General features: G+C 38.4%; 96 protein-coding genes and 1 pseudogene (2 of these 97 running past the window's edge). 43 read left to right on the top strand and 54 right to left on the bottom strand.

Translation table 11 applies throughout. The annotated features are described in order from the left end of the window. The 6 genes from sbnB to F984_RS07130 all read left to right on the top strand — a co-directional run. Nucleotides 1-886, top strand: partial view of a 2,3-diaminopropionate biosynthesis protein SbnB gene (gene sbnB / locus F984_RS07155; RefSeq protein WP_004708200.1) — the 3' portion only. 128 nt of this gene lie to the left of the window's left edge; 886 of the gene's 1,014 nt are visible here — the last part of the coding sequence; its start codon lies off the left edge, out of view; it ends in the stop codon at nucleotides 884-886. 71 nt (nucleotides 887-957) lie between these two features. Beyond that, a complete protein-coding gene (locus F984_RS07150; RefSeq protein ID WP_080631609.1) occupies nucleotides 958-2,598 on the top strand; it encodes an IucA/IucC family protein in 1,641 nt (546 codons plus the stop codon). Between the two features lie 3 nt (nucleotides 2,599-2,601). Continuing rightward, nucleotides 2,602-3,807, top strand: a complete 1,206-nt coding sequence (locus tag F984_RS07145) for an MFS transporter (protein WP_004708197.1) — start codon at nucleotides 2,602-2,604, stop codon at nucleotides 3,805-3,807. After that, nucleotides 3,804-7,331: an IucA/IucC family protein gene (locus tag F984_RS07140; protein WP_004708194.1), complete on the top strand. Its 3,528-nt coding sequence runs from the start codon at nucleotides 3,804-3,806 to the stop codon at nucleotides 7,329-7,331. Before F984_RS07145 ends, F984_RS07140 begins: the two co-directional genes overlap by 4 nt. Beyond that, nucleotides 7,324-8,097, top strand: coding sequence for an HpcH/HpaI aldolase family protein (locus F984_RS07135; protein WP_004708192.1), 774 nt, complete (start codon nucleotides 7,324-7,326; stop codon nucleotides 8,095-8,097). The genes F984_RS07140 and F984_RS07135 overlap by 8 nt, the downstream gene beginning before the upstream one ends. 153 nt (nucleotides 8,098-8,250) lie before the next feature. Then, nucleotides 8,251-10,485 (top strand): TonB-dependent receptor, encoded by a 2,235-nt coding sequence (locus F984_RS07130; RefSeq protein ID WP_004708190.1) that lies wholly within the window; start codon nucleotides 8,251-8,253, stop codon nucleotides 10,483-10,485. Between the two features lie 65 nt (nucleotides 10,486-10,550). On the opposite strand, the gene F984_RS07125 is transcribed toward F984_RS07130, so the two are convergent. Further along, nucleotides 10,551-11,105: a TetR/AcrR family transcriptional regulator gene (locus F984_RS07125; protein ID WP_004708189.1), complete on the bottom strand. Its 555-nt coding sequence runs from the start codon at nucleotides 11,103-11,105 to the stop codon at nucleotides 10,551-10,553. A gap of 651 nt (nucleotides 11,106-11,756) precedes the next feature. On the opposite strand from F984_RS07125, the gene F984_RS07120 reads away from it, so the two are divergent. Beyond that, entirely contained in the window at nucleotides 11,757-12,284 is a 528-nt protein-coding gene (locus tag F984_RS07120) for a hypothetical protein (protein WP_004708186.1), read from the top strand. Nucleotides 12,285-12,318: 34 nt separating this feature from the next. Beyond that, the gene (locus F984_RS07115) at nucleotides 12,319-12,780 is read left to right on the top strand and encodes a hypothetical protein (protein WP_004708185.1); all 462 of its coding nucleotides are present in this window, start codon (nucleotides 12,319-12,321) and stop codon (nucleotides 12,778-12,780) included. 293 nt (nucleotides 12,781-13,073) lie between these two features. Here the strand turns inward: F984_RS07115 and F984_RS07110 are convergent, their stop codons facing one another. Then, nucleotides 13,074-13,412 (bottom strand): hypothetical protein, encoded by a 339-nt coding sequence (locus tag F984_RS07110; RefSeq protein ID WP_004708183.1) that lies wholly within the window; start codon nucleotides 13,410-13,412, stop codon nucleotides 13,074-13,076. Nucleotides 13,413-14,070: 658 nt separating this feature from the next. Between F984_RS07110 and F984_RS07105 the strand changes: the two genes are divergently transcribed. Next, complete coding sequence (locus F984_RS07105) at nucleotides 14,071-14,556, top strand: Lrp/AsnC family transcriptional regulator (protein WP_031944247.1); 486 nt, start codon at nucleotides 14,071-14,073, stop codon at nucleotides 14,554-14,556. Between the two features lie 28 nt (nucleotides 14,557-14,584). Here the strand turns inward: F984_RS07105 and F984_RS07100 are convergent, their stop codons facing one another. The 9 genes and pseudogenes from F984_RS07100 to pepN all read right to left on the bottom strand — a co-directional run bounded on the left by F984_RS07100 (nucleotide 14,585) and on the right by pepN (nucleotide 25,541). After that, a complete protein-coding gene (locus tag F984_RS07100) occupies nucleotides 14,585-15,142 on the bottom strand; it encodes a chorismate mutase (protein WP_004708182.1) in 558 nt (185 codons plus the stop codon). Between the two features lie 78 nt (nucleotides 15,143-15,220). Further along, the gene (locus F984_RS07095) at nucleotides 15,221-15,904 is read right to left on the bottom strand and encodes an SDR family NAD(P)-dependent oxidoreductase (RefSeq protein WP_004708179.1); all 684 of its coding nucleotides are present in this window, start codon (nucleotides 15,902-15,904) and stop codon (nucleotides 15,221-15,223) included. A gap of 9 nt (nucleotides 15,905-15,913) precedes the next feature. After that, nucleotides 15,914-16,674 (bottom strand): annotated as a pseudogene (locus F984_RS0103750) (SDR family NAD(P)-dependent oxidoreductase). Nucleotides 16,675-16,681: 7 nt separating this feature from the next. Then, nucleotides 16,682-17,368, bottom strand: coding sequence for a glutathione S-transferase (locus F984_RS07090; protein ID WP_002049028.1), 687 nt, complete (start codon nucleotides 17,366-17,368; stop codon nucleotides 16,682-16,684). A gap of 232 nt (nucleotides 17,369-17,600) precedes the next feature. Beyond that, complete coding sequence (locus F984_RS07085) at nucleotides 17,601-18,623, bottom strand: Csu type fimbrial protein (protein WP_004708173.1); 1,023 nt, start codon at nucleotides 18,621-18,623, stop codon at nucleotides 17,601-17,603. Then, on the bottom strand, nucleotides 18,614-21,073 hold the full coding sequence (locus tag F984_RS07080; protein ID WP_004708171.1) for a fimbria/pilus outer membrane usher protein: 2,460 nt from the start codon (nucleotides 21,071-21,073) through the stop codon (nucleotides 18,614-18,616). Before F984_RS07080 ends, F984_RS07085 begins: the two co-directional genes overlap by 10 nt. A 9-nt stretch (nucleotides 21,074-21,082) precedes the next feature. Beyond that, nucleotides 21,083-21,787 (bottom strand): fimbrial biogenesis chaperone, encoded by a 705-nt coding sequence (locus tag F984_RS07075; RefSeq protein WP_004708169.1) that lies wholly within the window; start codon nucleotides 21,785-21,787, stop codon nucleotides 21,083-21,085. 74 nt (nucleotides 21,788-21,861) lie between these two features. Continuing rightward, nucleotides 21,862-22,392: a Csu type fimbrial protein gene (locus F984_RS07070; protein ID WP_004708167.1), complete on the bottom strand. Its 531-nt coding sequence runs from the start codon at nucleotides 22,390-22,392 to the stop codon at nucleotides 21,862-21,864. A 542-nt stretch (nucleotides 22,393-22,934) separates the two neighbouring features. Then, entirely contained in the window at nucleotides 22,935-25,541 is a 2,607-nt protein-coding gene (pepN, locus tag F984_RS07065; protein ID WP_004708165.1) for an aminopeptidase N, read from the bottom strand. A 319-nt stretch (nucleotides 25,542-25,860) separates the two neighbouring features. Between pepN and F984_RS07060 the strand changes: the two genes are divergently transcribed. From F984_RS07060 to thiM, 3 genes are all read left to right on the top strand, one after another. After that, nucleotides 25,861-26,118 (top strand): hypothetical protein, encoded by a 258-nt coding sequence (locus F984_RS07060; RefSeq protein WP_000420541.1) that lies wholly within the window; start codon nucleotides 25,861-25,863, stop codon nucleotides 26,116-26,118. Nucleotides 26,119-26,269: 151 nt separating this feature from the next. After that, nucleotides 26,270-27,427: a hypothetical protein gene (locus F984_RS07055; RefSeq protein ID WP_004708163.1), complete on the top strand. Its 1,158-nt coding sequence runs from the start codon at nucleotides 26,270-26,272 to the stop codon at nucleotides 27,425-27,427. A gap of 33 nt (nucleotides 27,428-27,460) precedes the next feature. Further along, nucleotides 27,461-28,288 (top strand): hydroxyethylthiazole kinase, encoded by an 828-nt coding sequence (thiM, locus tag F984_RS07050; protein ID WP_004708161.1) that lies wholly within the window; start codon nucleotides 27,461-27,463, stop codon nucleotides 28,286-28,288. Between the two features lie 28 nt (nucleotides 28,289-28,316). Here thiM and F984_RS07045 read toward each other — a convergent pair whose 3' ends face one another. The 3 genes from F984_RS07045 to F984_RS07035 form a co-directional block, all read right to left on the bottom strand. Continuing rightward, nucleotides 28,317-29,168: an AraC family transcriptional regulator gene (locus F984_RS07045; protein WP_006581221.1), complete on the bottom strand. Its 852-nt coding sequence runs from the start codon at nucleotides 29,166-29,168 to the stop codon at nucleotides 28,317-28,319. An 81-nt stretch (nucleotides 29,169-29,249) separates the two neighbouring features. Continuing rightward, the gene (locus F984_RS07040) at nucleotides 29,250-29,609 is read right to left on the bottom strand and encodes a 5-carboxymethyl-2-hydroxymuconate Delta-isomerase (RefSeq protein WP_001120983.1); all 360 of its coding nucleotides are present in this window, start codon (nucleotides 29,607-29,609) and stop codon (nucleotides 29,250-29,252) included. Nucleotides 29,610-29,652: 43 nt separating this feature from the next. After that, nucleotides 29,653-31,365: an AAA family ATPase gene (locus tag F984_RS07035; protein ID WP_004708158.1), complete on the bottom strand. Its 1,713-nt coding sequence runs from the start codon at nucleotides 31,363-31,365 to the stop codon at nucleotides 29,653-29,655. 230 nt (nucleotides 31,366-31,595) lie between these two features. Here F984_RS07035 and mdh point away from each other — a divergent pair, with 230 nt between their 5' ends. Both mdh and F984_RS07025 read left to right on the top strand, forming a co-directional pair. After that, nucleotides 31,596-32,768 carry an iron-dependent methanol dehydrogenase gene (mdh, locus tag F984_RS07030; protein WP_002049024.1) on the top strand — a complete coding sequence of 391 codons (1,173 nt, stop codon included), beginning with the start codon at nucleotides 31,596-31,598 and terminating at the stop codon, nucleotides 32,766-32,768. A gap of 193 nt (nucleotides 32,769-32,961) precedes the next feature. Then, nucleotides 32,962-33,930 carry an alpha/beta hydrolase gene (locus F984_RS07025; RefSeq protein WP_004708156.1) on the top strand — a complete coding sequence of 323 codons (969 nt, stop codon included), beginning with the start codon at nucleotides 32,962-32,964 and terminating at the stop codon, nucleotides 33,928-33,930. Here the strand turns inward: F984_RS07025 and F984_RS07020 are convergent. Further along, the gene (locus F984_RS07020; RefSeq protein ID WP_004708154.1) at nucleotides 33,927-35,117 is read right to left on the bottom strand and encodes a helix-turn-helix domain-containing protein; all 1,191 of its coding nucleotides are present in this window, start codon (nucleotides 35,115-35,117) and stop codon (nucleotides 33,927-33,929) included. The genes F984_RS07025 and F984_RS07020 overlap by 4 nt on opposite strands. 142 nt (nucleotides 35,118-35,259) lie before the next feature. Here F984_RS07020 and exaC point away from each other — a divergent pair, with 142 nt between their 5' ends. The 5 genes from exaC (at nucleotide 35,260) to F984_RS06995 (ending at nucleotide 41,542) form a co-directional block, all read left to right on the top strand. Then, nucleotides 35,260-36,771 (top strand): acetaldehyde dehydrogenase ExaC, encoded by a 1,512-nt coding sequence (exaC, locus tag F984_RS07015; RefSeq protein WP_002049023.1) that lies wholly within the window; start codon nucleotides 35,260-35,262, stop codon nucleotides 36,769-36,771. A gap of 221 nt (nucleotides 36,772-36,992) precedes the next feature. Continuing rightward, entirely contained in the window at nucleotides 36,993-38,429 is a 1,437-nt protein-coding gene (gene eat / locus F984_RS07010; RefSeq protein WP_004708152.1) for an ethanolamine permease, read from the top strand. A 14-nt stretch (nucleotides 38,430-38,443) separates the two neighbouring features. Next, complete coding sequence (locus F984_RS07005) at nucleotides 38,444-39,829, top strand: ethanolamine ammonia-lyase subunit EutB (RefSeq protein ID WP_004708150.1); 1,386 nt, start codon at nucleotides 38,444-38,446, stop codon at nucleotides 39,827-39,829. A 10-nt stretch (nucleotides 39,830-39,839) separates the two neighbouring features. Continuing rightward, complete coding sequence (eutC, locus tag F984_RS07000; RefSeq protein WP_004708149.1) at nucleotides 39,840-40,655, top strand: ethanolamine ammonia-lyase subunit EutC; 816 nt, start codon at nucleotides 39,840-39,842, stop codon at nucleotides 40,653-40,655. A 164-nt stretch (nucleotides 40,656-40,819) separates the two neighbouring features. Further along, on the top strand, nucleotides 40,820-41,542 hold the full coding sequence (locus F984_RS06995) for a glutamine amidotransferase (protein ID WP_002048996.1): 723 nt from the start codon (nucleotides 40,820-40,822) through the stop codon (nucleotides 41,540-41,542). Between the two features lie 488 nt (nucleotides 41,543-42,030). On the opposite strand, the gene F984_RS06990 is transcribed toward F984_RS06995, so the two are convergent. Beyond that, entirely contained in the window at nucleotides 42,031-43,758 is a 1,728-nt protein-coding gene (locus tag F984_RS06990; protein WP_002049025.1) for a glutamine--tRNA ligase/YqeY domain fusion protein, read from the bottom strand. 167 nt (nucleotides 43,759-43,925) lie between these two features. Here F984_RS06990 and F984_RS06985 point away from each other — a divergent pair, with 167 nt between their 5' ends. Together F984_RS06985 and F984_RS06980 are read left to right on the top strand one after the other, a co-directional pair. Then, nucleotides 43,926-44,435, top strand: coding sequence for a peptidylprolyl isomerase (locus F984_RS06985; protein ID WP_002049022.1), 510 nt, complete (start codon nucleotides 43,926-43,928; stop codon nucleotides 44,433-44,435). 15 nt (nucleotides 44,436-44,450) lie between these two features. Then, nucleotides 44,451-45,170, top strand: a complete 720-nt coding sequence (locus tag F984_RS06980) for a UDP-2,3-diacylglucosamine diphosphatase (protein WP_004708145.1) — start codon at nucleotides 44,451-44,453, stop codon at nucleotides 45,168-45,170. A gap of 7 nt (nucleotides 45,171-45,177) precedes the next feature. On the opposite strand, the gene F984_RS0103745 is transcribed toward F984_RS06980, so the two are convergent. Further along, on the bottom strand, nucleotides 45,178-45,396 hold the full coding sequence (locus F984_RS0103745; RefSeq protein ID WP_022575521.1) for a hypothetical protein: 219 nt from the start codon (nucleotides 45,394-45,396) through the stop codon (nucleotides 45,178-45,180). Nucleotides 45,397-45,534: 138 nt separating this feature from the next. Here F984_RS0103745 and nfsB point away from each other — a divergent pair, with 138 nt between their 5' ends. Next, nucleotides 45,535-46,188, top strand: a complete 654-nt coding sequence (gene nfsB, locus F984_RS06975) for an oxygen-insensitive NAD(P)H nitroreductase (RefSeq protein WP_004708144.1) — start codon at nucleotides 45,535-45,537, stop codon at nucleotides 46,186-46,188. 36 nt (nucleotides 46,189-46,224) lie between these two features. On the opposite strand, the gene F984_RS06970 is transcribed toward nfsB, so the two are convergent. The 5 genes from F984_RS06970 to tsaE form a co-directional block, all read right to left on the bottom strand. Beyond that, a complete protein-coding gene (locus tag F984_RS06970) occupies nucleotides 46,225-47,082 on the bottom strand; it encodes a DMT family transporter (RefSeq protein ID WP_004708142.1) in 858 nt (285 codons plus the stop codon). A gap of 129 nt (nucleotides 47,083-47,211) precedes the next feature. After that, nucleotides 47,212-47,718 (bottom strand): RNA chaperone Hfq, encoded by a 507-nt coding sequence (hfq, locus tag F984_RS06965; RefSeq protein ID WP_004708140.1) that lies wholly within the window; start codon nucleotides 47,716-47,718, stop codon nucleotides 47,212-47,214. 94 nt (nucleotides 47,719-47,812) lie between these two features. After that, the gene (gene miaA, locus F984_RS06960) at nucleotides 47,813-48,757 is read right to left on the bottom strand and encodes a tRNA (adenosine(37)-N6)-dimethylallyltransferase MiaA (protein ID WP_004708138.1); all 945 of its coding nucleotides are present in this window, start codon (nucleotides 48,755-48,757) and stop codon (nucleotides 47,813-47,815) included. Nucleotides 48,758-48,763: 6 nt separating this feature from the next. Then, nucleotides 48,764-50,719, bottom strand: a complete 1,956-nt coding sequence (gene mutL, locus F984_RS06955; RefSeq protein ID WP_004708136.1) for a DNA mismatch repair endonuclease MutL — start codon at nucleotides 50,717-50,719, stop codon at nucleotides 48,764-48,766. Next, nucleotides 50,712-51,185 (bottom strand): tRNA (adenosine(37)-N6)-threonylcarbamoyltransferase complex ATPase subunit type 1 TsaE, encoded by a 474-nt coding sequence (tsaE, locus tag F984_RS06950; RefSeq protein WP_031944753.1) that lies wholly within the window; start codon nucleotides 51,183-51,185, stop codon nucleotides 50,712-50,714. Before tsaE ends, mutL begins: the two co-directional genes overlap by 8 nt. 119 nt (nucleotides 51,186-51,304) lie before the next feature. Between tsaE and F984_RS06945 the strand changes: the two genes are divergently transcribed. From F984_RS06945 to F984_RS06935, 3 genes are all read left to right on the top strand, one after another. Then, on the top strand, nucleotides 51,305-52,213 hold the full coding sequence (locus tag F984_RS06945; RefSeq protein WP_004708133.1) for a pseudouridine synthase: 909 nt from the start codon (nucleotides 51,305-51,307) through the stop codon (nucleotides 52,211-52,213). Nucleotides 52,214-52,324: 111 nt separating this feature from the next. Further along, nucleotides 52,325-52,633 carry a type II toxin-antitoxin system RelB/DinJ family antitoxin gene (locus F984_RS06940; RefSeq protein WP_002049033.1) on the top strand — a complete coding sequence of 103 codons (309 nt, stop codon included), beginning with the start codon at nucleotides 52,325-52,327 and terminating at the stop codon, nucleotides 52,631-52,633. A gap of 97 nt (nucleotides 52,634-52,730) precedes the next feature. Beyond that, nucleotides 52,731-53,174 carry a GNAT family N-acetyltransferase gene (locus F984_RS06935; RefSeq protein WP_004708131.1) on the top strand — a complete coding sequence of 148 codons (444 nt, stop codon included), beginning with the start codon at nucleotides 52,731-52,733 and terminating at the stop codon, nucleotides 53,172-53,174. Here F984_RS06935 and F984_RS06930 read toward each other — a convergent pair. After that, entirely contained in the window at nucleotides 53,167-53,871 is a 705-nt protein-coding gene (locus tag F984_RS06930) for a pseudouridine synthase (protein ID WP_004708129.1), read from the bottom strand. The two genes, F984_RS06935 and F984_RS06930, sit on opposite strands and share 8 nt — an antisense overlap. 102 nt (nucleotides 53,872-53,973) lie before the next feature. Further along, complete coding sequence (locus F984_RS06925; RefSeq protein WP_002049030.1) at nucleotides 53,974-54,192, bottom strand: hypothetical protein; 219 nt, start codon at nucleotides 54,190-54,192, stop codon at nucleotides 53,974-53,976. A gap of 256 nt (nucleotides 54,193-54,448) precedes the next feature. Between F984_RS06925 and F984_RS06920 the strand changes: the two genes are divergently transcribed. Continuing rightward, a complete protein-coding gene (locus F984_RS06920; protein WP_002049035.1) occupies nucleotides 54,449-54,901 on the top strand; it encodes a DUF441 domain-containing protein in 453 nt (150 codons plus the stop codon). 62 nt (nucleotides 54,902-54,963) lie between these two features. On the opposite strand, the gene F984_RS06915 is transcribed toward F984_RS06920, so the two are convergent. Further along, on the bottom strand, nucleotides 54,964-55,884 hold the full coding sequence (locus tag F984_RS06915) for a LysR family transcriptional regulator (protein WP_002048985.1): 921 nt from the start codon (nucleotides 55,882-55,884) through the stop codon (nucleotides 54,964-54,966). 271 nt (nucleotides 55,885-56,155) lie between these two features. Continuing rightward, complete coding sequence (locus F984_RS06910; RefSeq protein WP_004708124.1) at nucleotides 56,156-56,584, bottom strand: hypothetical protein; 429 nt, start codon at nucleotides 56,582-56,584, stop codon at nucleotides 56,156-56,158. A 230-nt stretch (nucleotides 56,585-56,814) separates the two neighbouring features. Between F984_RS06910 and F984_RS06905 the strand changes: the two genes are divergently transcribed. Next, nucleotides 56,815-58,014, top strand: coding sequence for an MFS transporter (locus tag F984_RS06905; protein ID WP_004708122.1), 1,200 nt, complete (start codon nucleotides 56,815-56,817; stop codon nucleotides 58,012-58,014). A 28-nt stretch (nucleotides 58,015-58,042) separates the two neighbouring features. On the opposite strand, the gene F984_RS06900 is transcribed toward F984_RS06905, so the two are convergent. From F984_RS06900 to F984_RS06870, 7 genes are all read right to left on the bottom strand, one after another. Further along, complete coding sequence (locus F984_RS06900) at nucleotides 58,043-59,026, bottom strand: ion transporter (RefSeq protein ID WP_004708120.1); 984 nt, start codon at nucleotides 59,024-59,026, stop codon at nucleotides 58,043-58,045. A gap of 138 nt (nucleotides 59,027-59,164) precedes the next feature. Beyond that, a complete protein-coding gene (locus F984_RS06895) occupies nucleotides 59,165-59,599 on the bottom strand; it encodes a hypothetical protein (RefSeq protein WP_002049000.1) in 435 nt (144 codons plus the stop codon). Nucleotides 59,600-59,828: 229 nt separating this feature from the next. Next, nucleotides 59,829-62,468, bottom strand: a complete 2,640-nt coding sequence (locus F984_RS06890) for a bifunctional aconitate hydratase 2/2-methylisocitrate dehydratase (RefSeq protein WP_002049011.1) — start codon at nucleotides 62,466-62,468, stop codon at nucleotides 59,829-59,831. A gap of 257 nt (nucleotides 62,469-62,725) precedes the next feature. Next, complete coding sequence (locus F984_RS06885; RefSeq protein WP_002048992.1) at nucleotides 62,726-63,088, bottom strand: hypothetical protein; 363 nt, start codon at nucleotides 63,086-63,088, stop codon at nucleotides 62,726-62,728. A 133-nt stretch (nucleotides 63,089-63,221) separates the two neighbouring features. Next, entirely contained in the window at nucleotides 63,222-64,457 is a 1,236-nt protein-coding gene (locus tag F984_RS06880; RefSeq protein ID WP_004708115.1) for a lactonase family protein, read from the bottom strand. A gap of 256 nt (nucleotides 64,458-64,713) precedes the next feature. Then, nucleotides 64,714-69,219 carry a translocation/assembly module TamB domain-containing protein gene (locus tag F984_RS06875; RefSeq protein WP_004708113.1) on the bottom strand — a complete coding sequence of 1,502 codons (4,506 nt, stop codon included), beginning with the start codon at nucleotides 69,217-69,219 and terminating at the stop codon, nucleotides 64,714-64,716. Nucleotides 69,220-69,245: 26 nt separating this feature from the next. Beyond that, the gene (locus F984_RS06870; RefSeq protein WP_004708111.1) at nucleotides 69,246-71,972 is read right to left on the bottom strand and encodes an autotransporter assembly complex protein TamA; all 2,727 of its coding nucleotides are present in this window, start codon (nucleotides 71,970-71,972) and stop codon (nucleotides 69,246-69,248) included. A gap of 165 nt (nucleotides 71,973-72,137) precedes the next feature. On the opposite strand from F984_RS06870, the gene F984_RS06865 reads away from it, so the two are divergent. Beyond that, nucleotides 72,138-73,460 carry an MFS transporter gene (locus F984_RS06865; protein ID WP_004708110.1) on the top strand — a complete coding sequence of 441 codons (1,323 nt, stop codon included), beginning with the start codon at nucleotides 72,138-72,140 and terminating at the stop codon, nucleotides 73,458-73,460. A gap of 3 nt (nucleotides 73,461-73,463) precedes the next feature. Further along, nucleotides 73,464-74,099 (top strand): 2-polyprenyl-3-methyl-6-methoxy-1,4-benzoquinone monooxygenase, encoded by a 636-nt coding sequence (coq7, locus tag F984_RS06860; RefSeq protein ID WP_004708107.1) that lies wholly within the window; start codon nucleotides 73,464-73,466, stop codon nucleotides 74,097-74,099. Nucleotides 74,100-74,145: 46 nt separating this feature from the next. On the opposite strand, the gene F984_RS06855 is transcribed toward coq7, so the two are convergent. Continuing rightward, complete coding sequence (locus F984_RS06855; RefSeq protein WP_004708105.1) at nucleotides 74,146-74,694, bottom strand: DUF2799 domain-containing protein; 549 nt, start codon at nucleotides 74,692-74,694, stop codon at nucleotides 74,146-74,148. A 398-nt stretch (nucleotides 74,695-75,092) separates the two neighbouring features. Between F984_RS06855 and F984_RS06850 the strand changes: the two genes are divergently transcribed. Then, the gene (locus F984_RS06850; protein WP_004708103.1) at nucleotides 75,093-76,517 is read left to right on the top strand and encodes a glutamine synthetase family protein; all 1,425 of its coding nucleotides are present in this window, start codon (nucleotides 75,093-75,095) and stop codon (nucleotides 76,515-76,517) included. Nucleotides 76,518-76,594: 77 nt separating this feature from the next. Here F984_RS06850 and F984_RS06845 read toward each other — a convergent pair whose 3' ends face one another. The 9 genes from F984_RS06845 to F984_RS06805 all read right to left on the bottom strand — a co-directional run bounded on the left by F984_RS06845 (nucleotide 76,595) and on the right by F984_RS06805 (nucleotide 87,574). Next, complete coding sequence (locus tag F984_RS06845) at nucleotides 76,595-77,311, bottom strand: response regulator (protein ID WP_004708101.1); 717 nt, start codon at nucleotides 77,309-77,311, stop codon at nucleotides 76,595-76,597. A gap of 11 nt (nucleotides 77,312-77,322) precedes the next feature. Then, complete coding sequence (locus tag F984_RS06840; protein ID WP_004708099.1) at nucleotides 77,323-79,977, bottom strand: sensor histidine kinase; 2,655 nt, start codon at nucleotides 79,975-79,977, stop codon at nucleotides 77,323-77,325. A gap of 38 nt (nucleotides 79,978-80,015) precedes the next feature. After that, a complete protein-coding gene (kdpC, locus tag F984_RS06835; RefSeq protein WP_004708097.1) occupies nucleotides 80,016-80,621 on the bottom strand; it encodes a potassium-transporting ATPase subunit KdpC in 606 nt (201 codons plus the stop codon). 13 nt (nucleotides 80,622-80,634) lie between these two features. After that, entirely contained in the window at nucleotides 80,635-82,674 is a 2,040-nt protein-coding gene (gene kdpB / locus F984_RS06830) for a potassium-transporting ATPase subunit KdpB (RefSeq protein ID WP_080631534.1), read from the bottom strand. Nucleotides 82,675-82,682: 8 nt separating this feature from the next. Next, the gene (kdpA, locus tag F984_RS06825) at nucleotides 82,683-84,392 is read right to left on the bottom strand and encodes a potassium-transporting ATPase subunit KdpA (RefSeq protein ID WP_004708092.1); all 1,710 of its coding nucleotides are present in this window, start codon (nucleotides 84,390-84,392) and stop codon (nucleotides 82,683-82,685) included. Between the two features lie 258 nt (nucleotides 84,393-84,650). Then, the gene (locus F984_RS06820; protein WP_004708090.1) at nucleotides 84,651-85,088 is read right to left on the bottom strand and encodes a 2-amino-4-hydroxy-6-hydroxymethyldihydropteridine diphosphokinase; all 438 of its coding nucleotides are present in this window, start codon (nucleotides 85,086-85,088) and stop codon (nucleotides 84,651-84,653) included. Then, nucleotides 85,045-85,425: a dihydroneopterin aldolase gene (gene folB, locus F984_RS06815; protein ID WP_004708088.1), complete on the bottom strand. Its 381-nt coding sequence runs from the start codon at nucleotides 85,423-85,425 to the stop codon at nucleotides 85,045-85,047. Before folB ends, F984_RS06820 begins: the two co-directional genes overlap by 44 nt. Before the next feature lie 15 nt (nucleotides 85,426-85,440). Next, nucleotides 85,441-86,739, bottom strand: coding sequence for an ABC1 kinase family protein (locus F984_RS06810; RefSeq protein ID WP_004708087.1), 1,299 nt, complete (start codon nucleotides 86,737-86,739; stop codon nucleotides 85,441-85,443). 58 nt (nucleotides 86,740-86,797) lie between these two features. Then, complete coding sequence (locus tag F984_RS06805) at nucleotides 86,798-87,574, bottom strand: HesA/MoeB/ThiF family protein (protein ID WP_004708084.1); 777 nt, start codon at nucleotides 87,572-87,574, stop codon at nucleotides 86,798-86,800. Between the two features lie 169 nt (nucleotides 87,575-87,743). Here F984_RS06805 and F984_RS06800 point away from each other — a divergent pair, with 169 nt between their 5' ends. Continuing rightward, nucleotides 87,744-88,322, top strand: coding sequence for a flavin reductase family protein (locus F984_RS06800; protein ID WP_004708082.1), 579 nt, complete (start codon nucleotides 87,744-87,746; stop codon nucleotides 88,320-88,322). Between the two features lie 44 nt (nucleotides 88,323-88,366). On the opposite strand, the gene F984_RS06795 is transcribed toward F984_RS06800, so the two are convergent. The 3 genes from F984_RS06795 to F984_RS06785 all read right to left on the bottom strand — a co-directional run bounded on the left by F984_RS06795 (nucleotide 88,367) and on the right by F984_RS06785 (nucleotide 92,156). Beyond that, nucleotides 88,367-90,010: an AMP-binding protein gene (locus F984_RS06795; protein WP_004708079.1), complete on the bottom strand. Its 1,644-nt coding sequence runs from the start codon at nucleotides 90,008-90,010 to the stop codon at nucleotides 88,367-88,369. 220 nt (nucleotides 90,011-90,230) lie between these two features. Continuing rightward, on the bottom strand, nucleotides 90,231-91,367 hold the full coding sequence (locus F984_RS06790) for an acyl-CoA dehydrogenase family protein (protein ID WP_004708077.1): 1,137 nt from the start codon (nucleotides 91,365-91,367) through the stop codon (nucleotides 90,231-90,233). 18 nt (nucleotides 91,368-91,385) lie between these two features. Continuing rightward, on the bottom strand, nucleotides 91,386-92,156 hold the full coding sequence (locus F984_RS06785) for a 3-hydroxyacyl-CoA dehydrogenase (protein WP_004708075.1): 771 nt from the start codon (nucleotides 92,154-92,156) through the stop codon (nucleotides 91,386-91,388). A gap of 166 nt (nucleotides 92,157-92,322) precedes the next feature. Here F984_RS06785 and F984_RS06780 point away from each other — a divergent pair, with 166 nt between their 5' ends. The 3 genes from F984_RS06780 (at nucleotide 92,323) to F984_RS06770 (ending at nucleotide 95,408) form a co-directional block, all read left to right on the top strand. Beyond that, a complete protein-coding gene (locus F984_RS06780; RefSeq protein WP_002049325.1) occupies nucleotides 92,323-93,348 on the top strand; it encodes an AraC family transcriptional regulator in 1,026 nt (341 codons plus the stop codon). A 242-nt stretch (nucleotides 93,349-93,590) separates the two neighbouring features. Then, nucleotides 93,591-94,565: an aliphatic sulfonate ABC transporter substrate-binding protein gene (locus F984_RS06775; protein ID WP_004708073.1), complete on the top strand. Its 975-nt coding sequence runs from the start codon at nucleotides 93,591-93,593 to the stop codon at nucleotides 94,563-94,565. 3 nt (nucleotides 94,566-94,568) lie between these two features. Then, nucleotides 94,569-95,408 (top strand): ABC transporter permease, encoded by an 840-nt coding sequence (locus tag F984_RS06770; protein ID WP_004708071.1) that lies wholly within the window; start codon nucleotides 94,569-94,571, stop codon nucleotides 95,406-95,408. Nucleotides 95,409-95,410: 2 nt separating this feature from the next. Here the strand turns inward: F984_RS06770 and prmC are convergent, their stop codons facing one another. The 3 genes from prmC to F984_RS06755 form a co-directional block, all read right to left on the bottom strand. Continuing rightward, nucleotides 95,411-96,226 (bottom strand): peptide chain release factor N(5)-glutamine methyltransferase, encoded by an 816-nt coding sequence (gene prmC, locus F984_RS06765; protein WP_004708069.1) that lies wholly within the window; start codon nucleotides 96,224-96,226, stop codon nucleotides 95,411-95,413. Then, nucleotides 96,226-97,314 (bottom strand): peptide chain release factor 1, encoded by a 1,089-nt coding sequence (gene prfA / locus F984_RS06760; protein ID WP_002049300.1) that lies wholly within the window; start codon nucleotides 97,312-97,314, stop codon nucleotides 96,226-96,228. The genes prmC and prfA overlap by 1 nt, the downstream gene beginning before the upstream one ends. Nucleotides 97,315-97,599: 285 nt before the next feature. Then, the gene (locus F984_RS06755) at nucleotides 97,600-98,439 is read right to left on the bottom strand and encodes a type 1 glutamine amidotransferase domain-containing protein (RefSeq protein ID WP_004708067.1); all 840 of its coding nucleotides are present in this window, start codon (nucleotides 98,437-98,439) and stop codon (nucleotides 97,600-97,602) included. A 119-nt stretch (nucleotides 98,440-98,558) separates the two neighbouring features. On the opposite strand from F984_RS06755, the gene F984_RS06750 reads away from it, so the two are divergent. From F984_RS06750 to F984_RS06730, 5 genes are all read left to right on the top strand, one after another. Beyond that, on the top strand, nucleotides 98,559-99,470 hold the full coding sequence (locus F984_RS06750; RefSeq protein WP_004708065.1) for a LysR family transcriptional regulator: 912 nt from the start codon (nucleotides 98,559-98,561) through the stop codon (nucleotides 99,468-99,470). 187 nt (nucleotides 99,471-99,657) lie between these two features. Continuing rightward, nucleotides 99,658-100,077 (top strand): hypothetical protein, encoded by a 420-nt coding sequence (locus F984_RS06745; RefSeq protein ID WP_004708063.1) that lies wholly within the window; start codon nucleotides 99,658-99,660, stop codon nucleotides 100,075-100,077. A 235-nt stretch (nucleotides 100,078-100,312) separates the two neighbouring features. Then, a complete protein-coding gene (locus F984_RS06740) occupies nucleotides 100,313-100,810 on the top strand; it encodes a hypothetical protein (protein ID WP_004708061.1) in 498 nt (165 codons plus the stop codon). Between the two features lie 134 nt (nucleotides 100,811-100,944). Then, nucleotides 100,945-101,949 (top strand): LLM class flavin-dependent oxidoreductase, encoded by a 1,005-nt coding sequence (locus tag F984_RS06735; protein WP_004708059.1) that lies wholly within the window; start codon nucleotides 100,945-100,947, stop codon nucleotides 101,947-101,949. A 149-nt stretch (nucleotides 101,950-102,098) separates the two neighbouring features. Further along, entirely contained in the window at nucleotides 102,099-102,662 is a 564-nt protein-coding gene (locus tag F984_RS06730; protein ID WP_004708057.1) for an NAD(P)/FAD-dependent oxidoreductase, read from the top strand. Between the two features lie 41 nt (nucleotides 102,663-102,703). On the opposite strand, the gene pgaD is transcribed toward F984_RS06730, so the two are convergent. From pgaD to ppsR, 5 genes are all read right to left on the bottom strand, one after another. Next, a complete protein-coding gene (gene pgaD, locus F984_RS06725) occupies nucleotides 102,704-103,168 on the bottom strand; it encodes a poly-beta-1,6-N-acetyl-D-glucosamine biosynthesis protein PgaD (RefSeq protein ID WP_004708055.1) in 465 nt (154 codons plus the stop codon). Beyond that, nucleotides 103,165-104,412, bottom strand: coding sequence for a poly-beta-1,6-N-acetyl-D-glucosamine synthase (pgaC, locus tag F984_RS06720; RefSeq protein WP_004708053.1), 1,248 nt, complete (start codon nucleotides 104,410-104,412; stop codon nucleotides 103,165-103,167). Before pgaC ends, pgaD begins: the two co-directional genes overlap by 4 nt. After that, nucleotides 104,412-106,241 carry a poly-beta-1,6-N-acetyl-D-glucosamine N-deacetylase PgaB gene (pgaB, locus tag F984_RS06715; RefSeq protein WP_004708050.1) on the bottom strand — a complete coding sequence of 610 codons (1,830 nt, stop codon included), beginning with the start codon at nucleotides 106,239-106,241 and terminating at the stop codon, nucleotides 104,412-104,414. Before pgaB ends, pgaC begins: the two co-directional genes overlap by 1 nt. Continuing rightward, nucleotides 106,241-108,679, bottom strand: a complete 2,439-nt coding sequence (pgaA, locus tag F984_RS06710; RefSeq protein WP_004708048.1) for a poly-beta-1,6 N-acetyl-D-glucosamine export porin PgaA — start codon at nucleotides 108,677-108,679, stop codon at nucleotides 106,241-106,243. The genes pgaB and pgaA overlap by 1 nt, the downstream gene beginning before the upstream one ends. Before the next feature lie 387 nt (nucleotides 108,680-109,066). Next, nucleotides 109,067-109,903, bottom strand: coding sequence for a posphoenolpyruvate synthetase regulatory kinase/phosphorylase PpsR (ppsR, locus tag F984_RS06705; protein ID WP_000004354.1), 837 nt, complete (start codon nucleotides 109,901-109,903; stop codon nucleotides 109,067-109,069). Nucleotides 109,904-110,050: 147 nt separating this feature from the next. Between ppsR and ppsA the strand changes: the two genes are divergently transcribed. The 4 genes from ppsA to cyoB form a co-directional block, all read left to right on the top strand. Next, the gene (ppsA, locus tag F984_RS06700; protein ID WP_170318176.1) at nucleotides 110,051-112,438 is read left to right on the top strand and encodes a phosphoenolpyruvate synthase; all 2,388 of its coding nucleotides are present in this window, start codon (nucleotides 110,051-110,053) and stop codon (nucleotides 112,436-112,438) included. Nucleotides 112,439-112,502: 64 nt separating this feature from the next. After that, the gene (locus tag F984_RS06695; protein ID WP_002049111.1) at nucleotides 112,503-113,258 is read left to right on the top strand and encodes an RDD family protein; all 756 of its coding nucleotides are present in this window, start codon (nucleotides 112,503-112,505) and stop codon (nucleotides 113,256-113,258) included. Between the two features lie 315 nt (nucleotides 113,259-113,573). After that, on the top strand, nucleotides 113,574-114,626 hold the full coding sequence (gene cyoA / locus F984_RS06690) for a ubiquinol oxidase subunit II (protein ID WP_002049341.1): 1,053 nt from the start codon (nucleotides 113,574-113,576) through the stop codon (nucleotides 114,624-114,626). 3 nt (nucleotides 114,627-114,629) lie between these two features. Then, on the top strand, nucleotides 114,630-115,343 hold the start of the coding sequence (gene cyoB, locus F984_RS06685) for a cytochrome o ubiquinol oxidase subunit I (RefSeq protein WP_002049358.1). The gene runs 1,278 nt beyond the window's last position; 714 of the gene's 1,992 nt are visible here — the first part of the coding sequence; its start codon is at nucleotides 114,630-114,632; the stop codon falls past the right edge of the window.

The raw sequence follows: 115,343 nt of genomic DNA, 5'->3' as shown, positions 1-115,343 counted from the left end.
ACAACCTTTAAAACCTTATCTTCGCTGGCAAGGTGCAGACCATATTGCGGACCGTATTATTGCAATGCCTTGCTATTTAGGTGGCAACGACCCGATTGCCGGAATCAAATGGATTGGTTCAAGACAACATAACCCTAAAAAATTCAATATTCCGCGTGCCAGCGCACTGATTGTTTTAAATGATTCAGAAACAAATTATCCGGTTGCAGTGATGGAAGGCAGCCTCATCAGTGCCATGCGAACTGCGGCAATTACGGGTGTTTCTATTAAGTATTTAGCGAAAAAGGACTTTTCAGACATTACCGTAATTGGCTGCGGTCCAATTGCTCAAATGCAGATTAAGACGGTACTTGAGCAATACGCTCAAGTGAAAAAAATACATTTATTTGATGTAAACCCTGAAGCAGCTGAAAAACTCAAAGCATTGTTCTTATCAGAATATCCAAATCTAGAAATTGAAATTCATGACAGTGCTAAGTCTGCAATTGTGCAAGCCGATGTCCTCATTACCTGCACAGTTTCAGATAAGCCTTACATTCCGTTTGATTGGCTTAAAAAAGGCTGCTTTGTTTCAAACATTTCAATTATGGATATTGAGCCTGAAGTCTTCTTAAAAGTAGACAAAGTGATTGTAGATGACTGGGACCAATCAAACCGAGAAAAGAAAGTCATCAACGTGTTGGTTGAAGATGGCTTGTTCAGTCGTGAAAAACTGCATGCTGAACTTGGCGACATCATTATTGGTCATAAAAACGGCCGTGAACACGAAGATGAAATCATTTTGCTCAACCCAATGGGTATGGCGATTGACGATATTGTCTGCGCTAAATGGTTCTTCAATGCTGCACAAGTACAAAACGTTGGCACGGTTCTACCGCTTTTATAAGAATAGGAATAACTAAAATGTTAGATCGGATTTACACAGCACAACTACAAAAAACGATAGATGCACTCTACATGGAGAATTATGGAGATTTTAAAGATCATATTTCCTATAAAAAGCCTTATCTGGCAATTACTCTCAATGATGAGTTGGAGCTCTATTTCAACTGTTTAAAAGTAGATGGTGTAAATCCTTTCTATGTTACCCAACCCGAAGTTTTGCTTCATAACCTGTTGAGCAATACAACTTCTAAAATTTCTATTTCTGAAGTTTTTAACTATTTAACTCAAGCAACTTGGTGGCCGTCACCACACCATCAAAAAGCAATTAATTATTGGCTAGACAACTTAGTAACGGCTGAAAAAATTCCTCAAATTTTACAGTCAGCACTTTCATTTTCTTCACCTTTAATCAAAAGTGAGCTGCTATCGCTGGTCGCTGATCGTCCATTTCATCCGTTCGCTCACTCAAAAGGTGAACTTGCCCCACTCACAACTCAAAAAGAAATTGAGGTGTATTGGTGGGCTTTTAAGAAAGATGACGTGATCAACAATATGAAGTCGATTCCTCACAAAGAGCTTCTGTTATCAGAAGTTGAGGAAAGTCTTATTACTAACAAAATGGGTCAGCTTTCAGAGGACTACTTAGCCCTGCCTTTGCTAGAGACTCAACATCGCTATTTAAAGTTTGATGAAAATAAGTATGAAGGTATTGACCTAAACCATGTCACCACCATTGGTTTACCGACATCTTCTTTAAGAACCCTTATTCACAATGCAAATCCTACTCTGCATTTAAAACTCTCGACCAATGCCAAAACATTAGGTGCGATCCGCTCTATGCCGGGCCGTTATTTAATGAATGGGCATACGGCTTATGATTTTTTAAATGACGTCATTAATGAAACTGCTTTAATAAAAAATCGCCTCTTTTTGAGTAATGAAACACATTGGTGGGTGCTGGGTAAACAAGAGCCGATTGTAAAAAATTTAGGGGTGATTGGCTGCCAAGTCCGACATTTACCGAATATTTGCCAAGTCAAAAACGTCATCCCAATCACTATGTCAGCTTTAAGCTGTACCTATGTCGACCCATGGGAAACTTTAGGCGTTGAAGGTGACAAATGGTCATTACTAAAAGACTTAAGTGTTCATTTTATTCAAACATTCTTAACGCTTTGGGCAAAAGGAATCATGCCTGAATGCCACGGGCAAAACACTATGGTGTGTTATGAAAATAATAAGTTGAAATGCTTTATTTTGCGTGACCACGATACCTTAAGAATATGTACCACAGCCATTGAAGAAAGCGGTTTTACACCTCCGGTTTATAGCATTGATACCAGCACGCCGAACAATCTTATCTTTACTAAAAATGAAGACTTATTTAATTACTTCATTACCTTAGGGATTCAAATTAACCTCTACCCAATTGCTCTAGCTGCCTTGAAATATACGGATCGAACTGAAAGCGATTTTTGGGAGATGGTACAAGACATTATTCAAGATTTTGTAGAAACCCAACCCATTTCAGAACAAACAAAATCGCAAATTCAAACTTATCTTTTCGACAATAAGACTTGGCCATTCAAACAGCTCCTTGCGCCTTTACTTGCGCAAGAAAGCGACTCAACAGGCATGCCAAGTAAAATCGGAAGTACGCCGAACCCTTATCACAGCTTATCTGTTTCTAGCTATGAGACCATGGATATCTAAATCATGCGCTCATCTCGCCTAGATCATTTCATTATTTTGCTCTGTCAATTTTTTTCCACTTTTGGGCTCATGGTACTTATTCCGATCATGCCGCTCTATATGGAAAAACTGACGGCACATATGAGTGCTCCTACTATCTGGGCAGGTTTAGCACTCGCGGCTCCGGCTATTGGCAGCTTATTTACAGCACCGATTGTGGGACACCTATCCGACACATTCGGCCATAAAAAAGCCTTGCTACTTTCTCTGGCAGGTTTCTGTATTTCAATACTGCTCATGGCGAGTGCTCAGCATTTATACCTGTTTATTTTCGCGCGAATTTTACTCGGCTTTTGCGGTCTTTCCGTAATTTTAAATGCCTATGTTTCATATCTTTCCAACGAGCAACAACGTGGTGCCGCTTTTGGGCAACTACAAAGTAGTGTTGCGCTAGCTTGCCTATGTGGTCCCGTGCTCGGCGGGATATTTATGGATCAATGGCGGGTTGAAGTATTACTCAACGCGACAGCATTTGTTGTGATGACCTTAATTTTGATTGCGTCATTTGTATTAACCAATCCCGTTAAAGCAGAGGTCACAAAAACCAAAGAGAAATCTAAGCTTCCAGCTTTCTTTGATAGAACGATTTTTTCATGGTTAAGCGCTGGCATTTTAGTTCAAGCGGGCGGCTTTGGTTTGGTGTCTTGCTTCGTTTTGTACATTAGCGAAATAAGTCAAAGCAGTCACTCTTCGTTATCTGCCGCGAGTTTAACGGGAACCATTCATGCGCTTTCATGGGGAGCAGCCTTTATTGCTGCGACCTATTGGGGAAAAAGAAATGATGATAAAGGAGACTCTTTTAATAACTTTGTTTACGCATCTTTAATTTGCGGCATCACGATTTTTGCATTGATCTGGGTTTCGAATATCTGGCTCGTTCTTGTATTACGACTCATACAAGGCTTTTGCTTTGCAGCCCTTATTCCTTCGATCTTACACACAATTTCTCTAAAAGCTGGCGCTCAAAGCCAAGGAAAAGTGATTGGTATTTCTAACAGTGCCTTTGTCTTAGGGCAACTTATTGGCCCAATCACCATCACGCTCACTTACTCATTTTTCAATATTACCGCGGCATTAATCTGCACCTCACTATTTTTTATCGGTGCGGGATTAGTGGTGATTTTGAACAGATTCTTAATGGATACAATTTTAAAAGAGGCACAAGAATGAACTCAATTATTACAACAGATGCATGGTCTTATAAACTTTTCGAACAGTACCTGAATACTTTCTTTCGTGAACTCAAAGTGAATCTTGAAGAATGCATTATTCCAACTCAAGGCTCTCCTTTATTCACCCTATATGCAGAGCAACCAGACACGCTATGTTTTGCTTATACATTTCATGCATCTAACACGGTTGCTTATGGCGCAGTTCAGCACTTATCCACCACTGGTTATCATAGATATCAACGTGGTTTTGTTCTGCAAAACTTAAACGACAATACATTTGACTCGCTCACCGACCCTAAGCAGTTAGTGAGGCTGATTACAGATGAACTGAATAGCTTATTTAAAGATAAAAACCAAAATAAGAATTTGTACTCCGATATTACCAATAGTATCGAGAACACAAAATTCTTTTTAGAAAATAAGCCTTACCAAACAGTAACTAAAGCGTTAAGTGGTTTTCAGGCTACTGAGCAAGGCATGTTATATGGGCACCCTTTTCATGTGACCTCTAAAGCCAACTTAGGTTTTTCTAAAGAGGACATGAAAAAGTATAGCCCTGAGTTAGGTGCAAGTTTCCAACTCCACTACTTTGCAATTCATTCTTCTTTAATCCAAAAACTGGTCAGTGAAGAACAGCCATCTCACTGTATTGAAGAGGAAGTTTTAGAAGCTGCAAAAGACCATTTACAAGAAAACTTCGCAAACTATGAACTCATGCCCACCCACCCATGGCAAGCCAACTTCTTACTTCAACATCCATCTTTAAAGAAATATTTAGACAGCCAAGACGTGATCTATCTAGGCGCATTAGGTCAAACCGTATGGCCGACCTCATCTGTTCGTACAGTATGGTTACCTCAATCGAACCTATTCTTAAAACTCTCTATTGATGTTCGAATTACCAGTTTCATTCGTAATAACCCAATGGATGAAATGGAACGTGCCATTGATGCGAGCAAAATTATTATTAATCACAAGATTAATGAGCAATATCCCGACCTTTTGATTCTGCCAGAGTTAGAGGCAAAAACAGTCAAAATCCCAGAGCTTGAAAGTTCATTTGGCATTATTTATAGAGCAGGACTCACGCCAGATGTATTAGAAAATACCCGAATGCTAGGCGGCTTGGTTGAAGAAAACGAAAACCATGAAATCCCACTTTTAAGCTTTATCCAACAAGCAGCACCAAATCAAAACTTACAATCGAACGATGCCAAAGACTTCATTACTTTTTGGTGGAAACAGTACATTAAAGTTTCGCTCATTCCATTAATTGAGTTGTTTGCAAACAAAGGTATTAGCGTAGAAGCGCATATGCAAAACAGCTTAATGGAATTTAAAAACGGTTATCCGCATCGCCTTATTCTTCGAGACATGGAAGGCATTAGCATTATTCCAGAAATGATAGAAGACGACTCATCTATTTCTGAAGATAGTACTGTTTGGTTCTCTCAAAAAGATGCTTGGACCTTTTTAAAATATTACCTCGTGATCAATCACATTGCTCATCTCATCAGCGCAATTTCGCGAGTTACGGCCATTGAAGAATTTCAACTTTGGCAAGCCACCCGTCTTACCCTCACACAAGAAAACTTTACTGCCAAAGGCAAGCAGTACCGCGACTTATTAATTCATTCACTCACATTACCAATTAAGGCAAATATGTTAAATACGCTTTACCACAGTGGTGGCAATCCTATCTGGATTGAAGTTGAAAACCCTATTTATAAATATCGCGGCGCAGAAGCGCTTTGCCCTCTTCAACCAACCCAACAAACCAATTATAAAACCCTCGCGGAAAATCGCGTGATGGGCCAATTATTAGAAGCACTCATTTTTGAAAATACTTTTAAATACGAGTTTTCTAAAGGTCAAATCAAGTTCTATATTTCCGATACCGTTTTCTATACCTGCGCGGCCAAACGACATTTTAGTTTTAAACGAATTAAGCTAGATCCTTCGAGCTTAGTCCGTTCTGATATTACTTTAAGCACTGAAACTCGCCCTACCTTAAAAACGCTACTTGTTGACCTAAAAAATATTATTGAAGCTGACCCAGTTAGATGGCAAAACTTTAACGATGAACTCAATTTAACTTACGTTAAACATGCGCAAACTTTAAGCCAAGCGCCTGCTCAGCCTTTAAGAACTTTGCCTTACCTAGAACAAGAAGCTCGAATTACCAACGCGCATTTATATCACCCAAGCTTTAAGTCACGTATCGGCTTCGATTTAAAAGAAAACCAGAAATATGCACCCGAGCTTTCTGAAGGTTTTACGGTTCAATGGGCGGCGACTCATAATAGTTTGTGCAAGCTGGTTTTAAGCGAAACCATTAACCTAGATCAGCTTTATAAACAGCATTTTTCAGAAAAAGATCTAAAAACTATTAATGAGCAATTGAAAGAGCAAAATGTAGATTTTAAAGATTATATCCTCACCCCAATTCATCCGTGGCAGTGGGATAAAATTATTGAATTGTATTATCAAGATGCGATTAGCAACCAACTGATCATTCTGTTAGATATTGAAGGTCCAACTTATTTACCACAGCAGTCGATTCGAACTTTATCAAATATTAGTGATATCTCGGCGCTTTCTCTTAAGTTGGCAATGAATTTGGTCAATACCTCGACCTCTCGCGTATTGGCATCACATACCGTTCAAAATGCGGCAAAAATGAGTGACTGGCTGTATAACATTGTTGAGCAAGACCATATTTTAGAAAAACAGCGCAAGCCTGTTATTTTAAGAGAGATTGGCGGTCTTTCAGTGAATCAGCCGATTGCCCTTCCTGTTCAATACGGCGCACTCGCCTGCATTTGGCGAGAAAGTATTTACAGCTACTTAAAAGAAGGTGAATCGGCAACGCCAGTAACAGGATTGATGCAACTCGATATTGACCAAAAACCTCTCATTGATGATTGGATTCAAGAGTACGGTATCGAGTTCTGGTTAGAAAAATTACTCACCAATGCTTATTTACCAATCATGCATATTTTATGGTGCCACGGCCTCGCTTTAGAGTCACATGCACAAAATATGGTTCTGATTCATAAAAATGGTTTACCAGTCAAAGCTGCATTGAAAGATTTCCACGATGGAATTCGTTTTAGTCGTCATCTTTTACGCGAGCCGAATCTTTTACCTAACTTGCAAGATGCACCTAAAGAACATGCCAAGATTAACCCGAACTCGTTCTTGGAAACCCACTCTCCAAATGAGCTCAGAGACTTTACTCAAGATGCGCTTTGGTTTGTAAATCTGGCCGAGTTAGCAATTTTCTTAAATGAACATTATGACTTCGATGAAATCAAATTTTGGACTATGTTAAGAACTATCATCAATCAACATAAAGAAGCTCACCCAGAGTTTGCCGAGCGATATGAATTTTTTAACTTTACAGATGACACCATCGATATTGAACAGCTCGCAAGCCGCCGTTTCCTTCCGGAAATTCGCTTAAGAGTACAAACCACGCCGAACCCGCTTAGCCTCATAAAGGAAATTGAATATGAATAAGCATTCGATTTCTTTTAAGAAACGAATAGCAAATGGAGAGATGCTTTACGGAATATTTTGTTCCGTAGCTTCTCCGATTAATGTCGAGCAACTGGCACTTGCGGGCTACGACTTTATTATTATCGACTTGGAACATACTTTATTTAGTACGTCTCAAGTCGAGACCATGATTTTAGCTGCTAGAGCCATGCCTCTTGATGTATTTGTGAGGGTGCCGTTAAACGCCATCCACCTCGTACTACCTCTGCTCGATGCAGGGGTAACAGGCATTGTTTTCCCACGTATTGAAAATGCTAAACAGGCGCAAGAGGCTGTGAACAATTGCCACTATATGCCGCTTGGGCAAAGAGGACTCAACTCAACAAGATTAAATCGATATGGCATGGATGATTTAGCGAGTTTTGTTCAACAAGCAACAAATAATACTGTTGTGATTGCCATGATTGAAAGCTTGGAAGGTCTGGAACAACTTGATGAAATATTAAAAGTTGAAGGTATCGATATTATTCTGGAAGGTGCTGCCGACCTTTCTCAATCGATGGGAATGCCGTGGCAAACTAGCCATCCAAAAGTGAAAGAAAAAGTTCAAGAGATGTATTTAAAGACTAAAAATAGTCAAAAGCATTTCTGCGCCATTCCTCGACAACCTGAAGATATCGCGGCGTGGAAACAACGATCTGTTCAGCTTTTTGTACTCGGGGATGACCGCAGCATTATACGCCGTGCCCATCAAAACCATCTAAATTCCTTTAAGGACAACTCATAACTGTTCAAATCTTTTAAGGGGAATAAATGCCTATTCCCCTAATTCATTGAATAAATTTCAAATATATTATTTTTAAGCAATTAATAATATTGTTAATTACAATGATTCTCATTTATAATTCGCTCAATTTAAAATCACTCTCAGGGCGAGACAATGGCAAATAAGAAAAGTAATAAACTTTTTACAAGAAAGTCTGAAGTTAAAAATATCATTCCACTTCTTTCACTTGGAGGAGCCATTATTCTTTCAAATTCAGCATTTGCCGCTTCACCTGCTGAAACCACAGAAACAGAAAAAAAGCCTGAAGCCCTTCCTACTATTACCATTACCGCTTCACGTGCAGATGAACTCTCTACCTCTGCCAAACAAGTCACCAAGTTAGATGAAAAACAAATTGAGCTTTTAAAAAATGGATCGTCTGGAAACATTGCGACTGTTTTAGCCAAAGCCGTACCCGGCCTATCCGACTCAAGCCGAACTATTACTGACTATGGTCAAACTTTACGTGGCCGTAATGCGCTTATTTTGGTCGATGGCGTTCCAATGAACCTTACACGTGATACAGCGAGAGGACTTTCAGCCATTGACCCTGAAAGTATTGCCAACATTGAAGTGATTCGTGGTAGTAACGCAATTTATGGTGGCGGTGCTGCGGGCGGTATTATTTCAATTACCACGAAAGCTGCGGGCGGTGAGCCTACGGCTAAAACGGTTGTTGGACTTCAAACACCCCTCACAAATTTGCGTTCTAATGCTTTAAGCGGTGATATTCACCAGTATTTTACGGGCAGTTTTAACGCCTTTGATTATGCGCTCGACTTTGGTTACCAACGTATTGGTAGTCCGTACGATGCAAGTGGCGACCGTGTTGCACCCGAACCAAGCCAAGGCGACCTTTACGACTCAAATGGTTATAGCATTGGCGGTAAGCTGGGTTATCACATTGATGACAACCAATACCTACAGTTTGCTGCAAACTACTATAATGCTGAGCAAGACTCAAATTATGCATCTGACCCAAGTGTGAAAAAAGCTCCTGCTGGAACTGTGCCAGCTAAAGCAATTAAAGGTTTAAAGCTCAAAGACCAAAATAAAAACGAAAACCAGATCTACAATTTAACCTATAACCATAAAGACTTTTTTGGTAATAAGGTTGATGCTCAAATTTATTACCGCGACTTCTTTACCCGTTTTTCACCGTTTGATGCCCGTGCAAATGCCAACCGTGGTAAACAAGTCGACCAGATTTATCAAGAAAATAATGTACTCGGTAGCCGCTTAACGGTGACCACTCCCCTTGAGTTTTTAGGTGATACCTCATTGGTTTGGGGTGGTGACTTTAGCCGTGAAAAAAGTGAGATGCCTTTAGATATTTTTGATCAAAAAATTTATGATCAATCGGGCGGCTTAGAGTTTGTAAAAATTGGCAAACTGATTTATTTACCTGAACTCACCACGCAAAGTGTGGGTGGTTTTGTACAGCTAAAACACCGCTTTAATGACCAATGGTCAGCAGAAGCTGGTACACGCTATGAAGACAGCTATGCGCAAATTGACAGCTTTGTTCCCTTATCACAATTAGGCAAAACCAACCCTTACACAGTTCCAGGTGGAAAAGTGAAAGCTGATGCATGGTTATACAATGCCAATGTAACTTTCTCACCAAACGACCAGCACTCAATTTATGCATCGTTTAACCAAGGTTTTCAGTTGCCTGATGTTGGCTTGATTATTCGTAATGCTGGTGAAGGTTTTAACCTTGGATCATCATTCTTAGAGCCTGTAAAAGTTGATAACTACGAACTTGGCTGGAAAGGTAACTTTAATAACTTCTCTTCAAGCTTAGCTGTATTCCACTCTACTTCTGACTTGGGTGCTGTTCAATCATTCAATAATGGTTTAGTGCTGGCTCGAACTAAAGAGAAAGTCACAGGTGTTGAAGCAACACTTGATTATCTTGATGATGCAAATGTTTGGGGAACTGGTGGTAGCGTAACGTGGATGAAAGGCCGTGAGAAACCTCAAAATGGTGCTGAACAGGACATGACGGGCTTCCGTATTCCACCATTAAAACTAACAGGTTATATTTCTTATAGCCCAACTGAAACTTGGACAAACCGTCTACAAGCTACTTACTTCGGTTCAGAAGATTACCGTTTGAATGGTGTAAATAGTTTTGGTCGTTACGATGTAAAATCTTATACCACGGCAGATTTAATCAGTAGCTTTGCGCTTAACAAGAAGGACACCATGACCATTGGTTTAGAAAACATGTTTAACCGCAAGTACTACCCACTTTATAGCCAATTATTAAGAACGAACGATAATACCAGCCACTTACTTGCAAATGGTATAACGCTTAAAGTGACTTATAGCCATAAGTGGTAAGAACTTTGGTTAGCCTCTAATACAGTAAAAGCCCCAACCTCGGGGCTTTTATTTTTAGAATATTTCTATGAAAACATCTCTATAAAATATTCGAATTGTTTGTCCCGCTCATCTACATCGTTATGACTGAGCCTTTGAATAATAGTTCCTTCAATTATATGCAGAAGTAGTTTGGCATCATGAAATGAGGCATCAGCTTTTAGCACGCTAAGCTGACTATAAATTTCATTGGTTATCCAAGTTCTATATTTAAGTGCGACCTGATAAGCATTTGAATAGGTATTTTTGGTTTCAAAAATGGCTTTAAATAATAAGTAATACAGCCCTTCCAAGTCTGTATGTACGTCATAAAGTGCTTTAAGTTTATCCACCAAGCTTGTGCTGTGATCATACTCAAGCATAGCAATGACTTGGTCTTGCAGCCGTTCTTTTTGCACAAGTAGGCAAATTTCGATAAACCGTGCTTTGGATTGGAAGTAATGATAAAAAGTCATTTTTGTAATTTCAGAATCTTTGATAATTCTGTCGACACCTACTAAATGGAATCCGTGATGGTGAAATAAATCAATTCCCTTATTCACAACTTTTAAAGCACGTGTAGAAAGTACTAAAGGTGGCATATGTGTACCGTTTAAAATAATTTTTTGTTGTATCTAAAAGAGATAGAAATGCCATCACTCTTAAATTGAGCACTAAAAACAGGTATAGAAAATCGACACAATAAAGGTGTGCTCGCCTATCTCGGGTTTATTGTTGCTATGATTTTTGAGTCGTAACGATTCTTAAGGTGCAGAAAACCTAGAGTCGATTAAACCGTTTTATAGGATGTTGAAATGGTATGAATAAAGAGATTTTGGCAAAGGCCAATAAATGAGAAGAAATAGTACGCATAGCGGACTCCTTGTGTGTAAAGAAGTTCTACCAGATCACTGTCAAATGATTATGGTGGTAGAACGAGAGAAGGTTGACAGACTGACACACAAGAATCAGCACGCACAAGGCGTCCCTCCCTCGCCCTACCGCTACGAAGGGGGACGAACGAGTTCGCCACCAAAAAGAGAACTTTTTGATGTCTTGTGTGTTAAATCGATCTGTCAAAATCGACTGGCAATGTAGGCCAGCAGGCAAAGGATAATCGGAGAGATTTGGGGTGTCAATGTGATATTGGCTAGAAAATGGATAAATAATTTTTTTGTTTTTCATTAGATTAGATTCATTAATCTATTGAATAGAATATATTATATTTGCTTAACGCACATTAACTTATAAATATGAATACTATCTCAGCTACTCTTTTATATGAACACCCAATTGAGGGATGCATTAAAGATGCAAATGGCAATTTAAAACCATTCCCTATTCTTGCAATTGATAATATTCCATTAAATATATGGATGCATCAAAATGCGCGTATTATTGACGAAATGAATGATTTAGTTCCAGCCCAAGGGTGGTTGTATGATCATGATAGTGAGTTAGCATTAAGTAACGCATGGAAACTTCTTAAACCAGAAGCTTATGAAAATGTAGCTATTTCAACAGTGGTTCCAATCTTAATTTGCCCTGATGATTTAGATCTAACATGTAGCGTAATTATGGTTGAACAAATTGTTTCCGCAGATCAAGTCATATGGGCTCGTTTTGGTTACGCATTTAACCATATTCACGATGTTGTGACATCCGTAGTCTGGAAAACCTCGACTTCTGTTCCTCAATTAAGTTTTCCATTGAGCGAATTTGAAAAAGCATATAATGATTTAAAAGAATTAGACAAAAAATGGAGTGAAGGTTTTATCTAGTTTTTTTTAAATATGAAGAAAGAGTTGGAGATAGATGAAAGAGTTAGGTAAAAAAGAATTTTTCTTTTCAATAGAAAAATATGAACCGAAGAATGATCTCTTTTTATTAGTTGTTAATATTAATGGTACTTCTTTTAGCAATTATGAAACCCCTATAAATCTTCCAGTTTTAATTAATGACTTAAACTTACTGCTATATACTAACCAAAGAGAAATAGACTATCTCCAAGTAGATACTGTTAATGAAAACATTGAGTTAATTAAAAAGTTAATAAATTTAGAGTATCTAGAATTAGAAAATAATATCTATGATTTTCAAAATAGTACCGTAAGGAACGGCCATGAAGTATTCTTCTTTTTTAAAGTACCAAATCATCCATTCTATGGATCTCCTTCACTCATAAAAGCTGGTGAAGGTTATGTGGAAACTATTCCTATACAAACTGTTAAGTTTGCATTAAATGAGTTAGTTAAATATCAAAATTCAATTTTATAAATCATGATGACAGAACAGAGGAGGGTTGACAGATCAATCATCTAGAACTGGCACGCACGAAGCGTCCCACCTCCATTCTACCGCAGAGAATAATAAGAGAGATTTTAAGTGTCAATGTGATATTGGCTAGAAATAAATCATTAAAATTTTTAGTAAAACGATTTATTAATTCATACATAATCTTTTATTTTTTGAGATTTAAAATTATCACCAATATTTAAAGATACACCGATAAAATGAATAATAAAATCCATTTTATCGGCTTGCCTACAAAGGCTTTTTAAGATTCCATTTTATTTTCTAATATAGTTTGGAAACTCTTTTAAAACTGTGATACATAATTGGCCTTTCATATCTTCACGTTTGCGTGCTTCAAATTGGTCCATACCTAATCTCATAACTTCTTTACCATACTTTTCACCTAGTTCATGTTTGGTACATTTGTCAGATTCATGAACTAATTCTTGTGAAGTATAGTGATAATTACAATCAAGTTGAGCACGGCTTAAAAAACCATGTAGTTGTACTGTTCTCTCGCAAGTTGTTCGCTGTATATAAGTTTTAGGCTCTTGAGCAGCATAAACTGATGACCCTACCAATAAAGTGAAAGCTGTTACTAAAAAATTACGCATTATTTCCCCGATAAAATTATTAAAAGTATAAGTGGCAATGTTGCGGGTGTATTAAATAATAATTGTTTATAAGTGTCTATTAATAATAAGAAAGTTAGATAAATCCTCTTATCTTTTGAATATTTCATCACCTTATTGAAATTATGGGATTAGTTTTATATGCACTTATAATGATTAAATTAAAATTTTAATGTAGATTTTAATAACATACTTTATATTTTTTTAATGAATGAGATTATAAAAACCATATAAGAATAATTATAAAATAAAAATGAGAATTAACTTCATTAAATCGGTAGATTTAGTTTATGAGAGTATCTAAAAAATGTTTAAATAAATTTTTCAAATATAAAACTAAGCAGCAGATAGAGATAATTTCTTTTAGTGACTTTTTCTTCAACTATAAAAGTAGTTTTCAAATCAAAAATTCTAATATTTAATTTTTTATAAGATCCGCAAAGAGCACTGTTTAGTCACCCTTACTGAAACAGTGCTCTTTGCTTCATCACAACTCCTATCCAGTAGAGTTCGATGCATAGAAATAGTGTATGGCTGTGTCACTCAAAATGTTTACTGTATTTTCATTTTTTTTAAATGATCTCAGCATAAAAATCACGTATATTAAAAATTAACAGAAGAATCTTCTTTGGTTTATATTTTGAACAGCACAGAATACACACTAGATCGCATAGATCGGAAAATATTATCTGCCCTTCGTGGAAATGGACGCTTAACAGTTGCGCAGCTCGCCGAAGAAGTTGGGCTTTCATCTTCACCCTGCTGGACTCGACTCAAACGTTTAGAAAGTCTAAAAATTATTGAAGGCTATACAGTAAACGTAAACCCAAAAGCGATTGGCATTCACGAGTTGTTCTTTATTGAAATTACGCTAGAACGACACGATGACGAAATGCTAGAAAATTTTAGTGAGGCTTTGGCAGACATTCCCGAAGTAGTCGAGGCGCATTTAGTTACTGGTGATTATGATTACTTGGTAAAAGTGGCCGTAAAAGATGCCGAACATTACGAACGGTTTTTACGTAAAAAGCTGTATTCGATCAAAGGTATTCGGCATACGCGTTCAACCTTTGCCTTACGACCACTTAAATCTGCCAATACTGCCGATTTAATGTTAATTGAGTGATTTACTTATATAGACAGCTTTGGGCGTTTCATTGTTTTAATTTGATTTTATTTAATGTTACACATAAAGCTTTCTTGTCAGCTTCTTTAAGTTGAGGGTGCTGAACTGGCCACATATAGCTACAGCCATGAGGTGCCTTGTTATTATTTTTCTTAAGTTCATAGGCAATATTTTTTAGAAGTTCGGTGTTTAAAGAACTAATTTTTAAACGCACTTCACTTAAGTCTTGAGGCTTCCAGTTGGTTTCAGGACTCGACAACCAATCTGCTCTATATCGGTACTGAATTGCTTTAGCCACATCCATTTGCGCCACTATAAATGGCTTTACTGTTTCACTGTTCAGTCCAAAAGATTCGGCTTCAGAAAGTGATTGTTCGAGTACCTTTTTTTCTTGTGTTAAATCTTCAATCGGTAAATGCTGCTCTGCTTTATAGCCTGCGACATCTTTCATATAAGATAAACGTTCGTTAATTAAACGTGCTGTTTGCTCATATTGATAAGCTTGTGCCAGTGAAGAAAAGCACATCAAAGTTGCCACTGCAGTCGCCACTTTAACCGTTTGTTGAGCATACTTAATATTTAACATTTGAGTACCTGTAGAAATTATTGTTGTGCTGTCATTCCAAAGCAGTACTCTATTTTAAGAACACTCGAAAGTAAAATCTCACGATACGCTGAGCTCTTGACTCCACGCAGAATCAGATTGGTGATAGATGTGCTGGCACACTTGTTTAACCGATGAAATAAAGTGCGGATTTTGTCCATCCCATTTTTCCACCATGCAATACGCCACGTGTATGCCTTTGGGTTGAAACTCTCTTGCCAACGACTGTGATAACGCTCGTATACTCGCAAACATACTTTGGCTTAATACATCGTGGTAAGCCGAATGATGAGATGGCGCTCCAAGAAAAATAACTGTACCCCGCTGCTGCTTTAACATAGGTTTCAGTACGAACTGTGACACGCTCACTGCACTTAAACCTGTGGTCTGCCAACTGTGTTCAATTTCTTCTAAAGATAAAGCTCCGATATTTGGCGCTGATGAAAAATTTGGCTGAAACACGCATAACTCAATGGTATGACGATGCTCTGTTATATATTTCAGCAGACTTTTTAAATGCTTAGTTTTGACCAAGTTTAAGCGCACACTCGTCATGCCATCATTTACGTAACTTACTTGTATGTTCTGAACAGTAGAATCATGCACAACTTGATAAACATGTAATGGAGCTTGATAGTTTTTATCTAAAATTACAAAGTCATGATTAAGTAGTTCTATATCATGGCCGGCAACCACAACACAGCCCTGCTTTTTTTGAAACTTCTGAAATATTGTTTTTAGCATATAAGTCTCTCAAAATTTTTCTTGGTATGGGCGTAAATCTAACTCATGTGTCCAAAGTTCAGGGCTTTGCAGGTAGAGCATCCAATAGTTCTCTGCTATTGCATCAAGATTAAGCCCGCCTGTTCCACGTGTAAGACGCGCCAAACGGCCTAGCCCAAATAAAGCTTTATTAATTCTGTCACCATTTACCATTCCATCAATAATGACATGAGCAATATGAATGCCTTGTTTTTTATAAATTTGAGCTAGATTTAATGCATAAGCTCGCAAGGCAGATTTACCCATGGTAAAAGCAGCGAAAAACGGTTTTCCACGTAAAGAAGCACTCGCCCCAGTAAAAATAAGTGTGCCGTGATTTTGTTCTTTAAAAATTTTTAGGCAGCTTTGAGAAACCAAATAAGCTGATAAAAATGTGGATTGCCACATATCATTAAAAAACGACAGCGGGCTGCGTAAAAAATTGAAGGTATATTCCCTCCAACATTATGAATAACAGCGGTAATACGCTCGTTTTGACTAGTAATGGTGTCAAATAAGGCTTGTACTTGATGTATATCTTCGGCATCTAAACGAAATGCGACAGCTTCACCTGCATTTGCATGGATTTCAGCAGCCACTGCTTCAATTTTCTGGAAAGTTCGTCCTGCAACGTAAACTTTTAATCCTTCTTTTGCAAAACGATGACAAACGGCTGCTCCGATCCCCTGTGAAGCCCCAACACCAATAACAACTGCACAATCTCGTGTTTTATTCGGTGGTTCTAATGACATAGCCGTTTCACCCTGTTTGTTTTTTATACCATAAAGCAATAAACGGTCGATTCAAAATTTCTTTACTAAACTTTTTGCTTGTTCGAACCACCTCACCGAGTTGGGCAACTACGGCAATGTCTGCTATCGTCTGTTTATCTCCAACCAACCATTCACTTTGTGATAACACCTGCTCAATACGGTCTAAATGTTTTAAAAACTCTGCTTCTACATTTTCAGCTTTCATTCGGCCCAAACCCTGAAAGAAAAGTTGTGTTTTTAATTCGGCTAAAATAAAAGCTTTTACCATTGGCTTTTCATAAGCTGGGCGACCAATGCTACTAATACGGATTGCTTCTTCTAACGCTTCCGAGTCATTTACCCTTAAATACACCTCATAAAAATAAAGAGACTCATCTGCCCAGTCTTCCCACAGTTCGGCAAGTGCTTTTTGATTTGGATCTTCGGGATAAAGTCGCGGTGTATCTGGATAGGCTTCATCTAAATAACGAGCAATACGGGTACTGTCTTGTATACGTTGCCCTTTATCATCAATAACGGGCACTTTCCCCACTTTACTCAGCAAAGGAACTTTGGCACCAAGAATGCCGTTATAGTTTACTGTATCAAATGGGATACCCTTAAATTTCAAAGCCCTTGAAATTTTTTGACAAAACGGAGAAATTTCCCACTGATGCAAAATAATATCTGACATTTATTCACCTTTATTTTTTAATTGCCTGTTTTACTTACCAGTTCTTTTTTGGAACTAATCAATAAATATACAGAATACCTTTTTAAGTCAAACCAATTTTGATGACCTACAAGTTTTAAAAGCTAAGAATTATTTGATTTTTATTATTTATATTTTAGCAATTTCTAACCAATACAATTTTAATTACAAGAAGCTCTGTCACAAAAGAGCTTCTTATATAGCTTTAAAATAATTAATAAGTCACTGTAACCACAACATTATCGGAGTAAGCACCTGGCCTACTTGCAATCGTAGTACCTTGCGGAATTTTTCCATAAACTGTAGTGGTTTGAGCATTACCTGTTCCAGTACCAGACACTCCACCTGCGCCACCAATACTAGATACTCCACCCGTAGCATCCCACACCGAACTATAAGCAGCATCTTTATATAACTGATAGGGAATAAACTCATTATTACTATTGGCCATACGCCTGAATCCTCCGCTTATACGGTTATTGCCATCCCCCAAATAAATCGTATAAGGCGTTCCATAGTTACATGTCGTATTTACAGCACCTTGTGTTGTGTAATCACGACTAGCCGTGCCAATATCGTTAATATTGCCAAAATCTACATTCGAGGTTGAGTTTAATTGGCAAAGTGTCGGCACTACAAAATTTGCTGTTAAAATTACACTTCCAGAGTCCCAGCTGAGTAAATCACCTAAACATAACACTGATAGAAGATCCATATCCCAAAATAGTTGAACTGTAGCTGTATATGTTCCTTGAGGATAAGCAATTAGTGATCCGGTACGTGCGGGTACCTTCACATTTACCGAATAGCTAAGAACATTGTTTGAAGCGATAGTTACCACTGGACCATACCAAACATTGGAGGTTTGGTTGGTGGTAGAAGAACCTGCTCCACCTACAGTTGCAGTAACCGTATAGGGTAAGGTCACGTTATTATTCGCAGTGGTTGCTCCTGTAAATACGGTCTTCATACACATAAACGGAGAGATCTGAGGTATTATCCCTCCATTCGTACAAGTAATTGTTCCTGAAAAGTTTACCGTTGCATCACTATTAATATTTGCTGCCGTGTAGGTAAACGTATTATTGGTCGTTCCAGCTACCGTACAAGCAGCATGTGACGGACTAAAAAAGGCATAAGCGATATAAAATAAGCAAATACCTATAAAATATTTTAAAGACAATGAAAATTTTTTATAGCTCTCTCTTTGAGCCTTATTAATACTATTTACTGACATATATAAGGTCCCAATTTTTTAGTTGAGTACTGATTACTGTTATAAGTGAAGTTAATCTGGCATGAACCATGATCGAGAAGATCTACTTCAAGTTTGTTTTGTCTTAATAAGTTTGGAACGAATACTTCACCATCGTAGCCCACTACAGCATCTTGCTGTCGATTAATTCGAACGCTATAGCCTGGTAATAATGCCGTGTTGTTTTTATCAACTATTCTCACCAAGCCTGAAACAACCTGATGTGCACCAAAGTCAACTAGCGTCCCTTGGCGATAGCCCACGACTGTTTTTTGATCTGTAGATTTAACATTCCAATTTAAAGGAAGATATGATGGATCTAAATAAATATGGTTCTCTCTATATGGCATAAGACTAGGAATAAGAAATCTTCCAGACTTGTCAGTTGTTCCTAGATTTATCCCACCATTTATAATTTGGCTTTTCGGTCCGGCATTGGTTACAACAGCATAACCTTCCCCTATTTCATTGGCCGCAAATATACGTCCTGCCGCCGCAACCAACGATCCGGTCGCTGAAAGTGCAACCTGGTCATTATCCCCAATTCGGTTATAACGACCTGTCAGATACGCAGCCCTTGCTCGATAAGAACCATAGATCGATGCATTGTTAGTATGCGCATCCTGATCTCGCTCTACATATCCACCCCATCCAAATGAATTAATTTTTGGTTCTGATAAAACAAATACTTCTTGTCGGTAAGTCAGCCTGCCACTATCACTAGATACGCTTGTAATCGCATTAGTTCTGGTAGATGGCGTATAGCGCAGCGCAAAGTAAATGCCGTAGTCCTTATGGTTTTCATAATCTTTATAAGCTGAACTATAAAAACCCCAGTTCTTGTTTAAACTTCCGCTTAAGTTGGCAGACAGTAACTTATACGAGTTATCACTGTACTTGATCTGGTTATAACCGACATAAACACCATAGCCTGCATAAAAGTTATAGTTAATCCCTGCCCTAATAATCTCATCTGCCAGCGCGCTATAGCTGAGATAGTTCTGTGGCTCAGCACTAATCTGGTTTTCTTTTAAATATCGGATTTGAGATACACGGGCTAGATCAAAGTAGTTATCAAATACTTTGCGGTAACTGGTGTTAAATGAAATATTCTTGCTAATACGCCCTTCTAAACCGATCAGAGTTGAATAGCCGTTTTCATCCTTATACTGACTGGCGGCAATGTCGGCATTAATCACCCCCACACCAAACAAATTCTTGGCAAAACCTGTGCCGAGATTCGTCAAACCATCTGTTGAGGCTTCCACACCCCCACTTAAGGTCAGTGAGTTGCTATAACCATAACGAATTGCACCAGAGGCAAAGGTGGCATCATCATAATCGTTTGAGTACAGCCCATAGTTATAGCGTGGAACCCCAACATCTACTGAAAACTCATTTATGCCTTTTGCCAGAATCTTCGATGAAAAGTAGTAAGGTTTTTTAGTAATGATTTGCTGACCTGTGGCATCAGTCGTCACCAGTGTAACTTCATTTCCGGAAATAAACGGCAGTTGCTTAATGTCAAACGGGCCTGAAGGCACAAGTCCTGAATAAATCTTTTGCTGGTTAACGTATAAGTCCAGTGTTGAAGGCAGTGCCGCCGAACCGGAAAATTGCGGCAACGCCGAGGTAACAATATCACCACGCTGGGTATAGGCACTCGACCACTGGAAACCGGCAAGACGTACACTACTGCCCCAGTCAGAACTATTGGAAACAAAGTCACCTAGGGTATATATCCTGACTTTTTCAGGGTCTACATATTGCCATTTACTTTCCAGACGTACCCACTTCTCATGGCTATAGCTCGTTTCATTACTACCGTTATATAAAACGCCTGATGAAAAGTTACCGAGTGCGCTATTAAAAATACCTTCAGCTGAACCTGAGAAAATACTCTCATCATTGGTTATGGTGTGGTACAGGCTATAATTCAGGATTGCAGCATTTAAGGGTTTCATTTTTAGCAAACCAGAACTAGTAGTTTGCTGACCACTTAACTCAACTGAGTAACCAGTTAACATGCTGGCGGGAACTTGTAAGTTTAAAGATTGCTCATTTTCCAGATATTTAAACTGGATTCCTTTAAGTTGATTAATACATACCCATTGGCTATCTGGAATATGCTCATCCATTTTCACTCTTAGCGTTTTTAAGTCGCCAGAACGAATATATAATTTTCCGTCCTTAGATTGTTTTACGGAAAACAAATCTTCTGAAGGATTAGAGTTAATAGAAATATTTAAAAATAACTGAATAAAATTAAGATTTTGCTCCTGTCCATTTGTCTTTTCCTGCGTATATTTATTATTGCCATCTATAGATTCAGGAACACTTGGAATCAAAGTATTCGTATGATCTACTAATTGTTCAGCAAATGAATGCGCTGGAAAGTACGCAACACATAAGACACCTATAATATATTTCATATAAGCCTCTTAAAGTGTGGTTTTCTTACCATTTACTGTCAGAGAAATACTATATTTATGATTTGGCTGATATGTAAAATTACTAATTGAATAACTTTTTGCTTGCTTTGCAAGAATATAGCCATTCACTGTATTTACCTTAATCGGATAACTCTTATTCTCTGTGTTATCAACAAGCGTTAAATCATTTAACAGTGCATGTCGATTCCCAACATTATTAATATTTAGGGAAGGTTCTTTTTGATGAGTATCAATTTTCCAATTTAGTTGAGTAATCGCATCTTTATTGACAACAAATACAGGTAATGACGAACGAAGCAATACATTTACACCTTGAGAAGCTTTTCGGCTATCAACAGGTTTGGGTAATTCATCAATAATAATACGGTAAGTTTTTTCACCAGAAATCGGCTCTGGATTAATTCTAACTACCCGTAAATTATAAGACTCATTAGGCTTTAGCTTTAAAAAAGGTGGACTAATATTGATTTCATCTGTAGGCGTTAATTGATCTTGCCCATTATTTTGAGTCCATTCAAATATACGTACCTGTAAATCAGCACTTTCATTTGACTGATTATATAAACTAATCGAAGAAGCACTTTGATTACTTAAAATTTCCACTGTTACTGGTGAAAGACGGATTGTAGCTGCGTTAATAATGGTAGATAAAGATAAGAATAATCCCGTAATAATAAAAATATTTTTTTTCATGTTTTACTCAAATATATATCTTTTAATATATTAGCCCTTTCAAAAGGGCTAACAGTTTTTCTAATTTATACAAATTAATAAGTTACCGTTATTGTCACCGTATCAACATAGCTACCTGCACTTGGTAACGCTGAGCCAGCAGGAATACGACCATATACGTTTACTGTTTGTACCGCACCACTCCCTGTACCACTATAAGCGGTTGTAGCAATTCCAATTGCAGTGGCACGTCCTGTATCTGAATATAAGTTATAAGGGATATATTCGTTACTTGTTGCACCACCAATCATACGGCGTTGGGTCGTTTGAGCATTTTTGCCGCCATCGAAAGCTAGAGTCCATGGCACAGTATTGTTACAAAGGACTTTAATTGAGGTACCTCCGGTCGTCGTGGTATCAGCATCTTCGTTAGTTGCGAGAGAGCTTAAAGTACCAAAGTCCAAAACAGCATTTGTGGTTGTACCTGTTGCAGATGTATTCAGAACACAACTATTTGTTACTGTCGCCTTAACAGTTAATGTCCCCGTTGCTGTAGCGGCGTTTGCTGCATTAAAAGAAAATAATCCTACAGCAAATGCTGATAAATAAAAAAAAGTCTTTTTCATGTCTAAAACCTTTTAAACTAAATTGTCGAATTAATAGATATAAAAAAATTAACTCTTATCCTTACAATCATTTTTATTTGACTGCTCTTTTAAAGCTTATTTTTTATCCTATTTTAGTCATCATACATAAAAATAATTAAAATGTATGAGTATATTTTTATTTTTATTTCTATTTAACAAAATACCATTACCCCAACTAACAAAACATTAACAAAAGTTAACAATCAAAATTACAAGAATTTGATTTATTTAAAATTAATAAATTACTATTAAAATTTATTTCCTAAATTTTAAATAAATATGTCAAAAATTTAGGTCTTTTAGATAAAAAACCATAAGGATTAAAATTTAACTATACTATTTTTTGTCACATTAAAAGATATATCTAAAATAAATCATTAAAAACTCACCTTAACTAAAACAAATTATAGAGCGTATATAATTTTAATTTTTATGATGGGTAATATTGAACACTCTTTATTATGAAATTTATATAAAAATAAAGGCCTCTTAAGAGACCTTTATTAAGTATATTTAAATAATTAAATACTCAACATACTATTTAAAGTTTCAGAAACATTTTTAGATTTCACTTTAGGCTGCAAGGCTTGTAAAGCCTGTTGCACTTGAGTACGTTGAGGTTCTGCAAGCGTATACCAACGAGATAACACCTGTAATAAGCGTGAACCTAAAATCGGGTTTTTCTCGTCCAGATATTCTGCAAGATGAATAAAGTGAGCTACACCAAAGCCCCAAGTATTTTCAGGGTTATTTGACAAACCACCACTCACGGCGCGAATACGGTTTGGCGTAGTTAAGTCATAATCAGGATGTTGAGTTAAGTACTCAATTGTCTCAACTGTGGCATTTGGGTTTGCTGCCTGAATCATAAACCATTGGTCTAAAGACAATGCTTCATCTTTAAAGCGGTTATAGAAATCAGCAAGGGCTTCTTGTGCTTGAGGCGCATTTTGCCAAACTAATACACGTAGCGCACCTAAACGTTCAGACATATTGCCTGTGCTTTGATATTGCTCGTAAGCCAATTCAAATGCACTTTGGTCGCCCTGACGTGCCATCATCATAAGCATAATGTTCTTTAATGCACGTACACCCATCGCTAAAGAAAATTCTTTTTGCAAGTCTGGGTCCAGGGTAAGGTAAGTCTCTTTCCAGAATGAACCCAAATCTTGTGCTAAACGATTCAACAGGGCTTCACGTTTTACATGAATATCGGCTGGTGCATAGTTTTGATCAATACGACTACCCAAATAACCTTCAGTTGGTACATCAAATAAACGAGATGCTAAAAGTGGATCACGACCAACTAAATCAGGCAATGTACTTTGAATAGCTTGAATATAGGTATCCGCTGAGTGATCTTCTAACAAAATACGTTCAAGCAAGGTTTGTGTTGCTTGCCATTGGTTAAAACCATTTGTTTCATGCTGAATCAAGAATGCTAATTCTTCATCACTGTAATCGAATATCAGATTTACAGGTGCAGAGAAGTTACGTAATAGCGATGCAACTGGTTGCTCAGTCACACCTGTAAACTCGATAGTAGCTTCATCTTGGTCAAACAAATACACGCCATCTTTAACACCATTTACAAATAGACTGTCGCTATGAAGTGTATATTGCTCACCTGTTTTAGCATTAAATAGCGCCAACGCTACAGGAATCGGAACAGCTTTTAAGTTTGGATATTTAGGATGTGCTTTTAGGCTTTGTTTAAAACTTAAACGGTAAGTTTGTGCTGCTGCATCATACTCACCTTTCGCTTCAAGCTTTGGTGTACCTGGTTGGTTATACCAAGTTAAGAATGCAGATAAATCGACACCTGAACCTGCTGACAATGCTGCAACCCAGTCTTCTACAGTTACGGCTTGTCCATCATGACGGCGGAAATATTCATCCGTTCCCTGACGGAATTTTTCTTTACCCAGTAATGTCGACATCATGCGGTTAATTTCCGCACCTTTTTCATAAACAGTCGCTGTATAGAAGTTATTAATTTCTACAAAGTGGTCTGGGCGTGGAGGGTGCGACAATGGACCTGCATCTTCTGGGAATTGATGCGATTTAAGTACAGCGACATCGTCAATACGTTGAACCGCAGCAGATTGCAGATCTTCCGAGAAAGACTGATCACGGAATACGGTTAAACCTTCTTTTAAGCACAACTGGAACCAGTCACGGCAAGTAATACGGTTCCCTGTCCAGTTATGGAAATATTCATGGGCAATCACAGACTGTACACGCATAATCGCTGCGTCAGTTGTATATTCTTCATCGGCAAGTACACATGAGGTGTTAAAGATATTTAAACCTTTATTTTCCATTGCACCCATGTTGAACTGGCTCACCGCCACAATCATATAGTTGTCGAGATCATAAGCACGGCCGTAGTGTTCTTCATCCCAACGCATAGAATGCTTTAATGCTTCCATCGCGATATGGCATTTTGGAATATCTTTCTCAATCGCATAGATTTCTAAAGCGACATCACGCCCTTCTGAAGTGGTATATCGGTCTTTAAGAACAGCTAAATCACCAATCACACAAGCAAACAAATAGCTTGGCTTTTTAGTCGGGTCTTGCCAGATCGCAAAGTGGCGGTTTTCACCAACTTCACCTGTTTCAAGCAAGTTACCGTTAGCAAGTAAAACCGGATATTTTTTGTCTGCTTCTACACGTGTCGTAAAAACTGAAAGTACGTCTGGACGGTCTGGATAGAAGGTAATTTTACGGAAACCTTCAGGCTCATTTTGCGTTACAAATAAGTCACCAGCTTTATATAAACCTTCAAGCTGAGTATTGGTTTCAGGGTGAATAATAACTTGAGTTTGTAAAATGACTTCATCTGGTGCATCAGTGATCACCAGTTGTTCACTATCGAGTGAATATTGTGCAGGAGTAAGATCTTGGCCATTGAGCTGAATAGATTGCAACTCAAGATCACGGCCCAATAGCACCAAGTCTCCAGCAGTTTGACGCTTCATGACCAATGTTGAATCAACAATTGTTTTATCGTCATAGACTTGAATATCAAGATTAATTGATTCAACCAAGAACGCAGGTTTTTGATAATCTTTTAAATAAACTGTTTGATCTGCCTGAACTGGAGGCTGCGCCGCAATATTCATCTTTATTCCTTATATACTTTTCGGAAACCGTAGTACGAATTTTATGAATTTGATCATACACATTCATACATACTATGTTTGTTTACCTTTATAAAATTAATGGGACTTCATTTATACATTTCAAATTAGAATCGTCTTTTATTAGCACAGATTAGACCAAAATTACGATAATCGCTGCTTATATAATCAATCTATACAATAAAAATAAAACTCCTTTCGCTTTTAACATTTTTGAGGAGCTGCTTACATTTTGGGCATGGTTCTTGCCTTATCCAATATACCAGTATAAGTATTTCAATCAGAACAAGAGGAACTCACTATGGAATTAAAAGCTTATTTACATCGTTTAGAAAATATTAAAGCGATTCATGATCTAGATGCAGCAGGACTCGACCATCATGTGATTGCCGTGTTCTTGTCTGCCGAAGGTATTTCAATGACTGCTCAGGAGGTAACTACTATCGTTAATACTTATGACGCCTTAGGTAAAGTGAAATTACCAAGTAAAAAAGTGCAGGCACTGATCAATGCCAAAAAACTTGGACAAAATGATGAGACCTTGCCGTGCCCTGTTTAATCTTAACTTTTAACCGCTTATGAAAACCTAAAGTCAAAGCAAAGACTTTAGGTTTTCTATTTTTGCACCAAACAAAAAGACAATCTCAGCTATCGGCAATGCGGCTGTGTATAATAGGTCAGTCGTGATTGATTTAAACGCTCGGAGCAAAATGGCCTTACAAATTCTACAAAAACAGCTAGATGAAAGTAGCCATTGCCCTCTCTGCCAAGCGTCGATGTATTGGGTAGATGCCGAACAATTTGAGCAAGACGTTCAATTTCATGAATGTAGCCATTGCCAACATCGTGTATTTAAAGACACAAAAATGACGTGCCACTGTGACCAATGCACAAAACAAAGAAAGAAACTTTTACAGCAAACCCGCCTACAAGAACAACGCCAGTTTAAGTCAAAAGATCAGCCACAACGCAGTCTGGAACAACTGAGTTTTTTACATAAACTTTTTTTACTAAGCCTACTTGATGACTACGCACGAGACGATATTGCTCATGACGAATACATTCACTGGGACCAGATAAAATATCAGCCGATTACCCCCAACTGGATGTTCCAAAGCCATCTGATTAAACAGCTTCATAAAGATGGGATTTTAAATGCACAAGATCAAACCGATGAACCACAGTGCTTTTATTTAAATATTCGTCTAGATGGTTATAGCGACCCAAGTTTATTTAGTGTAGCTCAGCAACTACGCCACTGGTTCTATGAAAACCTAAGTCTTGGTATTCCATTTCGTAGTGCCGATGAAGTGAAAGACGTGCTGTTTCAGGTGCTCTACCAAGAAATTATTCAGTTCACTCAGTTCTACTGCCGAACTTGGGGTATCCAAATTGCAGGAAGCTCTAATTTTCAAACTTTTTGCTACCGTTTAATGGACTCATTGGCGATTGGGCAAATTTATTATCTTATTCAGACTGCACTTGAATACCTTTATAAACAAAAGGCGCTACAGCCACGAAATGAAAAGTTTATTAACACCAATTTATTAAAGAAAACTTTAGAGCAATATCGGGAACGGGCTTTGGCTGAAAAGTGGGAAACTTCAATGTTGCCACGCCCTTACAATATTCCTTACAGTAAAATGAGCCACATATTGTTTAACCGCTTTTTAGGTTATGACGAACAGATTTTTGTACAACCTGTATGGAAAGCATGGCGAAAAATCGAACCTCGGTTAAACTTTTATTCGGTTAAACGTTGTATGTACTGTGGTTCAAATGATCTAAGTGTTGACTATGATGCAGCAGATTATGTGTCGTTGATTTGCCAAAACTGTAAACATCAAGATCACTATTTTACCCGTTAAATTTCTTATCTCTGGCTTAATAAGGATTATCAGATGACTTCGACATCCAACCTCATTGAACAGGTGATTGAAGCTTGGCAAAACATGCAGGCAAAAACGCCTCTTGTGCAATGTATTACCAACAGCGTTGCTGCCAACTATACAGCCAATGTGTTACTCGCTTCCGGTGCTTCACCTGCCATGATTGATAATCCTTATGAAGCAGAAAGCTTTACCAAAATTTCATCGGCTTTAAGCATTAATTTGGGTACACCGACTTCAGAGCAAATGCAAGCCATGCAAATCTCTGCTAAGACCGCACAGCTTAATGAAGTACCGTGGGTACTTGATCCAGTGGGCTACGGACCAATTTTAGCTTGGCGCAGTCAAATGACAGACGAGCTTTTGCAGTTTAAGCCAAACGTTATACGTGGTAATGCCTCCGAAATTAGCACGCTTGCAGGCAATCAGGTTCAATCAAAAGGTGTAGACAGCACTTTAAGCAGTGACCAAGCTTATCAACAAGCTTTTTCACTGTTAACGCATGCGAGCTGTATCGCTATTTCAGGTGAATCAGATTACATTTTGTCTAAAGAAATAGATGCTGTGATTCAAGTAAACGGCGGAAGTCCATTACAGCCAAAAATTACTGCAACTGGCTGCGCTTTGGGTGCATTAATTGCAGCCTATAGCGCTGTGACGACACCCACTATTGCAGCTCTTTCAGCTCATATTCATTTTGCAATTGCAGGTAAACTTGCTGCAAATCAAGCACAAACGATGGGTAGTTTTAGTAGCATATTTATGGATTATATCCATATGCTAGATGACAATCTGATTGAGCAATATGCAGATATCAAACTTTTAAATAAACAGGCATAACCTAAGTTATGCCTGAATGACACTAGACTCACTTTAAAAGTAAGTAGATATCTGTCACAAGGTCACATTCATTCACATCATGCACAAAGTTATGATAGTGAAAGAAAACCGGATAATCCCCTGCCTCTTCTGGTTGCTCAGGTAACCAGTTTCTAAAGATGTAATAGACGCTATCTTTAATCTGGTCATGGCTACCCAAATGTCTTACGGTTGCATAACGCCCCGCAGGAATTTCACCTGTCTGTACACCGTAAGTATTTTCAGGTACAGCCTTTTCAATTGAACCGGCAATATCAAATCGAAACTCATCAGATGGAGTCTGTTCAGGGTCAGCAAAAGGAATACCATAAGTTCTAGACTTGGTCACTGGTGACAAACCTGTTTCTTTGCGCCAAGCAATAAAACGTGCAGCCGTTTCAAAGACTTTATCAGGGCTTCCTAAATGCGATAAATACGCAATCTTTTCAGCAGGTCGCTCAACAATATTTACATTCATTTTTAACTCACTTTTCGGAATCGTAAAAACAAACTTCTGATGCCAAGATTCCCAGTCCGGTTTATCTCTAAAAGCTCGAGGAGTTTGATCAAATGAACGCTTAAATGCACGAGTAAATGCCTCTGGACTATCAAACCCTGCTTGTAATGCAATCTCAATAATCTTGAGATCAGGTTCAAAAGCCAATTGAAAAGAGGCCCGCTTTAAACGAGAAAGTTGAATAAACTTCATCACATTTAAACCAATATGAATGGCAAAAATGCGATGAAAATGGAACTTAGATAAAGCTGCGATCTGGCTCAACCGATCAACATCTAGGTCTTCATCTAAATGTCTTTGAATATAATCGCAAACCAGTTGCAGCTTTTGTGTATATACAGCCATACATTCATGTCTGTTCATTCGATAGCACTACTTTTACATAGTGCTCATCGCTATTCTTGATCGAAATTGCGTTTTTTAGAATTATACAACTTGCTTAAAATAATCGTCTCTTGGCATGTCGATAAGCTCAACACACAATTGAATTTCTTTATTAAACTCTTGTGGTAGATATTTTTTATTGCTGAGCGCCGCCAATAATTGCTCCCCCATAAGCTGTTTTTGTTCGGCAGTTCTTCCAGACAAAATATACGCCTTTACATGAATATAAGCTTGATCGACCCCTAAGCCAATCAGAAAAACTTCATCTTTACGTGCACGGCTTTTGATGTCTTCTGGACTAAACAACTCTGTTTCAATCAGCGTGGTATTAATTTCTTCAAGTAATTGTTTTGCATTTAGTCCAGTTAAGTTATCTGAATAATCAACTACAACGTGCGGCATAGCCACCTCAATTTATATAATAAGTCATTAAGCCCATTGAACTTTATTCAATAAATAATAAAGCTAATCGAACTTGATCATATCCCATTCGAGGGCTAGTTGCTTCAACAATTGGTCTTAGTTTGATCGAACCATCATCAGAAAAATGATCTGGATTTTGACGCTTTTTCAACTTCTTATAAATTTTACGCACTTCTTCGACCACTTCTTCACCTGGGTGAGCAACCGAAATATCTAGTTTTTGCTCTTTATGAAGTCGAGCCAAGTGATTAATAATAGTTGCTGGTGTTAGACCACGTTCATGCGCGATATCTTCAATTTCGTAACCTTCTTCAAACAAGACACGTGTCTCGTCTAGCGTTGCCGTAGCATAATTTTGCTTACCACCTTTTGCGAGTTTCTTCTCATTACGAGAAATCTCGGTTTCATTTAAGGTGCCCCCACAGTGACGGATAAAGGCTTTGTGCTGGGCGGTTAAATCGACATCAGCAAAATTATCTTCGGCTTCAGCCGATAATTCCTGAAAACGGCGATCAGCTTTTACAGCAAGACTATCTAGCTCTAAGGCCTGCTCATTAAATCCTAATAATTTTAATCCTGTTAAAGATTTCAAACGTGAGAGCGCAACATAACCTTGCCCTTTTTCAAAGGTGTGCATCAGGTTAATTTCAGCAGCTTCCAAAGTCATACCTTGGCTTTTATGAATGGTAATCGCCCAAGCTAAACGAAGTGGAATTTGCTGAAAACTTGCAATGACTTTTCCGGCTTCATTTTCAATTGACCATGTTTCAGGTGCGACCAGCAAAGTTGTACCGTCAGTTAATTTTACTTTTGGCAGTAACCCGTTTTCGTCATCTTCTTCAAAACCGATCACTTCACCTAAACTTCCGTTGATATAACCCATATCAAAGTTGTTTTTTACAAACATGACTTTGGCATGCTTTTTCAAAGTTAGTTCTTCAGGAGCACGAACTGAAGATTTTAAAGTTTCTAATAGTTTTTCATTACCATCTAGAACTGCATTAAATTGATGTCCTTCATTATCAATTTCATTTAAGTGTTGATAATTGATATTGTCGACATCCATATTGTGCGTATAAAGACGAGTAAATGTCTCACCAATGTCATGTGTACGTGATTGATGTAAAGCTTGCAAATGTTCAGCTTGAATACTTTGCGCACGGATGGCATTTAAAATCTGATTTAAAATTTCATCGTCTTGACGGTGCTGTTCTGTTAAATAGCATACGCGGAATTTAGCTTCGACCCATGCATCTGACATAAAACAGAACTTATCGCGATTAGCTTCACCATTACGGCCTACAGGTGGCAACTGAAAAAAGTCTCCAGCCACAATCACTTGAATGCCGCCAAAAGCTTCATCACTTTCTTTAAAATATTTTAAAACCTGATTGACCAGATTAAGCTGCTTCGCATGGAGCATCGAGATTTCATCAATGACGAGAACTTGCGCATTTTCAAGGTGTTCCTTGAGATATTTACGCTCTTTCATACGTTTTAGATCGTCGTCAGTTAACTGATCTTTAATGCCGATGCCCGCCCACGTATGAATGGTCATACCGTTCATATGCGTTGCAGCAATACCTGTCGATGCTGTAATCGCTACAGGCACTTTACGTGCTTTTAGATATTGGATGTACTGATTGAGTGTATAGGTTTTCCCTGCACCAGCCGAACCGGTTAAAAAAACATTTTCACCTGCTTTGAGCAGTTTAAGTGCAGTTTCCTGTTTCATAATCTCATATGTACATTTTCAACAGCCCATAGCTTAACGATTTTCCCGAAAAATTTAAATGAATGAACCAAACTTTCTATAAAAACAATATAAATCAACTACTAACATCAAGTTTGTATTTGGTAGGTTTTTGGTAGGTAGGAAAATAATCTACACATCACAATACTAAGCCCATGGTGAGGCTCACCTGTAATAACAAACAATGGATTTATGGAAAAAGGAATCACTCCATGGCTTTTAAAAATATTGCAGATCAAACAAACGGTTTTTATATTCCTTGCGTATCACTCTTTGGTCCAGGATGTGCCAAAGAAATTGGTACAAAAGCACAAAATCTCGGCGCAAAAAAAGCATTAATTGTGACCGATGAAGGGCTATTTAAATTTGGCGTTGCAGATCTTATTGCAAGCTATTTAACCGAAGCAGGCGTAGCGAGCCATATTTTCCCGGGCGCGGAACCTAACCCAACCGATATTAATGTTCACAATGGCGTGAAAGCCTATAACGACAATGGGTGTGACTTTATTGTTTCGCTAGGCGGTGGTTCATCTCATGACTGTGCGAAAGGAATTGGTTTGGTCACTGCAGGTGGTGGTCATATTCGTGACTACGAAGGCATCGATAAAAGTAAAGTACCAATGACACCATTAATTGCAGTGAATACAACGGCAGGTACTGCATCTGAAATGACTCGCTTCTGTATTATTACCAATACAGACACTCATGTAAAAATGGCAATTGTTGACTGGCGTTGTACCCCACTTATTGCTATCGATGACCCGAAACTCATGATTGCAAAACCAGCAGGTTTAACAGCAGCAACTGGTATGGATGCGTTAACCCATGCGGTTGAAGCATATGTGTCTACGGCGGCAAACCCAATTACCGATGCGTGTGCTGAAAAAGCAATCACCATGATTAGTCAATGGTTACAACCCGCTGTCGCAAATGGTGAAAACATCGAAGCACGTGATGCAATGAGTTATGCGCAGTACTTGGCTGGTATGGCATTTAACAATGCATCTTTAGGTTATGTCCATGCAATGGCTCACCAGTTAGGCGGGTTCTATAACCTACCTCACGGTGTATGTAACGCAATCTTGCTACCACATGTTTGTGAATTTAACTTAATTGCTTGTCCAGATCGTTATGCAAAAATCGCAGAGTTAATGGGTGTAAATACGCAAGGTCTCACCGTAACAGAAGCTGCGTATGCTGCAATTGATGCCATCCGTAAACTGTCTTCTTCAATTGGTATCCCATCTGGCTTAACAGAGTTGGGCGTAAAAACCGAAGACCTCGCGGTGATGGCCGATAACGCTCAAAAAGATGCATGTATGCTGACCAACCCTCGTAAAGCAAACCATGCACAAGTTGTGGAGATTTTCAAAGCCGCTCTTTAATACTGATGTAACGCTATGTTCCTGTAGTAAGTCAAATCCCTCCGACCGTTGACTTACTTTTTGGGAATACTTAGCTCCAGCGGTATTCCCTTTTTTTAAAACCTATACTCCAACCTTCTCTAAACCTGATTGACAATTTGCCCATTTCATTGAAGGATACTCAACATGACTTAATGACAATAGCTCGATAAAAATGAATACATCTACAGCTAAACACAATTATGCCCCAGATATTTTAGGTGCCGGCTACGAACAGCTAACACTCAACTTTCCAGATGATTATGAAGGTAAAGTTATAGCCACCTTAGTTCGTAAAAAGGCCACTCAGCCAACTCAAAAAGCCGTACTTTATATTCATGGTTTTTTAGATTATTTCTTTCAAACTGAAATGGCCGAGCAATTCAATGCGCATGGCTATGACTTCTATGCACTCGATTTAAGAAAATATGGCCGCTCAAAGTTGCCTCATCAAATTTTCTATAATGTGCTTGATTTAAATGAATATGATGCCGAAATTACTCAAGCATTAGAGATCATTGGCCAAGAAAAACATACACAAGTATTACTTGCAGGTCATTCGACTGGCGGTTTGACAGCAACGCTTTATGCTACTCATCATCCAGATCATCCACTTATTAAAGCACTATGGGCGAATAGTCCGTTTTACGACTTCAATTTAAGTTTAGTTGAAAAGAAATTTGGTATTCCAATGCTCAGTCGAGTAGGAAAATATCTGCCTAAAGTTAAATTTCCAAGCAAACTTAACAAATGGTACACCACCAGTCTTCACAAACAACTTAAGGGTGAATGGGACTTCAACCTGGATTGGAAACCGACCTCTGCCCCTACAGTTCAACTTAGCTTTCTACATGCGATTCATACAGCACAAAAAGAAATTCACCACGGCGTTAAGCTAAACGTCCCCGCACTGATTATGCATTCGCACCAAACTAAAAATCCTCGTAAATGGGGACCAGATGCAACCCAAAGTGATGTTATTTTAGATGTTAAAGACATTGCGAAATTCGGTAAAAAAATAAAGGGCGATGTTTCGGTGGTCTCTATTCACAATGGCTTACACGATTTAGTCCTTTCGGCCCAGCCAGTGCGGAATCAAGTCTATCAACAACTATTCCAGTGGCTGGAACAAAAAATCACCTAACTTAGCTTAGGCGAGTCAATATATTTCACCAGCAGTTGATGCGCAGGATGTTCACTCGGTAATAATTCCATAAGACGTTCTACCGCATCGATTGCTTCGGGAAAATGAGCTAAATGTTTGAGTAATAAATCCGTTTCTTGGGTTTTAAAAATTGCATCGCTCAAGCGTGACTCAAGGCAGTCGCGCCATGCACACAGAAACGGACTCTCGGTTTTTGCCAGAAAAACACCGGTATAAAGCTGTAAAGCAGAAGCCGCATATCCTGCATCGAGTGCTTGTTCAGCTTGTAAGAAATCGGCTTCAACATGCACAAGTAGCCGATATGGGCGTGAACCAAGCAAACCTCCTAAAATATCTCGCAGTTGAGACATTTCAGCTTTAAGCGTACCCATGCTGACTTTGCGCTCACCATAGAGTGCCTGATAAAGATGTTCTAAAGTTAAGCCATGTGGACATAGTGCCAATATGGTTAAAATTTCAATTTGCCGCGGTGTTAATAATAAACTTTTACCATTAAATTTAACTTGTGGCGTCGAAAATGCCCGAATATGTAATTGTTGGCGTTGCTGCTCTAGCAAAGCAGATTGAATAATGGATGCGCAACGTTCGGCAGCCAATATTCCTAAACTATTATGATTCTTCCATGTAGTTGATAAATCAACCACACCTAGTGTTTGTTTTGAATATGGATCGATAATTGGTGCGGCATAACATACCCAATCATGAATCGACTCCATGTAATGTTCATTTGAAAAAACACAGCTTGATTGTTGAGTTTTTAAAGATAAAGCTAAGGCATTTGTACCGACAAATTCTTCACGCCACTGCCCGCCTTGTACAAAATGCACGCGTTCAGCAGCACTTTGCATTTGGGCACTGGGTGCAGTCCAAATAATGGTACTGCCTATATCACCGACAGCAATCACCATTGAAGATTGTTCTGCAATATGACGTAAGTCGTCACCACACTGACTTAAAGCCATATCTAAAGCATTTTGTGAAGCAGATTTTTTTTCGACTAATGGAGCCGCAAAGCGTTCTTTAGGAATCGCAGCAGAAGCTGATCGCTCCCATGAGCTTGCAATACTTTGGCCGAGTTTGGCAGCGTTTTGAGGAGAGAGACTATTTTGCGTGCGCAGTTGATCAATCAACGTCCGTTGCTGCAATAAATCCTTTTTTGTGAACATTTGTAAATTCCTTATATATCCACATTTCTATTCCAACCTTTCTCCAACCTTCTTCTTTATATCCTAATTATACAAAGTACGAAAGTACCTACTGACAGGGTTCTTGTTAGTCTTTAGTCCTAAAAAGCAAAGGAATATTTATATGCGCTATATCGATCCAAATCAACCAGGCTCAAAAGTTCAATTCAAATCACAATATGAAAATTTTATTGGCGGTGAATGGGTTGCACCTGTAAAGGGTGCGTATTTTGACAATGTATCTCCCGTTGACGGAAAAGCCTTTACACGTATTCCACGCTCTAGTGCCGAAGACATTGAACTCGCGCTAGATGCAGCGCACAAAGCCAAAGCAACATGGAATAAAGCATCTCCAACGGTACGCTCAAATATACTTTTAAAAATTGCCGATCGTTTAGAAGCAAATCTTGAAATGCTTGCAGTTGCAGAAACTTGGGATAACGGTAAAGCAGTGCGTGAAACTTTAGCCGCTGACCTTCCACTTGCAATCGATCATTTCCGTTATTTTGCTGGATGTATTCGTGCTCAAGAAGGCGGCATCTCTGAAATCGATGAAGATACTATCGCTTATCATTTCCATGAGCCGCTAGGTGTGGTCGGACAAATCATTCCATGGAACTTCCCGATTTTAATGGCTGCATGGAAGCTGGCTCCTGCTTTAGCGGCTGGTAACTGTGTGGTGATTAAGCCAGCTGAGCAAACGCCAGTGGGTATTTTACTGGTTGCCGAACTCATCCAAGATATCTTACCGCCGGGCGTACTCAATATTGTGAATGGTTTCGGTGCAGAAGTTGGTCGTCCGTTAGCAACCAATCCACGTATTGCCAAAATTGCTTTCACAGGGTCAACACAAACTGGTCAAATGGTGATGCAATATGCGACTGAAAATATTATTCCAGTTACGTTAGAGCTTGGTGGTAAGTCACCGAACCTTTTCTTTGAAGACATCATGGATAAACAAGATGACTTCTTAGAAAAAACACTTGAAGGTTTTGCCATGTTTGCCTTAAACCAAGGTGAAGTATGTACTTGCCCTTCTCGTGCTTTAGTACAAGAAAGTATTGCTGATCAATTCTTAGAGTTGGCCGTTGAACGTGTAAAACGCATTAAAACTGGTCATCCTCTCGATACTGAAACCATGATTGGTGCTCAAGCATCGTTACAACAACAAGAGAAAATCTTACGTTGTATTAATACAGGCCGCGAAGAAGGTGCAGAACTCTTACTAGGTGGTAGTGGCCGTAAAGAAGTAGGTGACGGTTTCTATGTTGATCCGACTATCTTTAAAGGCCACAACAGCATGCAAGTCTTCCAAGAAGAAATTTTTGGACCTGTACTTGCTGTGACAACATTTAAAGACTTTGACGATGCAATCAAAATTGCCAATGACACCATGTATGGTCTAGGTGCTGGCGTTTGGTCACGTTCAGCCCATATTTCTTACCGTGCTGGTCGCGCTATTGAGGCGGGTCGTGTCTGGACAAACTGCTATAACATCTACCCTGCGCATGCTGCATTTGGTGGTTACAAAAAGTCTGGTATTGGCCGTGAAAACCATAAGATGATGCTAGATCACTATCAACAAACTAAAAACTTGTTAGTAAGTTATTCAACTAAACCAATGGGCTTCTTCTAAGTTTCGCACCAAGTTGATACCAAACTATCAACGCTAGAAGGAAGCAAGCTCAGTAATTGTATAAAAAGCCAGTAATTTAGATTGCTGGCTTTTTTATTTAGTACAGCCAGCTCTCAAATTTTTACTATCCGGAATAAAAAAGCGTCATCTAATATTTAAAGCACATCATTTAGGCATTGCTTTTGCATTCATTCATACAAACCAACTCGCAGGAGTATTGTATGAATCAACCAGAAACAGCTTCCGTTATTTCTTCAAGTGCAGAAGTCTCATCAGCAGAATATTTTGCTCAGCGTCAACTTAAACAAGGTACCGTGGGTTGGTTACTCCTGATTGGTTTAGGCGTAGCGTATGTGATATCAGGTGATTTTGCCGGCTGGAACTTTGGTATTGCCCAAGGTGGTTGGGGTGGTATGTTTATTGCCACTGCTCTTGCTGCGCTTATGTACTTATGTCTATGTCTTTCTATGTCAGAAATGTCCACCATGATGCCGACAGCAGGTGGCGGTTATAGTTTTGCACGTGCTGCCTTTGGTCCTTTCGGAGGCTACTTAACAGGTACGGCGATTTTAATTGAATACGCAATTGCGCCTGCTGCTATTGCCGTATTTATTGGTGGTTATTGCGAATCTCTATTTGGGATTAATGGCTGGATGATTTACCTCGCCTGTTATGCCATTTTTATGGGTATACATCTCAAAGGTGCCGGCGAAGCCTTGAAAATCATGTTTGCCATTACGTTAGTCGCTGCTGTTGCTCTTGTTGTTTTTATTACAGCAATGATCCCACATTTTAATGCACAAAACCTTTTAGATATTCCCGTTAGCACAGCAACTGGTGCAAGCCGTTTTCTACCTCATGGCTATTTGGGCATCTGGGCCGCGGTTCCCTTTGCAATCTGGTTTTTTCTTGCAGTAGAAGGTGTGCCGTTAGCAGCAGAAGAAGCAAAAGATCCAGCCAAATCTCTGCCACGCGGTTTAATCGGTGCAATGCTCATCTTAACCGCGTTTGCTATGCTCATTTTGTTCTTGGGTGCAGGCGCAGCAGGTGCAAGTACTTTACAAAACTCAGGTGCCCCTCTGGTAGATGCATTAGTGAAAGTTTATGGCACCAACACTTGGCTTGCGACATTCGTAAACTTTGTGGGTTTAGCTGGTTTAATCGCAAGTTTCTTCTCAATTATCTATGCCTATTCGCGTCAAATCTTTGCATTGTCACGAGCTGGCTACTTACCAACTTCACTCTCGTTAACCAATAAAAATAAAGCTCCTTATCTCGCAATTATTATTCCGGGCATTATCGGTTTTTTGCTTTCACTTACCAAAGAAGGCGATTCACTGATTTTAATCGCGGTTTTTGGTGCAACCATTTCGTATGTGTTGATTCTTTTATCCCACATCAAACTGCGCTTATCTAAACCCGACATGCCTCGCCCTTATAAAACACCAGGTGGCATTGTGACCTCAAGTATTGCACTCATTTTAGCAGTCACTGCTGTGGTCGCAGGTTTTGTTGTTAATCCGAAAGTATGGTTTATTGCTGCAGGTATCTATGTCGTATTTATTGCTTACTTCTTGTTCTACAGCCGCTATCATTTAGTGAAAGGGACACCAGAAGAAGAGTTTGCAAATATTAAAGCTGCCGAACAAGAACTATAAAAAGGGATACAACTATGAGTTATCGCAATATTGTCGCCAATCAACAGTATCATTTTGCGGACCTAAAAACTTTGATGGCCAAAGCTACACCGTTACGTTCAGGCGATGAGCTAGCAGGTATAGCTGCCAGAGATGCAACCGAACATGTTGCGGCACAAATGACTTTGGCCGATGTGCCACTGAAAAACTTTTTAAATGAAGTTGTAGTCGATTATGAATCTGATGAAATTACGCGTCTGATTATTGATGAACATGACTTAACAGCCTTTGCCCCTATTTCACACTTTACAGTAGGTGATTTTCGAAATTGGTTACTTGGAGAAGATGCAACTGCCCAAAGCTTAAAAGCTTTAGCATCAGGTTTAACTCCAGAAATGGTGGCTGCTGTCAGCAAAATTATGCGCAATCAAGATTTGATTTATGTCGCCAGCAAATGTGAAGTCATTACCCAGTTCCGTAACACCATTGGTTTAAAAGGTCATCTTTCTACCCGTTTACAACCTAATCACCCTACCGATGATGTACTCGGTATTTCAGCCAGTATTTTAGATGGTTTGATGTATGGCAATGGTGATGCCGTAATTGGCATTAACCCTGCCACGGATAACCTGCATAATTTGTCAGAGCTACTAAAACTACTTGACCATGTTATTCAGGAATATCAAATTCCAACGCAATCTTGTGTGCTCACACATATCAGCTCAGGCATTCAACTTGCTGAAAAAAATGTGCCAATTGATTTAATGTTTCAATCAATCGCTGGTACCCAACTGGCAAACGAAGGATTTGGAATTTCACTCGATTTACTACAAGAAGGATATGAAGCCACACTCGCGCTCAAGCGCGGAACCATTGGACAAAATGTTATGTATTTTGAAACGGGTCAAGGGAGTGCCCTATCAAGCAATGCACATCACGGCGTTGACCAGCAAACATTAGAAACTCGGGCCTACGCAGTGGCTCGTAAATATAACCCGCTTTTGGTAAATACAGTCGTCGGCTTTATTGGCCCCGAGTACCTATTTAACGGTAAACAAATTATACGTGCAGGTTTAGAAGATCACTTCTGCGGTAAGTTACTTGGCGTGCCAATGGGCTGCGATATTTGTTATACCAACCATGCCGATGCCGACCAAAATGATATGGATGTACTTCTTACTCTATTTGGCGCCGCAGGCATTAACTTCATTATGGGAATTCCAGGTTCGGACGATGTCATGCTCAACTATCAAACCACTTCATTCCATGATGCTCTCTATTTAAGACAACTCCTCGGTTTAAAACCCGCTCCAGAGTTCTCCGCTTGGCTTGAACAGCAAGGTATTTTTAAACAGCAAAACTCTCAAATATGTTGGGCAGACCACATGCCTGACCAATTCTCTCGTCTGCTCATGAACTAGGGGGAACACCATGAAACTGAACCGTGATATTCAATATCCGTCCTCTACCCATCAGGATCAGTGGGAAAAACTTAAAGAGTTTACTGATGCCCGTATTGCTTTAGGTCGTGCTGGTTGCAGTATCCCAACACGGGCCTTACTTGAGTTCCAGTTGTCTCATGCGCAATCAAAAGATGCTGTTTATCAACATATGGATGTTCCCTACTTGTCTGAACAGTTACAGCAAAAGCAACTTCAAACTCTTCATGTTCAAAGTAATGCCGCTAATAAAGAAATTTATCTCAAACGCCCAGATTTGGGACGCCAACTTTCAAATCTATCAAAAGAAACCTTAATTAAAGAGTATGCAAAAAACCCACAGCAGTATGATGTTTGTATTGTGGTAGGTGATGGTCTCTCTGCAAGAGCGATTGAAGCAAATGCTATCGCATTTATTACAGTGCTAAGCGAACATATTCAACAAGAAAACTGGAGCCTTGCACCAATTATATTTGCAACAGGAAGCCGAGTTGCTTTAGGCGATGAAGTTGCAGAAATTTTTAAAGCCTCCATGCTGGTTATGCTTATTGGAGAGCGCCCAGGTTTAAGTTCTCCTGACAGTATGGGAATTTACTACACATGGAATGCATATTCAGGTTGCCTTGACTCCAAACGCAACTGTATTTCCAACGTCCGTTCAGCAGGCTTAAGTATTCCAGTTGCGGTACAACGTTTAATGGCACTCATGAAAAAATCGAAGCAGCTTGGCTTTTCAGGAGTAAATTTAAAAGATGAACATCAACTTTCAAATATCGACCATAATGAAAACGCAAAGCTTTTATTTTAAATAGTAGGTTACGCATAGATATTTCTTACCTACAAAATATTTCTGCGTAACAAGATTATCTTAACGAAAAATAGCAATTTTCAGGTATTGACGATTTATATGGATATTTTCTTCTTTATATTTATCGCTATACTCCACCTATTGATCTTCTATGAATCATTTGTATGAGTACTACAAACGCCTTTCCTAAAACTATTTATGCCATTCAGCATCTTGCTTTCGAAGACTTAGGTTCATTAGAAGATGTCTTTTATCAACTTGGTTTTCGCGTCCGTTATTTTGAAGCTGGTGTAGATGATTTAACTCCTGCTTTCGCCCATGACGGTTTAACTATTATTTTAGGTGGTCCAATTGGAGTTTATGAAACTGAAGATTATCCATTTTTAAAAGATGAAATCGCTTTACTCAAACAACGTTTGGCAGCAGATAAACCAACACTTGGCATATGCTTAGGTGCACAGCTTATAGCTCATGCACTTGGTGCCAAAGTATATGCAGGCCATCAAAAAGAAATTGGCTGGGGAGCTTTAAGCTTAAGTTTACGCCCTAATCAGGTATTATCGCCTTTGCTTAATAATATCCATGTTTTACATTGGCATGGTGATACTTTCGACCTTCCTGAAAATGCAGCCCTTTTGGCGAGTTCAGATATTTATACTAACCAAGCCTTTGAAGTGGGTAATAATATTCTTGCTTTACAGTTCCACATTGAGACGACTCAAGAAAACTTTGAAAAATGGCTTATTGGTCACACATGTGAACTTCGTAATGCTGGAATTTCTATTCCTAAATTGCGTGAGCAAAATATCGAATATGCCCCTGCACTTGAACACGCTGCATTTGAATTAATTCAAAAATTCTTGAAAAGAATTGGTTATAGTGCATAAGTGAAGTAATTTCTCATGTTTAATGAATATTATTTTTTACCACTTGGTATTTTATGACTATTTTTTAAACAAAGAAACTTTATATTTTATTTTTAGAAACATTTCAGAAAAGTTTCAGTGTATTATTAATTTGTAACATAAAATATACGCTGATTTACTATGGATATCTGGAAGTTTCTTAAAAGCTTTAATACGGTCAATACTTACTTAATGCTTTCAACAATGCTTCTCATACTATTAGTTCTTTACTTTTATGTGATTAATCCTACCTAAGCTCTTTTGCCAAGGAAGCGAAATCATAAAGAAAAAGAATATTATGATGAGAAGACCTCCGAAAAAAGCCCAACCTTACAGTTGGGCTTTTTTAATATCTGTTGTTGACTCACAATATGTTGTTCGTCTTGCGAAAAAGTAAGAGATAAGCAATCTCAACTATCTACTCACAACATGTTGTTCGTCTTGCGAAAAAGTAAAAGATAAGCAATCTCTTACTTTTTCTCAGGTTTGAAGCTGTCTTTCAAATCAAGAACGCGGTTGAAGACAGGTTTTTCAGGAGTATGATCATGTTGATCCGCAACAAAATAACCTTCACGTTCAAATTGGAAACGGTCTTCTGGTTTCGCTTGAGCTAAAGCAGGTTCAATCACAGCCTGAACGACTTTCAAAGAATCTGGATTTAAATTCGCTAAGAAATCATCACCAGTTTCAGGGTCAGCCTCTGTAAATAAACGATCATAAATACGTACTTCAGCAGGAATACCCTTGCTTGCAGATACCCAGTGAATCACGCCTTTTACTTTACGCCCTTCAGGATTCTTGCCTAAAGTGTCTGGATCGATTGAACATTTCAGCTCAACAACTTCACCATTTGCATCTTTGATGACTTCATCACACTTAATTACATATGCATGGCGTAAACGAACTTCACCATCCGGAATTAAACGCTTAAAGCCTTTTGGCGGTACTTCTTCAAAATCTTTACGGTCAATATAGATTTCTTTAGTTAATGGAATGACACGCTCACCCATATCGACATTTGGATGACGCGCATGTGTAAGGTCTAAATCTTCTGGTAAGTTTGTAAGTGTCACTTTTAAAGGATCTAACACAGCCATACCACGCGCTGCTGTATTCTCCAAAGATTGACGAATACAGAACTCAAGCATTGCAACATCAACAATACCGTCAGTTTTAGACACACCTACACGTTTACAGAAATCACGTAAGCCTTCTGGTGTAAAACCACGACGGCGCATACCAACAACTGTTGGCATACGAGGGTCATCCCAACCATTTACATAACCACCTTCAACCAACTTACGTAATTTACGTTTAGAAGTAATGGTGTAATCTACGTTCAAACGAGATGATTCGTATTGGTGCGGAACAGCTTTAGACTTAACCTTTTCAACAATCCAGTCATAGAATGGACGGTGATCTTGGAATTCCAATGTACAAAGTGAATGCGTGATTCCTTCAATTGCATCAGACAATGGATGAGCATAGTCATACATTGGGTAGATTTTCCATTTGTCGCCAGTTTGATGATGCTCTGAATGCAAGACACGATACAAAATTGGATCACGCATATGCACGTTCGGGCTTGCCATATCAATTTTAGCGCGTAAAACAGCTTCACCTTCTTTTAGTTCACCACTGCGCATTTGTTCAAAGCGAGCAAGGTTCTCTTCAACAGATGCATCACGATATGGCGAGTTTTTTCCTGGTTCAACAAAACTACCACGGTTTAATTTAATTTCTTCTGGAGACTGCAAATCAACATATGCATCACCTTGTTCAATCAATTGAATTGCCCATGCATAAAGCTGATCAAAATAACCAGAAGCATAGCGAGGTTCACCATTCCAGTTAAAACCAAGCCATTTCACATCATTGGCGATCCCATCAACATACTCTTGTTCTTCCGCATCGGGGTTAGTATCGTCAAAACGTAAATTACAGAGTCCATCAAACTCTTCAGCAACACCAAAGTTTAGACAGATTGCTTTTACGTGACCAATATGTAAATAACCATTTGGTTCTGGCGGAAAACGAGTTACGATTTGTTTGGTACGTCCGGCAGCTAAATCATCAGTAATGACTTGGCGAACAAAATCTAATCCAGCCTGTTGTTCTTGCTGCGCAGAATCGACAGAGGCATGAGTATTCGGTGTCGGGTTGTTTGGCAGGTTCGAGACAACATCATTAGGCTTCATAGTGTATCAATCACTTCTTTGTAGATAAAATTTCGAAAAAATAAACGCTATCTTCATTTTTCACAAAGATTTTAACGTTTTTTACTTGCCTTGTAGTTTACAGTTTGCTTATGCTTCTCTCAACCAAAAACCCATGGTCATAAGCCCATGTTTAGGAGATTAATGTAATGAGTTTTCCTCAAGTCGAATTAAACACCAATAAAGGTCGTATTGTTCTTGAACTAAATACTGAAAAAGCACCAAAAACAGTAGCAAACTTTTTAGAATACGTACGTGACGGTTTTTATGACGGCGTTATTTTCCACCGTGTCATTGATGGTTTCATGATCCAAGGCGGCGGGATGGATGAAAACTTCAAAGAAAAAGCAACTCGTGATGCAATTGAAAACGAAGCTGACAACGGTTTAAGTAACGATGTTGGTACAATTGCTATGGCACGTACTCAAGCGCCACACTCTGCTTCTGCACAATTCTTCATCAATGTAAAAAATAACTCTTTCTTGAACCATACTTCAAAAACTGCACAAGGTTGGGGTTATGCTGTATTCGGTAAAGTTGTTGAAGGTATGGACGTTGTAGACGCGATCAAAAGTGTACGTACAGGTAACCGTGGTTATCACGCTGACGTTCCTTTAGAAAACGTTGTTATCGAATCTGCTAAAATTATTTCTGAATAATTTTAGGATAAAGCTGTGACCTATCTGTTTATTTCAGATTTACATTTGTCACCTGAACACCCTCGACTCGTTCGAGGGTTTTTAGATTTGTTGGTACATTATCAAAATAAACAAACACAGCTTTATATTTTAGGTGACTGGTTTAATGCTTGGATTGGTGACGATTATTCAGCTCCTTGGCTCGACGAAATTGTCGAAGCTTTAAAAGCTTTTAATGAAAAAGGTAATCGTGTTTACTTTCAAGTTGGTAACCGCGACTTTGCTCTAAATCAGGTTTTCCTCAATAAGTTTAATGGTGTATTACTCCCCGATATTTATTATCTTAATATTGCAGGCCACCAATACCGTCTAGAACATGGCGATGCGTTATGTACGGATGATATTTCTTATCAAAGATTTAAAAAAATTATTCGAAATCCCCTTTTAGTTGCCTTTTTACGCCGTACGCCACTGAGCTTCCGTGCAAAGCTGGTCAATGGTTTCCGTAAAAGAAGCCATTCGGACAAACAGCAAAAAAGTTGTGAGATTATGGATGTGAATGAACAAGCCGTGCTCTCCGCCCTAAAAGATATAGACATACTTATTCATGGGCACACTCATCGTCCAGCTATTCATGAAGTACAGCATAAACAACGGATTGTACTCGGTGACTGGAAAGAAGATCACGCACAAATTTTAGAAATTGATCCCTCTTCACATCTGCAGCAAATCAAACTAACTGATTGGTATTATTAATTAATTGTCAGTTATTTTTCACATGCTTAGCTTGTTTATTTAAATCAAAATCCCAGATCATACATAGACAGGTAAGGAATACAAATTTCCAGCTTATATGTCCATATTTTTGATATTCGATGTATAAAATTAAAAGACACAATACAAATGCAAAAAACAGAAAGGCTTTAACAACTCTAATTTCTCGCAGCTTACTCTTTGCATCTTTGGGCATTAAATCAAACATTTTCAATAAATTAATAAAAAATTTATATAAGTATTATATTTCTTTATCACATTAAAATGCAGATGTTTTCTTATAAAATCGCGTATCATGCCAAAGATGAGAACACTTCGATTGTAATAAGATTGACATGGAGTAAGTATGGATTTACTAAATACGGTTAAAAGTCGCTACACCACAAAAGCGTATGATCCTGAGAAAAAAATTCCTCAAGAAAAATTCAATAAATTATTAGAAATTTTACGCTTCACACCTTCTTCAGTGAATATTCAACCTTGGCATTTCTTGGTGGCTGACAATCTTGCTGCTAAAGAACGCATTGCTAAAGCCTTAACAGGGCGATATGCCTATAATGCTCCTAAAGTTCTTGAGTCATCACATACGCTTGTATTTTGTACAAGAACAGATATTTCACCCGAATATTTAAATCAATTACTTGAGCAAGATGATTTAAGCGGTCGATTTAAAGATGAAAAAGCAAAACTTGGTCAAAAAGATACACGTCATGGCTACGTTGAGTTTTATCGCAATGAACAAAAAAATTTATTTGGCTGGATGGAAAACCAAACTTTTATTGCTTTAGGACAACTACTTTTTGCAGCTGGTCTTGAAGGCATAGATGCAACCCCAATGGGGGGCTTCGACGAAGATGTTTTAAATGAAGAATTTGGCTTAAAAGAAAAAGGCTTACGTAGCTCTGTCATTGTCTCACTTGGCTATAGAAGTGAAAATGATTTCAATGCGAAGTTGCCAAAATCTCGTCTGCCAGATGAAGTTATTTTTACACATTTATAAGATTAGTAGAGTTCAAAAGAACAGTCTTTTGAACTCCTATTTCATAGCTAAGGCTAAACAAACCAATCCACTTATTCCCAAAATCGTTCCTAAAATCGTTGGGAGTTTTAATTTTTCTTTATATAAAACTACACCACAAACTATCCCAAGTAATACCACTAGAATATTCATACTTGCAAAGACAATCGCTGGTGAATCTTTAAGTAAAATATGTGCTTTAACATACAAGGCAATATTTGAAAAATTAAGTACACCTAGTATTAATCCAGCCAAAGTATTTTTAAAATTCCATGCTGACTTTTTTTGGAATAATAAATAAACTATTGATAATACAAAGGCTGTAATAAAAATCAGATTCAAAGTTAACGTAAATTGTAGCCCCAAACTACTCGTGTATTTTAACAAGACATCTACAGCAGCATAACCAAACCAGACACTCATTAACGCAAGAATTGCCTTTTTCGATTGATGGCCTGAAGTGCCATTTATCTGTCCAAATACGATTAAAATAACAGCAAAAATTCCTAAACCAATACCTAATAATTTAAGAGAATTAAACCGTTCTTGAAAAAAGAAATAAGCTGCTAATAAAGAGAGTACCACTGACAATCGTTGAGCAATTTCTGTTTTGACGATACCGGCATGCTCTAAGGATTTCGCAAGACATAAAAAAATACTCGGTAAAATGATGCCTAAAGCAACGATTAGCCACCAAGGCATGTGTTGTATAGAAATATGCTGAATATCTGGCTTAAACCACCAATAACATAACAAGCTAGCACTTGCATAATTCCATGCAATCATTTGCATGGGTTGATAGCCCTTTTTCTTTAAATTTTTTAGTAATACAGACACCAGAACACTGCACAGCGCCGCAGCAAATATTAATATCATTTGCGAAGAACCTATTAAACTGAATTTTCAAGAAAGCGAGATGCACTACAAATAACTGAATATACTTTTTATATTTTTAAAGCCATAAAAAAACCAGCCATCACTGACTGGTTTTTCTAAGCTAATCAATTAACGATTATTTTCGTCGTCTTGACCATCTTCAAATTTAGAATCGTTGTCGAAACCGCCTTGATGACCACCGAAGCCGCCTTGACCACCGAAGCCGCCTTGACCACCGAAGCCACCTTGACCACCGAAGCCGCCTTGACCGCCGAAGCCGCCTTGACTACCGAAGCCACCTTGACCACCGAAGCCACCTTGACCACCGAAGCCAGCGCCTTGAGCACCACCAAAGCCAGCGCCTTGACCACCGAAGCCACCTTGACTACCACCCTGAGCTGGGAAACCTGCACCTTGTGCACCTGCTGGACGTGGGTTACGAGCTGGAACAACTGTAGAAATTGCGTGTTTGTAAACCATTTGACTTACAGTATTTTTTAATAAAACAACATATTGGTCAAAAGATTCAATATGACCTTGTAATTTAATACCGTTAACAAGGAAAATAGAAACTGGGATACGTTCTTTACGGAGAGAATTTAAGAACGGATCTTGTAAAGTTTGACCTTTAGACATTTTTAACTCCAAAAAAAAATTTTTAAATCAGCGCAAAAAAACTATCTTTATTTTTCAACTAAAAATTATAAAAAGACAGTGTGCAAATTTTGCTTTATCCATAAGAGTTTCGCAAGTCTTCTTTCGCCTGCTTTATCGTCAAGTAAGTTTTAAAATCGTGTATTTCTTGCAAAGAACGTAACCACGTATATTGACGTTTGGCAAGTTGTCGTGTTGCAAATAAGGCTTTATCCTCCATTTCTTGCTTTTTTTTGAGACTCATATCACTTTTTAATAGAAATTCTAGAGCTTGTCGATAACCAACAGAACGCATAGAGGGTAAATTTTCATCTAAATCGTATTTTTCAATTAGAGATTCAACTTCACTCAAAAAACCGATATCCCACATTTTGCTTAATCTTTGCTCAATGCGTTGATGTAATTCTAACCGATCTGGAAGCAAAGCATAGTTATGAAATATGTATCGATATGGTACGTTTTTTGGTTGTTCTGCCTGCAATTTGGTAATTGGTTGACCTGTAATACGATAAACTTCTAACGCGCGAATAATTCTTTGTTTATCAGAAACCTTGAATTTCACACCAGCTGCCGGATCTACTGCCACCAGTTCATCATAAACAGCTTGCCACCCTTCATTCGCTGCTTTTTCTTCAATTGCTGCACGAACATTTGTATCTGCGCTTGGCAAGTTACTTGATAATCCTTCTAGGAGCGCCTTGAAATACAGCATGGTTCCTCCAACCAAGATAGGAGTTTTGCCGCGTGAATGCATCTCGTCAATTAAAACACAAGCATCTTCAACAAACTGGGCAGCCGAATAGACCTCAAGTGGAGTAATAATATCTATTAAATGATGTGGATATAGCTCCTGCTCTTCACGTGTTGGTTTAGCCGTGCCAATATCCATGTCTTTATATATAAGAGCCGAATCAACCGAAATTAACTCAAAATCTCCACGCTCATAAAGTTCACATGCCAAAGCGGTTTTTCCGCTTGCAGTTGGTCCCATTAAATTGATGACGGGCAATTGATTTGACATGTAAAACTACTCTCCTCGAGCAAATAATTTATCTAGTTGAGATAATGGAAATGCACGCCACGTTGGACGACCATGGTTACATTGACTGGCAAATTCGGTTTGTTCCATTTGGCGAAGTAAAGCGTTCATTTCTGAGAGGCTAAGTTGTCGATGTGCTCGCACTGCCCCATGGCATGCCATACCAGCTAACAGTTCATCACGCTTTTGCAATAATCCTTGAGCTTCATCATTTGGATCTAAATCATTAAGAAGTTCAGGAATAAGGTTTTCAAAATCTGCTTTTTGCAAAATAGCCGGCACGCCACGCACAATGACTTGCTCATCGCCATATAAATCAATTTCTAGCCCCAAACGCTCAAGCTGAGGCTTTAAGTCTTCGACCCGTACCGCTTGCATACGACTAATTGAAATAACTTTAGGTATAAGTAACTGTTGAGATGTCCAAAACTCAGGTTTATCCCAAGCATTTTTCATTTGTTGCAGCAAAATACGTTCATGCGCTGCATGCATATCAACAATAATCAAACCTTCAGTATTTTGCGCCAGAATATAAATTCCATGAAGCTGAGCAATTGCGATACCTAATGGAAATTCATCTACCTTAGCAACTGGTTCAACATTTTCATCAACTGAAAAATTGGTAGCAGGTTGATCACGTAATGGCGCCAAATAAGTCTTTAATGCATTATTTAACTGCGCAGAACCATTATATTTTGGAGTTTGTTCTGCATAGTGAACAGCTTGGGGACGACTATTATTAAAATCAGTTAAAAGCTCAGTCGAAGGTTGAGAACTATTCGGCTTGTCTACTGCCGTATCAGCGGCTTGCGCTGTACGGTGCAATATAAATTGTTCTTGGTATTTAGGCTGAGGTTGTACCGAAAGATTTTGTGTATCTTCCACTTTCATGGCTTGTGCTAAATCAGCACTAGCTGTCTGAAATTGTGCTAGCGTTTCTTTAGCATAATGTCTTACAAACTCATGTACTTCTCGTTGATTTAGAAAACGAATCTCATGTTTCGTCGGATGAACGTTAACATCAATATTTTCAGGGTCGACTTCTAAGAAAAGCAAATAAGATGAATGCTGATGACCATGTAAAATACCGTCGTATGCCATTCTTAAAGCATGTGAAATAGTTTTATCTTTCACAATTCGGCCATTTACATACACATATTGTAAGTCTGCTTGAGCACGTGCATCAGAAGGATGCCCTAGCCAACCTGACAAACGCATGTTAATACTTTCGGCGTCGATCCAGTAAGCATTTTGCACAAACTGTTGACCCAATAATTGCTGTACACGCTGAAATCTTAATTCACCGCTATCTGCTATTGGTAAATTAATTCGAATATTGTCATTGTGCTCAAGTACAAAACGTATATCAAAATGTGTTAAAGCCAAACGACGTACAATTTCTTCAATATGCCCAAATTCAGTGGTTGGCTTTTTTAAAAATTTACGACGAGCAGGTACATTAAAAAATAAGTCCTGAACTCGAATATGGGTGCCCTTTTGTGCAGCAACAGCTTGGACTTGTTGATGATCAAAGGCTGTACCATTCACCTCGACCTGATGACCAATTCCGCTTTCATCTTGGCTACTGGTTAAAGTCAATCGTGAAACCGCAGCAATAGAAGCAAGTGCTTCACCACGGAAACCTAAGCTAACAATCGCGTGTAAATCTTCTGCTGTTTTAATTTTACTGGTTGCATGGCGCATCACTGCTAATGGTAAATCATCAGGATGAATTCCATGTCCATTGTCAATAATTTCGATTAATGTTGAGCCGCCTTGTGCAATCCGCACAATTAACTCAGTTGCACCTGCATCAATTGAGTTTTCTAATAATTCTTTTACGACCGATGAGGGACGTTCAATCACCTCACCAGCAGCAATCTGGTTGGCTAACGCGGCGTCTAATGTATGAATACGACGTTGTGTTAGCTTTTCATCAGTCATGAAGCTGTTCCTGCAAAGTCTGGTACAAATGCTCTATTGGTAAAGTTAAAGTGACGAAACGATTGAGTTCATCATCTGATTTTTGAATATCAATAACGATATCAGCCTCAGGGATTTCGTCTCCACCTTTTGATGGCCACTCAAATAAAAATAGTGCATCCTGAATATCTAAATAATCACGGATTCCCATTAATTCAAGTTCATAAGGATCATTAAGACGATATAAGTCAAAATGAAAAATTTCTTTATTATTGATTTTATATGGTTCAACCAACGTATATGTCGGACTTTTAACCGAACCTTTATGCCCTAGAGCTTGCAAAAAATAACGGGTTAATGTCGTTTTACCGGCGCCCAAATCTCCAATCAGATAAATCACGCCAGCTTGAACATGCTGCGCCAATGCTTGAGCTAAACGCTGGGTATCTTCTTCATGATTTAAGACCATTTTCAATGAATACGACATAACACACATAACATGATTCAAAATAATCGATATGATACCATTGCCCTGCTTTAAAGCCTACTTAAGTGCTTAAAGTTGGCTTTTTTTACATCACATTTATTAAATATTGACACACTTTTATGTCTAGCCCGATTGAATTTTTCCCACCTATGATTGATGGCGTAAGCGCAAGCCAAGTCTATCTTCCTCCACAAACGACAGCACAAACCATCTATCAATTTCTTTGCGAAAATTTTCCTCATATAAAAGCAACAGAGTGGCAGCAGCGTTTTCAAGATGGGCTTATTTATGCGGTAAATGGTGAAAAATTAACATTAGACAGCCCTTATATAGCAAACACGCATATTTTTTATTACCGATTCCTTGCTAACGAAGTACATGTTCCCTTTGAGCATCAGATTTTATTTGAAAATGATGACTTGCTTGTTGTCGATAAACCCCATTTTTTAACGATTAGCCCAACAGGGCAATATGTCCAAGAAACGTTATTGGTGCGTTTAAAAAAACAAACGGGCAATGAGTTTTTAACACCAATCCACAGACTAGACCGTGAAACTGCCGGTGTCGTTTTATTTTGCAAACGACCACAATCACGTGGAATTTACCAACAGTTATTTGCAGATCGCGAAGTTCATAAAATTTACCATGCAATCGCTGCCTATAAAGCTGAATTAAAATTCCCTCAGATATTAAAATTGTATTTAGATAAAGGCACGCCCTTTTATACAATGCAGGTGATTGCACATACAAAAACCAATACCGAAACTAAAATTGAGCTGCTTCAGCATAATCAATCTTGGGCTAAATATTATTTAACGCCAACCACCGGCAAACAACATCAACTCCGTGTTCATTTAAATCATTTAGGTATACCGATTAAAAATGATCCGTTTTATCCAGTAGTTCAACACAAAGCCGATGATGATTTTTCTCAGCCCTTACAGCTTTTAGCTAAGCAAATTTCTTTTATAGACCCGCTAACAAAACAGGAAATGGTTTTCAATTCACACTTTGAATTGACACTGTAATCTCATCGTAATGACAAAAAGATTATTTTTTATGCTGAAAGACATTGAAATTACATTCCGATGGTTTAAAATAAATCCCTAAAAATTAAAAATCATTTGGTTTTGTTATTCATGCGAAAAACAGAAGTTTATCAGGTTCGACTTGACTCCCAAGAGAAAAAACAAGCTTTTGCTGTTTTTAAACAATTGGGAATTACCCCTGCCCAAGCGGTACGACTGTTCTTTAAACAAGTCGTCTTAACTAAATCTATTCCTTTTGCTATCGAAAATCAGAACATTAATATGGAACAATTATTAAAACTGAGAAAAGCAAAAGCAACTTCATTAAATCAGAACCCTTCAAATTTAAATGAAGATGATGACCATGAAGATTTATTTGAAGAGCTAAATGCACTATTAGGTGAAAGTGACAAAACTTAACGGTGTTGCATTTTTAAACAACTTTTAACGTCTATTGGCGTCTTTTTTAGTTATGCTCTCTTTGTAAAAATATAAACATAAATACAAGGAGCGCCTAATGATTGTAAGACGAGCGACCTATGAAGATCTAAGTCAACTTGCTGTTCTATTTGATGAATACCGTCAATTTTATGGTGCATCTTCTAATCTTGATGAATCACATCATTTTTTAAAACAACGTTTTGAGAATAAAGAAAGTGTGTTTTTCATCCATATTAAGGATGAAAAAATCACAGGTTTCATTTTGCTTTATTTAGGTTTTTCTTCAGTTGCTTGCTCTACTTACTATATCTTAGATGATGTCTATGTTACTCCTATGTTCCGACGTCAGGGTTCAGCAAAACAGCTCATTGATACAGCTATTTTATTTGCAAAACAAGAAAATGCTTTACGTATTAGTTTAGAGACTCAAACGAATAATCATGAATCTCACCGCCTCTATGAAAAAATGGGATTTATTCGAGACAGTGAATTTCAGACATTCCATTGCTTTCTTAAATAATATTTTGAGCGAGTTGCTTTTCCTGCTCCGACAAATATACCCAATTCCCTTCCTCAATCTCAGGTAAGACCAATTGACCGATTTGATGTCGATGTAATTTTTCGACTTTATTGCCAACAGCTGCAATCATTCTTTTTACTTGATGATAAACGCCTTGATGAATGGTCATTGTTAATTGATGAGACCCTAGCAGTGCTACATCTGTCGCAGCAAACACACCTTTTTCTTGGTGTAAATTAACACCCTGAGTAAGCATTTCAATTTGCTCAGCTGTGACTGAATCAATAGTCGTAACATGATAAACCTTTGGGACATGTTTACGAGGATGAGTTAAAGCTTGTAAATATTTACCATCATCAGTGAGTAACAGTAAGCCCGTTGTATCTTGATCTAAGCGGCCAATTGCTTGCACACTCCGTTGAATCATGATTTCAGGCAATAAACTAAAAACACTTTGATGATGCTGAGGATTGTGTGAGCATTCAAAACCTTGCGGCTTTTTTAAAGCGAGGTAAACTCTTTCCCGATATTGATAAGTTTCCCCAAACAAAGAAAATTCTAAATTTTCAGGAGAAAACTGTTTTTTGAGATCAGTGACAATCTCTCCCTCAATACTTACAGAACCATTTTTTATTAACTGCTGGCAATATTTACGTGAACCAAACCCTTGTGATTGCAAAATTTTTTCCAGCAGCATAAAGCTTTCTCTTTAGAACTAAACCATTATTTTAACTCAGTTTCAGAGCTTTATTACGTTTTTGCTTTATCAACTTTGTTCTTAACTTCCATCATCTTCAAATTATTCTTCAATGACTCGATAAATTTTTTCGTTTTGCTCACTTTCAAATAATAATTCTGTTGTAGGTAAAATGATCTCATTATCTACAATAATATGTTCGATACGCTGACTTAACTTTAAAGGCTCATTTTCATGTTCAACTAAATTTTTCTTCAATTGTGCTTTGGCATCATAAATTTTGTCGAACTGATCTTTAATCTTGATATCTATAATATCCATATGGCTGACCCTGTAGTTATAAGTATTGATTATTTTTTATATCATAATCTCTCAAATGAATGGTCTTTTAAGTTGTTAATTTATATAACATTGTGACCAAGCGTAACTAAAAATAAAACTCCTTATCATTGAGTCATATACATTAATTTTTTTCTTGAAAACGCTTCCTTTACACTATTCCACGTTTAAAAAGCCCTCACATTTTGGCTCTTAATTATTATACAATTCAAATTATTTGCTTTTCTTGCCGCTTCTCATGCTCGCCCAATTTGATGTTAATTTAGTTGTCTTATTAGTTCTACTTATCTGCGGTTTACTAAGTCAAAATGCAGCTGTAACGATTGCCGCAGGCATCTTAATTGTCATTAAAATCACACCATTAAATCAATTTTTTCCTTATATTCAAGCTCATGGTCTTAACCTAGGAATTCTCATTTTAACCATTGGCGTACTGACTCCAATTGCCAGTGGTAAGCTTAGCGGAGAGAGTATTTTAAAATCCTTTATAAGTTTTAAATCTTTGCTGGCTATTGCTATTGGTCTACTTGTGGCTTGGCTAGGTGGACGTGGTGTGAAACTTATGTCAAGCCAACCTGATGTTGTGGCAGGCTTACTTATTGGTACAGTTGCGGGCGTTGCTTTACTCCGAGGCGTCCCTGTTGGTCCCCTGATTGCTGCAGGCTTGCTGTCCTTATTCATTGGTAAATAAAATTATAGATATTAAAAAGGTGCTTAATCGCACCTTTTTAACACTTAAGCTCAATTAATTTTTTATCCAGAATAATAGGCATTACGTTTTAAAGAGAACTTTTCTAACTGCTTTAAAAATCCTTCAAAATAGCTCTTCTCTTTTTCTTCAGTTCGGTAGCCTGCATATAATGTACGTCTTAAACCCGTTGCAGAAACACAGTCTAAACGGCGGCTAGTTACCCAACCCTTTTGTTCATATTCATTCACTACCCAGTCTGGTAAAGCAGCAATGCCTCGACCGCTCGCTACAAGTTGAATCAACATTTGCGTTAAATCTGTAGTTCGAATCTGTTTTGGTTGAATATTTGCCGGTATAAATAGTTTCGACATAATATCTAAACGGTGCTTATCTACCGGATAAGTAATGAGAACCTCTTCAGCTAAGTCTTGAACTGTAATATGTTCAGCACGAACCAATCGATGAGTATTTGATAAAACCAAACGCGACTCATATTCAAAAATTGGAAAATACTCGATTCCTTTTAATGCGATCGGATCGGCTGTAATAAGTAAATCAAACTCACCATTTTGTAAAAGCTCATGTGGATTTGCTTCAAAGCCCGAAGCAAAGTCTAAGTCTACGTCTGGATACTGCTGTCGATATTGATTTAATAAAGGCATTAACCAGTCAAAACAGCTATGACATTCTGAGGAAAAAATAATTCTGCCTGTTTGCCCATGAACAATTCGCGTAATGTCGCTTTGTGTGATCTGAATTTGTGGTAATACATCATCAGCCAATTTGAGTAAACGCTGTCCAACATTTGAAAAACTAACAGGTCTACTTCGACGATTCACCACTTCTACACCATACCAATGATCTAATTCTTTTAATTGGTGAGAAATAGCAGACGGTGTTAAACACAGATCATTAGCAGCCGCAACAAGTGAACCATGTTCACGTAAGGCAACCAAAGTTTTAAGATGACGAATTTCTAACATGGGCAAAAGCCTGAACAAATAGATTTATCTATACATTTTTCAACTTATCTGTTAATTGACAGCAATTAGATTCAGTTTAGATAAATCACTATTAATGAACAGTATTCATCTTATCACAATATTAATTAATTTGTCTCAACTTGAACTTTACTTAATTCTTTTTATAAGAAATGAATTTTCATAAATATAAAGATAAATATTTTTATTAAATAGAAATTAGTGAACCTTTTATATAGACAAAGAAAAAGGCCTTATGGCCCTTTTCATTTCATCATTGTGCTTTTGCCTTAGGAAATGCCTGCTCAAAATCGATGAGCTTAAAGCTTTTTACCAAGTCATCTTGCCCATACGTTACTTCATAAGAGGTTTCTTTCCCACTAAAATATGCTTCAGTTGGTGTTCCAAATACTTCCCATAACCCAAATGAGGCAACATCTGCTATGCCATGGCCAAATGCACGGCTTACTTTAGCCCATTTTGGATAACCTTGCTGGAAAGTATAAATTTCGACTCTTGTACCATCACGATATTCGGAAAGTACAGGTGCTCCAAACTCGGCAATAACATAATTGCGAGAACTACCCGGATTTAAAACATTTAAATTTTTTTTACTTGGTTGATTACCCGCCATAAAGACTGAGCAACCAGACATAGATAACATAACCAAGCCCATAAGGCAGGCAATACTTAATTTTCTCACGATTTAGATTCTCTATTTCTTAAATATTTATACAACTTATTGTAATGCCTAAAGTATTACGTGCTTATCATATATAATTTAATAAAAACTTTCGATAAATTATTCAATATAAAGATAAAATGTTATTAGTTTAAATATGCAAACTTCCTCTCGAGATTCTAGTTTTTTATTATTTTGATCTCTTTTTTCCCTTATACTTTCTTTTTTGAGTTTCCTTTTATTAATTTATTATGGCGTCACCCCAATCCCCTTCATCTTCTCCTCAAAACTACTCGCTCTTCTTGGCAATTTTTTCACTCGCAGTAGGCGGTTTCTGTATCGGCACTACAGAATTTGTCGCAATGGGTCTTATTCAAGAAATTGCACACAATTTAAAGATTACAGTACCTGAAGCCGGGCATTTTATTAGCGCTTATGCATTAGGTGTTGTGATTGGCGCCCCGATTATTGCTATTTTGGGCGCTAAAGTTCCTAGAAAGACTCTATTGCTTTGTCTCATGCTGTTTTATGGGATTGCTAATGCCTGTACAGCTTTAGCACATACGCCAGAAACAGTTTTAATTTCTCGTTTTATTGCGGGATTACCTCATGGTGCATATTTTGGAGTCGGTGCCCTTGTAGCTGCTGAACTCGCAGGCCCTTCACGAAGAGCTTCAGCAGTTGCACAAATGATGATGGGTTTAACAGTTGCTACTGTTATTGGCGTACCTTTAGCTACATGGTTAGGCCAACATTTTGGTTGGAGAGCAGGTTTTGAATTTTCAGCAACAATTGCATTTTTTACTTTAATTGCCGTAGCTTGCTTTGTACCGAATATTCCAGTTCAAGCTACTGCCAGCATAAAAACAGAATTAGCTGGGCTTAAAAATATAAATATGTGGTTAACCCTTGCAGTCGGCGCAATTGGCTTTGGGGGTATGTTCTCGGTATATAGCTATGTCTCACCAATTCTCACTGAATACACTAAAGTTAATATCCAGATTGTTCCTATTGCATTAGCGCTGTGGGGCATCGGGATGGTGATTGGTGGGTTAGCCGCGGGCTGGCTTGCAGATAAAAACCTCAATAAAACTATTGTGGGCGTACTTATTAGCTCAGCAATTGCATTCGTAATTGCAAGCTTTCTGATGAGTAATATATATAGTGCTATTGCTTCTTTATTCCTAATCGGACTTACCGTGATGGGTTTAGGTGGAGCTTTACAAACACGCCTCATGGACGTTGCAGGCGATGCCCAAACCCTAGCAGCTTCACTTAACCACTCCGCCTTTAATATGGCCAATGCATTAGGAGCATTTTTAGGTGGTTGGGTACTGAGCCATCAGATGGGCTGGATTGCACCGATCTGGGTAGGTTTCGTACTAAGCCTTGGTGGTCTTATTATCTTGCTCATCGCATTTGCTGTAGAAAAAGCAACTCAAAAAGCCTGATTCTCATTAGGCTTTTTTAATAAAAATACTAATCTGTTAACTTTTCACCACAGTGTGGACAATAGCATTTCTTCTCTCTCACAGATTCTTTCTCTTCTAATACTTTTTCGCGCATGATTTGGATAATCAGATTATGCGCTTGTTCTTTCGGTAGTCCCACTTTTTGTCGAATACGTTCTATTTCAGCTTCATCATGCATGATGTCAATACCACGCACTTGAAGTAACTCACGAAACTCTTGTTCAAGGCGCTGATTACGCTGGTTCAGTTCATTGGCTAAACCGGAAGCTAAAATACCAGCCGGTAAAGCAGCAATCCCTACCCCTAAAATTGTAATTAAAGCTCCTAGTAGTTTTCCTAAACTGGTCACGGGTGTGACATCGCCGTATCCAACTGTGGTTAAGGTAACAACCGCCCACCACATTGCTTTAGGAATAGAGCTAAACGCTTCTGGTTGCGCTTTATTCTCAACCACATAAATACCAGAGGCAGTCATAATAATCATAATGATTAAAATAAAAATCACTGCCTGAAAAGAACCTTTTTCTCGCTTAATAACACATAGCAATATTTGCAAAGAAATAAAATAGCGAGTTAATTTTAATAGTCGAAGTAATCGTAAAATTCTAAGCATACGAAGGTCTATTCGTACAAAGAAATTTAGATACGCAGGCAAAATTGCCATGAGGTCAATCAGTGCCTCTCCGCTTTTCATCCATGCTAAACGCTGCTTCCATGCAGCTTGTGTCGGATCACGCTCTACTACACTCCAGAGGCGTAAGAGGTATTCAACACTAAAAATTGCAATTGAAATATTTTCAAAGTAGTCAAACCATATACGATAGCTGTAATACAGATCGTTTACTGTTTCTAGCAATACCGCAATGACATTCCCAATAATTAAGAAAACCAAAAAGTAGTTTATACACCTACTGACTGTTGTTTCGTAATCATGATCATGAAGGTTGTTATAGAAGAATTTACGTAATCTCTTCCAAGCTAAAATTCGCATACAGATCTGAGCCACATGATATTGAACATATATTAAGCTCACATACTTAAATTCACCACTATAAGGACCAATAAAATATTTTATTAATTGTATTAACTAAACAATCATAAATAATATTTCATATTTTCTAATTATATTTTAATGAGCAGCAACATATCTAAACTCATTTTCTTCCCACCATTGCACATCATAAATACCCGCATGTGACTTCAAAATGACGTTAATATAATTTTGAAGCAGCATAATATGGTGAGTAATATCTAATTTTCTAAAAAGAAATCTTCTCAAAATTGGCGTATTCGGTGAAATGAATATCGCAAAGCCATTACTATATTCTTCATAAACACTAATACCGATATACATCGTGATCTCAGGTAATGGTACTTCTATTTCCCACCCCCAGCGTTCAGCATTTAATTCAATACTTAAGTGATATCTATTTTTCAATATACTATAAATATACTGTGCAATATCTTCCGTTTTCTGTACTAACGTATTTCCGTCTTCTGCTGATAAATTTTGATCATATAGCTGATAATCATCAAATTTAAATTCAACAATTGTCTTTAGCATTTTTAAGTTCCATATATAAAATACCCATGTTCTTTTTAATTATTTTTAAGTTCATTCAATTATTTTAAAGCAAAATCTTCTTTAATATCTAGCGTTATATTTATTTTTACATTTTATAGGAATAAAACTTGATTAATTCATTACTTTAATAATTAAAATATGCACTAATTCTCATTAAAATAAAAAAGGAGCTGAATAATCAGCTCCTTTTTTGTACTAAATCGACCTATTAAGTCAATTGAGCAGCAGCAATTTTCTTAGTATCTACTTTATCAGCAGCATTTGTATATTCGCCCATTTGGTCGAAATTCAAATATTTGTAGATGTCAGCAGACATACTGTCAATTTGAGCTGCATATTGTTGGTATTCTTCTGGAGTTGGTAATTTACCAAGTACAGCAGCAACAGATGCAAGCTCAGCAGATGCTAAGTAAACGTTAGAACCTTGACCTAAACGGTTAGGGAAGTTACGTGTAGAAGTCGAAACAACAGTTGTGTTCGGCGCAACACGTGCTTGGTTACCCATACATAATGAACAACCAGGCATTTCTGTACGCGCACCAGCACGGCCATAAGTGTTATAGAAGCCTTCTTCCATTAACTGATGTTCGTCCATACGTGTTGGTGGAGCCAACCATAAACGAGTTGTTAATGAACCGCTTGGTACTTTCTCAAGTAACTGACCAGCAGCACGGAAGTGACCAATGTTAGTCATACAAGAACCAATGAATACTTCATCAATTTTGTCGCCTTGAACGTCAGAAAGAAGTTTTGCATCATCTGGATCGTTCGGGCAGCAAAGGATAGGTTCTTTGATTTCTGACAAGTCAATTTCATACACTTTAGTGTATTCAGCATCTGCATCAGCTTTAAGTAAGCTTGGGTTTGCTAACCATTTTTCCATGTTTTCAACACGGCGAGCCATAGTACGTGCATCACCATAACCTTGTGAAATCATCCACTTAAGCATTGTGATGTTAGAACGTAAGTACTCAGCAACTTTCTCTTCAGAAAGTGTGATTGCACAACCAGCAGCTGAACGTTCAGCAGAAGCATCAGAAAGTTCGAATGCTTGCTCAACTGTTAAGTCAGTTTCCATTTCTGTTAAGTCGATTTCTAAGATACGACCAGAGAAGATGTTCTTCTTACCTTTTTTCTCAACAGTAAGATCGCCTTCTTTGATTGCATAGTAAGGAATCGCATGTACAAGGTCACGTAAAGTGATACCAGGCTGCATTTTACCTTTGAACTTAACAAGAACTGATTCAGGCATATCAAGTGGCATTACACCAGTTGCAGCAGCGAAAGCTACAAGACCAGAACCTGCTGGGAACGAAATACCAATTGGGAAACGAGTATGCGAGTCACCACCAGTACCTACTGTATCTGGAAGAAGCATACGGTTTAACCAAGAGTGGATAATACCGTCACCTGGACGTAAAGATACACCACCGCGGTTCATGATGAAGTCTGGAAGTGTATGTTGCATTTGTACGTCAACTGGCTTTGGATAAGCAGCAGTGTGACAGAAAGACTGCATTACCAAGTCAGCAGAGAAGCCCAAGCAAGCTAAGTCTTTTAACTCGTCACGAGTCATAGGACCAGTTGTATCTTGAGAACCAACTGTAGTCATCTTAGGTTCACAGTAAGTACCTGGACGGATACCTTGACCTTCTGGGAGACCACATGCGCGACCAACCATCTTCTGAGCTAAAGTGAAACCTTTGCCAGTGTCAGCTGGTTGTACTGGAGTACGGAATAATGTAGATGGAGCTAAACCTAAAGCTTCACGTGCTTTAGCAGTTAAGCCACGACCAATGATCAAGTTAATACGACCACCAGCACGTACTTCGTCTAAAAGTACTGGAGTTTTAAGTTCAGACTCAGCGATTTGTTCGCCATTTTTGAACGCAGTAACTTTTGCAGCAGCATGATCGATTTTAAGAGTAACTTCGTCACCCATGTTCATGTTAGAAACATCGATCTCTACTGGTAATGCACCAGCATCTTCCATTGTGTTAAAGAAGATCGGAGCAATTTTACCGCCTAAACACACACCACCGTCTTTTTTGTTTGGAATGTGAGCGATTTCATCACCAAAGAACCAAAGAACAGAGTTTGTTGCAGATTTACGAGATGAACCTGTACCAACAACGTCACCTACATAAGCAACTTGATTACCTTTAGCAATAAGTTCTTTAATTTGGCTTAATGGACCAACTTCACCTGGTTTTTCAGGGTTGATACCATCACGCTCGTTTTTCAACATTGCATTTGCATGCAATGGGATGTCTGGACGGCTCCATGCATCTTGAGCTGGAGACAAGTCATCAGTGTTTGTTTCACCTGTTACTTTGAACACAGTGATTTTGATTTCTTCTGGTACATCTTTACGACTAGTGAACCATTCAGCATCAGCCCAAGACTGTAAAACAGCTTTTGCATTAGCATTGCCAGCTTTAGCTTTATCAGCTACGTCATGGAACGCATCAAATACAAGTAATGTTTTTTTCAATGCTTCAGCAGCTAAGCTTGCTAATTCAGCATCATCTAGAAGCTCAACTAAAGGCGCTACGTTATAGCCACCAAGCATCGTACCTAGTAAATAAACTGCACGTTCTTTAGAAACTAGCGGAGATGTCGCTTCGCCTTTTGCAATCGCTGCCAAGAAAGCTGCTTTTACGTAAGCTGCTTGGTCAACACCTGCAGGAACACGGTTTTCAAGCAAATCAACCAAGAATGCTTCTTCACCTGCCGGTGGGTTTTTTAATAACTCAACAAGTTGAGCAGTTTGAGCATCATCAAGTGGCTTCGGTGGGACTCCGAGTGCGGCACGTTCAGCAACGTGTTGGCGGTAAGCTTCTAGCACGGTGTTCATTCCTCTTTTTTTAAAAAATTACTTGTAAATTCCAGCTTTCACAAAGCTTCACAAGTAATATGGACTACAAAATTTTACTAGAGTTCAAGCCAAAAGTTAATGAGCGCGGGGTGTTTCTCCGTGATGCCCATTATTTTGTAACTAAATACCCCTGTATAAATAATGATCTTAATGACTGGTTTATGATGCGGTATTTTGAATTTAAAGAACACTCCACCTTAGTGGAGTGTTGACGATGTATTAAACACTTAGAACTTTTTATAGTTTGGCATTTTGTCGTGTGGTGTAACCAAGCACTCATCTGCCATTTGTTTTCTAATTTTTTCTTGCAGGGCTTCTGGATTAGTTTTTAATTCATCTTGTGGAATAGCATAAACTTTTTCAATAATATTCAAGATGAATTTTTTGGTGATCTCATCTTCGATTTTATTTGCATGTTCAATCGCTTGAGACTTTTCAATTGCTTGCTGACGGTCAAATACAATACTTCTAGCTGCATTCCCAACACTGGTACAAAAGCCATGCCATTGTTCTTCAGGTGTTAAAGGTTTTTTCTCTGTACAGCCGACTAACAACATTCCCATCAAAACAAATAAAACTTTTTTCATCATTACTCTACACAGACTATGCTGCCAACATCATACTGAATCTGACAGAGTTTGCAAAAACTGCTATAAAAAAACCGAGATATAAACTCTCGGTCCTTTATATGTAGTGTGAGAAATACACATTTCTTAATTTAAATTAATTAAAAAACTTAATATCAGTAGGTGTTGATATTTTTGCAGCATCTCCAACTGATTTTAAGGTACCGTTTTTGGCATCAAAGCGGAACAAACTAATATTATTAGTAAAAACATTTGTTACATACAGATATTTACCAGTTGCATCGAATGAGAAAGCACGTGGTTCAATACCATTAGCTTTATAAACAGTCGGTTGAGCCAGCAATCCATCCTCTTGAATTTTAAATACGAGGAGTTTGTTGTCTGAGCCACGATTAGCAGCGATCACATATTTGCCATCTGGACTAAGAATAATTCCGCTTGCACTCTTAAATTCAGGCGTTTTGTCTTCATGAACTAGCTTTAGCTCAGCAGTTTTCTTCAAATAGCCATCTTGCACATTAAAGGTCACAATTTCACTTCGCATTTCGGCGGTAACATATGCATGCTTACCATCTGATGAAAAGACCATATGACGCGGACCAGAGCCATGGTTAAACGTCACATCCCGACTGTTATCTGCTTCGAGTGGTTGCGTTTTGTTTGGGTTATAACGAAAGACATAGACTTTGTCATTCCCAAGATCACTTGCATATAAATACTTACCATCCGGACTAAAAGTTGTCGAATGAGCATGTCCACTCTCTTGACGCCCCTTAACATGACCAGAACCTTCCGAAAAAACAATATTTTGTACCATTTCACCCAAATGCCCATTCGGCAAAATTGGAAAAACAGCCACACCACCACGGCCTTTATCAAATGCCGAATAATTCGACACAAACAGGAATTTACCATCTAAACTAATTGAGGCATGAGTTGGATGTCCACCATGACTATTCACTGTGTTCAAAACCTCTACCTTTCCGTTTTGAACCGATAGTGCAGTGACTTCTCCTAAATTTTCTTCATTTGTTGTATATGCAAAACGACCATCTTTAGATTTCACAATCCAAGATGGACTTTTCATTTTTAACACTTTAACTGGAGTTAGAGTCCCGTCAGCATTAACTTGCAATTGATATAAACCTTCACTGGCCTTTTCCGGTTTTTGAACAAGTGGTGCATCAGGAATCGATGTCCAAGTTCCTACTAAAGCGATTTGTTGTTCTGCTGCATTCACTGTGGAGCCCCACCCAAGTGACAAAAAGGACAATGATAATGTTGCTGTTAATTTCTGAATGAGTCCACGATATTTAATATTTGTATCGTTAACCTTGCTATCTCTAATTTCAACACAAGTATCTTTTTCCACTGGCATTTTTCCTTGAAAAATTTACCTTATTTGCAATTAACAACAAGGCATTATCAATCTAATTTCATTTAATGATTCTGAAAATTAATTTATAAAACCGCAATTTTCAAGTGAATTTTCTTTAATCAAAATCCTTTTTAAAGTAGGATTCCTGCCAAAAGAATTGATGATCTACATGATTAATATTTAATTTTTTAAAATAGTATAGCGTTAATAAAATAAGAGCCCACTTAAAGTGAGCTCTTAATTTATACATCTAGAAACGCCAATTGTAGAATAAATCGATCGCTCGTTCTAAAGACTGACTTGCTTCTAAATATAAACGGCGATTCATTTGATAACGCAGCGTAAGTTTATTGACTGGCGTAAATACCCCGACACCATAACGAATAAACAAATCAGGCGTAATATATCCAGTTAAGCTTACCTGAGTATCATCACCCGTACCTTGTGCATCTAATGCAAGACCACTTAAGCCGAAAGTACGTCCAATTTGATTCGTGAAAGCGCGTGTACCGCCCAAGCCCATACTAATACCAGCAGCAGCGATTGTATTGTTTACATCAGATTTAAAACCTTCCGCATTACTTAAACCGCTTGAGCCTTCATTAATACGACCTGTCACTAATGCATTTAATGCTTCTTGTTCAGATAAGCCCGCATCGTTATAAACTTGAATGTTTGGTGATGATGCAGTACCTGTAACACGAACGCCAACCATACTACCCTGAACATTTTTATTTGCATCTATATCTAAAGTTGGGTTTGCCAATGGGCCATTGAAACGGGCAATAGCACGGTTTAAATCTAAGCTTTGACCATAAGCTTCAATTTTCACCTTTTGACTTACACCAATAGCACCCATCGCGCGCATTGCCGTTTCATAACCACGCTGAGTTAAGTTCAAACGACCTACTAAAGGAATATTACTGTTAAAGCCTTGGAAGATAACTTGATTACCAATATTTACCGAAATATCGGCACGGATATCCCAAGGTTTTGCTGCACGTAAAATTGCAAGTGGATCTTGGCCTTGACGGACAATACGAACATCTGAAGATGTATTAATGACAGGTGCTGTTGTTTCAGGCATTGAAATACGTGCACGAGGAACATCTACCGACCCTTTCAAACTTAAACGTTTGTCGAAAGGATACATATCGAGTGTCAAATTCGGATTTGCAATAGCTGTAATTAATGGGGCTTGACGTACGAGTAAGTTATCACCTTTTAAGTTCAACTGTAGACGTGGAGAATCTTTCCAATCGAAACTACCTTTAAGTAAACCTACCCCTTGTCCACTGTTAAATGCGCCATCAATTGTTGCCATATCCTGACGAATAGATGAATACACTTGTACATTGGTTAAGTTCACTGGCAGGGAAATCATACTGATTGCCCCATTTTTCAAACGCATCTCACCCGTAAATTGCGGTTGGGTTAATGTACCATTTACTTTACCTGCCAAGGCTAAAGTACCACTCATTGAACGCACATCTTGAATAAATGGTTTTAAAACTTTTAACTGTACATCATTAAAGGCGACCTCACCATGCATTGGCATAGATGGTTGGTATGGATTAATAATGACATTCGCGTATCCGGTACCAATATCTGGTGTTTTTACATCAACACGGAACAATAGACCATCTGAAATGCTTTTCGCAATTACACTCAGCTCATCATAAGTCAACGTGGTTGGCGGATCTTGAGGGTCTTCTGCTGCTAAACCTAGTTCACCTTTTCTGGTTACTAAGCGTGCATCAAGTTTAGGATGTCCACCATTTACCCAAGACGCTTTAGCATAACCATTGAGTTGACCCGTCATAGCCAAACCTTCCGGCATAAATGCGGCAAAATCTCCTAAATCCAGATTTTGGGTAATAAATGAAATATTGCCTTGTGCTTTACTCACACGTACAGGTTGGTCAAGGCATAACTGACTATTTCTACTTTGCCAGCAATGCTGCCCAACATATAGCTCAGAACGTGCTGATGAAAACACAACAGGCGCATTTTGATTTTGCGCTAAACGAATTCGACGCGAATCAAAACTACCTTTTTGAATTTGGCCCAACCAATCATTATTTTGGTTAAAACCGCCTGCTAACTGCACATAAAATTTAGAAATATTATTATTTGCCTGAACTTTTAATAAGTGTGCTTTTCGTGTTCCAGTTAAATTGACTTCAGCAGACTGGATTAGACGGCTACCACTACGTAAATTATCAAGCTTTGCTGTGAGCTGAGTTGGAGTTGTTTCGGAAGTTGGTAGTTCACCCTGTACACGCAGTTTTTTAATGCTCACTAAATTATTGAAAGCAAAGTTATCAACTGCAATATTAGCTGTAGCCTTCAAACGCGGCTGAGATTGAACACTCAAATCTCCATAAGCACGACCACTTAGACCCGGATACAATTCATAAAGCGCAGGCGCATTGAGCTTGATTTTTAAATTCTGCGCATTACCAGTCGCCTGTAATTGGTTTTGTGCATACACTAAAAATAGATTATTCGCTTCAAATTGCTGAGGTAAAAAGCCCTTTTGATTCGAATCCATAAGTACAGATAAGTTACCTTTACCTCTCACTGGCTTATTATTCAAAAATCCTGCAAGGTTCAATTGCTGAATATCAATACGCTTTAACTTATCAGACCAAACACCTTGCGTTTTTACATTTCCTGAAATTTCGCCTTTTACACTAGAAACAAAATATTGAGGTTTAAAACGCACAAGCGAACTATTGATATCCCAAGCAATACGATCTTTTAAGTTTAATGAGCCAGTCGCGTAGATTTTTCCAGCCACACCATCATGTTGTAACTGACTAATTCGAATAAACTCTGGAGTACCCGCAAGAGAGAACTTTAATAACCCATTAGCCTGATTAAGTGCTTTTAAAGATCCATCATAATTCACTGCAAAACCTTTAAAACCACCACCGGCTTTAACATCATTAAATAATAAAGCTGCGGTACTTTTCCCAGCTAACGCAACCGTTTCTTGGTTTGCTTGAGCCAACTGGCCTTTTAAATCAATTTTTTCAAGTTGAATGATTTGTTGATTTGGCTTGGCAAAACCACTTGCTTTGATTGATCCATTAAGTAAGTTTACCGGTGCAGCTGCATGAATACTTTGTGGATTAAAGTCTTTAGCATTTAATAACGCATTCCATGCCAACTGACGTTTTTCGGTAGGTAATAAAACTTTAGCCTGACCTGTGAGGCTCCCTTTTTGAGCCGCAAAATTAAAACTAGGAACATTAAGAATATTATCTTTAACATTCAATGTTGCTAAATATTGTCCAGCTGGCAATAAGGTTTGTTCATGCTGATATACTTTAGTTGCCACTTTAATATCTTGCTGACCATCCCGCAAAGTCAAATCTACTTGACCACTATCACTGCTTAACCAACCTATATATGGCATAGCACGATCTATTTTGGACCAAGCCACATTCATAAACATTGGCTGTGGTTTTTTATTCTTTTCAGGTGCTTGATTTAATTTAAGTTTCCAAGACTCATAGCGGTCAAAGTCGACATTAGCAAATACTTCCATGCCTTTTTCTAAAGAGCCAGTTGAAGCAACTGCAGCATCTAAACTTGGCGGTAAGAAGTCCTGAACGACTTGAGGGATAGCTTTATCTTTAGGATTAACATGATCTAAACGACCTTTTACATCCCAAGTGACATGATCTTTCCAGTTCAGCAAGCCTTTAAGGTTAACTGCACCTTTCATGACCTGACCATTAAAGTCTGTAATATTCAGCTGATGAACCAAATCAGTATTCATTAAGGCGTTGTATTGGCCTTCTGGTAAATTTTCACCTTTTAGATCTGTATCAAGTGCCAAGTTAAGTTGCTTAACATCCCCCTGAAACTTGATCACACCATTTTTAGCAAATAATTTTTGTTCAACCAGTAAAGGCAAGTGATAATTTTTAAGTAACAATGCACCTTTCATTGGTACTTCATGGCGAACAGGATGTAAAACGACCCAACCTGTTAATAAATCTGGTGTTGTCGTTGCTACACCGGCTTGCAAGGTATCTAAACTTCCTCGAGCTGCCACTTTAATATTTTGGATGTTTAAACTTTTTAAAGAAGGAATTCTTAAATCTGCTGTCGCATTCAGTGGATATTTACCACTAAAGTCCATATTTCCTGTTGCGTTATGAACAGAAAGATACCCCATATCCATACTTGAATTTTCAAATTTCAGTTTTGTCTCTGACCACAAAGCATCATTTAGATGAACATCATGGAAATTTACGACAGAACCTGAATTTTTAATTTCTAAATGATCAACATCTCCCACATCTACACGAAGCACAAATGGTAATTTAATGGGTTTAAACTCAAATGGCTTATCCGATGGCGGAGCTTTGTTAATAATAACTAGGTTACGGACATCTGCATTGCTCAAATGCACTTCTTTTTCTAATATTAAAGAACGCCACCCTAACCGTACATCAGCTCTATCTAAAGTAACGTCAACTTCTTTTAACTGAACAATAATATTTTTAAGAATAATTCCCCGAAGTAAATTACCCCCTTCATATTCATATTTAATGACTTGCTGAGCTTGTAAAACACGGTCTAATAAAAAACGGCTTCCACGGTCAGTCGACATCATAATAATGATGGAAGCAACAAGTAATAAAAGTATGATTAATATTGTCAGCAAAAAGCTACGCAAAATGCGTCGCTTCTTAGGAGAGCTAGGTGCCGAAGTGGGCTGCTGTTCTACTTCCGCCATAAAATAAACCTAATAAAATTTTATTTTTAAAGTTGTGGACCAATAAAGAAATGCAAACGAATCGGATGATTATCATCAGAAATACCTGAAGCCACATCTAAACGAATTGGTCCAATTGGGGACTTCCAACGAATACCGACACCAACACTGTAGGCAGTCGGGTTACTAAAATTCTTATCGTAAGCATTACCAAAATCAGAAAAAACAGCTGCTCGCCAACCCTCTTTGAATTGATAGTTATATTCTAAAGAGCCTACTGCTAGAGCCTGTCCACCAATCTTATATCCATTTTCTTCGGGTGAAAGACTTTTATAATCAAAACCGCGAATTGTCTGGTCACCACCAGTAAAGAATCTTAAATTATAGGGAACTTTATCAAATTCATCGGTAAAAATATAACTAAGATCAGATCGTCCCACAAACTGATGGTTATCATTTTCACCTAGAGAATAAATAAATCTCCAACCCGCTGTAGCAATCGCCATATTGGCATCGGAAAGTAAACTGCTACTTCCCAGTTCTAACTTATAGCTTTGTTTAAATGCTTTCGTTGGATTTAACCTTGTATTACTTGAGGTTTTAGAGGTTTCATAACCAAATAATAACGCTTCTTGCTCTGATGCAGCTGTTTTAAATGCATCTGGCAATTCAGAAATATCGACATTTCCTTTTTGAGTCAGTCGGTCCAGACGGTAACGGACCCCAATAGTATGTTGCCAATTGCCTAAAGGTTTTTTAATAACTCGCTCACCACCCAATACGGCAGATTCAGTTAATAAACTCACATCAGGACCGATATTATCTCTAGTCTCGCGCTCATAACCACCTACAATGTTAAAGTAATCATTTAATGGATGCTTATAAGGAATACTATAACGGCCATCTATAGACTGACGAATTTGTGAAAGTTCAAAGTTGGCATCAAAGGAGTGCCCATATTCGTTCACAATCGAACGACGATATTGACTACGTAAACGAGCTCCCGTATCAGTACCATAACCCACACCAGTTTCCAAACTATTCAATTTATCCGCATTTAAAGTCACAATAACCGGAATCCGTTTTTCTTCACGAGCTTGGGCTTGTAAACGGTCTTGTTCCGACTCTTGCTCTCCATGATCTGCTGCTGCGGTTTTCAAAGAAGCTGGAGCTGCAGCTAATTGTACATTTTCAGTTCCGGCAAATTGTTTTTCGTCTACCACATTTTGACTAACCTCTTTACTAGATGAGGCTAATTGTCGTGCTTTAGCAAGCTGTTGTTGCTCTGGAGAAAGCAATTTTGATTCATCAATGGTGACATTTTGCTGATCGACTAATGCTTGTAAATCTGGGGGTAACTCAAGCGGCTTCTCAATTGGATCAGGTTTAATTGAATCGACCAGCGTGTAGTTAAAATAGCGAGAGTTCGTCAGGTTGTTGGCTAAAGCATTTACACGCCAGAATGTGTAGTCATCGCCCTCTTTCCAAGGTGCCATACTCTCAAGAATATTTAATTTGATTGGCAAGGGTTTTGAAGGATCACTCATACGAAACTCAACCTTACCTAGCTTATATCGCTCACCCGTTTCATATTTGAGGTTAATATCTGCTTTGTTTTCAGGTTGGCTTACTTTCACATCGTGTAAACGCCAGTAGGCATCAAAATATCCATTATTTGTTGCGGCATCGACAATTCGACTTTTAGTTGTTTCATACAGACCATGATTAAAGATATCACCCACATCTTGGTCTGGAACTAAACGAATAACTTGAAACTGTGGTTGTTTTGCACCAGCTCCACTGAATTCAATATTTTGTTCATTAATTCGTACCGGCTCATTTGGAGTAACTTTAACTCGAACACGGCTTGCACTTAATTTTTCAAAACGAAACTCAGCATTGTAATACCCCACCGCTTGAGCGGCCTGATTGCTTAGGCTCCTAAGTTGAGGCAATGCTGAATTAAAATCTTCAAATGATTCTTGAGTAAATGTAGATAATTTACCTTTGATATTTTTAGCCAAATCGTCTGGAGCACCCGTAACCTCAGCAGTAATACGAGGTATTTGCTCCATCGGAATCACACGCGGTGGACGAATTTTATTAAATATCCGTTTAAAGAAACCTTTCTCTTCCGGCGGCTCTTCAGTAGCAGCTGTAAGCTCAGGTAAAGTTTTTCCAGTTTCATTAGCTTCGACTACAATCTTACTGTCAGATTGAATCTCATGCATGAGTTGGTCAATATTTACAGGCGCCTGATTAATTTCATGTAATTCTGCTTGTGATGCATCATTCACTAACATTTCTGGATGTTTTTGCGTGCCATTTTGAAAGTTCTGAGCTTCAGTTTTTGCCTCTTCTGCTACCCGATAAATCTCATTTGCCATATTCTGGTCAACAGGCATCACGGGTAAATCTTCGAGGTTATCGAGCGTAATTGGCTTAAATTCTTCAATCTGATTTGGAAATTGTTCTTGTTGTTGCAATATAGCCAAGCTATCTTGTTGCTGCTGTGCTTGAGTTACCAGAGTAGCGACATCAGTAATCGGAACATCATTTTGGTTATTTGTATTTGTTTGTTGCAATGATGGATCAGTTACTGACTGGTTTGCTACCGGCGTTACGGTCTCAGCTGAACTTTGAGCATAACAAGGATTAACACATAAACTTAACAATAGGCTGCTACAAATAAGTTTAGGTATACTCTGCATTTTTAGGATTAAATGCATAGAGTGAGAAAGAGTTGACTGTTTAAACTTAATTTTAGAAGGCATGGAAAACTCTAAACTTATTTTTTAATAAACGCACCAATATGAGGATAAAACTCACTCGAAACCATTGATTTTTCATTTAATCAAGCGTTAAAAATATCATACATGGTTTTCGATGCAAATTAACACTCCGTCACATTTTTTAATAAAACTCAATGAAGCTTGTATATGATGAAACAAGATGAATCCCTGATGACATCACGTCGGTTTGTACCGATGTTTTTTACACAGTTTTTTGGCGCATTAAATGACAATGTTTTTAAGCAAGCTTTATTGTTAGTCATTACATATGGTTGGATTCAACAACAATCTGCCCCTGTAAGTACACTCAATAATTTAGCAGCATTATTGTTTATTTTGCCATATTTCTTTTTTTCAGCAACAGCAGGACAAATTGCTGACAAATACGAGCGCTCACAACTTGTGCGTGGCATAAAAATATTAGAAATCATAATCATGCTTATTGGGTCTGCCGGTTTCTTATTGGGGCATTTATGGCTACTGCTTCTGGCTTTATTCTTAATGGGAACACATTCCACATTTTTCGGACCTATTAAATATGCAATTTTGCCTGAAATTTTAAAACCAAACGAACTTATGTCGGGCAATGCCTTATTTCAATCCGGTACATCGATGGCAATTTTATTCGGCATGATCTTAGGTGGTGCCGTAATTGCATCATCGGAAGGTAATTTACTATGGATTAGTTTGACTGTAGTCGCTATTGCTTGCATAGGCTATTTATTTAGCCGCTTCATTTTACCCCAAAAAGTTGCTGCACCCGATCTAGATATAGACTGGAACTTTATTCGTACAAGCTTCCAAACCATTACATATGCCAAAAGTTTACCGTTAGTGTTCACCATTTTATTAGGTAATTCGTGGTACTGGTTTTATGGAGCAACTTATTTAACGCAAATTCCGCAGTTGACTCAACAAAATCTCCATGCATCAGAAAATGTGGTTAGCCTGTTACTCACATTCTTCTCAGTCGGTATTGGGGTAGGTTCTCTTCTCTGCCGTAAAATTGGTGGTTCGGAAATTAATATTAAAATGGTGCCGATTGGTGCAATTGGCCTTACTGTTTTTGCGCTTTACCTTGCAGCGAGTCTAGCCTTTGTACCGGAGAAAACTGGAGCATTACTAACCTTAAAAGATATTTTTACCCAAGGTTGGGTTTACTATCACGTCATGATTGCAGTGACTTTATTGGGTATTAGTGGCGGTTTTTATATTGTTCCTTTGTATGCCATGATGCAGGCTTACTCACCGCGCTCACATCGTGCCCGAGTGGTCGCAGCAAATAACATTTTAAATGCTGTATTCATGGTTTCGTCAGCAATTTTCTCAATCTTAATATTAAGTGTTTTAAAAATTGATATTAAAATACTATTTATTATTACAGCTGTACTTAGTGCAATCTTTAGTATCTGGCTTCTTGCCCGACTAAAACCAATGCTTGCCACAGCACATCTTTCTTTGGAGGACTAATTTATGCGCCACTATACGGGAATTGATCAACTTATTAACTCCTTTGATCAGGCATTACGTAGTCTTGTTCCAGGTGCAACAGCAGCACAGCGACAAAATCCGGCTGAAACGGCTGAAACAAAACTTGGAGTTGAAGATGCTCGCCATGTTGCAGGCTTAATGCGTGTTAACCATAGTGGTGAAGTATGTGCTCAAGCGCTTTATCATGGGCAAGCATTAACGGCGAAATTACCAAATGTACGCCGTGAAATGCAACAGGCAGCAATTGAAGAACAAGACCATTTAGCTTGGTGTGAAGACCGTTTAAAAGAGCTAAATAGTCATACAAGTTTATTGAACCCGATTTGGTATGGCCTTTCATATGGTATGGGTGCTCTTGCTGGTATTGCAGGTGATAAATATAGCTTAGGTTTTGTTGCTGAAACTGAACGCCAAGTTAGTCTACATTTGCAAGATCACTTAAACCAGTTACCTGCTCAAGATGAACGCTCTCGTAAAATTTTAGAGCAAATGAATGAAGATGAATTACATCATCGTCATACTGCGCTTGAAGCAGGTGGTGTTGAATTACCTTATGCAGTAAAAATCAGTATGACCGCTATTTCAAAGTTAATGACTAAAACGAGTTATTACCTTTAAAAAAAACAAAGGATTGATCTCATTCAGATCAATCCTTTTTCAAATATTATTTTAAACCATGATCATATTTGAAACGTTCGATATCTCGAATTGAGTTCCAATAGTTTCTGTTAATACGGTCACGATCAATTTGTAATTCTCTTAAAAGCTTACGATAACGTTCACGCTCTTCTGGCTTTAATTTTTCGTTGTAAGCATTATCAGAATACTGCTTAAACTTTTCATCATAACGATCGTATTCATTTTTTGCATTGTAGTAATCGGAAGCTGCACGATAATAAGGTCTTAACCGATCACGCTGCTCAACTGGGCATACATTAATATTCCCGTTACCCTCTAAGGCGTTATAAAAAATATTTGATGGCTGGCAATAATATCCTAAGCCCTCTTTATATCCACGTTCATATGACTTTTGATCTGGAACAATATTAGCTTTCCCACACGCTTTATAATATTGATCTAAACGCGGCGAAGAACCTTTTGAACCATCTTTCTCACCTACTAATGACCAATTCGCAGTCTTACATTCTTCTACGCTCATTGCAGCACAACCTGAAAGGCTGATTGCTAAAATGGCTAAACCGATATTTTTCATATTAAGAGAACTCAAAAATAAAATTAAAAAAAACGCAAAAAATAAAATTCCAGTACATACACTATGTAAGCCCTGCTTTATTCAAGACTTATACATAAATTTTTAACTGGATAAGTGTTTAAGTTTAAAGCAGTTTGACCATCTCACCAAATTTAAGGATCATAAATTCTAATTATGTTTAATTTTTTAAAGCGAAATCATGAACTATCAAATGGCTCTTATACGTTAATTTTACTTTAAAAATTTATTATCAAAACAAAACTCAAGCCACTGATTATGAATACAAAAAATAAAAATTATTTATAAAACTCTCTTTAATCATTTTACTCTTTTTTTACGCGATTTACTTCAAGGACTAAGGTAGGATTTTAGCTAAATAACCACCAAGGTTTTTTATAATGAGTACGCTTATTTACCCAAATTTAAACTTAAAAGATTCTCACTTTAAGGCATTTAAAATATCAGATGATTTTATTCCACCAACACAAGATCACACTTTCAACGCAGAACTTTTTTTAAAAGAAGTCGATGAATATTTAAGTTTATATCCTCAGACTCAGCACATTGATATTTGTCTACATGACTTAAACGGACATATTCGTGGTAAACGAATTGACGTTAAAAGCCTCAAAAATCTCTCTCATGGATGTTATTTTCCACTTTCTGTTTACGCCATGAGCCTTGATGGAAAAGTAATTGAAGAGACAGGATTAGGAAAATATATTGGTGAACCAGATAGACTTTGCCTGCCCATTTTAGGCAGCTTGCAACCAAGTGCCTTATCCCCAGAATTAAATGCTCAGCTTTACCTATCAATGCAAGAAGAAGATGGTACAGACTGCCGCTATGAACCACGCAATATATTAAAAAAAATATTAAATCAGTTACATGCCCATAATTACTTTCCTGTCATGGCTGCCGAATTAGAATTTTATCTTTTCTCACCTCAGCATCAGGCTGAAACCTGTATAGAAAACCAATGTTTTGATATAGATGCACCCAATAACTATCAACAAGTCCTAGATGAGGTTGAAAAAGCTGCTCTACTACAATCTATTGAAATTACCGCTATTGTTGCAGAGTCATCCCCTGGACAATATGAACTAAATCTTCAACACAGCCATGACATTTTGAAGCTATGCGATCAAATTAATGCTTTAAAAAGAATTGTAAAACAAGTCGCAAGAAAGCATGACTTAACTGCTTGTTTCATGGCGAAACCGAACTTGGCAAAGGCTGGAAGCGGCATGCATTTTCATATGAGCATGCTGAATCAATACCATGAAAATATATTTAGCTCAGAAGAAGAAAAAGATGAGCTTGCAGCCAAATTACTCAGCGCGATTAGCGGACTCATTGAGTTAATGCCTGCATCTATGGCGATTTTAGCGCCTAATATTAATTCTTATAGACGTTTTAAAATTGGTCATCATGTGCCATTAGAAGCCAATTGGGATACCAATAATCGTAATGTCGCAATTCGCATTCCATGCTCAGATGTACAAAATCAACGCTTAGAATATCGGGTTGCTGGCGCTGACTGTAACCCCTATCTCGTTACAGCCACTATTTTAGCAGGTGTATCTTACGGCTTATCTCATAAATTACCACTACCAAAACCTGCTCATCTTTTAAAATTTCCAGACGAGCATATTTTATTAGCTAACAACCAACCAGAAGCCTTAAAAATATTTAAAGGAAGTCTTATTTTAAAAGGATATTTAGGCGCTGACTTTGTCGAACATTGGTATACGGTTAAGCAGGCTGAATATCAAAACATTTATAGTCAAATGACTGAAGCAGAACAACATTGGGATATATAAATAAAAAAAGCAAAAAAACTATAAACCACTTTGCAAACCCTTAGGGAGAAATACCCTAAGGTTTTTTTTATATCTAATTAATGATTTTTCTGTTTAGCTAAAAAACGCAATCCAACACCAGGTTCAGTTGCAATATAGCGTGGCTGAATTGCGTTATCCCCCAGTTTACTGCGTAACTTGCCCACTAAAATACGTAAATAGTGCGTATCTTCCTGATGGGTTGGACCCCATAGTTCTTTTAAGAGCTGTGGCTGGGTTAAAAGCTGTCCTTGATAGCGCATTAACAATGTCAAAAGTTGAAATTCTTTTCGAGTTAAAGTAATTGGTTGTTGCTCGACCCAAACCAAACGTTGCGTAACATCAACTTTAAGATAACCATCGTCATAGACATGCGCTTCTTGCTGAATGGGTTGATTTCTTAAAATGACACGGATACGTGCCAAAAGCTCTTGCACACTAAAAGGCTTGGTCATGTAATCATTTGCGCCAGCATCTAGCAAATCAACTTTTTCGTATTCATCAGCCCGTACAGATAGCACAATAACTGGTACATTCGACCAGCTACGTAATTCTTGAAGCACTTCTTTTCCGTCTAAATCGGGTAAGCCCAGATCTAGAATAACTAAGTCGGCACCTTGCGTTGCTAAAGCTTCTAGGCCTTTGTAACCCGTTTCGCAGAGCGTGGTTTTATATTTTTGAGTTCTTAAAGCAATGTCTAGAAATTTACGAATTTGAGGCTCATCATCAATAATCACAATGCGTGTTTCTACAGGTGACGTTTCTGAACTTATCATGAATTTACAACTTATTCTTTTACTGGGTGAATGGGTAATCTGATTTGAATTAAAGTACCTTTATTTTGGCGCCCTGAAAATGCTTCTATTGTACCCATATGAGCACCAATAATCGCTTTTACGATTGTAAGCCCTAAACCTGTACCAAATTTTCCACGGTCTCCACGCTCCATCGTATAAAACATATCAAAAATACGATGTCTTTCATCTTCAGGAATTCCCGCACCTCTATCTTCAATTTCAATTTTTACTTCATCTTCTGATGAAAGTTGAGCACGAATCATGACAGATTCATCTGGAGGTGAAAAGTTTGCAGCATTTTCTAAAACATTAAAAATAGCTTGTTCTACCAGCGCTGGGTGAACATACAAACTAATCGGTTGCTCAGGTAACTGAACCACTACTTGCGTATCTGGTTTATAGCGCTTTAAACGGCGGGTTGCCGAACCAATTAACTCATCTACCCCAATCCAGTCTCTTTTTAAAGTTAAGCCTTCGTGGCCTAAGCGTGTCATATCAAGCAAGTTTTGAATATAACGGTCTAGACGCTCACCTTCTAAATGAATTGTTTCAAGTAAATCTTGCTGGTCTTGTTCAGACATATCAGCTTTAAAATTGGCAAGCGTATCTGCGGCTCCAATAATAGAAGCTAGTGGCGAGCGTAAATCATGCGATACCGAAGATAATAAAGCTGAACGTAAGCGCTCTGTTTCACTGGTGACTTTTGCTTGTTCAAGTTCATTGACCAATTGGGTTCGAAGTGCTGCCTGTGCAATATATTCAATTACACTTTCCGTCAGTTTCTTTTGCTCAAAATTTAGAGAAACTACATCATCCTTAAAGTAAATTCCCACTATACCTAGGCTATTTTTCTGTTCTAAAAGTGGTAAAAACCACCAGTTCGACTGACTAAGGGTATCGGTAAAACGCCCGCACGGTTGTTGATGTTTCAAACACCATTCTGCAGCTACTTTTTCCTTATCATTTAGTTCTATGTCAGATGAAATAACTCTATCTTGGATAGAAATCCACACTTTAGTTTGAAGCTGGGTTTCTAAAGTCATACGACCGGTTTGCATGACTTCTTCAAGATTTACTGCACTAGAAAGCTTACGTGCCAAGTCTTGCATTACTGTGGTGTAGGCATTAGCAGCTTTTAAAGATAAAACTTGCTGGCGTAACTGAGAAGCCAACCGCCCAGCAATTAAAGCTGCTGCAAAAAAAGCAACAACGGTAACCACACCTTGGTGTGCTGAAATTTGAAATGTAAAACGTGGTGCTATAAAGAAAAAGTTATAGGCTAAGAAACAAATAAGAGCGGCGACTACTGCAGCAAGCATTCGGGTTTTAGTTGCTACAATTAAAACTGAAATAATAAAAATGACAGAGAAGTCTTCAATACCCAATAGAACTTCGGCAAAGTGAGCTATAAAAATACTTGCGCATGTTACCGCTAAAACAAAAACACTTTCTTTTAATGATAAAAATGATGGCTTCTCAAGTTGAGCTGTCTTTTTAGTGCCCTGTTCTGGGTGTAAAATCGTTAAAGCAATCGAGTTTTCTTGATTTAATAATTGCTGAGCTAAATTTTTCTTAAATAACTTTAACCACCACGGTGAAATACTTTTGCCAATGACCAGATTGGAAATACCTCGATCAAGCGCAGCATCCATTAACACCGAAGCAACTCGTGGCCCATATAAAACTTCGGTTCGACCACCAAGTTGTCGAGCCAATTCAAATGCACGGTCAATTTCAATATATTCTTTTTTATATGAATTTGCTGAACTCTGCCCAGAATCCAAACTTTTAGCAACATTCACTACAGTCCATGTTGCTCCATTGCGTTCAGCTAATCGACAACCTGCCCGTACTAAATATTCAGAAGAGCCTTGCCCATCTATCGCAATCATTAATTCATTTTGTAGCGAGATAGACTTCAAGCCTTTAGAGGTATAACTCTGTTTTAAATCTAAATCGACATGCTCAGCAACGCATTGCATTGCCAGTTCACGTAATGCAGTTAAATTTGAAATGCTAAAAAAGCCTTGTAATGCCAGATTCGCTTGCTCTGGCACATAGACTTTTCCTTGATGGAGCCTTTCAATGAGTTCACTGACAGGTAAATCAATTAAACGAATATCTCGAATACGGTCAAACACCCGATCTGGCACAGTTTCATTTACTCGAATGCCCGTAATCTGATGTACCACATCATTTAAGCTTTCTAAATGCTGAATATTCATGGTGGTAAATACATCAATACCCGCATCTAGTAATTCATTGACATCTTGCCACCGTCGTTCATGGCGACTATTGGGTATATTGCGATGAGCCAACTCATCAACTAAAACAATTTCCGGATGCCTGTGTAAAATAGCATCCAAATCCATTTCTTCTAAAGTATGCCCCTGATATTGCATTTCCTTTCTAGCAATTTGAGGCAAGCCTTCCAAAATTTTTAGAGTTTCTATTCTTCCGTGGGTTTCAACAATGCCAACAACAACATCTGTACCTTGTTGAAATAACTCTTTAGCGCGGGCAAGCATAGCATAGGTTTTTCCTACACCAGGTGCTGCACCGAGAAAGACTGTTAGTCGACCGGCTTGATATCTATTTACATGATTTAATAAGGCCTCAGCCTGATTTTCGCGATTGCTTTGCACTTGATATCATCCGGTAAACTAACAATTTTATTTTCAAGTTAATGTGTAGATTGTAATTGATCTAAAGCGATATTTAGCTCTAATACATTAACACGAGCTTGCCCTAGTACACCAAACTGAACTGGTTCAATATGCTTTTGAAGTAACTCTTCTACAACTTTAGGGTCTAAATGACGCGCTTGAGCTACTCTGGCAACCTGTAACTGAGCAGATTCAGGACTAATATGCGGATCGATACCACTACCCGATTTAGTCACTAAATCACTTGGAATAGGGTTATTACCTGTATGGTCTTGTTTTTTCACCGCAAGAATCTGCGCATCAATTTGTTTTTGCAGCTCTGGATTAGTAAGCGCTAAGTTTGTGGCCCCCATGGCCATCGGGTCATAAGCAACCGCTGAAGGACGTGGATGAAAATAAGTTTCTCCAACAAATGGCTGAGCGACTAATTTTGACCCTAGAACTTTATGGTTTATTTCAATCAAACTACCATTCGCTTGATTGTGAAATAAAACCTGTCCCGCGCCTGTAGCGATCGCACTATAAACAGCGCCACAACTGACAAGAGTAAAAATTAGAAGTCCGAAAGATGCTCTTAAGGTCTGACCCAAATTTGCTTCTGAATTTTGTGCATAAGTTTTCATTTCAAACTCCAGATTACAAACCAAATAATTGAACAATAACAACATCAATCGCTTTAATGGCAATGAATGGTAGAACCACACCGCCCACCCCATAAATCAACATATTTCGACGTAGTAACTGAGTTGCAGTTGAAGGTTTAAATTTCACGCCTCGGAGTGCGATTGGAATTAATAGCGGGATAATAATCGCGTTAAAAATTAATGCAGATAAAATCGCGCTATTTGGACTCGCCAAATGCATCACATTCAATACTTGCATTTGTGGAATCGCAGCAGCGAACAATGCAGGCAAAATGGCAAAGTATTTAGAGACGTCATTTGCTAACGAAAATGTTGTCAAAGCACCGCGGGTAATCAGTTGCTGTTTCCCAATCTCAACCACAGCAAGAAGTTTGGTTGGATCTGAGTCTAAATCAACCATGTTGCCGGCTTCTTTTGCAGCTTGTGTACCCGAGTTCATGGCTAAGCCAATATCGGCTTGTGCTAGTGCTGGGGCATCGTTGGTTCCATCACCAACCATCGCAACTAAACGACCTTGTTGTTGTTCGGTGCGAATACAAGCGAGTTTATCTTCTGGTTTTGCTTCGGCAATATAGTCATCTACACCCGCTTCAGCAGCAATCGCAGCAGCGGTTAATGGGTTATCACCTGTGACCATGACAGTTTTAATACCCATTTCTCTTAAACGAGCAAAACGTTCTTTAATACCGTGTTTAATTACATCAGAGAGTTCAATCACACCCAATACATGATGTTGATTTGCAACAACCAACGGTGTTGCCCCTTTTTTAGCAACTTGTTCAACACGTGCTTTTAACTCTAGATCTTGAGAATAATCTTCATCTACAAATTTCAAGATTGCATCTAAAGCACCTTTACGAATTTGCTCACCATTCGGTAAATTCACACCAGAAATTCGAGTCGATGCACTAAAAGAGATAATTTCGGCTTGCTCAGGTTCTTGCTGTTTTAAACCTTGTTCTTTTGCTAACTTAACAATCGATTTTCCTTCTGGTGTTGGGTCGGCAAGTGAACTTACCCAAGCAGCAGCTCTCAACTCCGACTCACTTACAGAAGTTAAAGGATAAAAAGAAGTCGCTTGACGGTCACCATAAGTAATGGTTCCTGTTTTATCGAGTAAAAGCACATCAATATCACCCGCAACTTCTACTGCTTTACCTGATTTCGCCAAAACATTGGCTTTGAGCGCGCGGTTCATACCCGCAATACCAATCGCAGGTAACAAGCCACCAATGGTTGTTGGAATTAAGCAGACCAACAGCGCAACCAGCACGACTGGATCAAGTTCAATATGCAAATAATGAGCAATAAACGGCAAGCTAATCACAACAATTAAGAAGGTAATTGTCATCACCATTAATAAGAAGCCAAGTGCAATCTCATTTGGTGTTTTTTGACGATTTGAGCCTTCAACCAAAGCAATCATACGGTCTAAGAAACTTTGACCAGATTCCGCAGTCACTTGCACAACAATACGATCTGTAAGAACTTTAGTCCCACCAATAACACCTGAACGGTCAGTTCCAGCTTCACGTAGCACAGGTGCAGACTCACCTGTAACAGCCGATTCATTAATGGTCGCAAAGCCTTCTACAATCTCACCATCGGCTGGAACAAGCTCACCTGCATGAACTTCAATATAATCATTCAAATGAAGTTCAGTGGCTGCAACTTGAGTTGCTTGGCGGTCTGTCAAAGAATTAAGTCTTCGAGCAGTCAAGTTTTCTCTTGCTGCACGTAATGAAGATGCCTGTCCACGACCTCTAGCCTCTGCAACCGCTTCAGCATAGTTAGCAAATAAAATCGTAATGAACAAAATTGCTGTGACAACCAAACCGAATACCAGTGTGGCATATCCCATTAAGGTACTTAGAGCAGTGATTACTGTTCCAAGCCATACAATTGCCATGACTGGATTTTTAATTGCATGCTGGGGTAGCAATTTTATAAAAGCATTTTTCCAAACTTCAAAACTTGGTACTGCCACAGTTGTTTTATGGCTATTTACATGAGTTTGTGTATTCATTTTCACTCGCCTCCTTAGCCTTTAACCAACAACAGTTGATCGGCAATTGGCCCAAGGACAAGAACTGGCATAAATTGTAATAAGGTAAGCAATACAACAATCGTAATCAGCGTTAAGGCAAAGGTTGGAGTTTCAACCTGAAGGCTACCTGTTGTTTCGGGTGCTTTTCTTTTTGCTGCTAAACGTGTCGCAATCATTAATGGCAAAATTAATGTCGGGAAGCGTCCTAAAAGAAGAGCAAGACTACAGGTGACATTCCACCATACGGTGTTGTCTCCAAGACCTTCAAAACCTGAACCATTGTTGGCAAACGCAGAAACATATTCATAGAACACTTGGCTAATACCGTGTGGTCCAGGGTTAGTGATACCTGATAATCCCGGAATACTAAGACTCAAGGCTGTAAAAGCCAGAATAATAAGAGGCTGAATTAAGATAATAATCGCAAGCAACTTGATCTCTGCTGCTTCAATTTTGCGTCCAAACAATTCAGGTGTACGACCTGTCATTAAGCCTGCAATGAATACAGCGAGTAACAGATAAATCATAAACTGTTGCAGGCCACAGCCCACACCGCCCCAAATGGCATTAATCAACATATTAATGAGTTCAACCAGCCCAGTAAGTGGCGCAGAAGAATCGTGCATCATATTGACCGAACCGTTATTCACTTGTGTGGTCAGCGCAGCCCAAACTGCTGATGCTGCTGGTCCAAATCGTTGCTCTTTACCCTCCATTACTGCAATTTGAGATGCTGTCGATGACATACTTTCAGACCAGACAGCTGCTGCACCTGAAATAACCGACATTAAAAGCATGCTACCAAACACAAAATAGGCAAATTTTTTGCGTCGAGTAAAATGTCCCACCATAAAAACGACTGTAATTGGAATGAGTAAAATCGCTATCATTTCTAATAAATTAGATAGTGGCGTTGGATTTTCTAAAGGCACAGAACTATTTGGACCATACCAGCCGCCACCGTTACTACCCAATTGCTTAACAGCAACCATGGGTGCAACTGGACCTAATGGAATTTTTTGGGTTTGTACTGTATTCGCTTTATCAATAAGCTGTACTTCCGGTCCACCCTGAAAAGTTGCTGGCACGCCTTGGCTGTTAAGCAACAATGACCAAACAAAACACAGAGGAAGCAAGAACCGGACTGTAGGGCGTATTACATCTGCCCAATAGTTACCAATTAAAATTTGATCTGGCTGTTCAGCAACATTGGCCGCAATATGGCTAGGACGTTGATAAAATAAAGCTCTTAAGGTCGCAACAACTAAAGCTAATCCCATCATTGGTGTGATGACTTGCAAACCTACAATACCTGTCATTTGCGACAAATAAGATAATTGAGCTTGACCAGAATAATGCTGTTGGTTGGTGTTGGTTAAAAATGAAATAACCGTATGTAATGCTAAATCCCAGCTCATATTTGGTGCATGATTTGGGTTTAATGGCAGCCATGCTTGCGTCATAAAAATAGCAAAAACGGCTACAGCTAAAAAAATACAGCTAACAACAAATGCTAAAGAATATTGTTTCCAGTTCATTTGTTGTTGCGGAGATATACCTAACAAGCGATAGACAGGATTTTCAATCCAACGAAATAATCCATCGCCAACCATCGGCTGATTTGCCATCACTTTGGATAGATATTTACTGAGGCACCATGCTAGAAAAATAGCAATAAATAAAACAAGAATAAGTTCTAACATGGCTATTCTCCTCTATACCCCTTGGCTTGATTTGCCAAATTGGAAATAAGGAGAGATGAAGAGATATCATTTGTTTTTAGTCCGCATAAGGCTATGCCAGACTGATGCAAGATGCGCATTTGAGAATTTATAAGCATCTTTATTGTCCTGAAGTAACACTAATTTAGTGGATTTCAGTATCGGTAAAATGCTCGTAAATTCTCTATTGAGGAACTCAAAGGCCGCGTAAATTTTGCGTAAAATTTAGTTTGAAAGACCTTAAAATTTAAAATTAACAACTGGGTAAAGCGTACTATCAGCCTTTAGTCTTTCACAATGCCAAAGTTCATATAAAGGAATTTTTACATCGAGCGCCAAAGGTAATTTTTTAGAATTAAATTGCATATGGTCCAGATCATTTCCCCATGCAATCAAATCTACATCTAAAGAAATATGATGCGATGGTCGAACACGTCCAGAATCTGACTCAAGTTTCTTTAAAAAAGATTCAACTTGTTCAGACGATAAAGTACTTCTTAACAGACATGCTGAATTCCAGTAATCATCTCCAATACCATCTCGGCATGGAATTTGATAAACAGATGAAAACTGCACTTTCCCCAAAGTTGCTAATTGCGTATACGCAAAAGTAAAGTGCTGATCTGCGTCTAAATTACTCGCTAGGGCGAGCGCAAAAATTGTTTCTGGTGCGTTCAAGACGAATTCCTACAGCGTTTGCTTCTGCAATGATGGCTGGCTTACGGATGGTTATGGTAATTTTTTCAATTGTTGGAAAGGTTTCAAATAAACATTGCAAAACCAGATGAGCTGCGTGCTCGATTAATTCAGGTTTAGCTTGTTGAATGGTTTGAGCCGATAACTCACAAATCTGCGCATAGTTGAGTGTATCCTCAAGCTTGTCAGACGCTGCAGCTCGGCTCAAATCACTATGGATGGTTAAATCCAACATTAAAGGTTGAATGATTTGTCTTTCCCAGTTGAAACAGCCAATCACTGTATCAACCTTCAAGCCTTCAATAATAATGGCATCCATAAATTTAAACTGACCTTAGTGCTTTAACAACGAAGCAGGTTCCATATTTTGAACCATTTTCAAACGTTGGTCTGCATAAATATCAGTATATGGTGCGAGTACGCGCATAAAACGATCGAAATAAAGCATTTGCTTAAATAATAATGCAAAATCTCGAGGGAATTTAATACCGTGGCGCTCACCTACACTCACCATATCCATCATAATGTCGTTTAAATCGGCAGGATTAGTAGACAGAATCTGCTGTGGATCGGCCATTAATACGCCATTAAACAAACGCTCTAAATCTTGAGCTAAAACCAGAACATCGACCTTGTTATGGGTCATACCCATTTTGAGCATATTTTCAGCCATAGCCTGATAATCAGTCTTTTGCAAAGCATCCATAAACGCGATACATGCTGTCCAGACTTCTGGTTTTAACTGCCCCACAATACCGAAATCGATAAAACCAATTCGGCCATCTTCAAGCAGCATTAGATTTCCAGCATGTAAGTCCGCATGGAAGCTCTTGCATAACATTAAGCTACCAAACCATGTGTTCATGGCAGTAATGAGTACTTGCGATGGATCTTTAGCATATTGTTTAACCACGCTAAAGTCTGTCAGAGGTACCCCATATAAACGCTGCATGGTCAAAACACGGCGCGTAGAAAACTGATGATAAACTTTAGGTGCAGTAGCAGCTTGGTTTTGGGAAATATTCAAATATTCCACAAAGTCATCTAAATTTTGTGCTTCTTCAATGAAATCGACTTCACGCACCATACGAGTTTTGATTTCATCAACAATGTCAGAAAGAGCAGCAAACTTGATTTTAGGGACTGCACGTTCAAGCAGCTTTGCAGCCCAATGCACTACATTTAAGTCAGTGTATAAAATAGTTTCTACGCCAGGTTTTTGTACTTTGATAACGACATCTTCACCTGTCGTTAGTTTAGCTGCGTGAACCTGAGCAATTGAAGCAGAAGCTAAAGGTTTTTCATCGATATAACTAAAAATCTCGCTTAAATCACGCCCTTCAAATTCAGAGGCAAGTACGCCTTGAATATAGCTAAATGGCAGAGTTGGGGTCTGATCCAAACAACCTTGAAATTCTTCTACATATTCACGTGGGAATAACGATGGCGTACTCGCGATAAACTGACCAAGCTTAATATATGTTGAGCCAAGCGACTCAAAAGTCTCACGCATGAGTTTGGCATTACTTGGCTTATCAGTTGCGTACTTAATACCAGCTTTAGCCGCAACCACTGCAGTTTCACCGATACGGGCAACTGAGCGCAATCCATCAAATAAAATATTTTTTTTCATATTTCTTTAGAACCAGAATATTCGTCTCAAGTTTAGCAAATTTTGCTTTATTTGCTGATTAGCTTGCCTGACAAAGTGGACAATTTATATCTTTATCAAAATTAACAATACGTTGTGACATATTTAATCCGTCCCAAAGTAACAGTTTCTGTTTCAGAGGAGTGCGATTAAGCCCTAAATAAAGTAAAGTGTGATGTGCTTGTAATGACGCTATCATTACAGGAGCCGTTGCAAGCACTCCTGACTCTGCACAGCGAAGGCCTTCATTGTCATGCTGTTCTTTTGGAAATAAACATTCATAACAAGCTGAATCACCTTCAACCATAAACATTTGCGCCTGAAAGCCAATTGCAGAAGCACTAATTAATGCGACCTGATGCTTTTTACAAGCACTATTCACTAAATAGCGAGTTGTAAAGTTATCACAACCATCTAAAACGACGTCTTGGTGTTCAACAAGTCTATCAATGTTATGTTCGTCTAAACGTTCATTAAAGTATTCAACACAGATATAAGGGTTAATTTTCTGTAACCGTTTTGCTAGAACTTCAGCTTTATAATGACCAATATCTTCATGACCAAACGCAATTTGTCGTTGTAAATTACTTATCTCAATGGTATCTACATCAATGAGTGTAATCTTCCCAACCCCTGCTCGTGCAAGTAGTTCTGCACTGCTACAGCCTATGCCACCAGCACCCACAATCAGCACATTGGCAAGTTTGAGTTTTTCCTGAGCTTCAATATCCCATCCATCAAGTAAAATCTGACGGCTATAGAGATGCATTTCTTCATCACTTAACTCTACAAAATCGATATCTTGAAGCTCGGTCACGCTTTAATCCTTTCACTTAGAAGCCAAGTGATTTTATGACTAAGTTCGTCATTAGGAAAGCTATAAAATGGAAACAACTTTTTTATTCAGTTAACTCCCCATTACATTACTTCTCACACGCTTTCTGCAACAATAGAACGAACTAGTTTCTTTGTTACTTAGGCTAAATATGTCCCAATCATATATTGCACCAGTAGAGTTAGAAAAAGCTTATCGTTTGTTAAATCATGGTCCAACTGTACTAGTCTCTGCTCAGTATGGTGATGACCGTAACGTGATGGCTGCCGCATGGGCATGTGCCTTAGAGTTTAAGCCTGCCAAAGTATCCGTGGTTTTAGATAAAAGCACTAAAACCCGACAGCTTGTCGAGCAAAGTGGCTATTTCACACTGCAAGTTCCTTGCTATGCCCAGCTCAATATGACCAAACAACTTGGTACTATTAGTAAGTTGGATGACCCACAAAAACTTGAGCACTGCGGAGTTGAACTGTTTTATCAAAAAGATCTGATCAGTCCGCTTGTATCAGGTTGTATCGCATGGCTGGTTTGTAAACTTATTCCTGAACCGCATAATCAGTCAGCTCATGATTTATTTATTGGCTCTGTTGTAGGTGCGTGGGCAGATAGTCGCGTTTTTAGAGATGGGCACTGGCATTTTCAGGATGCACCAAAAGAACTTCGTAGCCTGCACTATATTGCTGGTGGAACGTTTTATTTAATTGGTGAAGAAGTGAAAGCCGACCTCTAATATAAAAAATAAAGGGAAATATTTAAATATTTCCCTTTATTGCATTAACTCGCATAAGCTTGCTGCATTTTTGCAATTTCTTGCTGCTTCAACAATCCTCTTTGAATTTTTCCACTCGTGGTTTTAGGTAGGCTATCCACAAACTCAATCTCTTTTGGATAAGCATGACGAGATAAACGGTTACGAACATATTGCTGTAACTTATCTTTTAATGTTTCACACGCTTGGTAAGCAGGCTTAAGTACCACAAAGGCTTTGACTATTTCGGTTCGTTCCGGATCTGGCTTACCAATTACTGCTGACTCTAATACCGCCTCACACTCTAATAAAGTACTTTCAACATCGAATGGTCCAACTCTATAGCCCGATGTTGTAATGACATCGTCAGCACGTCCAACAAAATCAATACCGCCATGTTCATTTAAAGTGACCGTGTCACCTGTTAAATAATATTTGCCGACAAAGGCTTTGCGATTATTGCCACCATAGCCTTTAAACCACATTAATGGCGATTGCTCCGAGTCCATCGCCAAAATACCAACACCACCTGTTGGTAATTCTTGATAATTTTGGTCTAACACCGCAAAACGATGCCCAGGAATTGCAAAACCAGCTGAACCTACTTTTAATGGGTGCTCAAGCGCATGATGATTTGCAATCACCATCCCTAGCTCAGTTTGGCCATATTGATCAAAAATATTAACCTCTAAATCCTGCTTAAACCAGTTCACAACCTCAGGAGTTAATGGCTCACCTGCACTACTCACTACGCGTAAATGTTGTTTAATTGAAGGGTCAAATTTTTCCTTAAACCCAAAGAACATGCGAAATGCTGTTGGCGAACCAGTTAAATTACTTACTTTATATTTTTTTATTAACTCTATTGCCTGATCTACATTAAATGAACGCTCATCCATAATAATGCTATGCCCCAAGCTTAAAGGCCCGGTAATGCCATAATACAAGCCATACGCCCAGCCCGGATCTGCCAAATTCCAAAACATGTCATCTTCACGCAAATCGACAGCATGGGTCATATAACCTTTAAATGCCAAAATTGCTTTTAGTGGAACGGGTACAGATTTCGCAAGTCCAGTTGTACCAGAGGTAAACATCATTAAAAAGTCATCTTCAAAGCTACGATTTACTGGCTCACATTGCTCAGAATAGCGCTGTAAAGATTGCCAAAAATCGAAGTCATGCTCAGACAAAGGACCAGTCTGATGAACAGTGACAATAACCGGAACATTCAAAGTATTCAGTTTAGGGCGCTGTTCATCATTGGTCACAATCAATTTAGTTTGAGCAGTCGTAATACGGTGATCAATCGATTTTGCTTCAAAGGCAGTAAACAAAGGCTGATAAATAGCGCCTATACGCCACGTTGCCAAAATTGTAATTAATAACTCAGGCGTTCTTGGTAGAAGTCCTGCAATACAATCTCCAGCTTGAATTCCTTGTGCTTTAAAGAAGTTGGCAAGTTTTCCAGAAAGCTCAGCAAGTTGTTCGAACGTATAGTGCTCTGTCTGTCCGTTTTTTCCTTCCCAAATAAGCGCTGTTTTATTTTTTCCTATATAACGCTCACAGCACTCAACATAAGCATTTATTGCTTGGGGATGCCCAACAAGTTGCTCTTCAATGAGTTTTGCAAGATCAAATTGCTGATAAGCTTCTGCCAAAGTTTTCATGATGCTCACCTTCATTCCGTTGGATGATTGATTTTGTGTAAGACCACAAAATCTGTCCTGACTGTTATTGTTTTAGCTAAAGCTCGAAGAATATTTCTTCAACTTTTCCATCTATTTCAAATAAAACTAATAGCAAAAATGTATCATTTCAATTGCAAGAAACCGCACATGATGTGCGGCTTCTTGCAGTTTTAAGTTTAAAAACTCAATACTTTATGACCTAAACTTGAGCCACTTCACGGGCAATCACCAAACGTTGAATGTCTGAAGCACCTTCATAAATCTGGCTTACACGAACATCCCGATAAATTCTCTCAACAGGAAAATCACTGACGTATCCATAACCGCCATGGATCTGGATTGCATCCGAACATACTCGCTCAGCCATAGTTGATGCAAAGAGTTTCGCCATTGAGGCTTCTTTTAAACAAGGTAGCCCCGCATCTTTTAAAGTTGCCGCATGTAAAACCAGCTGATGTGCAGCTTCAATTTGGGTTGCCATATCGGCTAAGCGAAAACCAACCGCCTGATGCTGAACCAGCTCTACACCGAAGGCCTTACGCTCATTCGCGTATTGCACAGCAGCATCAAAAGCTGCTCTTGCCATACCAACAGATTGAGCCGCAATACCAATACGACCAGCCGCTAAATTAGATAGCGCAATTTTATAACCTTCACCTTCTTGTCCCACCAAATTTTCTAAAGGAATCCGGCAGTCTTCAAGCGTAATGGTTGCGGTGTCCGAAGCATGTTGACCCATTTTGTCTTCAATACGAGTGACCAAGTAACCTTGTATATTCGTAGGTACAAGAAAACACGAAATGCCTTTTTTGCCAGCCTGTTTATCTGTAACCGCAAACACCAAAGCCACTTGAGCATTTTTACCACTGGTAATAAATTGCTTTACGCCATTGAGTACCCAATGGTCGCCATCTCGCTCGGCTTTACATAAAATCGCGCTTGCATCGGAACCGACATGTGGCTCAGTTAAACAAAAGCATCCTAGCCATTCACCAGAGGCAAATTTTGGCAAATAGATTTGTTTTTGCTGATCTGAACCGTATGCCAGTGTAATACCGCAAACCAATGAATTTTGAACACTTACGATTGTCGAAATAGCACCATCACCTGCAGCAATTTCTTCAATTGCGAGTACCAAAGATACATAATCCATTCCAGCACCGCCCCATTCATCGGGCACAGTCATCCCCATTGCGCCTAGCGCACCTAAGTCTTTTAATTCCTGAGCCGGAAATTCATGGGTCTTATCACGATGTGCAGCAGTTGGTTTTAACTGATTTTGCGCATAGTTACGCATCATCTCCTGAACCATGCTTTGTTCAGCATTTAGAATCATTTCAACATCCTTATTTTATTATTTTGCTGCCATACGAATTGCACCATCTAAACGAATGACTTCACCATTTAAATATGAGTTTTCGGCAATATGGGCAACCAAACGAGCAAACTCTTCTGGTTTTCCTAAACGAGATGGATACGGAACCATTTGCCCCAAAGCATCTTGTACATTTTGTGGCATACCCTTAAGCATTGGAGTTTCCATAATTCCCGGTGCAATGGTCATAATACGAATGGCATGTCGCGCAAGCTCGCGAGCAATCGGCAAAGTCATCGCCACAATAGCGCCTTTTGATGCAGAATAAGCTGCTTGTCCAATTTGACCGTCAAATGCCGCAACAGAAGCAGTGTTAACAATCACACCACGGTCCTCTTCACCTTCTCCAACTGTGTTTTTGCTCATGGCATCTGCTGCAAAACGCAGCATGTTAAATGTACCTGTGACATTAATATTTAAAGTCTTTGCAAATAATCCCAAGTCATGAACACCCTCACGACCAACTACTTTTGCAGAAGGGCCAATACCTGCACAGTTCACCAAACCATGCAAATGACCATGTTTAACCAATACATCTTTAAAGAACTGTTCAGCAGCAACTTCATCGGTTACATCAAGTTTTACAAAGTCAGCTTCTGGTCCTAATTGTTTCGCCTGCTGCTCACCTGCTTCTACATTCATGTCAACCAACGTGACTGAGGCACCTTGCTTTACCAAATACTCAGCAGTTGCAGCGCCTAAACCAGAGCCGCCACCTGTAATCACAAAATGTTTTCCTTGAATTTTCATTATGTAACGTCCTATAGAAATGTTCTTTAACCTTAGTAGTGAGAGTAAAAGTTGTTTTTTTCCGATACAATTTCAAAAAACCTCAAAATGCTTGCAGCTTTTGATCAATCCAAATTTTGAATATGAAATATTTCACTTGAAATACGTAAAAAAATGAGTCTTTGACATGGTTGTCCAATCTTCTTTAAGTAAAGGAACAATTTCGATTGCACTGGTACATGAAGCATTAAGTGCGGCTTATGCCAAAGGGCTAAATACTCAAATTATTTTGAATAAAGCTGGTATTCCTACTGAATTACTCATGACATCCAAAGCGCGTGTTCCAGTAGCAACGTATGCACAATTATGGATAGAACTTGCCAATGCCATGAACGACGAGTTTTTTGGTATGGATAGCCACCCTATGCGCCGTGGCAGCTATAAATTACTTACAAAACTCGTCAGTACGGCTGAAACTTTAGAAAAGGCTCTCTACGATATTTTGAATTTTTTTAATTTTGTGCTTGATGATATTCGTGGAGAGTTAATTCGAGAACAAGAAAAAGCTTATTTGGTCATTCGTGATCGTGAACAACCTAAACGTATGTTTACTTACGCAACCTTTTTAATGTTAGTACATGGGCTTATGTGTTGGCTGGTAGATCAACGAATTGGCTTAAACCGTATTACGGTACGTTGTCCAAAACCGAACGATATTCAAGATTATTTGGTACGCTTTTGTGAAGATATACAATTTAATGCCGAGACAAATCAGATTGAATTTGATGCCCACTATTTAGATATTAAAATTAAAAAAGATAAAAAAGCGCTTTATGATTTTTTAGAACAAACTCCGCAAAATCTTTTAGTTCGCTTTAAAAATGAAAATGCCTTGAGCGTTCTTATTCGTCGTCATTTATTAAAGCTTCACCCTGCTCAATGGCCCGAACTCAAAGATGTGGCACAGCAACTCAATATTTCTGAAGCTACTGTTCAACGTCGCCTCAAACATGAAGGTGTGAGTTATCAACAAATTAAAAATGAAATTCGTTGTGATATTGCAATTGAACGTTTAAGCAAAAGCAATGATTCAATACAAGACATTAGTGAAGACTTAAATTTCCATGACCCGAGTGCATTTCACCGTGCATTTAAAAAATGGACAGGTGTTAGCCCCGGTGCTTATCGAGATAATTTAACCACACACAAGTAATAAAAATGGACTTAACGAAGCTTGAGTTCTAGACTTAAACTTATGATATTTATGTATTTTAAATTCAATATTTTAGATAAATGCATCATTCAAAGCTTAATAATATTCATAAAAACAGAGATTTATAATTTTATTCAAACTTTTATCTTTCAAACTGATTTACAAATCAAAATAACTAAGTTTATAGACCACTCAACACGTGAAAGGATGATCCATTATTTTATTTCGGTTCTATTTTTATCATGTCTTTAAAATCAAAATTTTCTCTACCAAAGACTTTATTGGCATCAACATTGGGGTTCGTATTTGCTTCATCTACTTTTGCAGCAATTCCGACTACACTTAAACTTGATTACGCTTACTACGCACCAACCAGTCTGGTAGTAAAAGATCAAAAACTTCTCGAAAAAGCACTACCCAATACCCAAATTAAATGGGTTTTTAGTCAAGGTAGTAATCGTTCATTAGAATATCTCAATAGTAACAGCATCGATTTTGCTTCTACCGCTGGATTAGCTGCGGTATTAAGCCGAGCGAATGGTAGTCCAATTAAAACAGTTTATGTACAAAGCCAACCGGAGTGGACAGCCCTTGTTGTCTCAAAAAACTCACCAATTAAAAGCCTAAAAGATTTAAAAGGTAAGAAAATTGCAGCTACTAAAGGAACAGATCCTTTCTTATTTACACTACAAGCATTAGAAACCGTAGGCTTAAGTAAACGCGATGTACAATTGGTTCATTTACAACACCCAGACGGTAAAACTGCATTAGAGCGTGGTCAAGTAGATGCTTGGGCTGGACTTGATCCATTAATGGCTTCAGCTCAAATTCAATCGGGTGCGAAATTACTTTATCGTAATGTAGCTTTTAATAGTTATAGCGTACTGAGTGTTAAAGAAGACTTTGCAAAGCAAAGCCCTGAAGCGGTAGAAGCTGTGATTAAAGCCTACGAACAAGCTAGAAAATGGGCAAAAGCCAATCCAGATAAAGTAGCAGCACTTTTAGCACAAGAGTCTAAACTCCCTCTACCTGTGGCTAAACTACAACTGAGCCGGACCAACTTTGATCAAAGCATCCCATCAGCAACTCAAGCACAAGCACTAAAACATTCTGGGAAAATTTTGACTGAAGAAGACTTGGTCAGAAAAGGCACCAATGTCAATCAAGTGGTTGATCAGTTATTAGATCCACGTTTTGCTCAAAAAGTCGTGAAATAGTATATGAGTGATTCACTTAACAAAGCTGAGCTAAATCATTTCCTAGCTCAGCAGGCTTTAAAATCTCAGAAAAACCATCTAAACAACAAATTTACACGGTGGTTTAAAGCGCTACTCATTCCACTCATTTTTTTAGTGGGTTGTGAGTTTTTAGTCAGAAATGGCTATATCAATGCTTATCTGCTCCCTGCACCTTCGAGTTTATGGCAATCTTTTTTAGATTTAGCTCATACCGACCTATTTGCTCATATTTATATTAGTACATGGCGTGTTCTATTCGGCTTTATCATAGGAAGTGGTTTAGGTTTAATTTTTGCGATTTGGGTTGGATTAAGTAAAGAGGCAGAAGCATATTTAGAACCGACCTTTTCAGCAATTAAATCGATCCCAAGTCTTGCTTGGATTCCACTGTTATTGCTTTGGTTAGGAATTGATGAAGGTTCGAAAATTACGCTTATTGCAATCGGAGCATTTTTTCCAACTTATACCAATACCGTTGCAGCAATTCATAATGTAGATAAAAAGCTCATTGAAGTTGGAAAGGTTTATCGGCTCAATGCTTTTCAACGTGTTTTATCTATTATTTTACCGGCAGCATCTCCGGGCATTTTAACGGGTTTACGTAACAGCTTAAGCTTATCGTGGATGTTTATGATTGCAGCTGAACTGATTGCAGCCACACAAGGGATTGGTTATTTACTCAGTGATGGCCGAGAAACGTCTCGACCGGATATTGTTATCATTGCAATTATTTTATTGGCACTATTGGGTAAAATAACCGATAGCTTAATGAAACTTATAGAAAACTGGTTATTACGTTGGCGTGATACGCTACAAAAATAACTTTAAATCCAGCGTGCCAAAGTGACTCGATCATTTTGGCCATAATCTTGAATGGTTTTTATCTCACTAAAACCATGCTCTGTGAAAATGCCTCGAACAGCTTGCCCCTGATCATAACCATGTTCAAGTACAATCCACCCTTGAGGTTTTAACCAGTTTTTCCCTTGAGCAATAATAATTTCAATATCAGCCAATCCCTGATGGTCTGCAACCAATGCACGGCGTGGTTCTGTTGCCAAAGCTTGCATGTGTTCGTCTTCTGGGTCAATGTAGGGCGGATTAGAAACAATTAAATCAAATTGTTGTGGCTCTAATGCTTCAAACCAAGCACCACAAGCAAATTTCACATGATATAAGCCGTGTGTTTGTGCATTTTCTTTTGCAATGTTTAAAGTAGGTGCGTAAATATCAGTTGCTGTGACGAACCAGTCTGGACGTTCACTCGCTAACGCAAGTGCAATTGCACCTGTTCCCGTTCCCAAATCAACAATGTTTGCTTTGTTTGGCAAATTTAGATTTAAAACAGTTTCAACTAAAACCTCAGTATCAGGTCGTGGTACTAAAGTATCTGACGTTACTTTTAAATCAAACGTCCAAAATGGCTGTGAACCTGTCACATAGGCTAAAGGTTCACCATTTTGAATACGCTCAAGACCAGCCAAGTAGTCTTGCTCTTGCTGAGCCGTTAACTCTTGCTCAAGTCTGAACTTTAATTCGAGTGAATTGATTTTTAGAAAATGCTCAAGCAACCAAGCATTTTCTTGTCGTTCATAACTGTCAGGCTCACCACGAATTGCAAGCGCTTGAGCAATATTCATTAGCCGCCATTTTCCTGTGCAAGCATCGCAAGCTGATCTGCCTGATATTCACGATGTAAGCTATCGAGCAATTCAGTTAAATCACCTTCCATAATGGCATCTAACTTATATAAAGTTAGGTTAATACGGTGATCCGTCATACGCCCTTGTGGGTAGTTATAAGTACGGATACGTTCAGAACGGTCACCAGAACCGACCAAATCACGGCGCATTTCAGAAGTCGCTGCATCAGCCGCTGCACGTTTAGCATTTTCTAAACGTGATACTAACAATGCCATCGCTTTAGCTTTGTTCTTATGCTGCGAACGTTCTTCTTGGCACTCAACGACTGTACCCGTTGGAATGTGAGTAATACGCACTGCCGAATCGGTTTTGTTAATGTGCTGACCACCCGCACCTGACGCACGGTAAGTATCAATACGTAAATCTGCCGGATTAATTTCAACGTTAGTATCAACGTCAATTTCGGGCAGAATTGCCACTGTACAAGCCGATGTATGCACACGACCTTGTGATTCAGTTGCTGGCACACGTTGTACACGATGCGCGCCACTTTCAAACTTCAAACGTCCATATACGCCATCACCATCTACACGGCAAATGACTTCCTTAAAGCCGCCATGCTCGCCTTCATTTTCAGAAAGGACTTCAATACGCCAACCTTGTGTCTCGGCATACTTGCTGTACATGCGGAACAAATCGCCTGAGAAAATTGCAGCTTCATCACCGCCCGTCCCTGCACGAATTTCTAAATATGCAGCATTAGAGTCATTTGGATCTTTTGGAATCATCAAAATATTGAGCTGGCTTTCTAATTCTTCAAGCAATGCTTTATTTGCTTGAATTTCTTCTTCTGCCATATCTTTAAAGTCGGGGTCCGACTTCATCATTTCAGCAGTTTCAATATCTTCTTCTGCTTGACGGTATTTGCCCCAAACTTCGGTAATTTCAGTTAAATCACTATGTTCACGAGACAGTTTACGGAAACGTTTGTTATCGGAAATCACTTCTGCATCTGCAAGCAATGCGGTAAGTTCTTCATGACGATCACAGAGTTGATCAAGACGTAAACGGAGTGACGCTTTCATAAGAGGAAATATCTCAAAAGTCCAAAAAACTTATCTAGATAAATATAAGAAGATAAGCCAAATCATAAAAATAGCGCATAGTTTACAGTTTATGCCGATTAAATGACATATGTAATCCTTTAAATCGTTAACTTTCCAAAGCCATAAGGATGTATAAATCTAATGATTCCAGATGAGATTTATTCATCAATCTAAGATTTTCTCTTATTGAAAACAAATAACTCGCTTTTTTAAATCCATATAATAAAAGAGACTTTATTTATAAAGCCTCTTTATGTTCTATAGTTATTTTAATTTTTCTAATAAAGTTTTACCGACAAGAACAGCCGAAGCTGGATTTTGTCCAGTAATAAGCTCACGATCCACCACTACATTTGGCGACCAAGCTTTCGTATTGCTTTGATATTTTGCTCCAAGTGACTCTAAAGCAGTTTGCGGATAGAACTTCATCTCACCGCCCTTTAACAAGCTCTTCGCTTGCTCTTCTTCTTGATTGCTAATTACCGTCATCCGGTAGTTTTTATAAATCCATTCTCCAGTTTTGACTGTTCTACCTTGTTCAAGTTGCTTAATAGCTTCCGCAGCATGAGGTAAAGTTGACATCAGAGCTATAGGCCCATGACAAACCAAGGCTGTAGGCTTTCCTGCATTATGAAAAGCGTTAAGAACTTTACCAAGCTGTTTATCTTTTAACAGGTCTTGCATAGGTGCATGCCCACCCGGAATATATATGGCATCAAATTGATCTATACCAATTTGCTCAATACGCGCCAGACTTACAACTGGAGAGTCTTTAGGTGAAGTTAACTTTAGATCATGTAATAAACCAGCATATTGTTTTAATACTTTTTCATCTTGGTTAAAGTACATTGCACTATTTGAAGATTCATCTAACGTTGGAGCTTTCCCTTTTGGGGTGGCAAACGTTACGGTGTGCCCCGCATCTAAAAGCATTTTTGTAGGCTGCATCAATTCGTTAAGATAAAATCCCGTTTTAAAAACATGATTATTTTTTAGCTCTAGCTGATCTTCATCTGACAATACAACAAGTACATGAGCTGCATTTACACTTAATGCTGCCGAAGCTGTAATCACTGCAAACATTATTTGATTCAACATCTTCATTATTTAACCTTCATTCCAAGCATTTGCTGGATTTATAACTAGGATGTATATATTCTATTTTTACCCCAAAGGTAGAAAAACAACTAAGTTTGCAAATCTTTTTTGCGTTTGAGGACAAAATGTCTCGTCAATTTGATCATCTTGCCGATGTCGAAATCTTTTTAATTGTGGCTGAGAAGCTTTCAATTAGTGCTGCTGCAATTGATTTATCTACCACACCTTCGGTGGTTAGTAGAACAATTACAAGACTCGAGAAAAAACTCGGTATACAGCTTTTTAGAAGAACCACACGCCATTTAAGTCTGACTGAAGCTGGTCAGCTTTACTATGAAAAAATGCAACATGCTTTTCAGTTAATTGACCATGCAGAACGCTTGGTTCAAGGTGAACAACTACAAATTTCTGGAAAAATTAAAATAAGTGTTCCTACCACTTATGGGCATTATCGTTTACCCCCTTTATTAGAAAAATTTCTTCTGCAATATCCTGATATTCAAATTGAAGTCAGTATTTCTAATCGTAACGTTGATTTAATTGCTGAAGGTTTTGACTTAGCTATTCGTCAAGGACAACTACCTAACAGCACCCTTATTGCTAGGCCTTTAGAGCACGCACCTTTAAAACTTGTTGCCTCACCTTCTTATTTGAAACGCATGGGTATTCCCAAAAACTTGGATGAATTAAATCATCATCAATGCATCGCCTTTGAGCTACCGAGTAATGGTAAGGTCACTCCGTGGTTCTTTAAAGATATAGATCAGGAAATTCAGTGGATACCGACAAATCGAATTTTAGTAAAAGAAGATATTCTAGGAGTAGTATCTCTTGCTGAAAATGGTTTAGGAATATGCCAGAGTTACGAATTTATCGTTAATGAAAAAATTCAACAAGGAAAATTACAACCTCTACTTGAAACATACGCAGGTCATACCCGTCCCTTTTCTTTACTGTATGCGCAACATAAACATATGTCTTCTGCCACAAGAGCTTTTATTGATTTTTTATGTTCAACTCATTGTAAATATACTTAAGAATATGAAATGAGAATCACTTTTTTCTATGTGGATATTAGATATTCTATTTTAATAGAAAACATACAAAGAAGACACTAAACTCTAATAATAGGATGATGGTTCTCCACATTTGAAGAGAAGTGTTTTGTTACATTTGCTGTAACGAAAGATATAAGGTCCTGTAACTTGGGACATGGAGTAAATGATGAAATTAAATGCTTTATTATGTAGTGCTGTTTTGGCTACTTCTATGATGACTGTAGCACATGCAGACAATACAACTCATGTAGCAGCTGCTTCTGCTTTAGGTAGTGTTGCTGGTACTGCTATTGGTAAAAGCATGGGTGGTACATCTGGTGCAACAATTGGTGCTGCTTTAGGTGGTGCTGGTGGTGCAGCAGTTGCAAGTGATCGTCGTCACCGTACAGAATCTGCAATTGGCGGTGGTTTAGGCGGTGGTGCTGGCTATACTGTTGGTAAAAGCATGGGTGGTACAAATGGCGGTTATATCGGTGCTGCTTTAGGTGCTGCAGGTGGTGGTGCTTTAGGTAATAAAATTGCTAAAGACCGTGATTATGATCGATCTTCTAAACACTGGAAGAAAAAACACCGTCATCACCACTAATTTTAGTGATGTAATTAATTTAAAAACACCTTCGGGTGTTTTTTTATGATTACCCTTTTGTCAAATACATATGTCGTGCTCATGATTTATTCACATCTTAATAGAAACAATACAAAGCAGACACAAAACTATTGTATCAGCATGAGCCTTCTCCATAATTTTCACGAAATTTTTAATTACATTTAGCTCAAGATATAAAGATTGCTCTTTAGCAAAATGAGCATGGAGTTCCAAAATGAAAATGAATATTTGGTTAGCAAGTGCATTAATCGCAACAACCTCTATGGTGTCAGTTGCACATGCAGATAATGGTACCCGTGTAGCGGCAACTTCTGCTCTAGGTAGTGTAGTAGGTACTGCAATCGGTAAAAGTATCGGTGGTACATCGGGCGCAACAATTGGTGCTGCTTTAGGTGGTGCTGGTGGTGCGGCGGCTGCAAGTGACCGTCGTAACCGTACAGAAGCGGCAATTGGTGGTGCTTTAGGTGGCGGCGCTGGTTATACCGTTGGTAAAAACATGGGTGGTACAAATGGTGGATACATCGGCGCAGCAGTGGGTGCAGCTGGTGGTTCTGCTTTAGGTCGTAAAGTTGGCCAAGATCGTAACTATGATGAACGTTATGACCGTCGATACGATCGTCGTTATGATCGTGATGACCGCCGCTATTACAATGATCGCGCTTACTATCGTCATGATAATGGCTTACACCGTGGTTGGTATAAACACCACTAATTGGTACACAGATATTAAAAAGCACCCTGGCGGTGCTTTTTTATTTGGGAGTGAAATTTATATCGAAAAAAACCGATATACATCACCCCATTTATATCGTATTATTTCGATATAACGTTTTTTGAGAATATCGCATGCGATCACTTCAAGACACCAAATTTTCAATTTTGGAACTTGCTCCCATACGTGATGATAAAACAATCGAGTTTTCATTACGTCATGCATTAGAGCTCGCCCAACATGCAGAAAAATTAGGTTATGACCGTTTTTGGCTTGCAGAACATCATAATATGGATGGAATTGCGAGTTCAGCAACAGCTGTTTTACTTGGTTTTATCGCGGCTCATACCCAGCGCATTCGTTTAGGTTCAGGTGGTATCATGCTACCAAACCATGCACCCTTAGTAGTAGCAGAACAATTCGGTACGTTAGCAACCTTATATCCAAATCGTATTGAGTTAGGTTTAGGCCGTGCCCCCGGCACAGATCAGGTCACTATGCGTGCCTTACGTCGCGGGCATCAGGAAACGGAAGATCAGTTTCCTAGAGATGTTGTTGAGATTTTGCAATATTTTAAAGCGCCTCAACCCGGCCAAAGAATTGTTGCAACTCCTGGACAAAATACTCATGTACCAGTCTGGTTATTAGGTTCAAGCTTATTTAGTGCGCAATTGGCTGCGAAACTAGGATTACCCTACTCATTTGCATCGCATTTTGCTCCACGTATGCTTGGTCAAGCGATTGAGCTTTATCGTGAAAATTTCGAACCTTCTGAATATTTGGACAAGCCTTATGTTTCCATGGGTGTACCTGTTGTGGTTGCCAATACAGATGAAGAGGCTCAATTCCTAGCAACAAGCGCTTACCAACGTGTCTTAGGATTAATTCGTGGTGAAAGTTTAAAACTTAAACCACCAGTTACATCGATGCAGGGTCTATGGAACACAGCAGAACAGCTTTCTGTTGAAAATTTCTACCAGATGGCACAAATCGGTTCAGCTGAAACAGTACGCTCAGGCTTAGAAAAGCTTTTAGCTACTTATGAAGTCGATGAGTTTATTTTTACTTGTGATGTCTATGATACTAATAAACGTTTAGACAGCTTTACTCGATTAATGCAACTAAAATCAGCCAACTAGAACATACTCTGAATATCTCATGCTTGAGTCTATAGCAGGCATGAGATAACCACCTATCTGAAAATACTTTACCCAGCCCTCTTGCTTGGTTATTTATATTAAAACGATAAAAAATCATCATAAATGAAAACCAAAAGGACTTTTGGAAAATGAGTATTGAACTTAAAAATAATGTTGCCAAATCAACTACTTTTCAAAATGCAGTTCAGGATTTTGACGCCTTTACTGGTCAAATTCTTTTATCAAATACAATTAAAGAAAATGATTTTTCAAATTTAAATGTAGCGATTATTGGAACAGATCAGGAAACGGTAACGCACTTAGAAAAAATCTGCCAACAAGCAAAATTTGTAACTGTATTTCAAATTACGCCGCATTTTATTTTGCCTCATAGTCAAATCGGCATACACCGTCTCATTACCCACCCGCTTATTGCTAAAAATAGGAGGTTATTTAACAATCGTGTAAAAAGTATCTTAGCTCTACGTTTTCTTGAAACCCAAGTCAATGAAACATGGCTCAAACGTCTTTTGACACCTAATACTGCAAAAGCCAATAAAATATTTTTTAAATCTGATAGCTACTATGCTGCGCTACAAAGACCAAATTGTAAACTACAAGCTTGGCCAATTGTAAAAGTTACCGCTACAGCCATTTATAGTATGGATGGTACTCAACGCCCTGTAGATATCATTATTAGAACTACACCTTAAAAATAAAAAAAGCATGGTTGATAGACCATGCTTTTTTTTACTCATTTCAAATCATATCGAGTTAAATACCCCTGATCATCATAATGTAAGATGATGCGCTGAGACTTTTGTAACTCTGATAATGATTCTGTACTGACCATAAATTGTGAAGCCAATAACTCAACAGGACTATTCGGAGCTTTGCTGCGGCGATCATCACCATGAAATCTAAGCCAGTTATAACTCGCCCATAAAATCAAGACCAAAGCACTTAAGGATATTAAAAGAAGTAAATGGAGGACTGTATTAACTTCAGAAATATGATCTACCCATACATAGTCATAGATGAGATGCCCTTCATAAAACCATAAAAATAATGAAACCAGTGGGAAAAACAGCCACATTAAACAAAACCAGCCTACTGTTTGCAAAGTATAGTTTGCGGTTTTATTTTTCACATATTTAGGCTGATCAATATATTCTGGGATATCTAAAACTTCTATGTCATTATTTTCTTTATTTTTCATGAGTTATCTCCTCGAAAGCCTCGGTCAGGACTTACCCAACGAGCACGCTTTTTGGTATTAAATATAGTTTTAGGGACTGCAACTACACTAGTAAATAACGTCAGTAGCCAGAAAAATAATGGATACCAAATTACCCAAAAATAATTTCTAAAAAGACGTCCACGGTCATAACGATGATCTATCCATAAACTTACTAAAAATTGGATGAGGCATGTTCCACCCAATATCACGCCATACCATTGGGGCATGAGTGAATTAATCTGCCACTGCTGAGGTAAATCAATAAAAAGTCCGATTAAGAAAAGCAAGAAAATAAATATCATTACATACGACCAGACAATACTGACTAAAGCTTCAAGCATGACTGGCCACATACGACGTAAGCGGATTTTGAACATTTTTGGAATATATTCCAATAAGACTTCTACCCCACCTTGTGCCCAGCGTAAACGCTGCTTCCAAAGACCTTTAAAAGTTTCAGGCATATAGATATAACAAAGTGCTTGAGGAATATATTGAATATCCCAATGGTCCATCTGAAGCTTCCAAGAGATATCAATATCCTCAGTAATTTTGTCATCAGACCAAAATCCAACACGGACTAAAGCAGTTTTTCTAAATGCAACAATTACACCCGATACTGTAAAAATACGACCATACGTACGCTGCGCCCGCTTAATCAATCCAATAATTGAAGAAAACTCACCAACCTGTAATTTCCCTAATATACTTGAACGGTTGAGAATTCTAGGATTTCCAGTGACGGCTCCAATACGAGGAAATTTTAGAAATGGCTGCATAAGCCAAAGTACAGCATGAGGATGTAGTAAAGCATCTCCATCAATACAAACTAAATATTCGTATTTACTTACTAAAACTCCCGATCTTAAAGCCACTGCCTTACCTTGGTTTTCCGCTAAGTGCACGACCCTTAATCGAGTATCCTGAGCTGCCAACTCATCAAGAATTTCTGCAGTTCTATCACTGCTACCATCATTGACAGCAATCACTTCAAAATTTGGATATATTGTTTGTAAGGCATAACGAATAGTTTGCCTTACCTGAGCTTCTTCGTTAAAACAAGGAATAATAATGCTGCACCCTTCATTTGAAGGCTCAGGTAACTGCTGTTCATGGTATTCTCTTTTAAAGAAAAACCAGAGGCCACCTACCATCCATGTCCACGCCATAAGCAGAGGATATAAAAAGGCAAAAGCAAATAGAATATCGAGTAATACTCTCATTACTTTTTCCCCTCAGTTGCTAAACCAGCGAAGGGTTGATACATGACCGAACTCGAATTCAAGCTCATTGGGTTATATAAATACTCATGAACATTTTTTAAAGTTTCAAAGGAATAACCTTCAACCCCAAATTTCTGAATACCTATGCGCTGAATATCGAAAAGACCTTGTTTCACCTCTTGCCAAGCATTTTTCTGATCATTTTCTGGTAATGTTAAAGTCAGCATAATTCGTTGCTTGTATTTCGCATCAAGTGTATTTAAAAGTTCTAAGACATGTTTAAATTGTTTCTGCTTACCCACAACATTAAATTTTAGATTCACTAAATCATGTTGGGTTAATAGTGATTTTAAAAGCGCTGGCAATTGATCGATATGCTCTAAGTCAGGCGTAAGCAGCAGACTAAACTGGGCCTGATTACTCATATTCAAATAAGGCCTTGCAGCTTTTTGAGTCAGTTGACTCAGTTGTGATAATTGCTTTACTTGTTCAACACAGTTACTTTCTTTTATCGTTGCACTTTGCATAGCACAATTTAAAGCAGTTCCGGCATTAAGTTGAATACCACTTAAATTGCTATTAAAACGTGCCATATCTTTAGCTAAATCTGCCACCAAAAACGGTTTATTTTTTTGAGGATATACAGGTAACTCTAAAATGACCGCTTGTCCTGCACGAGTCTGTGCCTGCCATAGACTACGGTTTAGGATATCTTGTTTAACTGGCATTTGAGTTGTTGGGAAATAAGCAACGTCATATTGCCCATCTCCATCTTGATCATCTAAAGGCTTCAATATCAGCGTATTGTTTTTTAAGCTATAAAGTTTGGATAACAATGCCCCTAATTTTTCATCTGACTGAGTATTGGTTGAAGCAGCTAATTGCTTTAAATCCATACTCACAAAATGTTTTGGCTGCTTATATAAATCTTTCTCTGCCGAGTTCAAGATATTGAGTAAGGTCTCAGACAACTGTTCAGCTGTAGAGTTATCCACCATAAGACTACGTTTAAAGGTAACGTCATTAATCTGATTTACCCCATCACGTCCTAAACTAAAAGAAAAAGTGAAGCCTGCCTGTTGAGCTAGTTTTTCTAACTGCTGATTGACCGCACCATACGGCCATACAATTGCTTTCGGCTCTACACCCAATTCCTTTTTTAAAACATCATGTGATTTTTTTAAATCTTTTAAAATACGTTGCTGATATTCCACATCCGTTTCATAACGCGCTTGTGATTTTAAATACATATAAGAAGTTGCTGCGGGTTGTTCATTCCCTTGAGGATTAGCAAGCACGCCATGATGCAAATCATCACTGTGACTCGCAAACTCAGCTAAGCCAGAAGCCTGCATTTCTCGTACTTGCTTCCAATTCACCAAGTTCCCTTGTCCATAGGCTTCATAGCCAGCTTTTGTATTACCGTTAAGCCAACTGGTTGGGAGTGCAAAAACTGCCGGAATCCGATATTGCTTGAGCAATGGAAATATACGACTGTAGCTACTTAAAGCACCATCATCAAAGGTTAACAAAATAGCATTATGAGGTAGTTCTTTACCTTGCTTACGAGCCTCTTCAATATCTTTCAGGCGAATTGGCTTCCAGTCAGATTGACTCAACCAGTCAAAGAATTGCGCTAAATTTTTAGTTTGAATTGCATAAATATCCCGATCGCCCTCTTTTAAAACATCATCTCTGACATCATGAAAAGTTAAAGAAACTGTATGATTTTTTGGTAAATCTTTTTCTATTTGGGCATATGTAAATTGCAGAGGTAACAATGTTGAAGCTAAAGCACAGCTCAACATTTTCGAAAATAAATTATTCATTAAAAACGCCCTTCAAATCCGAAAATACCATAGGTATGCTGTTCATCATGTCCATCGTAAGGATGGTATTGCCAACCAATTCCATAATTGAGTTGCCATGTACGTGATAGCTGCCATTGATGTTGATATTGCAAAGAATAGGTTGGCTTAGTGGAATAATCGGCTTGTTTATAAAGCCCCACTCCAGCCTCGAAATGCTGTTTAAATGAACGCTCATATTCACGCCAAGTCACCCAGTCATGGCTTAAGTTCAACTCCGCGCTGTAATGCGAACTTGGGCTAAAATAAGTAGTTTGATCTTGGCTATTACTGCCATAAAAACCACGAACAGTGCCATAAGTAATGTGATGCGGCGCCGTAAATAGTCTTTCACGCCAAAAAGTTGAAAATTCTTGTTGTTTATTACCATCACTGATATCAGTCAGACCGTAACTTGCGCCAATTTGACGTGATTCATCTTTTTGCCATGTCAAAGCAGCTCGGTAAGACTGGCCATCTTCTCCCGCATCAATTGCCTGTAGAGGGATGTCAGCCTGGCTGTTATATTGCAATTGATACTGCCAGTGATCGTTTAACCACTGAGACCAATCAAGACGAACACCTGCTTGTCCGCCATCTGTACTTTGCGACAAGATCGCAGACAATGCCTTACGATTAGCTTGCCATTCGGCCCCGACACCATAGCGCTGGTTATGCACGTCACCAAAATTGTATTCACCATAACGATCTTGATGCCAAGCAAATAAACGATAATTATCCTTAATCCAAGGGCTATTAAGACGTGTTTCCATTTCACGGTCTTTTAAACCATTCTGCCCACTTACAGTATCACTATTGTCGGCCTTACTTTGGCCCCAAGTAGTTGAGTGTGAAATTGTGGCTCTATTACGATCATCCAACTCTTTGCGGCTTTTTATGACACCACTATCATCAGGATAATATTGCACTAAGTTTTGAGTGGTTTTCCGCCATGTCGGAATATCACCTAAAGCTTGAGCATTCTGCATTTCATTAATGCGAGTGTCTTTAGCAATCGGATCTATACCATTTAACCGGGAAATTGTTTTTTTTGCCTCTAGCGGTTTTTCTCTCCACCGTTCTACACGCGCAAGATTATTAATCAGGCTCTCATTCGCAGGTGCTTGCTCGACTGTTTTTTGAAAGTGCTGTTCAGCTTGATCCAGGTGATTAGCGTAGGCTAAATGCATCCCTTTTAAAGCAATATAATCATCACGATCAGGATGGCTTGTTTTATCTACCCCCTTCGCCTGACTATATTTATAAGTCGGAATAAGGTGATCAACTTTTGCCAAAAGCTGTTCAGCTTCCTTATATTTTTCCTGTTCAATATAGGAATAATACAATCCGGTATAGACGATCATATCCGGATAATTTTTTTCGTTTAGAAGAGTCTTATAAGCAAATTCAGCTTGCTTCGGCTTCTGCTCCGCCAAATAACTATCAGCAATTGCATGACGTACATATGCCGGTAATTTTTCGAGTGGAATATTCAACTGGGTGAAATTCTCTATAACCGCTTTTGAACGCCCTCTAAAATCTAGCGCATACAAATAATCGTAGTGAAACCTTAAATAGTTAGGGTTGTTTGGTGACATTTGCTGTTGTATTTTTTGCCCTTGGTCTAACACAGCATCTAATTCAGCATAGCTTTCTGCATCTGATAAGCCTTGGCGATTTAAGTATTTATAGCGGGCAATTGCATTATTGACATGCTGAGAAAACTCACTAACTTGTAAAGTCTGCTGTAACTGCTCAGTTTGCTGATTTTTTACGTTTACTTGAAGTAATTGCTGGGCTTTTTTATATGCCCCAATAGCAGCCAAGTCATAAACATACTCTTGCAAAACAGCTGAAGACTTAGAATTTTGCTGATAAGCTTGTTCAATTGTAGCTAAGGCCTCTATGGGCAAATTTATTAAACGATAAGCATATGCAACCTGTACCAACTGATCAGTATTTAAACCTTTAATGTTGATATTTGATAACTGAGTTTTAGCATTCGTTGAGTCCTGAGCTTCAGCATATAAAACCGATAGTAAGGTACGCCCATCGACTGATTTTTGAATATTAAGTTTATTTGACCAATCAATTGCTGTTTGAAAATGTTTAAAATCACGAAAATTTCGAATTAAAGGTAACTTTGCATATTCAGGAAAATTCACATAATTAATATTTTGTAAAAAATTGGAAAAATTCGTCAGATCCTTTTTTTCACTTGACATAACAATTAAATAATCAGCAAGCAATTTTTGATCATACGGATAATGTTTTAACAATTGATCGAGTTGAGAAACAGCCTGTTGAGTTTGGCCTGCTCTATAATTTTGAACAGCTTGCTCACGCAGTACATCAACTTGAGCTGCGTATAAATGAATTGGTAAGAGATATACCAATGAAAAAACACATTTTTTTAGCATTTTGATAATCGGATAGTCCCATATCGAGATGGGAAATTATAGTTAAAAATGTGAAATGCATCACAATAACCAAATAACAAGCGATAGAGTTAACAAACGAAAAATGTGTAGAAAAAAAGTATTTGTTTATTTAAAAAATAATTAAAAACAACTATTTATTAAAATATAGATTATTATTTTATATACATTTCTTTTCAAAAAGCTTATTTTATCTCACAAACTCCCTATAAAAAATTTACACGCTGATAACTAATCAGAAACTATTTATTAACTTAGCGTTTTATATTTAAAACTTTTATTTTCAATATGTATTAAAAATAAAAACCATTCAATTCCAATATATTAATATTATTCAAATTGAATGGTTTAAATAAATATTTGATTTAATTAACCGATACGTCGCTTTAAACCAGTCATTTGTAAAATACGAGTAGAAATTTCTTCAATCGACATTTCAGTTACATTTAAATATTTAATACCTTCTGAAATATAAATACCTTCAATCGCTCTTAATTCCATTTGGCACTGGCTAAAACTTGCGTATCGACTATTCGCTTTACGCTCACTTCGAATCGCCACTAAACGTTCTGCATCAATCATTAAACCAAAGAGCTTACTACGGTGTTCTCTTAATACTGCTGGTAAACGGTTATCATCTAAATCTTCTTCGGTTAAAGGATAGTTAGCAACACGAATACCGAACTGTAAAGATAGATAAATAGAAGTCGGAGTTTTTCCGGAACGAGACACACCAATTAAAATTAAATCAGCTTTGTCATAGTGTCGGGTGCGTGCCCCATCATCGTTATCAAGTGCAAAGTGAACAGCATCAATACGGGCTTTATAATATTCAGAGTCAGTTACCGCATGTGTTTGCCCAACCAGTGTCGTTGGTGGTGTACCGAGTTCCTGCTCTAGCTTACTAATTAATCCTTCAAACACATCCAGATTAACTGCTTTAGCCGTATTAATAATTTCTCGTACATGCGGATCAACTAAAGTATCAAATACCAATGGTAAACATCCATCTCTGGTTTGACATTTATTAATCTCAACCACAACTGCCATTGCTGCCTCTTCAGTTGTAATATAAGGCATGATGTGAATATCAAAATCTACATTGGGAAATTGGGCTAATAACGAATGTCCAAGGGTCTCGGCAGTAATCGCAGTTCCATCAGAAATAAAAAAAACACTCCGCTTAAATTGTTTACTTTCTGACATTAAAATTCTCCTTAAACATTTGTCTTAGTGCTATATAATCTTTATAGTAAACTGATCTTACATGACTGTCGCTTAGTAAAATTCTCAACTAAGCACTTTATTTTTTTAATTTCATGCCAAGATAGACATTAATACTGCAAAAGTGGAGTGAAAACTTTGGAAGCGCGCGTAATCGGTCTAGAAAAATTAGGGAAACACGATGTCGAACTCGTAGGTGGGAAAAACTCATCTTTGGGTGAAATGATCAGCCATTTATCAAATGCTGGTGTATCGGTACCTGGTGGTTTTGCAACAACTGCACAGGCCTATCGTGAGTTCTTAGACCAAAGCGGTCTTAACGCTCGAATTCAAGCAGAACTTGCACAGCTTAACGTTGATGACGTAAATGCACTTGCAGAAACAGGCGCTAAAATTCGTCAATGGATTGTAGAGACTCCACTCACTGCAACCTTAGAACAAGAAATTCGCGCCGCTTTTACAGAACTTTCTAACGGCAACCCTGATATCGCGGTTGCCGTTCGTTCATCTGCAACTGCTGAAGATTTACCAGATGCATCTTTCGCGGGACAACAAGAAACTTTCTTGAATATTCGCGGTATTGATAACGTACTTATCGCCATCAAAGAAGTATTTGCTTCTTTATATAATGACCGTGCTATTTCTTATCGTGTACACCAAGGCTTCGATCATGATGTTGTCGCATTATCTGCGGGTGTTCAACGTATGGTCCGTTCTGAAACTGGCGCTGCGGGTGTAATGTTTACCCTAGATACCGAGTCTGGTTTCCGTGATGTCGTATTCATTACTGCATCTTACGGTTTAGGTGAAATGGTTGTGCAAGGTGCGGTTAACCCTGATGAATTCTACCTTTCTAAACCATTATTAAATGCTGGAAAACATGCGGTATTACGCCGTAATCTTGGCTCTAAGCACCAGAAAATGATTTATGGTGAAGAAGGCTCAGCAGGTAAGTCTGTTGTTGTTGTCGACGTTGAAAAACAAGAACGTCAACAGTTCGCATTAAATGATCATGAATTACAAGAGTTAGCTAAACAAGCGCTTATTATTGAGCAACATTATGGCGCTCCGATGGATATTGAATGGGCAAAAGATGGTGACGATGGTCAAATCTATATTGTTCAAGCTCGTCCTGAAACCGTAAAAAGCCGCCAAAATGTTGGCACAATGGAACGTTACCTACTCAAGCAAAAAGGTACTGTACTTTGTGAAGGCCGTTCAATTGGGCAGCGTATCGGTTCTGGTAAAGTCCGTATTGTTAACTCAATTAAAGAAATGGACAAAGTACAAGACGGTGACGTACTTGTATCAGACATGACTGACCCAGATTGGGAACCAGTAATGAAACGTGCTGCGGCTATCATTACTAACCGTGGTGGTCGTACGTGTCATGCTGCAATTATTGCTCGTGAACTTGGTGTACCAGCAATTGTAGGTTGTGGTAACGCAACTGAAGTATTAACTGATGGTCAAGAAGTTACTGTTTCTTGTGCTGAAGGTGACACTGGTTTCATCTATGAAGGTGCATTAGATTTTGAAGTTCAGCGTAACTCTATTGAATCTATGCCTAAACTTTCATTCAAAATCATGATGAACGTAGGTAACCCTGACCGTGCCTTTGACTTTGCTCAAATTCCAAATGAAGGTATTGGTCTTGCTCGTTTAGAGTTCATTATTAACCGAATGATTGGGGTCCATCCTAAAGCCCTCCTTAACATTGAAAGCTTACCTCGTGAAACTCGTGCTGCTGTAATGACACGTACAGCTGGCTATGCATCACCTGTAGAATTCTATGTTGAAAAACTAGTTGAAGGTATTGCAACACTTGCAGCTGCTTTTGCTGATAAACCAGTCATTGTTCGTATGTCTGACTTTAAGTCAAACGAATATGCAAACCTTATTGGCGGTAAGTTATACGAGCCAGAAGAAGAAAACCCAATGCTTGGTTTCCGTGGTGCAAGCCGTTATGTTTCGGACAACTTCCGTGATTGTTTCGAACTTGAATGCCGCGCGCTTAAAAAAGTTCGTGATGAAATGGGTTTAACCAATATCCAAATCATGATTCCATTTGTGCGTACAGTATCTGAAGCAAAACGCGTGATTGAGTTGCTGGCTCAAAATGGCTTGAAGCGCGGCGAGAATGGCTTAAAAGTCATCATGATGTGTGAATTACCAACTAACGCATTATTAGCTGAACAATTCCTTGAACACTTCGATGGTTTCTCTATCGGCTCTAACGATTTAACTCAATTAACACTTGGTCTTGATCGTGACTCTGGTATTGTTTCTCACTTATTCGATGAGCGCGATGCTGCTGTAAAAGCTCTTCTTTCTATGGCAATTCATGCTTGTCGTAAAGCTGGTAAATATGTGGGTATTTGCGGTCAAGGACCATCTGACCACCCTGACCTTGCAAAATGGCTAATGGAACAAGGTATTGAATCAGTGTCTTTAAACCCTGACTCAGTTTTAGATACATGGTTCTTCCTTGCTGAAGAAAAAATCAAGCAAATCTAATTTGTTATAGAAAAAGACCCATCCGTGGGTCTTTTTTCATCTTTAGAATAGAGAATTTTTACTTATGCAAATTTACTTGGCACGTAATAATCAACAAGCTGGGCCTTATACCTTAGAGCAACTAAATCAGATGTTGGCAAGCCAACAAGTTTTACTTACTGATTTAGCTTGGCATGAAGGCATGACAGAATGGAAAGCTTTAGGAGAATTAACCCAAGGTAAACTTGTATATCAACCTACGGGTTATTCTGCTTTTTCGGCAAATACAAATACGCCTTATAACGAGACTATCCAGCAAATTCGAGTCGAGACTAAGACACATGAGCTTGCTTCAATTTCATCTCGTGCGCTTGCAAAAATTATTGACTTATTACTTTGGTTACCTATTGCAGCCATTCCGTCTTTTTTCTTTAACGAAGCTCAATATAAACAACTTTTTGAGTTACAAAAACAGATGCAGTCTGCTGAAGTTGCATCAACCAAAGCAGCTGAACTTCAGCAGCAGCTTTTTACACTAATTCCAGTGGAAGCGTGGCATACAATGTTACTTTATGTAGTAATAATGCTCGCTATTCAAGCATTTTTGTTGACCAAGTTTGGGCAAAGTATTGGTAAAAAAATTGTCGGAATTAAAATTGTCGATGCTGAAACTAATGGTAAAGTTAATCTAACACGTATCTTCTTACTCAGAAGTATCGTTTTCATTATATTAAACTTACTATTTATGCCAATTAGTACAATTATTGACTATGCTTTTGCATTAGGACAAAAGCGACAGGCTTTACATGACAAAATTGCAAGAACAAAAGTGATCAAATGACAGTGAATGACTGATTCATTTAATGTCTAAAAAAAAGGAGGCGCCCCGCCTCCTTTTTTCTATAGAGAGTTGATATTTAAATAAAAGCTCCATCATAATTCGATACCCTACAAAAAAAATCGGGTTTTAAAACAATTATTTCAAGCTGCTTTACATGTAGCTTAGTTTGTCGATATGAGGCATAATGCCCTACAACGTAGCGGTGTCGCATCATTGAGAAGTCTAAATTTTAAGACTAGCGTTCTCAATCATGCGACACTTTAATCGCTATCCCATATTTAATTAGGGAATGGGACTCTTCACCGAGGTTGTAAAATGAGACAAACGATTTTAGCTGTATTGTCTTTATCAACGCTTGCCGCACTTTTGACTGGGTGTGGTGGTGATATGGTACTTCTAAACTCTAAAGGTCCAGTTGGTCAAGGTCAAAGTGACCTTATGATGACTGCGATCTATTTAATGTTACTCGTGGTGATTCCTTCAATCATCATGGCATTATGGTTTGGTTGGAAATATCGTGCGTCAAATAAAGATGCAGACTATAAACCTACATGGGCACACTCAACTGCAATTGAAGTTGTAGTATGGGGTATCCCTGTCATTATTATTGGTATTTTAGCTTGGTTAACTTGGTGGGGTTCCCACAAGTATGACCCATACCGTCCTTTAGAATCAGATAAAGCACCTTTAACTATTCAGGTTATTGCTGAACAGTTCAAGTGGATTTTTATTTATCCTGAACAAAACATTGCGACTGTTAACGAAGTACGTTTCCCAGAAAAAACTCCGTTAAGTTTCAAAATCACGTCTAACTTCACAATGAACTCATTCTTCATTCCGCAGTTAGGTGGCCAGATTTACGCAATGGCAGGTATGCAAACTCACCTTCATTTGTTAGCAAATGAAACTGGTGTATATCGTGGTTTCTCTTCTAACTACTCAGGCTATGGTTTCTCTCAAATGCGTTTCAAAGCGCATAGCGTTACAGAGCAACAATTCAACGAATGGGTAGCAGCAGTTAAAGCTGGTAATGGTTCAACTATTAATCCAGAAGCAGTGCAAAAAGCTACGCTTGACCAAGCTGAATTGGCAACCTTACGTGATGGCGATCGTTCTAAGCACCAAATCGAGCATTTAGTCAATCGTGCTAAAGCTGCTGGTGATCAAGAAGCGCTTGCTAAAGCAGAAGCGATGAAACCGTTCCCGACTAAGCCACACCCTGTGACTTATTACTCTTCAGTTGAACCAAAACTGTTTGAAACAGTTATCAACCATTATATGAGTAACTATCATGGTGCTGACCACTCTGCTGGGCATGCAACAGCAGAAACTCATGCTGCAGCTGAACACGCTGCTCAAGGGGAATAAGACATGGATATGATTTTTGGTAAATTGGGTTGGGACTCTATCCCGACAGAGCCAATCGTACTTGTCACCATGGTCTTTATGGCACTTGGTGCAATTGCTGTGCTTGGCGGTATCACCTATTTCAAAAAATGGGGATATTTGTGGAAAGAATGGTTTACAACTGTAGACCATAAAAAAATTGGTATCATGTATATCATCGTATCTGTCGTCATGCTTTTGCGTGGTTTCGCCGATGCGATCATGATGCGTTTACAACTTTTCCTCGCTAAAGGCGGTGGTGAAGGTTATTTACATCCTGACCATTACGACCAGATCTTCACCGCACACGGTGTAATCATGATCTTCTTCGTAGCAATGGGTCTCGTTGTAGGTATGATGAACATCTCTGTTCCTTTACAGATTGGTGCTCGTGACGTTGCTTTCCCATTATTGAACTCTTTAAGCTTCTGGTTATTCGCTGGTGCTGCTGGTTTAATGATGCTTTCACTTGTATTAGGTGAATTTGCTGCGACTGGTTGGATGGCTTACCCTCCTCTGTCTGGTATTCAATATTCTCCTGGTGTAGGTGTTGACTACTATATCTGGGCACTTCAGGTTTCTGGCCTAGGTACGCTTTTATCCGGTGTTAACTTCTTCGTTACCATCATCAAGATGCGTGCACCTGGCATGAAATTAATGGACATGCCTATTTTCACGTGGACTTCACTTTGTACGGCA

The sequence above is a fragment of the Acinetobacter nosocomialis NIPH 2119 genome (assembly GCF_000368085.1).
Taxonomy (GTDB): domain Bacteria; phylum Pseudomonadota; class Gammaproteobacteria; order Pseudomonadales; family Moraxellaceae; genus Acinetobacter; species Acinetobacter nosocomialis.
Note: the sequence above shows the minus strand (reverse complement) of the source record. Positions and strands in the feature narration are given on the sequence as shown.

Excerpts from the sequence above, each read along its gene's own strand:
- F984_RS07150 (WP_080631609.1), top strand. The coding sequence starts at position 958 with ATGGAGAATTATGGAGATTTTAAAGATCATATTTCCTATAAAAAGCCT.
- F984_RS07145 (WP_004708197.1), top strand. The coding sequence starts at position 2,602 with ATGCGCTCATCTCGCCTAGATCATTTCATTATTTTGCTCTGTCAATTT.
- F984_RS07140 (WP_004708194.1), top strand. The coding sequence starts at position 3,804 with ATGAACTCAATTATTACAACAGATGCATGGTCTTATAAACTTTTCGAA.
- F984_RS07135 (WP_004708192.1), top strand. The coding sequence starts at position 7,324 with ATGAATAAGCATTCGATTTCTTTTAAGAAACGAATAGCAAATGGAGAG.
- F984_RS07130 (WP_004708190.1), top strand. The coding sequence starts at position 8,251 with ATGGCAAATAAGAAAAGTAATAAACTTTTTACAAGAAAGTCTGAAGTT.
- F984_RS07125 (WP_004708189.1), bottom strand. The coding sequence starts at position 11,105 with ATGCCACCTTTAGTACTTTCTACACGTGCTTTAAAAGTTGTGAATAAG.
- F984_RS07120 (WP_004708186.1), top strand. The coding sequence starts at position 11,757 with ATGAATACTATCTCAGCTACTCTTTTATATGAACACCCAATTGAGGGA.
- F984_RS07115 (WP_004708185.1), top strand. The coding sequence starts at position 12,319 with ATGAAAGAGTTAGGTAAAAAAGAATTTTTCTTTTCAATAGAAAAATAT.
- F984_RS07110 (WP_004708183.1), bottom strand. The coding sequence starts at position 13,412 with ATGCGTAATTTTTTAGTAACAGCTTTCACTTTATTGGTAGGGTCATCA.
- F984_RS07100 (WP_004708182.1), bottom strand. The coding sequence starts at position 15,142 with ATGTTAAATATTAAGTATGCTCAACAAACGGTTAAAGTGGCGACTGCA.
- F984_RS07095 (WP_004708179.1), bottom strand. The coding sequence starts at position 15,904 with ATGCTAAAAACAATATTTCAGAAGTTTCAAAAAAAGCAGGGCTGTGTT.
- F984_RS07090 (WP_002049028.1), bottom strand. The coding sequence starts at position 17,368 with ATGTCAGATATTATTTTGCATCAGTGGGAAATTTCTCCGTTTTGTCAA.
- F984_RS07085 (WP_004708173.1), bottom strand. The coding sequence starts at position 18,623 with ATGTCAGTAAATAGTATTAATAAGGCTCAAAGAGAGAGCTATAAAAAA.
- F984_RS07080 (WP_004708171.1), bottom strand. The coding sequence starts at position 21,073 with ATGAAATATATTATAGGTGTCTTATGTGTTGCGTACTTTCCAGCGCAT.
- F984_RS07075 (WP_004708169.1), bottom strand. The coding sequence starts at position 21,787 with ATGAAAAAAAATATTTTTATTATTACGGGATTATTCTTATCTTTATCT.
- F984_RS07070 (WP_004708167.1), bottom strand. The coding sequence starts at position 22,392 with ATGAAAAAGACTTTTTTTTATTTATCAGCATTTGCTGTAGGATTATTT.
- pepN (WP_004708165.1), bottom strand. The coding sequence starts at position 25,541 with ATGAATATTGCGGCGCAGCCTCCAGTTCAGGCAGATCAAACAGTTTAT.
- F984_RS07060 (WP_000420541.1), top strand. The coding sequence starts at position 25,861 with ATGGAATTAAAAGCTTATTTACATCGTTTAGAAAATATTAAAGCGATT.
- F984_RS07055 (WP_004708163.1), top strand. The coding sequence starts at position 26,270 with ATGGCCTTACAAATTCTACAAAAACAGCTAGATGAAAGTAGCCATTGC.
- thiM (WP_004708161.1), top strand. The coding sequence starts at position 27,461 with ATGACTTCGACATCCAACCTCATTGAACAGGTGATTGAAGCTTGGCAA.
- F984_RS07045 (WP_006581221.1), bottom strand. The coding sequence starts at position 29,168 with ATGGCTGTATATACACAAAAGCTGCAACTGGTTTGCGATTATATTCAA.
- F984_RS07040 (WP_001120983.1), bottom strand. The coding sequence starts at position 29,609 with ATGCCGCACGTTGTAGTTGATTATTCAGATAACTTAACTGGACTAAAT.
- F984_RS07035 (WP_004708158.1), bottom strand. The coding sequence starts at position 31,365 with ATGAAACAGGAAACTGCACTTAAACTGCTCAAAGCAGGTGAAAATGTT.
- mdh (WP_002049024.1), top strand. The coding sequence starts at position 31,596 with ATGGCTTTTAAAAATATTGCAGATCAAACAAACGGTTTTTATATTCCT.
- F984_RS07025 (WP_004708156.1), top strand. The coding sequence starts at position 32,962 with ATGAATACATCTACAGCTAAACACAATTATGCCCCAGATATTTTAGGT.
- F984_RS07020 (WP_004708154.1), bottom strand. The coding sequence starts at position 35,117 with ATGTTCACAAAAAAGGATTTATTGCAGCAACGGACGTTGATTGATCAA.
- exaC (WP_002049023.1), top strand. The coding sequence starts at position 35,260 with ATGCGCTATATCGATCCAAATCAACCAGGCTCAAAAGTTCAATTCAAA.
- eat (WP_004708152.1), top strand. The coding sequence starts at position 36,993 with ATGAATCAACCAGAAACAGCTTCCGTTATTTCTTCAAGTGCAGAAGTC.
- F984_RS07005 (WP_004708150.1), top strand. The coding sequence starts at position 38,444 with ATGAGTTATCGCAATATTGTCGCCAATCAACAGTATCATTTTGCGGAC.
- eutC (WP_004708149.1), top strand. The coding sequence starts at position 39,840 with ATGAAACTGAACCGTGATATTCAATATCCGTCCTCTACCCATCAGGAT.
- F984_RS06995 (WP_002048996.1), top strand. The coding sequence starts at position 40,820 with ATGAGTACTACAAACGCCTTTCCTAAAACTATTTATGCCATTCAGCAT.
- F984_RS06990 (WP_002049025.1), bottom strand. The coding sequence starts at position 43,758 with ATGAAGCCTAATGATGTTGTCTCGAACCTGCCAAACAACCCGACACCG.
- F984_RS06985 (WP_002049022.1), top strand. The coding sequence starts at position 43,926 with ATGAGTTTTCCTCAAGTCGAATTAAACACCAATAAAGGTCGTATTGTT.
- F984_RS0103745 (WP_022575521.1), bottom strand. The coding sequence starts at position 45,396 with ATGTTTGATTTAATGCCCAAAGATGCAAAGAGTAAGCTGCGAGAAATT.
- nfsB (WP_004708144.1), top strand. The coding sequence starts at position 45,535 with ATGGATTTACTAAATACGGTTAAAAGTCGCTACACCACAAAAGCGTAT.
- F984_RS06970 (WP_004708142.1), bottom strand. The coding sequence starts at position 47,082 with ATGATATTAATATTTGCTGCGGCGCTGTGCAGTGTTCTGGTGTCTGTA.
- hfq (WP_004708140.1), bottom strand. The coding sequence starts at position 47,718 with ATGTCTAAAGGTCAAACTTTACAAGATCCGTTCTTAAATTCTCTCCGT.
- miaA (WP_004708138.1), bottom strand. The coding sequence starts at position 48,757 with ATGTCAAATCAATTGCCCGTCATCAATTTAATGGGACCAACTGCAAGC.
- mutL (WP_004708136.1), bottom strand. The coding sequence starts at position 50,719 with ATGACTGATGAAAAGCTAACACAACGTCGTATTCATACATTAGACGCC.
- tsaE (WP_031944753.1), bottom strand. The coding sequence starts at position 51,185 with ATGTCGTATTCATTGAAAATGGTCTTAAATCATGAAGAAGATACCCAG.
- F984_RS06945 (WP_004708133.1), top strand. The coding sequence starts at position 51,305 with ATGTCTAGCCCGATTGAATTTTTCCCACCTATGATTGATGGCGTAAGC.
- F984_RS06940 (WP_002049033.1), top strand. The coding sequence starts at position 52,325 with ATGCGAAAAACAGAAGTTTATCAGGTTCGACTTGACTCCCAAGAGAAA.
- F984_RS06935 (WP_004708131.1), top strand. The coding sequence starts at position 52,731 with ATGATTGTAAGACGAGCGACCTATGAAGATCTAAGTCAACTTGCTGTT.
- F984_RS06930 (WP_004708129.1), bottom strand. The coding sequence starts at position 53,871 with ATGCTGCTGGAAAAAATTTTGCAATCACAAGGGTTTGGTTCACGTAAA.
- F984_RS06925 (WP_002049030.1), bottom strand. The coding sequence starts at position 54,192 with ATGGATATTATAGATATCAAGATTAAAGATCAGTTCGACAAAATTTAT.
- F984_RS06920 (WP_002049035.1), top strand. The coding sequence starts at position 54,449 with ATGCTCGCCCAATTTGATGTTAATTTAGTTGTCTTATTAGTTCTACTT.
- F984_RS06915 (WP_002048985.1), bottom strand. The coding sequence starts at position 55,884 with ATGTTAGAAATTCGTCATCTTAAAACTTTGGTTGCCTTACGTGAACAT.
- F984_RS06905 (WP_004708122.1), top strand. The coding sequence starts at position 56,815 with ATGGCGTCACCCCAATCCCCTTCATCTTCTCCTCAAAACTACTCGCTC.
- F984_RS06900 (WP_004708120.1), bottom strand. The coding sequence starts at position 59,026 with ATGCGAATTTTAGCTTGGAAGAGATTACGTAAATTCTTCTATAACAAC.
- F984_RS06895 (WP_002049000.1), bottom strand. The coding sequence starts at position 59,599 with ATGCTAAAGACAATTGTTGAATTTAAATTTGATGATTATCAGCTATAT.
- F984_RS06885 (WP_002048992.1), bottom strand. The coding sequence starts at position 63,088 with ATGATGAAAAAAGTTTTATTTGTTTTGATGGGAATGTTGTTAGTCGGC.
- F984_RS06875 (WP_004708113.1), bottom strand. The coding sequence starts at position 69,219 with ATGGCGGAAGTAGAACAGCAGCCCACTTCGGCACCTAGCTCTCCTAAG.
- F984_RS06870 (WP_004708111.1), bottom strand. The coding sequence starts at position 71,972 with ATGCCTTCTAAAATTAAGTTTAAACAGTCAACTCTTTCTCACTCTATG.
- F984_RS06865 (WP_004708110.1), top strand. The coding sequence starts at position 72,138 with ATGATGAAACAAGATGAATCCCTGATGACATCACGTCGGTTTGTACCG.
- coq7 (WP_004708107.1), top strand. The coding sequence starts at position 73,464 with ATGCGCCACTATACGGGAATTGATCAACTTATTAACTCCTTTGATCAG.
- F984_RS06855 (WP_004708105.1), bottom strand. The coding sequence starts at position 74,694 with ATGAAAAATATCGGTTTAGCCATTTTAGCAATCAGCCTTTCAGGTTGT.
- F984_RS06850 (WP_004708103.1), top strand. The coding sequence starts at position 75,093 with ATGAGTACGCTTATTTACCCAAATTTAAACTTAAAAGATTCTCACTTT.
- F984_RS06845 (WP_004708101.1), bottom strand. The coding sequence starts at position 77,311 with ATGATAAGTTCAGAAACGTCACCTGTAGAAACACGCATTGTGATTATT.
- kdpC (WP_004708097.1), bottom strand. The coding sequence starts at position 80,621 with ATGAAAACTTATGCACAAAATTCAGAAGCAAATTTGGGTCAGACCTTA.
- kdpA (WP_004708092.1), bottom strand. The coding sequence starts at position 84,392 with ATGTTAGAACTTATTCTTGTTTTATTTATTGCTATTTTTCTAGCATGG.
- folB (WP_004708088.1), bottom strand. The coding sequence starts at position 85,425 with ATGGATGCCATTATTATTGAAGGCTTGAAGGTTGATACAGTGATTGGC.
- F984_RS06810 (WP_004708087.1), bottom strand. The coding sequence starts at position 86,739 with ATGAAAAAAAATATTTTATTTGATGGATTGCGCTCAGTTGCCCGTATC.
- F984_RS06800 (WP_004708082.1), top strand. The coding sequence starts at position 87,744 with ATGTCCCAATCATATATTGCACCAGTAGAGTTAGAAAAAGCTTATCGT.
- F984_RS06795 (WP_004708079.1), bottom strand. The coding sequence starts at position 90,010 with ATGAAAACTTTGGCAGAAGCTTATCAGCAATTTGATCTTGCAAAACTC.
- F984_RS06790 (WP_004708077.1), bottom strand. The coding sequence starts at position 91,367 with ATGATTCTAAATGCTGAACAAAGCATGGTTCAGGAGATGATGCGTAAC.
- F984_RS06785 (WP_004708075.1), bottom strand. The coding sequence starts at position 92,156 with ATGAAAATTCAAGGAAAACATTTTGTGATTACAGGTGGCGGCTCTGGT.
- F984_RS06780 (WP_002049325.1), top strand. The coding sequence starts at position 92,323 with ATGGTTGTCCAATCTTCTTTAAGTAAAGGAACAATTTCGATTGCACTG.
- F984_RS06775 (WP_004708073.1), top strand. The coding sequence starts at position 93,591 with ATGTCTTTAAAATCAAAATTTTCTCTACCAAAGACTTTATTGGCATCA.
- F984_RS06770 (WP_004708071.1), top strand. The coding sequence starts at position 94,569 with ATGAGTGATTCACTTAACAAAGCTGAGCTAAATCATTTCCTAGCTCAG.
- prmC (WP_004708069.1), bottom strand. The coding sequence starts at position 96,226 with ATGAATATTGCTCAAGCGCTTGCAATTCGTGGTGAGCCTGACAGTTAT.
- prfA (WP_002049300.1), bottom strand. The coding sequence starts at position 97,314 with ATGAAAGCGTCACTCCGTTTACGTCTTGATCAACTCTGTGATCGTCAT.
- F984_RS06755 (WP_004708067.1), bottom strand. The coding sequence starts at position 98,439 with ATGAAGATGTTGAATCAAATAATGTTTGCAGTGATTACAGCTTCGGCA.
- F984_RS06750 (WP_004708065.1), top strand. The coding sequence starts at position 98,559 with ATGTCTCGTCAATTTGATCATCTTGCCGATGTCGAAATCTTTTTAATT.
- F984_RS06745 (WP_004708063.1), top strand. The coding sequence starts at position 99,658 with ATGAAATTAAATGCTTTATTATGTAGTGCTGTTTTGGCTACTTCTATG.
- F984_RS06740 (WP_004708061.1), top strand. The coding sequence starts at position 100,313 with ATGAAAATGAATATTTGGTTAGCAAGTGCATTAATCGCAACAACCTCT.
- F984_RS06735 (WP_004708059.1), top strand. The coding sequence starts at position 100,945 with ATGCGATCACTTCAAGACACCAAATTTTCAATTTTGGAACTTGCTCCC.
- F984_RS06730 (WP_004708057.1), top strand. The coding sequence starts at position 102,099 with ATGAGTATTGAACTTAAAAATAATGTTGCCAAATCAACTACTTTTCAA.
- pgaD (WP_004708055.1), bottom strand. The coding sequence starts at position 103,168 with ATGAAAAATAAAGAAAATAATGACATAGAAGTTTTAGATATCCCAGAA.
- pgaC (WP_004708053.1), bottom strand. The coding sequence starts at position 104,412 with ATGAGAGTATTACTCGATATTCTATTTGCTTTTGCCTTTTTATATCCT.
- pgaB (WP_004708050.1), bottom strand. The coding sequence starts at position 106,241 with ATGAATAATTTATTTTCGAAAATGTTGAGCTGTGCTTTAGCTTCAACA.
- pgaA (WP_004708048.1), bottom strand. The coding sequence starts at position 108,679 with ATGCTAAAAAAATGTGTTTTTTCATTGGTATATCTCTTACCAATTCAT.
- ppsR (WP_000004354.1), bottom strand. The coding sequence starts at position 109,903 with ATGTCAGAAAGTAAACAATTTAAGCGGAGTGTTTTTTTTATTTCTGAT.
- F984_RS06695 (WP_002049111.1), top strand. The coding sequence starts at position 112,503 with ATGCAAATTTACTTGGCACGTAATAATCAACAAGCTGGGCCTTATACC.
- cyoA (WP_002049341.1), top strand. The coding sequence starts at position 113,574 with ATGAGACAAACGATTTTAGCTGTATTGTCTTTATCAACGCTTGCCGCA.